Below are 115343 nucleotides of genomic sequence, written 5' to 3' on the forward strand. Positions count from 1 at the left end.
GAGCCATATTCAGATCAGAGGCAATGCCTACCGGATTGAAGCGTATCATCTGTCTTAGGAACTGAGCATGAAGTTCCGCAATTCCTGTCTCATCTTCTACGATTATAACGTCTATTGATTCCATCATTTGTTACCGTCATTTGGAATAAAAATTGAAAAAATGGTTCCTTTAGGCTCAGCATCATCCACCATAATTACGCCACCAGCATTCGTGACATAATGATTTATTAGATATAAGCCTATCCCGTGCCCTTCACTATTTTTCTTACTCGTAACACCTCGAGTAAATATTGTATCTGCTATCTCCGGATCGATACCGCAACCGTTATCTGCAACTTCAATGACCAACTCTTTACCCGAGTCTGTGATCAAAAAAGTCACCTGCTTATTGCTATCCGGATTTTTTAAAGTCGCTTCAAATGCGTTGTCCAGCAAATTGCCTATTACTGCTGATAACTCATTCAAATCTATATGACTTCCTAGCTCCGTCAATTGACATGTCGGGTCAAACTGAAGGTCTAATCCAAGCTCTCTCGAACGGGTATATTTCCCTAACAATAAACCAGCTAACTGCTTGTTATTTATTCGCGAACTAATAAAGTCAATTAATTTCTGCTTTCTATTATTTTCACGGTTTATAAGAGATAGCGCTTTATCATATTCACCTATTTCGATTAATCCCGAGATCATAGAAAGTTTATTTGCGTGTTCATGCCTTAGCACTCGCAAATTATCGGTATATTGTTTAATTTGCGTTAATTCTGCAGTCAAAGAGTTAATATCATCTTTACGTCTGAAGCTCACAACCCAGCCAATTAACTCTTCGTTATCAATCATGGCAACTCGGTTAGCAATAAAAGTGTTGCCATTAAACGATACAATTTCATCTTTCAGGTTCTTCTCGAATGGTGCCTGAAAGAAGAACTGTGTATGGCTGACAAACTCCATAATACTGCGGTTCTTAAGCTGAAAGACTGACTTGTCCGTCCCCATCATTGCCAGCGCGGTATTGTTTACCGTTAATATCTTACCCTGCTTATCAATTGCAATAACACCTTCATAAACCGACTTAAGAATCGATTTTTGAAGATATAAAGCAAGCGCAATTTGTGATGGCTCCATGCCATTCATTCGGCTCTTTATATGGCTGGAGAAAAACCAGGCACCAATAATCGTCAAGATAAAGACGATAATGACATCGTAGGCAAAGGGTTTAGCGTAAAACAACAGCCACTGATCAAATCGATTCAGCAGATAGCCAACAGACACGACTCCGATTATCGTTCCATCAAAATCAACGATAGGTGTTTTACCCCGGACACCATATCCAAGGCTTCCCTCACGAACAGAAACGTAAGACTCGCCACGCTCAAGCGCCCCCGCATTATCCCCACCCTGCATGGCAAACCCGATCTTCTCTTTAACAGGGTGCGCAAGTCTTATACCTTCAGTATCACCAACCACAATAAAGCTGGCGTCAGATATCTTGGTTAAACGGTCTATAAGCTTTTCTACTTCCGGTACATTTCTGACTCGGACTTCTGCAATCAATTCTGGGTCACTGGCGATTTCTCGCGCCTGAATCAACGCTCTGGTACCCACCTGATCTTCAAGCGTGTCCACTAGAGCAGAATGGAAGTTCGAACCCATAAAGATCAACTGGAGTGACATCAACGCAAAAATCAGCAGAAATACCTGCTTTCTAAAAGAAAAACCGGATTTCACTTTATCCATAAGCTGATGAGAAATTTCGTTCATATCCTCGTTACCGTCTTGCTTATTTTCTGTCCATAGATATTTAAAGATCGGGGTAATTATATTTTTATTTATATTTCTATTCATAAATAAATGTAAAAGGTGTGACAGTGAATATAATTTATTCTTTGAGTAAATAAACAGGGGGCGATATATTATCCATACAATAAATATATCCAGATCTTCCAATCATACTTTTTATCGCCTTAAACGCGTTAAATGGTTTTAATGAATTTAATTCAAATTTGGTTTAAGAGTTACACGGGTATTGTTCGAAATTAGTACAGGATGCCTGGACAGACACCCTGCACAATCGACAAGGGGAAGATCGACTATTTTTTGGGGATAAAGATGGAAAACACGGTCCCTTTCGGGCGAGCTTCATCAACCATAATTACACCACCAACATTGTTGACGTACTTATTGATGAGATAAAGACCAACACCGCCACTGCTTTCATCTTTACTTGAAACCCCGCGAGAAAACATCGTTGTGGCGATCTCAGGGTCAATACCGCAACCATTATCTTTCACTTCAATCACCAACTCCTTAGTGGCATCGGAGATTAAGAAGCTGACTTCTTTGTTACTTTCCGGGTTCTTCAAGGTTGCTTCAAACGCGTTGTCCAGTAGGTTGCCAATAACCGCCGCAAGCTCGTTAGTGTCAATTGCTTCACTATCTTCAGCGAGCTGGCTGTTTTCGTCGAACTTCAGGTTCAATCCCAAAACACTGGCTCTTGCGGCCTTACCAATCATTATTCCGGCGATTTGCTTACACTTAATCCGACTAGTAATAAACTCTTTTGTTTCCTGTTTCCGGTACTTTTCATTGTAGATTAACCCCAGAGCAGAAGAGCTCTCTCCCATCTGGATAAGACCTGCAATTGTGGAGATTTTGTTTTCATACTCATCACGCATTGCACGCAAGTTGTCTGTGTACTGCCGTACCTGAGAAAGCTCATCCGTTAACGTGCTGATATCTTCTTTTTTGCGGAAGCTAATCACCCAACCACTTAGTCTCTCCTCATCGTAGATAGCAACACGGTTAGCAATCATCATCTCCCCGTTTACTTTAATCAGTTCATCTTTTAGGTTTTCGTCATACGGTGTGCTGAAAAAAAACTGTCCCTGATTGACGTAATCGAGAATATCATTGTCCTTAAGTTCGCTCGGCTTTTTATCTAAGCCCATCAGCTCAAGTGCAGTAAAGTTAACCGTGAGTATCTTTCCTTGCTTATCGATAGCGACAATGCCTTCGTAGACAGAACGAAGAATTGATTTCCTCATGTTGTAAGCGAATGCAATTTCAGCGGGTTCTTTGCCATTCATGTTGCGTTTGATATGGCTTGAGAAAAGCCAACCTACAACCAAAGTAATAAACAAAATGATAAAGAAGTCTAAAACTAACGGCTGGGCATACTCAATCATCCAGCCATCAAAACGTTCTAAAAGATATCCAACGGACACAACACCAATAATATTGCCATACTGGTCTTTGACTGCGGTTTTTCCCCGAATAGAGACGCCCAGGCTGCCTTCATTGAGGGAGATATAAGACTTACCTCTTACCAAAGCACCATCGTTATCAGAACCTTGCATCGGCAAACCAACCCGTTCTTTTACCGGGTGAGAAAGACGGATTCCCTGCTCATCCCCGACAACGATAAAACTGGAGTCAGATACCTCTCGACGGCGCTCTATTAATTGCTCTATGAGGTCAGCTTTTTTTTCGGTCAGGTATTTTATGAGTAAGGGGTCGGTGGCGATCTCTCTTGCCTGAACAAGCGCTCTGGTTCCCACCTGGTGCTCCAGAGTCTCCAACGCTGCGCTTCGAAGGTTTACACCTATAAACGCAAGCTGCAATCCCATAGAAACAAGAATAAAGATAAATATTTTGTTTCTGAACGAGACACTGTTCTGGATCTTTTCCAGCAACCGAAGTGAATTATCAATCATATTACTCCCGCCTTTCTAATCGTTCTCAGGTTCTATCAGAACACTGGTTGTTATTCTTATCGTTTTATTTACTAGCCACTTAAATGCAGATACGACAAAAGGGAGAACATGTTCTCCCTTATTTGCCCATTAAAAGTAACGTTTAGCCACCCAATACATACTTAATCATCACACCTGCTGCGACCGCAGATCCGATAACACCTGCAACGTTTGGCCCCATCGCATGCATCAACAAGAAGTTTTGAGGGTTCGCTTCAAGACCAATCTTGTTAGATACACGAGCCGCCATTGGTACCGCCGATACCCCGGCAGAACCAAGTAATGGATTCACTTTCTCTTCAAAGACTTTGTTCATAAGCTTGGCCATCAGCAAACCGGCCGCAGTACCAACACAGAACGCTGCAATACCCAAAGCCAGAATACCTAGGGTTTGTGGCTGCAGGAACTTATCTGCCATCAGCTTAGAACCAACCGACAAGCCAAGGAAGATAGTCACAATATTGATCAGACCATTCTGAGCAGTATCAGACAGACGCTCGACCACGCCACATTCGCGCATCAGGTTACCGAAGCAGAACATGCCCAGTAGCGGAGTTGCTGACGGAAGAAGCATTGCAATCAGAATGAGAAGCATCAGCGGGAAGCATACTTTCTCTATCTTGCTCACCTGACGAAGTTGTTTCATCTCAATCTTACGTTCTGCTTCTGTTGTCAGTGCTTTCATAATTGGTGGCTGGATCATCGGAACCAGCGCCATATATGAGTATGCAGCGACCGCAATAGCACCAAGTAATTCAGGAGCAAGCATGCTTGAAACATAAATCGCTGTCGGGCCGTCCGCACCGCCAATAATGCCGATAGCCGCTGCCTGCGCAACGCTAAAGTCCATAATGCCAAACTGACTCAATGCCAGTGCGCCAAGCACAGTCGCGAAGATACCAAACTGAGCTGCAGCACCGAGTAGCAACGTCTTAGGGTTCGCAAGTAGCGGACCAAAATCCGTCATTGCACCAACGCCCATGAAGATCACTAACGGACCAACACCCGATGCAATCGCAACACTGTAGAAGGTATAAAGCATTCCGTCTGAGTATTTGTACTGCTCTGCAAGTAGATGAAGATTCAGCTTCTGCTCCGGAGTCGCCAGCGCATAAGCCTCTTTAATTACCTTAGGAGCCGTATCTGAGATGTTCAGAATAGATGCGAACGACTGCATTACATCAGCCTGACCTGCATGTATCGCGGCTTCTACCGCGCTGATAGCCAGGTTCGCATCAGGCAGGTTCGAAAGAATCCCGCCCAAACCGATTGGCACAAGCAGTAAGGGTTCAAACTGCTTCACTATCGCAAGATAGAGAAGCACCATACCCACCAATATCATGATGGCCTGGCCCCACTGCAAATGCAGGAAGCCAAAGTCATTTATAAGAGCTAACGCGCTTTCCATGTCCTACCCTTATGCCAGTGCCAGCAAAGTATCACCCACCTGAACAGCATCACCTTCAGATACGGCTACGTGGTCAATTTTACCGTCACGTGCGGCTTTGATTTCGGTTTCCATCTTCATCGCTTCAAGGATCAGAAGCGTGTCGCCTTCTTTCACATCCTGACCCGCTTTCGCATGAATCTTCCAGATGTTACCTGCCAATGGCGCAGACACAGGCTCGGCATCACCTGCTGGTGCAGATGCTACAGGAGCAGCAGGCGCACTTGCCGGAGCGGTATCAGCGACAGCTAGCACTTCAGGATCAGCACCTTCGTTGATTTGAACAACATACGCCTTATTGTTTACGTTCACTGTGTAAACCGCGTTGTCAGCCACTGGTTGAGGTTTAGCTTCTGCCTTAGGTGTAGCCACTTCTGCAGTTGGCACAGGTTCAAACGCGTCTGGATTGCCACGATTTTCAAGGAACTTCCATGCCACCTGATCAAACAGTGCGACTGTTAACACGTCATCAATGGCATTTTCAGCAAGCGTAATACCTTTCTCTTTCGCTTGTGCTTCCACTGATTCCGTCAGGCTGTTTACTTCCGGCTCAATCAGATCCGCAGGACGACACGTAATCGGTTCGTTACCTTCCAGTACACGTTGTTGAAGTTCGCTGTTCACCTCTGCAGGCGTTTGGCCATATTCGCCTCGAAGTACGCCTGCAGTCTCTTTAGTGATCGTTTTGTAGCGCTCACCCATCATTACGTTGATAACCGCCTGAGTGCCAACAATTTGAGACGTTGGGGTAACCAGTGGAATAAAACCAAGATCTTCACGTACACGAGGGATCTCCTCTAATACTTCATCAATGCGATCCAGAGAGTTCTGTTGTTTTAGCTGATTTTCCATGTTTGTTAGCATGCCACCTGGCACCTGAGCAACAAGGATTCTTGAATCAGAGCCGCGCTGTTGGCCTTCAAAAGCGTGGTATTTTTTACGCACTTCACGGAAGTATGCGGCAATGTTTTCGATCTTCTTAATATCCAGACCCGTATCGCGCTCGGTTCCTTTAAGAGCCGCAACAATCGATTCTGTCGCTGGGTGGCCATATGTACCGCTCATAGTAGAAATCGCAGTGTCAACACGATCAACACCCGCTTCAATCGCTTTAAGCAGCGTCATATCTGCAATACCAGCCGTAGAGTGACAATGAAGGTGAAGCTCTACGTCCAACTGCTTCTTAAGCGTCGAAACCAGCTCATATGCTTCGTATGGCGACATAACACCAGACATATCTTTGATTGCGATAGAGTTAACACCACACTCAACAAGTTGCTCAGCCACATCCACCCATGACTGCATAGTGTGTACCGGGCTTGTTGTGTAGCAAATCGTACCCTGAGCGTGTGCACCCTGGCGGTTTACTGCCTGAATCGCTTGCTCCATGTTGCGAACATCATTCAAAGCATCAAATACACGGAACACATCCATGCCATTCACAACAGCACGTTCAACAAATTTGTCGACTACGTCATCGGCATAGTGACGGTAACCCAGAATATTTTGTCCACGGAACAGCATCTGCTGTTTGGTCTTAGGCATCACTTTCTTAAGTTCACGCAGGCGCTCCCAAGGATCTTCCCCTAAGAAACGAATGCACGAGTCAAATGTTGCTCCGCCCCATGACTCAAGAGACCAATAGCCGATCTCATCCAACTCGGAAGCGATCGGCAGCATGTCATCGAGACGCATGCGAGTAGCAAAAAGTGACTGGTGTGCATCACGTAGCACCACATCCGTGATACCTAATGGTTTAACTGTTTTGGACATTACAAATCCCCTGTAATCTTATGCTTGTTGACTTAGTTTTTTCTTGTGGTGATGAAGTGCTGCGGAAATAGCGGCTACAACGGAATCGTCTGAATCTTCTGATGCCGCGTTCCTAACCTTCGCGGCTTTAGGAGCCGAAACCGGCTGTACCTTCATAGCGATGGTTGAAAGTAAACGAGTCGCACCGACAAGTAAGACGAGAAAAAAGAAAACAAACCCCATGCCGAGCAGCATAAGAGTTACGCCTTCCAGAATAATTGGACTTTCACTCATGTTAATAAACAACCTGTTAGTGATTAGTGTCCAAAAAGTCTAACTGAGAGACATGGGCAGACTTCGTGAAGTGCATCATTCAAAATCAACCACGAAACAACTTATATGGCGTTTATGGTTTTAATCCTTAGCAGCCAGAGAGTTAAGTGCATAAACGCCATTTAATACACTAGCGCCACTGGTAAATGCTTCCGATCACGCAATCTGTTACTTCTACGAAAATTAAACTCTTTATTACCGTCGTTATAAGGAGGCGAACATGTCGGAATCAGTAACCGTGTATGACAGACACGAAGGTGCACAAGTCAGAGCACAAAGACAACAACGCTGGATTGCAAAACATCAGTTACCACTAATCACCCTAACTACCTATATGCCAGCGCATATGGTTCATAGTACTGATGCTAAAAAGGTGTTTAACGAGGCCGTTAGTGCCACTAAAAAGCAGCTCAGTGAACTAGGCTGCAGAGTGGTAAAGGAGGAAGTTTTTCATCAAAAAAGTGGCGACGAAGCGATGTATATCGTGGCTGGTGCTTCTTCTTCTGAGCTAAAACGCACCATGATCAAGCTAGAAAGACAACACTTTCTAGGTTCATTGATTAATCTTGATGTCATGAATCACGAGGGGAAGACCATTTCCAGAAAAGCTTGTGAGCTGGAACCTCGAAAGTGCCTGGTCTGCAACGGGGCGGCATCCTACTGTGCAACAGTACATAAGCACACGCCTTCTGAGCTGGAGTCAAAGATCAACACCATGCTTGGGTCCTATTTTGAGCAGGAAGCGGTGGCCTGACCGAATGATCACTTTATTCGAATTCATTGGTAGAGGTTACCACCTCTACCCTGTTTCTTCCGTTGTCCTTCGCTCTATATAGCGCCTTATCCGCCATATCAATCAGCTTTGAACTGGTAAAAGCAGCGCCAGGCCTCAATACTGCTAACCCTATACTCACCGTAATTACGCCAGTATCAGTATGTTGATGCGTTATTTTTTTCGATTCTATGGACGTTCTCAGCTCATTCACATGGCGAACTGCATCGTCGTACTCCATGTTGCCAAGTAGCAATGCAAACTCTTCACCACCGTATCGAGCAGCCAAATCACCTGGTCTTTGAGCAAAACCAGAAAGAATTTCTGCCAGTCGTTTTAAACATCGATCACCTTCGGGATGACCGTAATTGTCGTTGTACGATTTAAAGTGGTCGACATCAATAAGAGCCAGAGCCATACTTTGCTCGGTTCTTTTTGCTCTGCGAAGTTCGGACTCTATATCAGTGAAAAACTTTCTCCGATTAGCCAAGTTTGTCAGGAAGTCTGTTTCGCTCAAGTACTCCAGTTTCCGGTTAGCTTTTTCAAGCTCTTCCGTGCGCTCCGCGACTTTTTGCTCTAATGAGTGAAGCAACTGTTTCTCCCGTTCCCTCGCCTTTACCAGTTTTTCTCCGGTGTTATTCAGGCTGTCGACTAACTCATCCAGTTCATCTGGTGGATTTCGTGGTGCGCGATTTAGCGTCAATCGATAAAACCTTCTGACAGAGGAAAACGAACTTGTGTAACTGGCGATTTTTTCAAGATGACGTGTAATCAGAGCGGCAAACAACAAAAGAATAGACAGCGACACAACAAACGTTTTTATGGTTTGGGTCAGCAGAACAATACTAATCCGTCGCACTGTTCGTTGATAAACGGTGTCCATATTCGGTGCGACATATAATCGCCCGACTTCTACCCGATTGGTACCGGCTTCAACGATTAACGGCCAGGCTCTTAGCTGCTGGCTATCAAGGTCTATTTCCCCATAGGTAATTTCCCGTTCCATTGGGCCATATTTCGCCATAACACCCGCTATCCAGGGCGAACCATTAATTCCCTGAATTTGGACGTCAAGCTGATTAGCATCATAGTTATAGATGGCTTCTGCTATCCCTGAAACTAAATGCTCTTCTGTGTAGGTAAGAGCATTGGTCACATCGGTTAAATCTCTTCGATAATCTAAGGTGAGCTGTATTGAAGTGGCAATAAGCGCATTTAACGCGCTGATCACAATAACCCAAAGCATCAACCGTCTGCCTAGCTGACTTTTCCATGCTGACTTCGTGATTCCAGCTTTCATCTGCTTTCTTTTATTGTCGGGTGCAAAAAACATTCGATCTTTTATTTCAGCTGTCCAAAAGGTTGATACTGCATCAGTAGCGCTTCATGTTTCTCTCTGGCTTGACTGTCAAGCTCGTAAAACTGATGTCGATTCCACGAAGGATCGGCACCTTCCTGTTCAATGACCTCATTAATTCGTTCAATAACCTGCTGACCTTTTATTCCCTTAGTACATCCCACATGCCCAAGCGCATATTCTGGCATTCCTTGCATAGATAGATATTCAAGCTCAACACCTTTGAATGTTTCGGTATAGACCGAGTACCATTGAATCTCGAATGGATAAGCAATGACATAATCTATCCATCCAGCTCTCAACTGGCTCACTGGGGTTCTAAAATCCGTTGCTCTGCGATTGATATGTTTGACCCCTTCGTTCTCTTTTAGCAAGTCACTTACCAGAGATGGGTATGCTCTATCTCTCGGTATTGTTGTTGTGAAGCTATCATCAGATAACAATGAATCCAGGTTCACTTTACCTTCAGGTGTTAGATGAGGGGAGTATCGCTCCAGATCTTTTTTACGTATGACGATATGGTGAGGCAAAGCCATAATAATAGGCTTGCTAAATTCGACAAACGCTTCACGTTCGGGGACCCGAAGTAAGAGAGGATTACAAGTAAAAACTCCGTCTCTCATCAAGCCGATGACTCTGGTGAAGCTGGTCTCTTCAAATGTATGGTTTATTTCAGGCGTTTCCGCTACAAACTTCTTTATAAACTCAACCGCAGCCCCTTCTCCGGGAAGCTTTTTACTTACAAGCAGGTAGGGTGGAAAGTTGTATAGACTCCAATGCACGTCCATTGGCTGCGCGTTTTTTGCGTCAATCGCAGTCGCAACACAACACGTTAATAAAAGAGTCAACATCCTTAGCATTGAGTTATTGAAATCCATTTCATATCAGCAATATTTATATCATGGACCAGATTGCCGGATTTAGAAACATATCATGCTGATTTTCATGTATAAGTGAGACATGATTTACACGTATGCCAATTCACTGAAATAGAGCAAAAAACGCTCAAAAGTCACCTTTGAGCGTTCTTTCTGTGCGAAAACGAAGTTATTTGGATGTTAGTTCGAGCTGGTTAACTCTTTATAGCCAGGTTGGACCGACTCTTTCGTCAACCCCCGAGTAACATATCGGTAGTAAACACTCTGGGTTGGCAGACTGTCGATCTTCTTTACTCTTTTGTATTTCGACACGAACGTTCTATACAGCCCATATTTAAAATATGACTTAGATGCAAAGAGAGTCTGACCATTAAAGCGCGCTTTTTCCTTACCGTTTACCCAGACCTTAAAAAATCCGCTCGGGTTTTTAGCCCACTTCACATGAAGTTCTATACGGTGCCATTTCCCCCTGAGCTCTTCGTCAGATAATAACTCCCATACTGTCACAGTTTCGCCATCTACCTGCCTATCCAGATGATAGCCCCCCTTCTTTGCTGGAATCCAAGTATCATTTAAAGGTGGGGACTGATTCTGGAACATGAATACAGGAGGGGCTTTTACCTGATGAAATTGTCCTAAAGCGACTTTTGTCGGGAAAACACTCGGATAGTCTTCAGGAAAATAAATCTCCCAGGCATACCAGTATTCACTGCCATCAACTTGCCTGTTGGTCTTCTGCGATAACTCACTGCGTTCTCTGTCATTCGCACAGTCGCTCCAACCCGAATCTGATGCGCAATCTCCATCACGGACTTCAAAGTACTCAACTAATTCAGTATTAGAAGAATCAATAGGATCCTCTACCTTCTGATAGCCATAACTTTTATTGTTAAGCGAACGATCAAAACGACCAAAATCTTTATAAGCTGTAGCTTCACACCCTAAAATAATGACTGACGAGATCGCGACAATAAAATAATTCTTCACCAAACAGGCCCTTTTGTTACACGTATGTTAATCTATTGTAGATTATTCAACTCTCAAGACCAACATAATTACATGATAAGAGCAGGCAATAGGCTAAAATTGCTGCTCAGCAAGAGCTACACCTCGACGGTTAACTGCGGAATGCCCTTGGCTTTGGCTTGTTCTCGTTTAGCCATATAAGGAGAAGTCTCTTCGCTAAAGAGATCTTTGAGATAGGTATAGGTTGTTGTGGGCACGATCTGTTCAATCTCTTCCCAGCGGTTTTGGAATAAAAGGTTGCGGACCAATGATGCAGAGATTGGGAGCTCCCCCTCTTCACATCGAGGTATTTCAATCAGTTCTATTGGATCAGACTCTAATGTCGGTGTTGCAAGCCACTGATTCATCTGTTGATTATAGAAACGGGTTACTTTACAGATAGGTTCGGTACCCACGTAACGGTGCGTAATACCAAGCGCTGGAGCCAGGTACTCACGGAAAAGCTGTAGGTCGATAGCAGTATGCGCGAAGTTGATTACGCCTTCGTCTTTAAGAAAATAACTAGGAAACGTCGCACGGGAGATCATGTAGTCTGAGCCCGGATGAACAATCACATTGCCGAACTCTTCAACACCGGCACGAATCATGTTCAGCCTGTCGTTGTAGGTGAAAAATGAGCTATCTTCTTTGACAACAAACAAGTGTAGCCAGTCGCACTCATTCGATGCTTTTTCTACCAAGTAACGATGACCTTTAGTAAATGGGTTGGCGTTCATCACGATACTACCAACGCGATCACCCTGCTGGCGCTTTTGTGCCAATTTATTGCAGTACTTTTGGAGACGATTCTTACTGTTCTCCATCAGAATAACTCGGTCTTTTACCGAGGTTAGAAGATAGAAGCCAGCTGCATGGAACATCTGGTAGTTTTCAGGCTTAGTGTAGATAAACAGGTTGTAGCGGCCCATGTCATAAGCCTGAGTCACTAACTCTGTCAGAAGCTTGGTAGATAAGCCTTGACCTTGCTGGCTTTCATCAACGGCGACCGATTTAATAGTGCTGCCAGCCAGCCCACCACAGGCAACAATTTCGTAGCCAGAATAAGCGACAATAAACAATTCCACATCAACATCCACACCCAGATCCATCTTAGTCAGGAATGCGCGCACCTTCTCCATTTTGCGGCTGCTACCGTTGATAACCTTTTCGAAATTGTATGTTCCAAGCACCTGACTATCCCATTATTGACCCACGAGAGGATTATGCTCCCCTGGGGAATGAAAAAGCATGATGTAAATCATGTGATTCAGAAGGTTTATATTTTTTCAATGGCGTTTATGAACTTATTCTTTGACTAAGTAAAACAAGTACATAAAGACCATAAAAGTCAGCCCTTTAGCTGGGCTGACTTTCATTTATATTACTTAAGCAGTTTGTGCTTCTGCCTTGTTCTTACGCATCATGCCTATAACCGGAAGAGCGATAGAAAGCACCGTAATCGCAATCAGAATCTGAGCAACCGTTGAGTGCATAAACACAGACAGGTCCTGATTCGAAATTCGGTAAGCCTGACGGAACGACTGCTCCATGGTGCCACCGACGATTACCGCAAGAATCATTGGTGCTGTCGGGATGTTTGCACGCTTCATTACAACACCGGCTACACCAAGGATAACCAGAATATAAAAGTCGACTACTGAGTTACTGATTGCGTAACAACCGATGAACGCCAGTCCAAGTACGATTGGATATAGCATCTTAGGTGGAATTGCCAGTACTCGTACTAACACACCTGCTAGTGGGATGTTCACGATAGCCAGAATAAAGTTCGCTACGAACATACTTGCAATCAGACCCCATGCCGTTTCAGGGTATTGAGCAAACAGCATTGGACCAGGCTGAATACCCAGCATAAGCAGTGCACCCATCATTACCGCTGTGGTACCTGAACCCGGTACACCCAGAGATAGCATTGGAATCATCGCACCGATAGATGCTGCGTTGTTCGCAGATTCTGGTGCCGCAAGGCCTTCAATCGCGCCGTTACCAAACTCTTCACTCTTCTTAGAAAGCTGCTTCTCGTTGTTGTAACACATCAGAGAGGCCATAGTACCACCAGCACCCGGTAGAGAACCGATGATGAAGCCTACAGGTGCACTACGTAGGATAGGCCACTTTGAGCGTTCCCAGTCGTCACCCTGAATCCAGATACGCTTAAACTTAGTTTGTGCTTTCTTAGTGCCCTGACTAAGGGAACGGAAGCTCTTAAACACTTCACCCAGTGCATAGATACCAATGATAACCACAAGGAAATCAACACCTGTCTGAAGCTCTAAGTTGCCGAATGTAAAGCGTTCCACACCTGATTGCGCATCAATACCAATGGTCGCAATGGACAGACCAACCACCATGGATAAGAAGCCTTTCAGCATATTACCTTTCGACATGGAAGCCGTCATAGAGAGCGCTGCGACCATCAGCAGGAAGTACTCTGCAGGACCAAACTTAAGTGCAAAACTTGCAACAGGTTCCGCCAGAAGCGTCATCAGAACCGCAGCGATAGTACCACCAATCAAAGATGCAATCGCAGACATTGCCAGCGCGGATTCCGCACGTCCCTGCATCGCCATTGGATAGCCATCAAAGGTTGCTGCCAATGCTGCACCATCCCCTGGGGTGTTGATTAAGATGGAACTACGTGAACCACCAAACATTGCACCGATGTAAACACCCGTCATGGTGATAAGCGCAGCCGTAGGGCCCATAGCGAAAGTCATAGGTAGCAGTACTGCCACACCCGTTGCAGGGCCAAGGCCCGGAAGCATACCAACGATGGTACCCAGAACACCACCAACCGTTACTAAGAGCAGGTGATAAGGTTGCAGCGCGACGCCGAAACCATTCATTAAGTTAGCTAGAATCTCAGTCATGATGAGCGCCCTTATTCAGTAAATGGTAGTGGTGGAAGACTGATACTCAACAGCGTTGAGAAGATGAAGAAAACACCCACAGCAAATACCAAAGCAATCACTGTGTTCTTAACCCAGTTTTCTTTGCCGCTGGTGATGGTCAGCATCGCAATCATAAACAGGAAGGTGCTGATCACATAGCCTAAGTGTTCAAATAGAACTGCATAACCAATTGAAATAATGCAAGTATATAGAATACGACGACGGTCGCCTTTCTTAACTTCATCTTCGTTAAGCAGGTCTTTGTACGCCATTACTGACGCCTTTAAATTACTTTTAACCAGCAGAAGGGCGCCAATTAAAATAGATATGGCTGCAATGCCAAGTGGAAAATAGATTGGGTCCATAGGGTTACCGAATGCAGCGCGAGGCATGGTGTAAGCCATAAAGCCGTATACCAAACCGAAACCTACACCGAATAAGCCTGTGAATGCATCCCAATTCGGACGAATAGTTTTGTTTTCCATAGGATTTATCCTTTAGCCGGAACAGAGATATAAAACATAGATAAAACAATGGATAAGGGTTTTCCCCTTATCCATAGGAGTTGACAGATTACTTAGCGAATACTTCGTTCAGGATCTCTTTGTACTGCTCGTTAGTTTGAGCAAGGAACTTAGTGAAATCTTCACTGTTCTGGTATGCATCATCCCAACCGTTACGTGTACGAGCTTCAGACCACTCTTGAGTTTCAGCCATCTCTTTCAGAGTCTTGTTCCAGAAGGTTACCGCGTACTCAGGCATATCTTTAGGACCGAACAGACCACGCCAGTTTTCAAACGTCGCATCGATACCCTGCTCTTTCACTGTTGGAATTTCAGCAATTACGCCTTCACCGATACGCTTGTCAGCTGTCTGTGCAAGTGCAACCAGATTGCCACTCTTAACCAGTGAAGTTACATCGCCAAGGCCTGTAGAGATTAGGTCAATGTGGCCACCAAGTACCTGTGCAACTGCACCGCCATCCTGGAATGAGATGTAGTCGATCTGATTTAGGTTAGGAACACCCGCTGCTTTTGCGATCATCAGGAACTGAATGTGGTCCATTGAACCAGCAGATGAAGTACCACCAATCTTAACGCTCTTAGGATCTTTCTTAAGTGCTTCCATCACTTCGTTGATAGAGGTGTATTTAGAGTCTTTTGAAACAACAAAAGCAGCATAGTCTGTGATCAGACGGCCAAGAGGAGTCGTATCTTTGTAGCTGTACTTGCTTGAACCGTTAAGGTGAGTAAGCAGAATTGGTGGAGAGTAAACTGAGATTAGGTTTGCTTTACCAACCTGAGTTTGCATATAAGCCAGGTTAACTGCACCACCACCACCAGGACGGTTAGTTACAGGCATGTTTGACTTAACCAGTTTGGTATCTTTCAGTGTTTTAGCAACCGTACGGATAGTTAAATCCCAGCCGCCACCAGCACCAGAAGGCGCAACCATAGATAGCGTTTTTGGCGGGTAGTCTTTAGCCATCGCATTGCTTAGAGGCATTACTGCAACAGAAGCCATTGCAGCTCCAATCATCACACTTTTTAGTTTCATGTTCATTGAAAAATCCCATTTTCATTATTTAGTTAAATTATCAACGCGAGGGAAATATATTCTCTGGCGATTTGATGGGATTATTATTGAATGAACTCGGAATAGGTTATGTGATTTAAAACTCTAAAAATTTGGTCTTTAATGCGGCAAATGGCGTAAATGACTTAAATAAGATCACATCTCTATACCATTGTTTTAAATGAACTTTAAATATCAGAACTTAATTTAATTCATTAAAAACCCCACATAAATGTGGGGTTGGTCATAGGTTTTATTCGCAGTTACACAGTAAGCAGATTTAATTCCTTGTTGTAGATCGGTTCTTTATCAAACGAAAGGTACTTATAAATACTTTCTTTATTTTCGTCTATCCCTGAGATGATATTTTGATATTCCTCAACACGCTCTTTCCGGGTGAAAGTACAGCGCCTATTGAAGCCATCACGATAGTGGCTATACCCAGGCTTTGGAATGTCGTTAACTCTTCTCCAAGGATAACAAAGCTGACAATGGCCCCGACAACTGGCTCGCCACTGGTTAACACTCCATACGTTTTGGTTGGAAGATGTATCAACGCTTTCATTTCCAACATCATTGGGATCGCACTTGAAAGCAATGCCACACATAGCAGAAGTATAACTAACTCCCCACCAAAATTAATTTGTGTCAAAGACTCGAATCCAACCGGGAGTACAAGAAGTGACGCAATGAAAATCCCTAAAGAAGGTGCCTGACGACCATGCTGCTGACCAGCTCGCTTACCGACAACAACATAAAATCCCCAAAAAATGGCAGCAAATCCGGCATACATGAGACCTAGAGGATCGAGCTCGGGTGCCCCAGATGTTATAGGAAGCAAAAACAAAATGCCCAAAGCCGCAAGGCCTGCCCATAGATAGTCAGAACGATTCTCTGAAAACAGAATAGAAACCAATAAAGGGCCCATTAGCTCGATGGCGATGGCTACACCCACTGGAATGCGCTCGATAGCCATGTAGAGGAATAAGTTCATTCCAGCGATAGTAAATCCATAGAGAATGACAGCTTCGACATTGCTGCGATTTAGTCTCACCTGCCAGGTTTTTAAGCCGATAATTAGAATCACAGCGGAGAACATCAGACGCATCGAAGTTACACCGACAGGTGCAGCTTCTGCGAATAACGATTTGGCGAGCGATGCGCCAGCGGTAATTGAGAGCATCGCAAGCAAAACAGCAATTACAGAAACGGCCGTCTCACTTTTCATCATTAACTGTTTCATGTTTCTCTCGTTCTTAATATGGATTCACACGACAAAATTTATCATTCACATAAGATAATCATTGTCATTTTTTACCACCTAGTGATAAAAATTATCACATTAGATGATTTAAGGAGCTTGAATCTGTGGACAGCGTAGATTTGAAAATTCTGGAACAGTTGCAAATTGATGCAAAAGCATCAATGGCCAGTATTGCCGACAAAGTAGGACTCTCAGAGCCCGCCTGTTACAGAAGAGTTCGACAGTTACGTGGTAGTGGTGTGATCGAGAAAGAAGTTGCTGTCGTGAAGCCTAAGAATATGGGTTGGCCCCTTAGCATGATGGTACTCGTTCAACTAGAAAGAGATCATAGCTCTATTGTGAATCAATTTCTTACAAGGATTAACAAAGAACCGGAGATCGTCGACTCATGGTATGTAACAGGCGACTATGATCTGGTGCTAAAAATTGTCGCGACCGATATGGAGGCATTCGATGAATTTACTCAAGAGGTTCTACATAAAGATGACAGCGTGAAGAGCTTTAAAACGTTGGTGGTGATGAGACACTCTAAAATGACCGGAGCAATACCGCCCGCGCCTTGATTTTTATACTTTGACTTTTAACTCCTAAGTTAATACACCTGAGCCCCTGAAAAAGGGGCCCAAGATATTTTTACATAGTCACTTTCTAATATAGTTACTTTCTATAAACCTAATTACTACAAAAATGCTCAAAAGTTGACATTTTTATACACGAGCGCACAACCGATGAACAGTAGGAAGCCATGTACAATCTTGTGATAATCAATTTTATACTTCTGTAAGAAGTGATAACCAACCATACCACCAGCAAGGCCTACCGCGAACGCAGGCAGAGCAGAAATAACATGAGAGATCACTTCATCTGTTATCAACCCTTCATTCCAAAAACTGATGTTTGCACCAATCATTTGAAGCATAAAGAAGAATGTCAGTGTTGATTTGACCTGATCAGCAGTCCAAGGCTGCATGGATGTGTAAGCAATCACCGGTGGACCCGATTCACCAACACTCGCTCCCAACACACCGGATGTAAACCCAGCACCAATAGTTACGGGAATTGAGGTTTTCTGAAACACAGGTTTAGTCGCACGAAACGAGTGCAGGCTCGAGATAATCAACACGATCCCCATGGTCAAAAGAATGTATTGCGATGGCATGGTTGCCAATAGCTTAGCACCTACAAATGATGCAGGAACTGAGCCCGCAAAAAGGATAAGACCAGTTTGACGTTGAATAGAATGGCGCATTTTCCAGGCAATAGGCAGTGTCACTAGCCAGCCAAAAATACCAGCGATAGGCACAGCAGTCTGAGCACCAACAATAAGTGAAAGCAATGGTACCGAAACCAGCGCGGAGCCGAAGCCGGTCAAGCCTTGAGTAAAACCCGCTAATGCAATGATGAGCGATACTAATATTACAGTGGTGTCCATAGGTCCTGTTTTGAGCTAAAGAAATTTATGGACACTATACGGCCAACGAATTAAATAACCATTACACATGTCACATAATGTTGTTTTTTGTATTTTTACTTTCATTTGTGTGACTATTTTCTCAGTAGTGCACATTTCTCCGCTTATAATGGGGGTATTGGTTATCTAGCCCCTATTAGGTAGAAACACATATCTGATGTTCGAAATGCCAATGTTCATTTCTTAAGGAGTGAGCATTGGCATTTTGATGATTTTTCAGTTTTAAATTTATGAGGCAAATATGGATAACTTCCAGGTTGATAGCGAGAGTTTGCATAAGATAAAGGCAGAGTCCCATACTCTGGCGCGCGGGGTAGAAGAGTTTGATAAAGTTTATGGTCTTGGTTTTGAAGTTGATCATGAGGATTGGTCACCCTATCCAAGAGTAAACCGACTTCGTCAGACATTTCTTAACAGACCTTATGATATTGATGTAGAGAGATTACGCCTTGTTACTGAGGCCTACAAAAACAATGAAAATGTGCCGCGCATTCTTCAGTGCGCCTATGCGTTTGAAAACATTCTTTTAAACAGCACACTGCATATATACCCCGAAGATCTGATCCTGGGTGAAATTGCTGCACCAGCAAAAGCATCCCCTATTTATCCAGAGTTTTCTGTCGACTGGATTATCGATGAAATTAAAAACTCTCCGTTTGAAGAGCGCTCGAATGACCAGTTCTATATACGTAATGATAAAGACAGAGCCGAGATCCTGGAGCTGTGTGAGTATTGGAAAGGCAAGAGCGCGAACGAAATCATTACTGCCCATTTAGATGAGGACCAGATAAAAGGTTCTCACATGGGAGAGAAAGTATTCCAAACCAACAACTACCATTTTGCTGGTATTGGTCACTTTGCCATGGACTTCAGTAAGCTGATGACCCTTGGTTATAACGGTGTGATAGAGCAGGCGAATAGCGCGTTTTCCAAGTTATCAAAGCAAGACCCCGACTTTGCAGAAAAGAGAGACTACTACAAAGCCACCATTATCATGCTAAGTGCAGCTATAAAATATATCACTCGATATGCGGATCTGGCTGAGACTATGTCGGTGTCAGAACAAGATGCAAACCGTAAACAAGAGCTACTTACCATGTCTGCCAATTGTCACCAGATCGCAGGTGGTGCCCCACAAAGTTTCTGGCAAGCGGTTCAACTTTTTAACTTTGCCGTGACGCTCACTCAGATAGAAGGAAATGGTCACTCTATCTCTTATGGTCGTATGGACCAGTGGTTGTTCCCGTTCTATGAAAAAGACGTGAAGGAACGAGCTGTTTCCAAATCATTTATCCTTGAGCTTATCGAAGTGCTCTATGTAAAAATGAACAACCCAACCAAACTAAAAGATAAAGGGACGGTTAAGGTTCGTAACGGTCGAGGGTTTGGTGGAGAAAGCTTAACGATTGGTGGTGTTGATGAAAATGGCAATGATGCGACCAATGATCTAACCATGTTGATGCTAGAAGGTTCTGTTCATACCCGAATGATGAACCCGTGGGTCTGTTTGCGTATGCATGACAACACACCTTATGAGTTAAAGATCAAAACAATTGAGTGTATCCGTGCCGGATATGGTCACCCGAAGCTTTTCAATGATGGTCCTGCCATCAAAGCGATGCAAGGTAAAGGAGTGACCATAGAAGAAGCTCGAGATTATGCGGTTGTAGGCTGTGTAGAGCCAACCATTCCAGGCAAAGAACATGGCTGGTTAGACGCGGGGTATGTCAATACAGCCAAAATGATGGAGATGGTTATCAATGGTGGTCGTATTCTTTCAGGCCCAAATGCGGGTAAGCAGTTAGGTCCGGATACTGGTAGTTTAGAGACTTATCAGTCTTTTGAAGAAGTGCTGGAAAGTGTTGATAAACAGTTCGCTTACTGGTGCGATCAACTTTGTAGCTGCCTGAATGTAACCGATAAAATTCATCGCATGGTTAAGCCTACTCCGTACATCTCTGCCTTCTTTGAAGGTTGTATTGAGTCAGGCAAAGATATGACTAGTGGTGGTGTAAAATATAACGGAACAGCACCTCAAGCTGCCGGAATCGCGACCTGTGCTGATTCATTAGCAACCATCAAAAAGCTGATGTTTGAAGATAAAAAATACACGGGCAAACAGCTACTTGATGCCGTCAAAGACAACTGGGAAGGTCATGACAAACTCTATGCGTTAGTAAACAGCTCTAAGATCCCGCACTACGGTAACGACATCGACGAAGCAGATGAGTTATTTGTCTACATGTTCGAAACCTACTGTCGCCATATTAAAGGGCGTATGAACCCTCGTGGTGGCAAGTTTAGCCCTGGTGTTTATACCGTAAACGCCAATGTTGGTATGGGTCTTTACACCAATGCATCTCTGGATGGGCGTAAGAATGAAGAGCCGATATCAGACAACATGGGACCGGTACATACAGAAGGAGGTTCTCATGATATCAGTGGCCCTACCGCCATTGTGAACTCAGTAACCAAGGTTGACCACAGTCTAGCAACCAATGGAACACTGCTAAACCTTCGTTTCCCTGAAGATGCAGTTTCTGGTGTAGAGGGCCGCGATATATTGGTGAGTTTTGTGGATGAATATATCTCTAAACAAGGGATGCATGTTCAGTTCAATATCATGAGTTCTGAGAAGATGAGAGCGGCACAAAAGAACCCAGAACTCTACAAAGACATGCTTGTACGCGTAGCGGGTTACAGCGCTTATTTCGTAGAACTAGGTAAGCCATTGCAGGACGACCTGATTCAACGTACTGAACTACGATTTTAAAAAAAACGATTTTAAAGCAACGATTTTTGGATCTAGCTTTAGAGTCATATATATAAGTCTTTGGAAAAGATAAACAGGAAGGCACGGTGCAGTGCCTTCCTATTAATTATTGAGGTTGAATGTGTTGAATTCCGGAACGGTACTTAACGTCCAACGATTTACGCTGCATGATGGTCCGGGAATTCGTACCGAGTTTTTCCTTAAGGGATGCCCGTTAAGGTGCGACTGGTGTGGTAATCCGGAGAGCTTCAATAAACACATTGAAGTGGGTGTTTTTCAAAACAAGTGCATTACCAGTAACTCTTGTGGTTCTTGTGCGGAGGTATGTCCCTCCCCGGATATGCTGACTTTCTCGGGTTCTAAGCTTGATATCATTGACCGAGATAAGTGCAGTAACTGCCTGGAGTGTTCAGAGGAGTGTCCTTCTGAAGCAATAAAGCAATGGGGCAAGATAATGACTGTCGATGAGTGCATGAAAATCATTCGTCAGGACAGAGGGTTTTACGAACGATCCGGTGGTGGCATCACTGTATCCGGCGGCGAACCACTTCTCCAGAGTGACTTTGTTCTTGAGCTTTTTAAAGCTTGCAAATTGGAAGGCTTCCATACCTGTCTGGAATCGAGCTTTTTTTCCAACTGGGGCAGAATCGACAAGCTACTTCCCTACACCGATCTGTTTATCTCAGATATCAAAGCGATGGACAGCGATTTACATAAAAAACACACTGGCGTCGATAACAACAGAATCTTGGAAAATCTTATTAAGCTCTCTAATACCGGCAAAGAGCTTATCCTGAGAATTCCGGTCATTCCTGGCGTAAACGACTCTATGGGGAACGCAGAAGCTACTGCTGACTTCATCCTAAATAAACTAAATGGAAAGATCCGCACACTACAGCTATTAAGCTTTATGAGACTTGGAGAAGAAAAGTATCGGTCACTAGGTCTCCCATACAAAATGAAAGACCTGGAGTTTGATAGAAATGAGTTTCAGCAGCAGGTAAACACTATTGCTGAATACTTTAATCAACGAGGAATTCACTGCCTGGTTGGGACCAAGGAAAAGGAGCAATAAATGCCTCGTATGCTACTGCTCGCTCTGCTACTAATTTGGGCAGGACAAGTGAAATAGAAAAAATTCTCATTTTCAAAATAGCAATTATACTTAATAGTGATCTTTTCGATTGAGGATAACGAAGATGTTTTTGAAAGAGAGAAAGAGCGGTGACCTTGTTGACGTTGTTGAAATGAAGAGGTTGACCAGCTTGTTTCAGGATAGCGTCGAGGGCCGTCTACAAGCCGGGGAAGAGCAACAAGATCCTCAGATGTTTAAAAAGTCTGAACTAGTATTTATGTCAGGTGAAGAGCTTCCACGATGCTGGACCGATCCAAATTACCGCTCTATAAACAAATAACCTTCTGGTAGGCACGCTACAGTAAAGATGCTTAGGTATGTTAGCAATACCTTGAAAAGCCGCTAATATTGCCTGTTAGTGGCTTCTCTTGCATCCATATACTGATTTACTAACGAGAACTTGAAACAAGAGAATTAACCACCAAAATAAATATCTTTTCGGTTATTTATCCAAAGTTCATGATTTTCCATTACTTTTGAAAAAGTCGGGCTTTGCAAGTAACGATTAAGCCAATGACGGAGTTTAGGGTAAGGGCTCTCTCGAAACCATTTCTTTTCGACTCTGGCGAACTTCCTTATAAACGGCATTATGGCGATATCAGCCAAGCTCTCCTGTTGAGAAAACAAAAAATCACCTTCCGTTAATTTATCCTCCAAAATCTGCAAATACCGTTCGCACTCCAACCTTCGTTCAATCCAATTATTATCATGATAACGTTTAGCGCTGCTGAAGTTACTGAGCGCTAAGACGAAATCATATTCAAACTCGATAATAAAACTGATCATTGAAGGCAAGGTGCTCTTCTCTTCTGAAAGCAACAGATTGTCTGGATCATTTCGGGAAAGAGCCCATAACATCACTTCCAGGCTCTCTTCAATAATCATATGACTACAATTATCTTTGTTATCTGGAACCACTAACACCGGAACACTTCCCTTTGGTGATAACAATAACATCTCATCAGGTTTGTTGTTGAGCTTGATAGCTCGAAGCAGTACTTGTTCTTGAGAACTATAAATAGCCATTCTGGCACGCATAGCATACGGACAGTTTTGAAGTGAATAGAGTATTGGAATATTTTCGCTCATGAGATGACCTATGCAGTTTTAGTCAATTATATGTGTTTATGGATCAATTCCCCTTTCTACCACATACCCCTATTTAGCCTAGTACCTAAAACTATACGCAGTTAACAATTAATGCGTAACCTGTTTGCTGTATTTCGCAGATTATATCAACCTAGATTATTGAAAGTTTACATCAGACTACCCTCTGCTTTTGTCTGATAATCCAACAAATACAATAAGATAATAAGAACTGCTATGAGCCAATACGTAAACGAACCATCCAACTACCAATTACTGATCAAAAGCCTTCTATTTTCTCCAGTGGCTTATGATCCTGAGCAAGAAATTGTATACGCTAATCACCGTCGTCACAGTTACGCAACTTTCCACAACAGAGTAAGACAGCTCGCCAATACACTAACCAGAATGGGAGTGAAAAAAGGCGATACCGTAGCGGTGATGGATTACGACTCACACCGTTACCTTGAATGCTACTTCGCTATTCCAATGATTGGCGCGAAGCTACATATGATTAATGTAAGACTCTCACCTGAGCAAATTCTCTACACCATTGATCACGCCGAAGATGACGTTATTCTTATCCACGAAGAGTTCCTGCCTATTCTGGACCAGATAAAAGGTCGTATTGATACGGTGAACCAGTATGTGGTCTTACGTGACGACGATGAATGTGAGTACGAGCAACTACTGGCAAAAGAAAGTACAGAGTTCGATTTCCCGGATTTTGATGAAAATACTGTCGCGACGACCTTCTATACTACGGGCACCACAGGCATGCCTAAAGGGGTATTTTTTACCCACCGCCAACTTGTACTTCACACGCTCGGCATTTTAAGCTCGTTAGGCACGAACGCGGTTCAGGGACGCCTGCACCAAGGCGATATCTATATGCCGATTACGCCTATGTTCCATGTACACGCATGGGGGCTTCCGTTTATGGCGACCATGCTTGGGGTTAAACAGGTTTACCCAGGGAAATATATCCCAGATGTTCTGCTCGATCTGATTGAAAAAGAAGAAGTGACCTTCTCTCATTGTGTCCCTACCATCCTCCATTTACTGCTCAGTTCACCTAAAGCTCAGTCCATAGATTTCTCGAACTGGAAAGTGATTATCGGCGGTGCAGCATTGCCAAAAGCCCTGTGTAAATCGGCCCTTGAGCTTGATATTGATGTATTTGCTGGTTATGGCATGAGTGAGACCTGCCCTATCTTATCGATTGTTCAGCTTAGCCCAGAGCACCTGGAGTTGGATATAGACTCACAGGCAGAATACCGCTCTAAAACTGGTAAGAAAGTCACCATGGTAGAAGCGCATATCGTAGATGAGGAGATGAACCAACTCGAACACGACGGTGAACAAAGCGGTGAAATCGTAATAAGAGCGCCATGGCTGACACCAAATTACTATAAAGATAACAAAAACTCTAAAGCATTGTGGCGCGGAGGTTACTTGCACACCGGAGACGTCGCGACCGTTGATAGCGAAGGCTTTATCAAAATAACCGACCGCGTGAAAGATATGATTAAGATATCCGGTGAGTGGGTTAGCTCATTAGAACTTGAAGATATTATTCACCAGCATAAAGCCGTTTTTGAAGTCGCCGTTATCGGCATGCCACACGACAAGTGGGGTGAAGTTCCTCTCGCTCTGGTCACTTTAAAAGAAGGCTCAGAAGCGACAGAAAAGGAGCTTCTCAGCTTCGCCAAAGACTTTATTACCAAAGGCATCCTTGCAAGGGAAGCTCTGCTGATGAAGTTTAAGTTTGTTGATGTTATTGATAAAACCAGTGTCGGTAAGGTCGATAAGAAAAAACTAAGAGGGTTACATCTGTAACTGGCTGTCTGACTATAGAAAACCGAGCTGACCCGCTCGGTTTTCTATTTCGGTGATTATTTTCTAAACCCTAACTCTGAAATTGCTTAATGAGTCTCTGGAGGCCGTTCAGGTTAGAAACCAGGCTCTCCGTTCTGCTTACCGACTCCCTCGACGACTCAAGATTTTCGCCCGCGAGTGTTCTTATGTTACTAACACTTCTGCTCACTTCTTGCGTCACACTTGCCTGTTGCTCAACAGCAACCGCAATCTGATGGCTGTTATCAGTGACCGAGTTCAGCCTGCTTGAAATCGTGTTCAGAACGTCACCGGTCTCGTTGGCCCGTACCTGACAGTCCTTAGATAAACTCTCTCCTTTTTGCATGATTTCTACTGCATCACTTGCCGTCTCCTGAAGCTGAGAGATCATTTCCTGAATTTCATCGGTAGACGATCGGGTTTTGTTTGCCAGAGAACGAACCTCATCCGCTACAACCGCAAAACCGCGCCCCGCCTCACCAGCTCTTGCTGCTTCTATCGCTGCGTTTAGTGCGAGCAGGTTTGTCTGCTCAGAAATATTGCCTATCACATCCAGAATGCTTTCAATTTTCTGACTGCTTTCAGAGAGCTCATTGATAACCTTGCCAGAGTTAACCAACTCTATCGACAGTTGGTCAATAACCCGAAGCGTTTCTGAAATACTCGTTAGCCCCTTTTCAGACTCTTGTCTGGCATCATCCGTAACCTTTGTTGCTGAACCTGCACTATCCGCCACCTCACGAATTGAATGCGATAGTTCCTCTATCGCTGTCGCGACTTGCTCGGTCTCGGATGATTGCTGATCCAACCTTTGCTCTACCGACTTCATTGATTGGAACTCTCTGTCGGCCGATTCTGCAATCGCCTCGGCAGTCTCACCCGTTCTTCCTGCTACTGCACGAAGCTCCGATTGCTTCATGATTAATGCCAGTTCAATAGAAGAGTAGTCGTCCAGATGTCCGGTATAGATGTGTTCCATTTCAGCATTAGAGTAAGCTTTCTCCGCCATACTCTTAACACTGCTATGTCTTATTTTTTGCAAATAAATCGTAAGGATAAGGAGTACACTCGCTCCCACCCCGAAAAGCGTAGCAAGCCTTGATAAATCGGGGAGGAACAGGCTGAAAACAAGGCTCGCAAATACAATGATGGACATCACTAGCGTAGCATTGATATATGGTCGCCTGTTCTGGCGTCGATTTGTTCCAGATCGCAGTCGACGATAGGTCTCTTCTGCTCTGTCTATTTGCGCGGTGGTGGGCTTACTTCTTACTGACTGGTATTCAACAGTACGACCATCTTCTGACTTAATCGGTGTAACGAATGCCGATACCCAATAGTGGCCGCCATCTCTGCACTTGTTTTTAACCAGTCCCATCCAGCTTTTACCGGATTTGAGATATTCCCACATCTGTTTAAATGCAGCTTTAGGCATATCCGGATGTCGTACAACGTTGTGTGGATGACCAATAAGGTCCTGCTCAGTGAACTCGGAAACATCACAAAAGTGCTTGTTTGCATGAGTAACAATACTGTCAGGGTCTGTCGTCGAGATCAGATTCAGGGCTTCAGAATAATTTTTTCCGTGTGCATCGCTTTTGCTCATGCCTTTCTCCCAATAGAAAAATAAGACCAAAAGCCAAACTGACAGCACTAATATTATTGTTGTATTTAGTTCTAAATATAGCCTAAAGAAATATAAAACATAACCATGTTATTGATATGGTTATAAGGCCATATAAGTAAAAACCTGCCTTTTGTTCATTATCACCATAGTGTGTTTTGTTTTTATGTTGGCTATCTTTTTCATCGAAGTCTAAGCGGTCAAAATGTCCGTAGCTATTAGAATAAAATAAACACTATAGTTTTAATGAACAAAATGTAATTATTGCATTCATTAAAAGCAATCAAGTAACCACAATCACCTATCGGTTTACTAAAATGAATGAACAGAGATTAAAAGCAGCTGAGTTAGATTTTCTTACCCAATACCCCGGTGGTTTTTCCCATCCAGAAATGGTGAAAATAGGGAAAAAACATAACGTCACCAAAATGGTAGAACAGGCCCAGGATCTCTTTGCGTCCGAACGTTACTCGCAGCCCCAGTTAGTCGCAGAAAACATGGTTAAGATCACCAGCCGTTCATCCATGGTATCAATGTTCGAAAAGCCGAAATTACGTGATTGGGTTAAAGGTATGACTCATCATGAAAGAGAGAGTTATGCGTACTCACTCAAAGATATGCTTCATGGTGATCAGGAATACGGCTTTAATACCATGGTTAGTCTACTGGCCCCAGCGAGGCTCGCCAAATGGTCATTAATGACTATCCTTCCTAACTATTACGCTCCATTAGATGAAGTATTTGTAAAGCCAACTACGGCTAAGTCTGTAATCCAGTACTTCGAGCTAGAAAATATGGTTTATAAACCAACACCTACGTATGAGTTCTATCAAAAGTACCGTCAGGCTATTCTGGAAATGCGCTCAAAAACAGACGCTTCATTAACACCAAGTAATGCGGCTTTTTGTGGTTTCTTGATGATGACAACGGGTGCCTATAAAAGATAAGGCGTTATCTTTCCGTCAGATTCATTGGTTGCTTTCGTTCCGGATGAAAGCTTCCCTTAGCACCCATATCCACAATCGTATACTCACAGGTGTTAATTGTGTTTTCGTCTCTGGTTTGAGTCAGCTTCAACGACTCCTGCATCAACTCTTCCAGTTTCAGGTTGTATTCCCTGAATTCATCTTCAGTAAGACGTAACTTAGCGCTAATGAAATACGCATCATCCGAATGAATTTCCTGTACACGTTCTTTTAGGCCATCGATGATCTGATTCTTAAAAAACATTGGAAAACGGTTGGAATCTGAGAAGCAGATATGCCTTGGCACCAATAGCTTAAACTGTACGCCACTCGTAATCTCGACAAGTTCTATGCTCTCCAGCTTTCTAAGATAAAGATATAAAGAGGATTCATTCAGATTAAACTTTTCCATGATTTCGGAAGAACGCTGGTTACCGCATATCTCCGAAAAAATGGTATACAGCTCTGGCTGCTCACAAAAGACTCTGTCTTGTTCCATGGTAAAGGTTGGCGTTTTACTTATGTGCCTTTCAGCCTCCGCAATAACTAATGATAACGGCTCCTGAATTAGCTCGGACAGTTGAATAAGCCGATCCATAGAGACAGGCTGGCTCTTATTCAGTAGCCTTTTGACACTAACTTCCGAAACCCCTAAATGGACAGCAACGTCCTTATACGCGAGTCCTGCGCTCTTCAATCTTCTTTTAAAAACTAGACAAATCGTTTCATCAAGCTTGTTCATATCTTTTCTAGTATCTGTTCCCTTTCCTTCAAGTATCACCTAATGACCCTTCGAAAACAATGATTGCCATCTAAGTATCAATATCGGACTCTTAATAAAAAGGAGAGATTATGAACCATTACTACGATTACATTCCTGAGCTACACAAAAAGAGTTTTTATAGCGAACCGCACAAAGAGATCTGTAAACCCAAAAATTCGAAGCGCAACCCCACTGGGTTGTCATTGAGTATCGTGTTGATGATTATGGTGCTGATATAGAAGCTAAAGAGCAGAAGCCATCTGCCAATGCTCTTTATATTTTAAATTAGAAGTCGTGAGGACTAGCTGATAAGCGGCATTCCGATAAGCGCAGTGTGCAGGAACTTAACAAATGCATACGTCAATACAAGCCCAATCACAATCGCGATGACATCGTTCTTGCCCGAAGGCTTCAATCCTGGAAGTGCTCTTTGCTCTCGTTTCTTCATTGAGATTCGGTCCAGAACTGCCCATGCTAAGAAAGCGCCAAATAGGACAACGTCTGCCAACATGCCATTAACCAGTAGATGACTGAAAGCCCAGATTTTTACAGCGACCAATTGTGGATGCTTAGTTACCTGTTTAATCTTTCCCGGAAAGTATGGTGCGACAAACAAAATCATCGCAAACACCATCAGTAGCGATGTTAGATGCCTTAGCCAGTATGGTGTAGTGTAAAGAAGTACAGGTTCCAGGCGAGCAGCCGCATAACCTACAGCGATAAAGTAAATCCCTACAAATGAGATAAAGGAGTACACCCCCTTCCACATCAACTCATTCTTTGCCGCTACCCTGTCACGAAAGTCAGATGAGACTATAGATACCGAATGAATCCCTAGAAACAGCGCGAGGCCGAATAGTAAGCTCAACATTGTCATTTCCTTTTGAATTATTGTGATGCTAGCAATGTTGCTTAGCAACATTAATAGAACAATTATTCTACACAGAAGTAACAGTAAAGCGTACTGAAATTAGTTAATTCGTCTCAGTTTGTGGCGTCTGCCGAAGTCCAAACAGGATACTCGCCGTACAGAGCAAAGTGATGATCATTATCGTTAAACCAAGGTGCCATACCTGATTTATCCCTAGGGACATAACTAACATGCTGATCAGCGCGGATATCACCATTTGGCCTCCACCTGACAGCGCTGCAACCGAGCCCGCATTTTTCTTATAAGGCGTCAGCAACAAGGTTTGAGCACAAGGAAAAGCGATACCATTTCCCATAGTGAGAAGGAGCTGACCAAACATCATCGCTTCGGGCTCCAATGGTGCTAACAGAAACCAGATGGCGGAGCTAATGTGCAACAGAGGAGCAAGCATTAGCGTTCTCTTTGTGCCTAGTTTCGGTCGGACTCGGTTACTAAAAGTCCCTCCAAACAGCAGACCCAATGCAGGAATTAATGCCCATAGCGCGTACTCGTCTGATGTCATGCCGATTTGCATCTGCATGATAAAAGGCATAACGGAGATAGTGGTCACCACAAGGCTAAAGTTAAACCAACCAATGCTGGCAAAACTCAGGAAATAACCCGAACGCAATAGCCCAGCATAGGTTGTCACTATTTTCGTTACATTAGGTATTTTACGTTTCTCACTCACCGTCTCTTTAAACAGATAAAGCAGCAACACCAGAACAACTGCGATGTACGAACAAAGAGAGATAAATACCGCTAACCAGCCAAGATGAGCATTAATGTAACCACCCAGTACCGGTGCGACTATCGGTGTGAATGAGGCAACAATCGTTACCCATGATAAAGCTCTTGGCAGGTCATTCTCGCTGTATGAGTCTCGTATAGATGCTCGTGCTAAAACAGCACAGCACCCTGCCCCTAAGCCCTGTATAAATCGCCCAAACGTGAGCATCTCAAATGAGCTCGCGCCTAAGATCGCGATTGTCAGCCCAATAACAGCCAGTAGAAGACCGGAGATCAAAATAGGTTTTCTACCTATAGCGTCGGATAGAGGCCCATATAGCAGTTGTGAAGGACCAAAGCCTAATAGATAAATAGAAACAAGTCGCTGCGCTTCTTCAGCAGAAATAGAAAAATCCAGCGCCACCCATGGTAGCGCTGGCATAATTAACCCCATGCTAAACTGACCAATACTTACGATCAGCCCCGCTAACAGCACTGGTCTCCAGTCAAACGTTGAATTCATTTAAAGCCTAGTTATATTGTAATTTTTAGATAGTTACTGTGCCTGAGCATCCTGACTTTTTATTATTTTATGCCCATCTTCGGTGACACCATCTTTCCAGTAGCTACTAATGTAAATACTGTCTTTATCTACTTCTTTTTCATTTCTGAAATACTGTCTCAGAGCCTTCATGCTATCAAACTCACATGCGCACCAAATGGATACTACACCATCTAACCACTTCTTCTTTAACACATTTTCATGCAACGAGCTGGCTTCATTTTGTGGCTTTATTACCCACTCAACTTCTATACCTTCCGGATGTTCAATAGATTGGATATCCTCTTTCGATGCAACTTCAACAACCGCATATCCTTGCGCATCAGCACGCAGATTTTTTAGTTTTACAGACATAGCGGGTAACGCTGTCATGTCCGCAACTAAAAAGAACCAGTCAGCGTCCTTTTTTAATCCCTGAATCAATCCGGGACCAGCAACTGAGATGCTATCGCCTTGTTTCGCGGTTTCCGCCCAATGACTTGCAAAACCGCCCTCAACCTCCAAGTTTGAGTGGCTATCTGAAACATGACGTACAAAATCAATTTCTATGGTACTTGCCGCAGGATCAAAGCTTCTGATTGTGTAAGTTCTCATCACGGGGCGACCACCCATGATTTTCGGAAGTTTTGTTCCACCTTCTTTATTAAATAACAGCTTCACATAGCCGCCTTCGCAGTCGCTAGGGTAGTCTGCAAACTTGTCGCTTTGAAGAAGAATACGTTGCATATTTGGCGTTACTGCTGAGGAAGATACGACGGTTGCGACCGCAGGGCTAGGTTTTTTCATAGGAACTCTCTCTAATCTCTAATTTTCATTTCAGACATTTCCGCTTTGTGCTTAATCTTGCTTTTCACTCTTTTCACGGTTGATAAACTTGCACCAGTTTCATCTGCGGTGGCTTGCAACGTCTTTCCTTCAAGCAAAAGGGTAGCGATTTGATGATGCAGGGCCTTGTTTGCTCTGCGTCCTTTAAAGCGTTTTGCCCACTCTTCCGGGTTCTCCTTTAATGCTTTTCTGCTTGCTTCGGCAAAGCCGAGACGACGTTTCTTTTCGGCTTTGGCAATTCCTGCCAAGAGACTGAGTTGAGCAAGTGTGTCTGGGTTGTCTTTCTCAAGGGTCAGATTCTGATTGATGGTGATTATCTTTACACCACGATTCAGAATCACCTCTATGTTTTGTCTTACATCACCGAAATGAGAACCCAGTGAATCTAACCACCAAACAACGACAGAATCCCCCTCACGAAGCAGTCCTAACATCTCTTGAAGTTTTGGACGCTCTGCGGCAGGTACAAAACCTCTAATCTTAACTTCCTTAAAAAACTGAACCTCAGGAAGACGAGCTTTTATCGCTTCGATTTCTTCTTCGATATAGGGGTTCTTAGGAGAAAACCGAATATATCCGTATGCGCGAGTATTGTGCATGGTGTCACCTCTCTTTCTAACTTAGGCTCTATTTCAGAATAGGCTCATTTAGATGATAGGGTCATAATAATAGGTTCATTTGGTTCTGTAAACACCAAATGAACCTATTTGAGACAAAAAAATGGTGACTATCTAGCCACCATTTAATATTCATTTTTTATATCAGCCGGTTATCGACTCACCGCTAAGTAGGTACCCGCAAGGATCATTATTCCTCCTGCACCTCTATTAAGCCTTTTGTGGGCAACTGGTGTTTTTAGTAAAGCTGCCGCTCTCATTGCGCTATATGCAATAAGCATCAATCCCATGGTTAACGCGATGGAAGAAAGTACCGATATTAAAACGATATCCTCGGCTTTCAACGAAGTAAGATCGATGAATGTTGGTAAGAACGCGATGTAAAACAGAATAACTTTCGGATTAGAAGCCGAAATCAGAAAGCCTTGTATGAAGCTCGAAACTTTAGAAGAGCCATGAGCTTTGTACTCCCCGCTCTCAATTGCATCTCTGGTAGCAGGCAAAGCCTTAAACATCTTATAGCCAAGATAGATCAGATAAGCCGCGCCAACATAACGAATAACAATAAAGACTTCCGCCCAGTTTTCAGCAATCGTCGCCAAACCAAAACAGGCAAGAATCAGATAGACAAGATCACTGGCAACCATGCCTAATGCTAAGGCTAAGCAGCTACGAGCACCGCTTACCAATGCCCTCGCCAAAATGGCAAATACCCCAGGTCCAGGGGTTACGCTAAAAATAAAAATAGCGACAAAAAATGTCACTGCGCCTTCAAATGACATCATTCACTCCATAAATAGGTCGATCGATTGATCCGTTTTACTACAAAGCGTTCGGTTTGAAAACGTTTAATTATTGTTCAGGTATTCGGAAAGGCGTGTTAAGAACAAAAACCTTGCTCTTAACACTGAAAACTACTGATTGTTTAACCACTCTTTAACCTGGTTGTAGTCGCCCTTGAATACTATTCGTTCGGACTTTTTCCCAAGTTGATAGGTATACATAGGATCGTAATATTGCTCTAGAAGCGGAACCAACCAATTCTCGTGGGCAGAGATACTACCATCTTGTTGCATTTGTTTAATTGCGTCTTTCTGAGCACAAAGCAGTTCGGCATGCCTTTCATGTCCTAATCTTTTTCGGATATTGAACATCCCTCTTTCAAGGTACGCATCAAACTTAGCCCAACCCTCCTCTTCACCAAAGGCTGCAAGAAAATCTCTTTGCATTTTGACCACATAGTCATCAATCAGCCTTTCTACTCTCACATCAAACGGATCGTCTATGACAACAACTTTCGCTTTTTGCATAGATTGATGAATAGAGAGTGGCAATGAAACGCTGCCGATAATCTTACCTTCGTCCTCAAAAACGAAACTATTTACTCCGGCATCCATTTTCTTAATCATCTGGATGCCAAGCTCATTTTCAAAATTGATCTGGTTTCGTTGTTCCTCGACATAACGGCCGAAGGAAGACCCGCGATGGTGAGCAGCCCCCTCCAGGTCAATACCGTTGAAGAGTTCGTTGACCAAAATGGTTTTACCACAACCTGTATTGCCTCCGACGATAGTCATTGGCATTGTGGCAACTTCGTCGATCGTATCAATCAGAAAACGACGCAATGCTTTATAGCCACCAACAATAAATGGGAAGTCAATCCCGGCTTCTTTTAACCATTGTTGCGTGATACGAGAACGTAATCCGCCGCGGAAACAGTACAAGTAACCGTTTGGGTTGGCTTCACAAAACGCTTTCCATTGAGCAATTCTGGCAGCTTTGGTTTCACCATGAACTAATTGGTGGCCAAGCTCGATAGCCGCTTCTTGCCCGTTCTCTTTAAAACACGTACCTACTTTTTCTCGTTCATCGTCCATCATCAAAGGATGGTTCTGAGAAGTTGGAAAAGCTCCGCGAGAAAACTCAACCGGAGCTCTTGTATCCATCAGTGGTGTATCGGAGACAAATAGTCGACGATAATCATCGCTGTTTGGACGTTGCATCAAACTACCTCTACCAGAATATCGCCTTCCTGAGCGATAAGATCACCAATCGGCTCCAGGGTAATTCCATGTTTTATTGCTAACGCTTTCGCCTCTTCTGCACCGTCTGGTGTCACCGCCAGTAGCAAGCCACCAGATGTTTGAGGATCACACAATACCGATTTTTGCAGTTCCGTAATTTCACCGACTTTATGGCCATAACTGGCGTAATTTCGACCAGTGCCGCCAGGAACACAGCCCTGTTCGATATAGTTCATGACTCCAGGTAATGTTGGAACTTTATCAAGATCAATACGCGCTTTCAGACCGCTACCTTCGCAAATTTCTGTTAAGTGACCAAGCAGGCCAAAACCTGTCACGTCAGTCATCGCTTTCACGCATTCTAGATCAGAGAAATCTGCACCAGGAGTATTGAGCTTACACATCCAATCTCTGGCTAAACCAATATGTTCTTCTGCCAGTTTTGATTTCTTCTCGGCGGTCGTCAGCACACCAATGCCCAGCGGCTTAGTCAGATAAAGCTGACAACCTTCTTCTGCTTTACTGTTTTGTTTAACTTTGTCGGAGTCAACAATACCTGTTACGGCTAATCCAAAGATAGGTTCAGGGGCATCAATAGAATGACCACCAGCCAAAGAAATACCAATTTCAGCACAAACTGAACGGCCGCCATCAACCACTTTCTGAGCAACTTCTGGTGGAAGAGTATTGATAGGCCAACCCAGGATTGCAATGGCCATAATTGGTTTACCACCCATCGCATAAATATCACTTATTGCATTTGTTGCTGCGATACGGCCAAAATCAAACGGGTCATCAACAATCGGCATAAAGAAGTCGGTGGTACTGATGACCGCTGTACCGTTACCTAAGTCATAAACAGCAGCGTCATCTTTGTTCTCGTTACCCACCAACAGGTTTGGGTCATGAAAAGGAGCAATTTGAGTTTTTAGAATAGTATCAAGTACTTTAGGAGAGATTTTGCAACCACAACCTGCACCGTGGCTATATTGGGTTAATCTGATTTTATCCATGACGTTTTCCGAAACTAAAGAAGGAAATTTTACTCTGAGCAGAGCTAACAGTCACTATCAATAACCAAATAACTTAAAACAAATCACTACAGCAACAGCGATCCTCCTCATAATAACGCGCAGAATAATAATCTCACAACTGTATATTATTTAATCAAATCGACATCCACGGCGGACCTTCCGATTGATTGTTGTGCTATCAATAAACACCTGAACCGAGTCTATTTTTCATCTCATTCTATCAAAAATAAGAATTTCGATTAATTAAGGTTAGGTCAGTCTCAAAACAGTCGTAATTTTAAATTTTCGGGCTAAATTAATTATTGAAATCTATAGTAATAAAATCAAACCAACAAAAAGAGAATAAAATGGCTATTGAACTGTACTTTCTTGGGGCTGGTATGCCCGCGAGTGGAACCAAACCTGCTGCGTTAAAAAAAATAGCAAATAAAACCACAGCGATGGATTGGCAGTTGAATAGTTTTGAAGGTATCGTAAAAAAGAATAAAACCTTTTTCTTAGGTGGCTACAATATTGATGAAGTGGTAAAAGCATTCCCTAAACTGAATTTTACCGTCGTCCCAAACTGGAATAACTCAACCGTACTTAACACCCTTTTGCATGGCCCTTTTAGTGGGAAATCCGTGATCATTACCTATACGGATACCTTATTTAGAAAAGAAACCGTAAATCAAATTATAAAAGAAAAGTCCGACGTAACTGTCGCCATAGATAGTGGTTGGAAGAAGAGATACTCATCCCGAACACAAGCAGACATAGATAGTGCTGAGCTTATTACTGTTAATGAAGAGAAGTGCGAGTTTACTGGGCTGGTTCACTTTAAATGCAAAGCTGCTCAGTACATTAAAGAAAATATAAAACACAATATTGACAATAGTATTGGCGATAACATACCTGACTTATTAAAAACTCTAGAAAATAACGGATTTTCAATCGGTTACATAGACGTTAAAAGTGACTGGGCTGAATTTAACTCTCCAATAGATATCGCTAATTTTATCCTGGGTACTAAAGCTGACACTCTCGCCAGACTAGAAACCATCGTAAAAAAAAGCGTCATAGGTAAACAGGTTAGTTTTACAACCTCCGAATGGAAAAATAAAAAAGACACCGTAATAGAAAGAATTCAAAATCAGTTTGGCAAAAATAAACTAATTGTGAGAAGCAGTTCTAAATCAGAGGACAACTGGCGTTCTTCCAATGCTGGTGGTTTCGAAAGTATTTTAGATGTTTCTAGCACAAATATTGAAGAGCTCACGGATGCAATTCATAAAGTGGTTTCATCTTACGGCCGTTTGAGCGAAGAAGACGATCAAGTATTAGTCCAGGAGTTTTTGCAAGACGTAATATTGGCGGGAGTTGTGTTCACGTGTACCTTAGAATCAGGCGCGCCTTATTATAGGTTCAACTTTGATGATACGACTAAGTCAACAGAGTCCGTTACTGCTGGCACACACTCAGACCTGAGAACCGTTTTGGTTAGCAAATTGCAACCACAGTCCGTTAAAGAAGTCGCCCCGGAGCTCGAATGCGTCCTCGAGTCAATACAGGAACTAGAATTGTTGCTGGGTTTCGACAAATTGGATATCGAGTTTGCGATTGATGGTTCTGGGCGAGTCCATATTTTTCAGGTTCGCCCCGTTGTCGTAAACCACGACAACTATGAATTAGATATAGAAGAAATCTCCTGCTCTATTGATAACGACTTAATCCGCTATAACAATCTGCAAAAATCTCTGCCATGTATCAGCGGCAACAAAACACTATTCGCTAACATGCCAGACTGGAATCCAGCAGAAATAGTGGGGACAAGGCCGAAACCTTTGGCATTGAGCCTTTATCAGCACTTAATTACAAACGAAATCTGGGCAGAACAACGAGCGGAATACGGCTATAAAGACGTAAGACCTTATCCCCTGATTGTCGCTTTTTCAGGGCAGCCTTATGTCGATGTGCGCGCAAGCTTCAACTCCTTTATACCGAGTTCGATTTCAGAGGATTCAGCAGACAGAATAGTCAATGCATATCTGGAGTTACTGTCGGATCACCCTCATTTCCACGACAAGATCGAGTTTGATATTGCGTTTACTATCTGGACGCCCGAATTTATGGAGGAGGCCAAAAATCGCTTAATGCCTTATGGCGTGCTTCCATCAGATTTAGTTGAGCTGGAATCAGGGCTAAAAGCAATTACCAGTGAAGCTCTGCTGAGATTAGAAGACGACATAAAATCCGTCGCTACTCTTCAAAGTCGCTGTCAAAGCATTTCTGATTCAAAATTAAGCGCTATCGATAAGGTATTTGCTTTGTTAGATGATTGTAGACGATTTGGTACCTTAGCTTTCTCACATGCAGCGAGAGCTGGGTTTGTTGCCTCGACTCTGCTTAAGAGTCTGGTAAAAATCGGCGCTATGACGGAAGCGCGAAGAATAGAACTACTCAATAGCTTTGATACTGTAGCCGGCAAGTTTGAACACGATAAATCCGCTTACATACAAGGGCATATCAGCAAAGAAGACTTAATACACGAATATGGGCATTTGCGCCCCGGAACTTACGAAGTTACCACTCTGGCCTACTGGGAAGACCCTCGCCAGTACCTAATACCAAAAGAGCTAAAGGTAAATAAAAATAAAGAACATACCTCTATAGAGCTTTCTAAAAAGGAGCGCTCCGGAATTACTGCGCTATTAGATCAGCTCAACTCAACAATAAGCGTAGAACTATTTGTTCAATATATAATTCAAGCTACACAAGAAAGAGAGCGGGTCAAATTTGAATTTACCAGAAACCTCAGCCGTGCTTTGGATTACTGTATTGAGCTTGGCAAACAGGTCAACCTATCCAGAGATGAAGTTTCTATGCTCACCTACTCAGATTTAGAACAACTAAAGCTGAACACCATCAACTCTGAAACGATTAAAGCGATTGTTAGATCCAGAGAAGAGGCCTATAAGCTGACTAAGGTCATCGAGTTACCTTCGCTCATTGACAGTCCGACAAAATTCTATTGTTTTGAACGTCACTCTTCCCAGCCTAATTATATTGGTGTTGACCGAGTCGCTGCTGATATTTGCAACCTTGATCAAAACAGTACTAATAACCTGGCCGGAAAAATAGTCATGATTCCTCAGGCTGACCCCGGATATGATTGGCTCTTCGAGTACAACATTGCCGGTCTGATTACACTTTACGGTGGCGCTAACTCACATATGGCAATTCGATCAGTAGAGATCGGATTGCCTGCTGCAATAGGAGTTGGAGAGAAGTTATACGACAGCTTAAAAACAGCTTCGAAAATTGAGCTGGATTGTTTAGGTCAAACCTTGAGAGTTATCGAATGAAGCGTATTGGTATAACTCAAAGAGTAGACATTATAGAAAGTTACGGCGAACGCAGAGACGCCTTAGATCAGCAGTGGTACGACTTAGTGATGCAATTGAATGCAATCCCGATACCACTGCCAAACATACATTCTGAACTTGTACCGACTTTGCTACATGAACTTAATTTAGACGCAGTCATTTTTACTGGAGGTAATAACCTGACTTATCTGGATCCAACCAGCCGTGATTGCGCACCTGAAAGAGATGCTTTCGAGCTAACACTGATTTCTGAGTTAGAAAAAAACGATATACCTTTCCTGGGCGTGTGCAGAGGAATGCAGATCATAAATCATTATTATTCTGGAAGTCTTATAGCGATAAAAAATCACGTAGCAACAAGGCATAAAATTTATGGTGTTGAGGATTCTTTTAAATTTGCATCGCATGTTAATAGCTTTCACAACTGGGCAATACCACACGAAGGATTAGCAAATGAACTTAACGCTATCGCCTTAGATGAGAATAATAATGTCGAGGCACTCATTCACAAAACCAAAAAGATAGCCGGCATGATGTGGCATCCGGAAAGAGAATCAGACACCGACGCTACAGATCTTAATTTTATAAAGGAAATATTACTATGACGAAGGCATTAATCCTGGCTGCGGGACAAGGTACAAGATTAAAACCATACACCGACGATAAGCCCAAATGCCTGGTTACCCTTATGGGCAGGACCTTACTTGACAGACAAGTAACGACATTACAATCACAGCAAATTAAAGACATACACATAGTTACCGGGTATCGCGCAGATCAAATAGAATCATTAGGGTTTGATACATCGTATAACGCTCAATTTAAAACAACCAATATGGTGGAAAGTTTATTCTCAGCCATTGAGTTTTTAAAAGACTGCAATGAAGACCTTATTATCAGCTATGGCGACATAATCTATAACCCTAGTAATTTGGAAAGGCTGCTAGGATGCAATGATGAAGTTGCAATCATGATAGATAAAGACTGGTACTCCCTTTGGTCAATTAGAATGGATAACCCGCTTGAAGATGCTGAAACACTGAAATTAGATAGCAAAGGATACATCAAAGAGTTAGGTAAAAAGCCTTTAAGTTACGATGAAATACAAGGCCAATACACCGGACTGATAAAAATCAGAGCGGACAAGCTAGCTGATTTTATTGGCTTCTATACGAGTTTGGATCGAGAAGAACAATATGATGGCCAGGATTTTTACAACATGTATATGACTAGTTTCCTTCAATTGCTTATAAATAACAGCTGGAAAATCAAGGCGGCGACAGTGAATGGCGGCTGGCTGGAAGTGGATTCTGTTAGTGACTTAGAAACTTACTCAAGTTTAGCAAGCAATGGCGAACTAAAAAAGTATTGCCACGTTTAAGATCTCATCGTCTATTTGGTCAGGATGTAGTTAATTTGAACAATATAAGCACTCAATATCAATTACTTTTCGCACTATTTATAGCGCTCCATAGTAACCATGCTCATGCTTATTTAGATCCTGGTTCAGGTAGCGCCATAGTGGGTTTAATTACTGCGGCTATAGGTTCAGTTTGGTTTTCAATTAAGTCTCTTTTTTATCGAATAAAAGGTAACAACATTTTAGATGATGAAATCACTATAGGTGATGAAAGCATCGTTATCTTCAGTGAAGGAAAAGCATACTGGTCAACGTTTAAGCCCTTGATAAACCGATTGATTGAACAGGAAGTTCCATTCAGATACTTTACTTTGGATATGTATGACCCTGCGTTGACCATCGACAATAAGTGCATGAGTTCAAAGCTACTTTCACTGAAATCAATAAATTTATCTGAGATAAATAAAGTTAAAGCAAGGTGTGTTATTTCTACAACACCCAATATTGGAACGCCAGGTTACCCAGTCAAAAAGTCACCATACATTGAGAAGTTAATTCATGTATTTCATCATGTTGGTGATATTTCTATATATAAGAAATATTCTTTAGATAACTATGATGAAGTTATCATGGCTGGAGATTTTCAGAAAAAAGCGATACGTAAGATCGAGTCTTTAAGAGATCTCAAGAAAAAAAAACTCATTTCACTTGGAGTCCCATATCTGGACGACCTATATTCCAGTACATCCAGGACTGATAAAGCTAAAAACAAGAATACAACAATACTTGTCGGATCTTCGTGGGGATCTAAAGGTTGCTTAAGGCAATACGGCGTAGATTTTATTAATAAATTAGCTAACGCTGGCTACAATGTCATCGTACGTCCTCACCCGCAGTCGGCTAAATCAGAGCCTGAATTTATTGATAAATGTAAAGAAGCAACTAGCCATACTAATGTAATTTGGGACGAAGTACCTTCACCATCTCATTCTATGAATGAATCCGATCTACTCATTTCTGACACATCGGCTATAAGGTTTGATTACGCATTTCTGCATGAAAAACCCATTATAACCTTGGATATACCCAAGGATAAATTATCTGAGTTTGAACTCTCAGACTTAAATGAAAGCTGGTATGAATCAGCATCTTTGCGAATAGGTAGAGTTTTAAATAAAGACTCTGTTTGTCACTTGAATGAAATTGTGGACGAAACGTTAAGGTCAAACTTTATTAGCGACATCCGAACATTTAGACAAGAAACTGTGCAAAACTTTGGGAATAGTGCACCACATGTAGTTGATTACATACTTAAAGCTAACTCTATTAAAGGTTAATATTATATGTGGCAATACATCTTACTAATGTATTCTGATTTTTTTATTTACTTGGTCAACTTAGTTGATAGCTTTGGACTTGCCACGATTTTATTGTCATTGATATCTGCATTTTTAATGTTTTACCCTCTAAAATGGGCAGGAAAGATAGCTACAGAAGAAGCAGCTCTACAGAGTGTCATCGCCCCTCAGCTATTGGAAATAAGTAAAAGTGAGTCAGGTCTACATAAGCATCAGGCAATCAAAAGATTATACTCAAGATACTCTTATCACCCCATATATGCAGTTCGCTCTCTATCTCCACTTTTTATTCAGCTCCCCTTTTTGATACTCACTTACTTTATGCTAAAGGGTATAAGTGGTTTAGAGGGTCAAAGTTTCTACTGGCTAAATGACTTGAGTCTCCCTGATGGTGTTCTTTATGGCGACGGGAATATCTTGCCTTTTTTAATGACAGCTATTAATTTGTTGTCAATACTCTTTATAAAAAACTTTAGTTATAAAAATGCATTACAAGCAATATTTGTTAGCATATTATTTTTTGTTTTATTGTATAACGAACGATCTATATTACTATTATTTTGGACCACCAACAACCTACTATTACTAATTAAAGGGGGCTATGCGTACCTTAATTCTAAAAATAAAGAATTATATGCTGTTTCAAATTTTGACTGGAGTATACATGAAAATATCAACGTCAAAAGCATAGTTAACTTAGCTATATATGTTTTCGTTTCCTCATTGATATTTAAAGAATTATTTAACATTGGAATAGTAAGGAAGCTTTCATTAAGCTTATATATTTTATCTATAGGTTTCTTGGCACTTTCAATAGTATTCGCACTACTCACCTCATGGCAAACCAAAGATAATAATGGAAGTACAATAACGTTATTTGACAAAACATCGTCAGTCAAAATAAACATATCAGCTATTGATTTATTATTCCTTCTCCTGCCGATTTCATTTGTTGCTCAATATGCATTAGCAAACCAAGATATAATGAAACTTTCAGAGCAATTAGTCTTCATTTCTATCTGCACTTTATGTTTCTTTGTGTATATATGGTTAGTACCCTATGTATTGAGCAAGTTTACCAGTACAACCGGATTCGTAGAGTTTTCGCTATCTCTATCATTGGTTTACGTTACTCTTCCCATTCTGGCATCACAAAATGGTTGGTATGATCAACCAGACATCGCCTTGTTATTGGCTTCATTGCTTGTGCTTTTTGGTTTTGTCCATCTGATGTATAGATATAAAAGAAAGTTGTTATGGGCTTTCTCAGTCGTCTTCTTCTTGGTTAGTTTTTCGGTTAACTTCTTAAAGTCAGACGAGAGCTTGTACAACATTAAGAGCGTGAAAGTCGATTACTCCAATTTCATTCCATCACAACAACTCACCAGAAAACCTGATATCTACCTGCTCACATATGACGCTTATGTTGCTAATGGAACAATGGCTAAATACGGAATTGATAACTCTGAACAAGAAGAGTATCTGGCAGAACGAAATTTTAAGATGTACCCAAAAACCTACTCTCTAGCCAGGAGTACTCTCCAGACTATGGCCAGGGTTTTAGAGATGTCGGATAACTTACCTATTCCAACTCGACTCTCAACTGCCGGGAACGCATTAGTTCCGTCTATTTTGGAGAAAAACGGTTACCACACATACGGCATTCTGACGCCCTATTTTTTTGCGGCTCCAGTCATTGGCTATCAAACATTTTATCCTGACCAGAGTTCTCTTCTTACCAGTGATTCTGTTTACAATGGTCTGAAAGAAGGCCAGTTCAGATTTGACTTAATAGATGAGACTGCCAACTATAATCATGGTGACTGGATTACTCAGAAGAGACAAGTCATGGCTTTGGATTCGGAAAGTCCCAAGTTTATGTACACCCATACTGGCCCACACCATAGCCAGAATTCTGGCAAATGTTTAGACAATGAAACGGAACTATTTCAGCAACGGCTTGATGATGCAAATACCGAAATGAAAGAGGATATTGAAACTATTTTAGCGAGCAACAGAGAAGCTATTATTATTATCAATGGTGATCATGGTCCCTATCTTACAGGTGATTGCAAGAATCTAACTGGTATCAAAGATTCAGATATTACCAAGCTTCACTTACAAGATAGGTACGGCTCTTTTCTCGCTATTAGATGGCCAGACAATGAGTATGAGAAATATGATGACATTCGGGTATTACAGGATACTTTTAATGCTGTTTTCAAGTACTTATATCAGTCAGATAAAGTACTCAATACACCTGTTTCTACTGCTTCCATTAAGGAAGGTATCAGCGGCATCGAAGATAACATAATCCAGAACGGCATTATTATGCTTGGCAAAAACAAGGGAGAGCCTCTGTTTGATTGACGTTCCAGTTCGTCATCTAAGTTTACTTATGGTATTAAACTGTGTTTACAATTAACTCACCCACACTAACTCGTACATGCAAACAATGAAAATAGTCGCAGTTACTGCCTGCCCAACCGGAATCGCCCACACCTACATGGCCGCTGACGCTCTGAAGAAAGAAGCTCAGAAGAAGAACATTCAGATAAAGGTTGAGACTCAAGGGGCAATGGGAATCGAGAATCCGTTAAACGCCTCTGATATCGCCAGTGCTGATTTGGTACTAATTGCATCGGACATTGAAGTTGAGCAGAGAGCGCGCTTTACAGGTAGTAAGATTCATTGCGTAACGATCGAAGAAGTACTGATTGATGTTAGTCAGGTACTTGATCAGTGTTGCCAGCTCTAAACTCTTGCCATGAACATTGAACGACGCATTACTTTTATCATTGGTGAGGAAGGATTTGCCGCCTGGAAGCTAAATCGGCTCAAAGCTCTGTCCGGCTATTTTCGTTCGGTTGTTATACTAAAAAACATTTCTTTAGGCCGGGCTGTCAACGCAGAACAAACGTTAAAAGTGATGAGCCTTGGCAGCCGCAATAATGATTTGTGCCAACTATGGATAGAAGGTTCTGATGCAGAGTTGGCATGTATGATATTGACCGATTTCATTGCCGACGAATTTGAAATCATCAACACTTCTCACCGCCCTAACGCAAAGTTCGCGACGAATATCATCGAAACCCATCCCTCCTTTTCTCTCGAGTTCGATATTAACTTCAATTTTGAAAAAGTAGCGCAAGGTACAGAGCTCAGTAAAAACGCATTACTGTTTAAACTTACCGATGTTTTAAAACAACAGGCGGCTGAACCGGTGTATCAAGCCTTATTAGACAGAGAAGAAATTTCCTCAACCTGTATCGGACACCAAATTGCGCTTCCACATGTAATGCATCCAGACATCGAGACACCAGAGCTCAATATTATTCGACTTTCGGCCATGACCGACTGGAACTCAGCTCGTGGTGATGCTTCTTTATTGATTGGCTTATTCCTCCCTGCTCCACCACAAATGCCGGTAATTAAAGCCTTTACCCAGCTTTCTCGAAGCCTGCTCGAAGAGGACTTCTGCGATTTGCTCACCTCGACCACGGAAGAAGAAGCTCTAAAGGCCATCTTAATTCATACGATGGCGAAAACGCCAAGATAGAACCGTCGACTAACAGCTTATCCCATACTTCGATACTCAGATGGTGTGTATCCTGTCTTGTTCTTGAATACTCGGAAGAAGTAGTTCACGTCCTGATATCCGCACCGGGTCGCCACCTCATTTAGCCGAAATGGATAGCGCCTTAACATAAACTTCGCTCTGTCTATTCGCACCCACGTAATGTAATCCGCCAGTGTCATATGCCCTTGTTGACGGAACATCCGGGATAGATGGTTCGGTGTAATGTTGAAGCGATCCGCGATAGTACTGCGAGTAATATTGCGGTGAAAGTTTTCCTGAATATAGATACAAATACCCTGATAAAGGTCTTCACTGCGCTTCTTCGCTGAATACACAGGATCAGAAATCATTGATTGCGCATAACTCAGTAGAGACAGCAATAAATGTTCATCCATTGGGTTTTTGCGTTTTTCTTTAGCAAGTGCATTCAGTGCTTCAAGAATATGGTCGATGGCATGGCCAGTTCTGGTTTGAATACTGTGTTTTCTGACATCCACAAATCCAGTCTCATCCCGATTCTTCGTTACTAGGCTAAAACCAAGCTGACGACGGCCAAACAACAAGCTTAAAACTGAACAATCCGTATCCCAATCGGGTTTATTCCAACAGTTAGGTGGAATAAAGAGCGCATCACCAGACAATACCTTGATATCAACAATCCCCTGCTCTGGATCTTCGATTTTGTTTGGGTACTCTCCACTCATCACCAGCTCAAGCCTGGGAAAGTTTACCTGATAGCTAAATTGAGGAGGTTCCAACTGATCGCTGGCAAACCAGATACGGCTAAAGTTCTCTCGTTCTGATACCAGTGTTTCGATTAAATCGTGAAAGACAACGCCCATAGCATTCCTAAAATCGTCCAGTTTTAAGATAGTGAAACGACAAATTTGGTGATCCAACGCACTAAAAATCGCCCTAAGATAAGGCCACTTTAATCCACAAAACAAAAATTCTAAATTTATTTTTGTAACAACTGCCACATCTTAATTAAGAGAAACTCATATTATCTCGCTGTATTTACTAGTTTTTATACCAATAATTCTAGAAAACCTGCCTTTGACTAAAATATGAACTAAGTCACAACCAGATTTACAGGTTACAATAATCCAGTAAATGTCTTTCTCATACACTATCGTAATTAGCGACTTAGTACGAAAATAAATATGAATCAAATAACAAGTATCAATTGGGGACAAGGAACATGATTACTGAGTTAATTAATGAAAAATTGATTCGTCTCGACCTTAGCGCAACAACAAAAGAAGAAGTCTTTGTTGAGCTAATCGACGTGCTAAGCACTGAAGGGCGAATTAACGACAAAGCACAGTTTTTAGCAGATATCAAAGCTCGTGAAGAGCTAGGTAACACCGGATTTGAAGAAGGTGTTGCACTACCACACGCAAAAAGCTCGGCTGTAACCAAACCAGCGGTAGCCATTGGTGTGAGCCGCGCTGGTGTTGAGTATGGTGCGGAAGACGGCAAACCATCAAAACTCTTTTTTATGATTGCCTCTCCTGATGGCGGTGCCGATCACCATATTGAAGTGCTTGCAGAGCTCTCTTCGAAGCTCATTACCGATGGCTTTATCGAAAGCTTCCTGGCAGCCAAAACAGAAGCTGAAGCACTAGAGCTACTTTTGCAAAAGGTAGAACCAACAGAGCCTGCTATTCCGGCTGATAAAGGGTTCCTTATTGGTGTAACTGGCTGTCCGACGGGTGTTGCCCACACTTATCTGGCGGCCGAAGCGTTAGAGAAAGGAGCGGCAGAATTAGGTTACGAGATTAAAGTTGAAACCAATGGTTCTATTGGTGTGAAAAACGCACCTACAGCAGAAGAAATCGAAAAAGCAGATGCGATCATTGTTGCTTGTGACAAGCAAGTCGACCTAGAGCGATTTGCTGGTAAAAAAGTAATAGAAACAGGCGTAAAAGCACCTATCAAAGACGCAGAAGAGGTTATCCAGCAAGCGCTTAATGCACCTCGGTATCAGGCGACTGGTAAATCTAAAGCTTCGGATACCAACAAATCTTCTACCCGCTCAGATCTGTATAAGTACCTGATGAACGGCGTATCTCACATGATTCCGTTTGTAGTAACGGGTGGTCTTCTAATCGCTCTATCTCTTGCCATTGGTGGTGAGCCAACAGAAGCCGGTATGGCGATTCCTGCAGGCAGCCTCTGGAACAAGGTGCTTGATGTCGGTGTGGTTGCCTTTACATTGATGATCCCAATTTTGGCTGGTTATATTGCCTATGCGATTGCTGATCGTCCGGGACTGGCACCAGGCTTTATCGGTGGCTGGATTGCTAACAACGGTTCTTTCTATGGCGCGGAAGCGGGTACTGGCTTTATCGGAGCTATCCTTGCTGGTCTCCTAGTGGGTTACTTTGTTCGCTGGTTAACAAGCCTGAACTATCACAAATTTATCCAGCCACTGGTGCCAATCATGATTGCTCCAATCGTTGGTTCGCTGTTTATCTCATCACTGTTTATCTTTGTTATAGGTGCGCCAATTGCAGACCTGATGGAAAGCATGAATACATTGCTGACTAACATGAGTACGGGCAACGTTGTACTTCTGGGTATTGTTCTTGGTGGCATGGCTGGCTTCGATATGGGTGGTCCATTTAACAAGGTCGCGTTCCTGTTCTCTGTAGGCATGATTGCCAGCGGTCAGACTCAATTTATGGGTGCGATGGCGTGTGCGATTCCTGTTGCGCCACTAGGTATGGGCCTGGCTACAATCCTTGGCCGTAAGCTAAGCCTGTTTGAAGAGTCAGAGTTCGAAGCGGGTAAAGCAGCTGGTGCGATGGGTCTGGTTGGTATTTCTGAAGGTGCGATTCCATTTGCCGCTCAGGATCCAATGTCCGTTATCCCTGCAAACGTGATTGGTTCTGCAGTTGCAGCAGTCATGGCCTTCTCGTTCGGTATCACTAACAGCGTAGCGCATGGTGGTCCGGTCGTCGCTCTGCTGGGTGCAATGAACAAACCTCTACTAGCACTGGTTTGCATGGCTGTCGGCTCAATTGTTACTGCTCTGGTATGCATCTCTCTTAAAAAGATGCGTATGGGTAAAGCCGAGGTTGCACTAGCATAATCTGACTTTTGAAAGCTTCCCCTCTTAGCATTAAGAGGGGATTTTTCTGTTTCATGGATTATTTAATACAAATCAAGTTTTTGTATTTTATTTGTATCTTTTATGTATTACCCCTTGAACTGCCATACGGCTAATGTAAAATCCATTTAATTCTTACCTCAAAAAATATACAGGGTATAAAAATGACTCAGGTTTCTACGCAGTACTTTTTCCCAATGGACAACGTCATCCAGGATTACGCTTGGGGAAGCCGCACTTCAATCAACACGCTTTTCGGTATTGAAAATCCAGATAACAAGCCACAGGCAGAAATCTGGATGGGAGCTCATCCAAATGGTTGCTCTAAAATTGTTGAAAACGGCGAAACACAGCTTCTGTCTGATTTCATCAACCTGGACAAATCCGGCATTCTGACTGTAGAAACTGATACTCAATTTGGTGAACTGCCATACCTATTTAAAGTACTTGCTGCTGAAAGCGCGCTTTCTATCCAGGTTCACCCTAGCAAAGAACAAGCAGAAGAAGGTTTCCAGCGAGAAGAAGAAGCGGGTATTCCACGCAACGCAGCAAACCGTAACTACAAAGATCCAAACCATAAACCTGAGCTTGTTTATGCTCTGACACCTTATCAGGCGATGAACGGTTTCCGTGAGATTCCTGAAATGCTATCTCTGTTTGAAAAAGTTCAGGTCGCTGAAATTGCTGAAACTGTAGCAGCGTTTAAAGCGTCTGCAAACGAAGAAGGACTGGAAAAGTTCTTCTACACAATCCTTTCTATGGAAGGTGAAGCAAAAGAAAAAGCCGTTAGTGAGCTAATGGCGTTTGCCGAAGCAAACAAAGATGACGAGCTTTTTGCCCTGATTATTGAACTTGCTGGCCTGTATCCGGGTGATATCGGTCTGTTCTGCCCGCTAATGCTGAATGTTCTAACTCTTCAGCCGGGTGAAGCTATGTTCTTGTATGCTTGTACTCCACACGCTTACCTAAAAGGTACAGGTCTTGAGATTATGGCGAACTCAGACAACGTTCTGCGTTCTGGCCTAACACCTAAGTACATGGATATTGATGAACTGGTTAAGTGTACGATTTTCCAGGAAAAACCGGCGAGTACTCTGCTGACAGAACCAGAGATCCGCGATGGTGGTCAGTACTACCCTATCCCGGTAGACGACTTTAAGTTTGCGGTATTTATGTCTGCTGATGAGCTAACTCTAAACACTGAAAGTGCTGAGATTCTGCTTGCTCTTGATGGCGACTTAACTCTGACTCATAAGAGCGGTGAAACAGTAACCATTGCTCAGGGTGAATCAGTATTTATCCCAGCATACACAAACAAATTCCAGATCAGTTCTAAAGGCCGAGTAGCTCGCGCATTTAACTAGTCATTGTTTATAAACACGAATAGTTTATAAATTGGAAATGTACGAAAAAGCGAGGCTGGATTAGCCTCGCTTTTTTGTAGATTCAAATACTACCAAATATTTGATAGATGAAATGAAACTGAGCCTATAAAACGCTCTTTATAGTGGCTGAGTGTTGGAGAGACATATTGCAGATCTCCTTTGATGCTAAGCCATTTATTTACGTTATAAGCGTAAAATGCCTCAAGCCCATCCTCATCATTTACTTCGTAACCTAGTTGCAGATGTTTAAAGGCATTTTGAAAATCGTTTGACAGATTATTCTTATAGTAACCAAAACCCCAGTCATCCTGCCCCCTATTGAGAAATGTTGCTTTACCACCTAGCCCGGCAGTAAAAGTTCCACTAAAATAATTCGGATTTCCATCTGCAACTGAGCCGCGCATATACAAGCCCCAACCTTCCCCAGTAGGAAGTCCAGCTAAGTCATGTGTCAACTGTGCTCTGATATTGTACTTTTGCTGAGCTGTTTCAGAAAACGTAAGATCCGGTTCGAGTGAGGCCAGATCACTCCCGCTTTCAGTACTTAAGGTACCGGACAAGCCAATACTCGTCTCTCTGCTAAAGACTCGCATTCTTTTAGTTGTACCTAAAGAGAGATTAACACCGTCCTCGAATGCCCCTTTTAAATGCCCCCTACCTGAATACCTGTCCCTTGGGTCATAAAGCATGAAAGACCAATCAAGATCATAAAGACTAAAACCACTTACTAAGCCCAAAAAAGCAGGCGGTGTTACACCTGATGGCGGAGCAACAAATGAGATATTATTGAAGCCCGATCTTGCTGCCCCACCATAGAATGTCCCCTCCTTGAGCAACTCGATTGCATCTATCTTTCCTACTTTCATATACCAATCGTCACCACTATGCTGATAATAAAATGCAGATAAAAAAGTTTCATCTGTGCCTCCATAGAACGCAGCATTTGGTGAAGACAAAATAGGAAAGTCATACCCATTCGCATCACCAAACCGCGACACCAAGTGGGTAGAAAAACGGCCATTTTTCCATAAACCAATATCCGCGGTATCTAACGATGCTGATAAATCTAGCCTCCCAGCCAGATTCGATGAGTAGTGACCATCTTCTTTTTTCCAGTTGTGACTATAGAGAGACAAATCAGTTGTGAGATCGATACTTTCTTTGGCATTTAGCTGACCGGACATCGAGAAACTACAGCCCGCTACTATGGCAACCACGAGGGATGAACGAGTAATGCGCACACAATTTACCTTGTTGGACGAAAAACCTGACAGGGATAAGAGGCTGAGAAAAACAGCCTCACTTATCGATGTATATCTATAGAGATTTATCGATATACGGAGTTAACAATCTCTCTGGAATAGCCTTCTAACCAAAGGATATTGTCGTAGCTCGACGAGAACCAGGCGACGACGGTATCTGTCTCAGGAGAGACATATAGCGCCTGTCCGGTACGTCCTGATTTGTATAAATCACCGTCGCAGAAAATTGCGTCCCACTGGTAAGAAGCACCAATACAATTCGTTCCGAAGTTCTTAATCACTCGTTGACTTAAGTAATCTTCCGTAAAAGTATCTGGTGTTACTGCTTTATAGGTCTTATCTAGATAATCCGAAGGAACAACAGGTGTGTCTGCAACTTTGGACCAACTTGGGGTATAAAGCATTCCATAGCGGCCTAAATCTCTTAAACGAGACGTAAATACACCAGCAGATACTGGCTCTCCGGTAGGAGATAACCCGAGTAAAGCATCCCCTTCCATCCCAGCTTTTGACCATACTCGCTCACTGAAAAGGTCATGCATTGGTTTTCCAGTTACATTTTCAGCAACCAAACCCAATAAGAAAGTATTGATAGATGAGTACTCAAACATATCTCCAGGTTCGCGAATTTTTTTCGCATCCAGGGTAGTCTGCAGCAGTGATGTTCCCTCTGCCGTTGTCGATGTGTCTCCTGACGCTAGTTGATAGAAACGATTAATTGGATGTCCTTCAGTTCCCACGTTTCTTTCGCCTACATCCATACCAGAGTTCTGATGTAAAACTTCTGCAACAGGAATGTGTTCCCACTCTGTGTTCTTTAACTCCGGAATGTACTTTGAAATAGGAGCCGTTAGCTCAACTTTACCCTCGTTTTCCAGTTGAGCGATAACTAGCGAAACCATAGTTTTTGTTGTAGAGGCCCAGAAGTGGTTATCAGTATCTCGCATTCCGGGATACTGTTCATACACAATCTTGCCTTTGTGTATCACCAGCACTCCCTTCATACGAGAACGGGGGTCTGCCAATACTTCATCTAGTGTTAACTCGCCGAGATCAGAATTGTAGCTAACCGAACCAATCGCTCTATTTTCATTCTGCTTGAGCTCACTTACCTGGCCACTTCTTGGAACCATAGACATTGGTAAGAATTCACTCAAATTTGAAGTCGCATAAGCACCACTATCATTGGCAGTCTGGATATCTATAGCGTTAAAACGAGCCCTAGCCTCTTTAGTTTCATCAGCGCTAAAACCATTAGCGCCATTCCAAACTGGTGAAAGCTCATCAGGTAGCTCAAATGACGAATAGGATGTCGCGACTGCATACCCAGAAAATGCCATCGCTGACAGAATAAGTGCTGCTCTAACTTTGAATGGAGAAGATATTTTCATAGGAGATTCCTGCATTAACTGTGATATTCGGACAATATCAACGACAGGAGAATGTGAGAATGGTCATATCTGATATATGAACTATACCCAAATTGACAGAAGCGGTGCTTAACCTACGTCTACTGAAATACCTTCTTCGCTATGTCTTCAATCCATTTTGCTTGCTTAGATTGGTAGTACATAGAGTTATAGACCAATGCAATATCTTTAATATCACGGTTGGGAACGTCAGGAGTCACGCAGGAGAACTCTTTCGGATCTAACGAGTTGTATAGACTTGCTGGAGCAACAAAAATAGTATCCGAACGTTTTGTTAGCTCTAGTAAGGGAGTGATATTTTCGGAACGAAGAACAGGGACAACATCAAATTGCTTGTATTGCTTTGCGAGTACCATTTCAAACTGATTGAATTCAGGAATGATTAACCCTGAAACATCATAGCTATCGAAGATTACTTCCAGTTTTTGTTTTGTTCCTCCAAAAGGGTGCCCAGATCTGCATATACCAATAAACTCATCTGCACAGAGCTTTATCTGGTGCAACTCTTTGGACACATCCATAGGAAAAAAGTTTAGAGCCGCATCTAGCTTGCCTGACAGGATATCCTGTGGGGTATTTGCAGTAAAACTCACTAACTCAACATTGGAATTGGGAGCGCTGGCTTTTATAGCTTTAAACAGTTCATAACCAAATGTTTCCATTAAAAAACTATTAAGCGCGATTCTTAGGGTTTTGTGAATTTTTTTCGGTTCGAAAACTTCTTCCATCAAGGTGTTTTCTAACGCGGCCATAATTTGAGGAAGTTGCTTTGATAATGATTCACCTCTGGGAGTCAACTTCATCCCTTTGGATTCTCTGACAAGTAGAGGATCATCTAGCTGTTCTCTTAACTTAGCCAATGTTCGGCTTACCCGCGATTGACTGGTACCTAGAATCTCTGCGGCTTTAGACGTGTTTTTTTCAGTTAGAAGAACTAGTAAGACTTTAAGTGAGTTGTAATCAAAATTTTTAATATTCATAAAGTTGAAACGAAGCCATACCCGTAGAACCATGGTTCTAATGTACATGAGTCAATAACATTACGCGAACCTGATAAGCTTCATTTTTACTTTTTATCAATTAGCGAATACTGACAATAATTCGGCTATCTTCAAGCTTTTCTTCTACTTCAGCACCATCCAGCATCAGACCAAGTGGGGAATGAGGAGTAACAACTAATACTTGTTCCTTACCTGACTTGAGCTTCATTCCTCCGCAGACAGGCAAAAACCAGTAGGTGTTCCCATCTGAAAGTTTCACTAGAGCACCATGCTCTATCTCATCATCGATATCAAACTCACGAAGAGTGAGAGACTTGATTCTGTTGATGGTCATATCATACTCAGCCACTCGCTGAGACTGACCATGCGCCAGATAAGCCGCTTCTAAACCTATGGTGTCATATTGGGTTTCAGCTACGCTCTGTTCATGAGTAGCCGCGTCATGGGCATTGTCGGCAGCAACCAGTGCAGTTTGCCTTTGCTGGTGCAGCATTTCGAGGAGGGTTTCGCGAAGATGTTCTTTTTCGGTCATTGGAAAGTAATTCAGGTTTGTAATAAGGGTAGCCAGAGACGCTACCCTATTTTTATAAAGCGATGAGCTTACTTGTAGAACGCTTCCACTTCACCTTTCAGCGTGATCAGCATCGGATTACCATAGCGATCTTTCGCTCTTGGAGAAGGGATTTTTACCCAACCTTCGCTGATGCAATACTCTTCAACATCAGTACGCTCTTTGCCATTTAGGCGGATACCAATGTGGTGCTCAAAGCACTCTGCTACAAAGAACTTGCTGCGTGAGTTGCCTGACAGACGATCTGGCAGAGTTGGTTTTTCGTTGTTGTCGCTCATGTTAGTGACCTATAAGTAAATCGATAGCTGCGCATTGTAGTCAATACAAGGCGCTCCGACAATAACTTAGGCAACACTATTGAGTGGCTGACCGACTAAAAACTCAGACTCTGCCTTTTCATCAAAATCCTGACTGTAGATATCTGCCAGCTCCTCCGAAACAAGTAAATCAAAATCACTTTGCACAGTGAACGCCTGTACCACTTGTCCATCCCGAACGGTAACGTACCTTTGGTCAGAGCCTGTTATGCCCGACTCAAACGTAGCTATTCTGTCGTAGTGATTGTTGAGTTTCGTTTTTAGATACTGAGCCAACTCGAATACACCTTGAGCAGACTCGATTCGATACAAGTATCCTTGTTCAATTTTCTGACGTGCCCAGTAATCCAGTTCGTTTAGATCGACCACTTCTCTGGATACAAACACCGCACAACTTGAATGACGGCATGGGGTAATTGCAACCGGAGTATGCTTAAACTCCGGTTGGCCGGATGCATCGTCAATAAAAGGGGCAATCATTTCACACGGTTTGCTGTTTTTCGCAGTGAGATTATTCCAGTGAATGGGTAAAAAGACCTGATTGTCAGCAACTTGACCTGAGATCTCCGCTCGGGCAATGCACTCTCCCCTATTATTATGCACCCTAGCAAGCTGACCATTTTCGATACCATAACTTTTCGCGGTGCTTTGGTTGATTTGCACATAAGGCTCTGATTTGTGCTCTCCTAATCGAGCAGAGAGTCCCGTGCGGGACATGGTGTGCCATTGATCTCTGGTTCTGCCACTATTTAGCAGCAGTGGATAGTTTTCTGTCGTATTGCTTAGTGGCCTGGAGTAGTGAACTGGGACAAAATTCGCTTTGTGGTTGCCTGTAAAATAGTGATTGTCACTAAAAAATCGCTGGTTCACAATCTCCTGCTGCAAGCCCAATACCGGCCATTGCTGCGGTGCTAATTTGCTGTAACCCATGTCATCTAGCTGCGTTAAACCAATAAGATTAAAATCTCGCTCTCTATTCAGATTCCCAACGGTTGATAACCTGGCATATTCGCGAAAGATCTCACCTTCGTGTCGATAGCTAAACGCATCTGCGAATCCCATCTTTTGCGCTACCTGACTGATTATCCACCAGTCCGGTTTTGCCAAGCCAGGGCTTGGCATCACGCGTCGCTGTCTGGAAATTCGTCTTTCCGAGTTGGTCACGGTACCAGATTTTTCACTCCATCCCTGAGCGGGCAGAACAAGGTCAGCCATCCGTGTGGTTTCTGTATCTTCGATGCAATCAGAAACCACAACAAAAGGACATGCTCCGAGTGCCTGCTTAATCTTGTCGCTGTCAGGCAGACTCACCATTGGGTTGGTTGCCATAATCCATACGGCTTTAATCTTGCCTTCAGCCATAGCATTAAACAGGTCAACTGCTTTTAATCCCGGTTTCGTCGCTAAGTTGTCTGTTTTCCAGAAATCGCTAACTAATTGGATATGTTCAGGGTTTTCAAATTCCATATGTGAAGCAAGCGTATTCGCAAGTGCACCAACCTCCCTACCACCCATTGCGTTTGGCTGCCCCGTAACAGAGAAAGGACCGCAACCTTCTTTACCAATTTTTCCGGTCGCAAGGTGGCAGTTGATAATGCTGTTTACTTTATCGGAGCCAGAGCTGGACTGATTGACACCTTGCGAGTAAATAGTGACAACCTTTTCTATAGACGCGAAATCGGAATAAAAATTTGATAGTCGTTCTTCCGTCAATCCGGTGATATCTGCGACATCAGAATTATTGGCAGCCTCAAATGTCTGTACAAAGTTATTCGTATGAGAGGATATAAAGTCCCAATCGAGGCAATTGTGCTCTGACAGATAACTTAATAACCCGTTAAATAGGGCGACATCAGAACCAGAGTCTAACGCCAAATGTTCATCTGCAATCTCGCAACTGTTAGTTTCGCGGGGATCAACGACAACAACCTTCAGATCGGGATTATTCTGCTTCGCACTGCGTAAACGCTGAAAAAGCACAGGGTGGCACCATGCAAGGTTAGACCCCACCAACACAACCATCTCTGCTTGTTCCAGATCTTCGTAACACACAGGAACCGTATCCGTACCAAACGCACGTTTGTGTCCAACGACCGAAGAAGCCATACATAGACGAGAGTTACTATCGATATTGCTTGTCCCCATAAAACCCTTAATCAGTTTGTTGGCAATATAATAGTCCTCTGTTAACAGTTGACCCGAAACATAGAAAGCAACCGAGTCTGGTCCGTGCTCTTCGATAGCCTTGGTAAACCTCTCTGCTACCATTTGTGTCGCGACATCCCAACTTAGCGTATTGGCTTCTTCATTTATTTTGTGGATGGGTGATAGCAGCCGTCCATCATGAATAATAGTGTCACCCAAAGCGATGCCTTTCGTGCACAGCTTGCCATAATTAGATGGGTGACTTTTGTCTCCTCTTACTTCAAGCTCACCACTCAATTTAGGGCGTGCTTCTATGCCGCAGCCCACCCCACAATAGGCACAAGTTGTCTTAATCCATCCTTCATTGTTCTGGTTCACCGTTTCACCTCAATATAAACGTAAAGCTTAGTATTAAGTATTTCATAGCAACTAATGAACCAACTTGGCAATATTATACTTATTCATTTTTTATTGTTTATATTTCAATACACTAAAAACACACATAACCCTAAAGTAGTAGGCCAATTACACTCAAAAATCCAAATAAAATACACCTAACGCACCACTTTAATTCACAATGCACCACAAAGGCCCACTTTTAATCATTTTAGCCTAAAAAATAGTCACAATAACGCATATTGAAATGTAGCAACTTGAATATAAAGCTCTGTTATATAAACAGATAAAAATTATTTTTGACCTAAATCAAGTTTTAGGCATCATGCTTGCAGTACCCCATTCATCAATCGTCAAGCAGTACAGGAATGGGTTATGAAGATGAGCCAAAAGCACAAAGGAAACCGACAAGGCAGAGTTACCTTGGTTGGAGCGGGTCCTGGAGATCCAGATTTGCTTACCGTGAAAGCAGCAAGAGCTATTGAGCAAGCTGAGCTTATTGTCTTCGATAACCTGGTGAGCCAGGAAATAAGAGACCTTTTCCCAGAACATGCTCAGACTTTATACGTTGGTAAATCAAAGGGGCATCACAGCTCTACTCAAGATGCAATCAACGACACGCTCATCAACTATGCCAATGCAGGTAAAGATGTCTGCCGAGTGAAAGGCGGAGACAGCTTTATCTTTGGGCGTGGCGGAGAAGAAATGCTATTGCTGGCTAAAAAAGGCATTGCAGTGGATGTCATCCCCGGCATCACTGCGGCTTCAGGCTGCACCTCATACGCAAATATTCCACTAACTCATCGCGGTCTGGCACAAGGTTGCACCTTCATTACTGCCCATGCCGACAAAAAGCTATCTGTGAACTGGAAAGCATTAGCTGAATTAAATCAAACCTTGGTGATCTACATGGGCTTAAGTAAAACCGAGTTGATCACTGAAGAGTTGATTAAGAATGGGCTGAATCCAGAGACACCCGTCGCTTTTCTTGAGAGTGGATGTACACCTCAGCAACGCATTTTTACCGGACAGCTCTCTGAGCTCACGAAGTTAAAACAAGACAACCAAATTCAGTCACCGGCACTGATTGTTATCGGACAAGTCGTATCGGTCGCAAACCAGATGCAGTGGCTGGAGCAACTCACTGAACGCTCATGTAGTACGGATACTACGGAACAAGATTTAAAGCTGTCGGCATAACATGGGAATAACCATGCAACCTAAGCAGCAGATATTTAATAACTTTTACTAATGGGAACTAGAGTATGAGCAAACAAAGAATCGTCGTCGTAGGCAACGGCATGGTAGGTCATAAGTTTATCGATACACTTATCCAAAATGCCAAAGAAGAAGTAGAGGTCATTACGTTTTCAGAGGAGTCACGGCTGGCTTATGACCGAGTACAACTCACCTCTTATTTTACGGGTAATACAGCCGATGATTTGGCCCTCACCAGCGAAGCTTACTATCAAGAACATGGTGTTAGCTATGTTGTTAACGAGAAGGTTGTTCAGTTAAACACCTCTGAAAATAAAGTAGTGACCGCCAGCGGCAGGGAAGAAGCCTATGACAAACTTATTCTGGCAACAGGTTCCTATCCCTTTGTTCCACCGATTCCTGGTAATGATCAGGAGCACTGTTTTGTTTATCGGACCATTGAGGATTTAGATGCCATTGAAGCATCAAGTAAGCAAAGCAAAAGTGGGGTTGTAATTGGTGGTGGTCTGCTCGGTTTGGAAGCGGCAAATGCCATCAAAAACCTTGGCCTTGAAACACATGTCGTTGAGTTTGCTCCTCGCCTTATGGCGGTACAGTTGGAAGAAGGCGGTGGTGCCCTGCTTCGCAGAAAGATTGAAGATATGGGTGTTTCTGTACATACAGAAAAAGCGACCACTGAAATTGTTGCCGGTGACTCTGCCCGTTATCGAATGAACTTTGCAGACGGTACTTTTCTTGAAACCGATATGATTGTGTTTTCAGCAGGTATCCGCCCTCAGGACGAGCTAGCTAAAGAGACCGACATAATACTCGGAGAGCGAGGCGGCATCGTCATCAATAACCACTGCCAGACCAGTATTCCCAACGTGTATGCCATTGGTGAATGTGCTTTATGGGAGAACCAGATATTCGGACTTGTTGCTCCTGGCTATCAGATGGCTAAGGTTGCGGTTAGTCATATACTTGGTGATGGCTCCCCTGCCGAGTTCACAGGCGCAGATATGAGCACCAAACTAAAACTGCTTGGTGTTGATGTCGCTAGTATTGGTGAGGTTCATGGTCGTACCGAAGGTGCGCAGTCATACACCTACAACGATGAAATTGAACAGGTCTACAAACGTCTGATTGTGTCAGCCGATGGTTCTAAAATCGTAGGAGCGGTTTTGGTAGGTGACGCAGAAGCTTACGGAACGCTGCTTCAGCTTAAGCAAAATGATATGCCATTACCATCCAACCCTTCTGTTTTGATCCTTCCAAACGCCGCAGAAGATGAGTCATCAGCAATGGGCATCGATGCACTTCCTGACAGCGCAATGATCTGTTCCTGTTTCGATGTAACGAAAGGCGATATCAAGCAAGCAGTCGCATCTGGATGCACAACTATGGCAGCCCTTAAAGAAACAACAAATGCATCAACTGGCTGTGGTGGCTGTTCTGCATTGGCCAAACAGGTATTAGATAGTGAGCTTCTCAGCCTTGGCGTTGAAGTGAACAACGACCTGTGCGAGCACTTTGCCTATTCTCGACAGGAACTGAGCGATATCGTACGTATCAACCAGATCAAAACCTTTGATGAACTGTTAGAAAAATACGGTAGCGGGCTAGGCTGTACCGTATGTAAACCTGCGGTTGGCTCCATACTCGCATCGTTCTGGAATGACTACATTCTTGAGAACGAACACATCGAGCTTCAGGATACTAATGACATTTACCTCGGCAATATGCAGAAAGACGGTACTTACTCTGTCGTCCCACGAATTGCAGGTGGCGAGATTACACCCGATAAGTTGATCGTATTGGGTGAGGTGGCGAAAGAGTTCGACCTTTACACCAAGATCACCGGAGGTCAACGTGTTGACCTGTTTGGCGCTCAACTCAATGATCTGCCTGTTATCTGGAAAAAGCTGGTCGATGCTGGCTTTGAAACTGGTCATGCCTATGGCAAATCGGTACGTACCGTTAAGTCTTGTGTTGGCAGCACATGGTGTCGTTATGGTGTGAAAGACAGTGTTGGCTTCGCCATCGATATAGAAAACCGCTACAAAGGCGTTCGTTCTCCCCACAAACTTAAGTTTGCCGTTTCCGGCTGTACCCGTGAATGTGCGGAAGCACAGTCGAAAGATATCGGTGTTATTGCAACAGAGAATGGCTGGAACCTTTATGTATGCGGTAACGGGGGCATGCGTCCACGCCATGCTGACCTGTTTGCTTCCGATTTGGATGAAGAGACACTCATCAAATATATCGACCGGGTACTGATGTTCTACATTCGCACTGCTGACAGACTTCAACGCACTTCCGTCTGGATGGAAAACCTGGAAGGCGGGCTTGAATACCTTAAACAAGTCGTCATTGAAGACAAACTAGGGCTTTGTGATGAGCTTGAAAAAGAGATGGCCGCCAATATCGCAAAATACCAATGCGAGTGGAAAACCACTATAGAATCCCCTGAAAAGCTTAAACGCTTCAATCACTTTATCAACAGTGAGCAACGAGATGAACGACTTAAGTTTGTCACAATGAGGGACCAGAGATTCCCTTTGCAATCACCTGAAAAGTCTCAAGAAGCTATTAAGATCGTTGAAGTGGAGTAACAAGGTCACTTTAAAAACAAATCTCAAACTTACTAAACGAATTTACGAACAAAGGAATTGAGGAGATTCTCCATGAGTAATTGGATAACCGTCTGTCAGGCCGATGACTTAGTTTCAAGCATAGGGTTATGTGCGCTTGTCGGAGACCAACAGGTTGCCATCTTTAGTTGCAAACGCACTGGCTCGCTGTATGCGGTTTCAAATTTTGATCCGATTGGAAAAGCGAACGTGTTGTCTCGCGGAATCATAGGGTCTTTAGATGATAAACCCTACGTGGCCTCACCGCTCTACAAACAGCACTTTAATCTGGAAACGGGTATCTGTCTGGAAGAGCCTGAGTACCAAATAAAAACCTATCCGGTACGCGAGCAAAATGGTGCTGTACAGGTTCAACTTACCGTTTCAAAAGCAGCTTAATACTCATTGGTCACACCCAAAACCTGCTCGACTGAGGTGTGACAATATAAATATATGGAAAAGGAAGACGTTATGGAAAACACCAAATTCTCCATTTTTTCTTTTAAAGGGAAGATGAAGATCTTACATCTCAGTTGGATGGCCTTCTTTATCACCTTTGTTGTTTGGTTTAACTTCGCGCCACTATTGCAGATGGTAAAGGAAACTCTGGGGTTAACTACGCAGGAGATCAAAACACTTTTAATACTCAACGTTGCGTTAACTATCCCTGCTCGTGTCATCATCGGTATGCTCACTGATAAGTACGGGCCTCGGATCGTCTACTCGGCGCTGCTTGCTATCTGTTCTATACCCTGTTTTATGTTCGCATTTGCAGATTCATTTATGCAGGCCGCTATTGCACGATTCCTTTTAGGCTTCATTGGAGCAGGTTTTGTTATCGGAATTCGACTGGTATCAGAGTGGTTCCCGCACAATGAACTTGGTACTGCTGAAGGTATTTATGGTGGCTGGGGTAACTTCGGCTCTGCTGCTGCAGCATTCACACTTCCGACTGTTGCTCTGATGTTTGGTGGTGACGATGGATGGCGTTATGCAATAGCCATTACAGGCCTGATGAGTTTAGCCTTCTCGTTTGTCTTTTACCGTAGCGTTTCAGATACACCTAAGGGCTCTACTTACTTTAAGCCAAAACATCTGTCAGCGATGGAAGTAACATCGAAAGGTGATTTCTATTTTCTACTTCTGATGAAAGTTCCGATGTATGCCGTACTTGCGCTGCTTGCATGGAAACTCTCTTCTGCCGGAATTGGAATGTTGACTGATTTCACGGTGAACGCTATCTATGCCGGCCTGGTTGCTCTATATCTGCTTGAAGTGAGTCAGGTATGGAAAGTCAATAAAACGGTATTTGAAAAGCCCGTAGAAGAAGTTCATCAATACAAGTTTAAGCAGGTAGCGGTACTTAACGTTTTATACTTCGCTACCTTTGGCTCAGAACTGGCTGTCGTTTCCATGCTACCTCTGTTCTTCTCTGAAACGTTCGAGCTATCTCCTGTGTTAGCTGGTATGGTGGCGTCGGCATACGCCTTTATGAACCTGATGTCTCGACCAGGTGGTGGTTGGATTTCAGATAGATTTGGTCGTAAATCGACGCTTCTTATCTTAACAGCAGGCCTGGCAGTCGGTTACTTTGTCATGGGACAAGTAGGTAGTGACTGGCCAGTATGGTTAGCGGTTGTTGCTGCTATGGCGTGTTCTTTCTTCGTTCAGGCTGGTGAAGGCGCAGTATTCGCAACCGTACCGTTAATCAAACGCCGTATGACAGGCCAAATTGCAGGTATGACCGGTGCCTATGGTAATGTTGGTGCAGTTACTTATCTGACTATACTTTCTTTTGTCGATTACCAGACTTTCTTCTACGTCATTGCAGGAACCGCGGTACTTGGATTTGGTGCTCTACTGTTTATGGAAGAACCTAACGGCAAAATCGCTGAAGTTAATGAAGATGGCAGCGTTACTTTAATCGATGTCTCACACTAACAAATAGCGAATGTAACAAAATCGGGAGGTGTTGGTACTGGCACTGGTACCAACATCGTTCAAAAGCTCAAACAGTTTCCAGACTAATTTGGGCTTTTGTTCTTAACCACTCTAAGTAAGAGAGCAGAATGTATCCGCGAGATAAAAAAGAAAATCATAAACTCAAACTGGAACATGCGGGCAGTTGTCTTGTCGGGACCAGAAGAGAAAATCAGGATGCGATTCTTGTCAGGGTACCTGATGACGCTAACGAGTTAACCCACAAAGGCGTGGTTGCTTGTATTGCAGATGGCGTAAGTTGCAGTGAGCACAGTCAGAAAGCCAGCCATACGGCTGTCGTTCAGTTCATTAACGACTATTATGCGACACCTGACAGTTGGAGCATTAAAAACTCCGCCAGTAAGATACTGACCTCTTTAAACTCATGGCTGTATGAAGAAGGTACAAAGCAAGGACTTTCCCACAATGGGCTGGTCACCACTTTTAGTAGCATCATAATCAAATCGAACACTGCGCATATCTTTCACGTTGGGGATACCCGAATTTACCGTATGCGTGACAACAAACTTCGACTATTGACCAAAGATCACCAGAGAACCAACTTCGGCAAAAATGCCTATCTGACCCGTGCACTTGGAATGGATCGCATGTTAGAAGTGGACTATCAGTCGATGAGTTTACAAGAAGGTGACCGATTTATTCTTACATCCGACGGTGTACATGACTTTATCGACGACAGTGCCTTGTCTGATTTCACTCTAAACGCTAACCAGCTAAAACCTCAGGAGCTTAGTGAAGAAATCTGTCATCAGGCCATGAATAATGGTAGTCAGGATAATCTCAGTTGCCTGATCATGGACATCACTCAACTTCCTGCGCATTCGTTATTGGAGCATCAACAACGGATACTAACACGTACCATCCCACCAGCACTCCAGCCTACCAATAGCCTGGATGGCTATGTGGTCGAAAAAATACTTTATGAGGGTTCCAGAAGCCATGTATATCAGGTAAAAGAGCCTGGTACGGATAGAAGAATGGTCATGAAAGCGCCTTCAGCACACTACGCGGACGATACTGAATACCTGATTAACTTTGCCAATGAAGCCTGGATAGGTGCGCAGCTTAATAGTCATCGGGTAATGAAAACATACCCTATCGCTAACGACTCAAAGTTTGCTTATCAATTGTGTGAGTTTATTAATGGGATAACGCTGAGGCAGTGGATCTATGACAATCCTCAACCGGATTTGCAAAGTGTCAGAGCAATTCTGGAAGAACTGGTTAAGGCCGTTCGGGTCTTTCAACGAGCCGGTATGGTCCATAGGGATCTTAAGCCAGAGAACGTCATGATAACCCAAGAGGGTACGGTCAAGATCATCGATTTTGGTGCTGCTAAAGTTGAAGGCCTGGAAGAGATCACCGAAGAAAGTCGAGGAGGCGTTCCATTAGGCGCGGTAAATTACATTGCACCTGAGTACATCGCAAATGGAGAAACAAGTATACAGTCGGACCTGTTTTCAATTGCTGTGATTGGATTTGAAATGTTGACCGGAAAGCTGCCTTATAAACCAGCCAAAAGCCAAAATCTACAAGCGGCAAGACACGTAAAATGGGTGTATCAATCTATTTTAAACTACCGCGAAGATATACCAACCTGGATAGATCTGGCATTTAAAAAGGCTGTACACCATCAACCCAAACAGCGCTACCTGGCACTGGGTGAGTTTATCACCGATTTGTATACGCCGAACAAAGGGCTTCAGAATGAGCTGAAAGAGAGCCCTTTAATGCATAGGGATCCTATTTTGTTCTGGAAATCTATTGCGCTTCTAGCCACTTTTATTGCCTTGATAGAACTGCTACTCCTGATATAAAACGAATACCTTTACATAGCTAGTTCAGATCAAAAATACTACCTCGTTTTCTAAAAACTGCTATTATCCTCGTCCCGCAATCCCTTGAAGATTCGCGTTATAAATAAAAACAAAAGCTAAACTGTAAGCAAAATGAGCATAGAATTACTAACGACATCACTCCTCTCTTTCGGAGTGATCTTTCTGGCTGAAATCGGAGATAAAAGCCAACTAGTGTGTATGACGCTGGCGGCCAGACATAAACCAAAACCGATTATTCTTGGAAGCATCGCTGCATTTGCAGTTTTAAACTTTCTGGCTGTTTCTGTCGGAAATGGATTAACACATCTCATTCCTCATCAATGGTTGCTCTACTCGTCAGCTGCACTTTTTACGGCTTTTGGCATCAAATCGCTGTTCACCTCCGAAGAGGATGAAGAGGAAGAGAGTATTGTCGCGAAATCTAGTAAGAGCATCTTTGTCACCACATTCACTCTGATATTTCTCGCCGAGCTCGCTGACAAAACTCAATTAGCGGTAGTGACCATGAGCACTAACTACTCTCCGGTGGTAATTTGGTTATCAGCGACCGCTGCCTTAGGGGCAACAAGTGTCATGGGTGTGCTGCTCGGTCGGAAACTACTTTCCCGCATAAACGCCAATCTCATGCATAAAGTAAGTGGTCTGTTTTTTATACTGATCGCGGCTTTATTGTTATTTAACGGGCTCTAATCTCGTGAGGCGGTTCAAATACTAAAACATCCTTATTAACAAACTTCAAACTTTGCATAACATCTTCATGTTCCTGCTGTTGACTTGTATAGAATGCTGTAAACAAGTCGTAAAAGCAGGAAATATCAATGAAAGAACAGGCACATATCTTAGTAGTAGATGACGATCAAGAGATCAGGGAACTGCTGGATAGATACCTGACTAAAGTTGGCTATAAAGTTTCTACAGCTGAAGATGGGGAAGCAATGGAAGCTTTCTTGGAAACCAACGGTTTTCCTGCGTTAATCCTGCTAGATATCATGCTTCCTGGTGACGATGGATTTACTCTCTGCCAAAAAGTTCGTAAAGATTCCAATGTTCCTATCATCATGCTTACTGCAGTGTCTGATGTCACCGATCAGATTATCGGGCTAGAACTGGGGGCTGATGACTACGTCGCGAAACCCTTTAATCCACGACAACTTGTAGCCCGAATCAAGGCAGTTCTAAGAAGAACCCAAACTGAAGAAGAACCCGCTGCAAGTAACTCGATTCCCAAAGGCATCAACTTTGGAAGCTGGCATCTGGATACACTCGCTCACACCCTAAAAAATCAGGAGACTAATGAGCAACTTGAGCTATCAGGCAGCGATTTCTCCTTGCTGATGTTGTTCCTGTCCAGACCCAACGAAGTATTGGACAGAGATACCATTTCCTGTGCAACCAGAGGTCGAGAAGCATTACCGTTTGAGCGAGGAATTGACGTTCAGCTCAGTCGCTTGCGTAACCGTCTGGGTGATAACGGGAAGTGCAACCAGTATATAAAAACGATGCGCGGTAACGGCTACATTTTTACTGCATCTGTCTCATACGAGCATTAAGTCTAACCCGCGTATGAAGCGTCTATTTTACCCTCGCTCTCTGGTTGCCAGAACTCTCTGGTTAACTCTAATTGCGGTTCTTATCGCACAAGGAATTGCGACAGGTATATGGTATAGCCAAAGCAAGAAAAAAGAAGTCGAAGGGATAACAACTACCTCAGCAAGCATGGCAACCATGTTTGCGTCCACGGTCAACTTCTTCCAAAGGTTGCCAATAGAGTATCGTCACATCATTTTGGATCAAATCCGAAACATGGGAGGAACCCGATTTTTCGTATCGTTTAACCATGAAAAACTCGCAATCGACCCTATTGATGATAACTATCTGGAACAGATCGCGATAGATTCCATTCAGAACGTTCTCGAAAACAAACTAAATAATGTTCGTACTATCGATGTCAGCTTTTCTAAACCGGATAAGCTTCGTATATTAAAAAACGACATTTATCTTCACGACCTGCCTAGATCCTGGGCTCACTACACGTTAACTCTCGAACCACTGAATCCACCAATTCTGGTTGTTCAAATTGAGCTAAACCATGAAGAGTGGATCTATATCGCAGCACTGCTCCCCCACCCTTATGTGATGCTGGACGATACGATTTTAAGCACCGATCAACTTATATTTCTGTTCTTGACGACATCCATGTTGATTGTCTTTACCTATCTCTTGATACGCAGGCAGGTTCGTCCATTGAAAAACCTTGCCAATGCAGCCAATAAAATGAGTATGGATGACAAGCAACCTGAACTGGATGAAGAAGGGGCATCTGAGATAGTCATTGCAACCCGAGCTTTTAACCGTATGCAGAAGCGTATCCTTCGCTATGTCTCCGACAGAGAAACGTTGTTTTCTGCCATCTCCCACGATTTGAAAACTCCGATCACCCGGTTGCGTATACGCACTGAACTTCTAGAAGATGAGCCGGAAAAAGACAAATTTAACTCCGATCTCGATGAATTGGAGATCATGGTTAAAGGCGCATTGCAAACCGTAAAAGACACCGATATCCATGAAAATAATATGATCATTGATATCAAATCACTGCTAAGAACCATTGCTGAATCATACAATCAGCAGTCGACCCGCGTTCATATTCAGGAATCACGAATCAAACCAATCATTGCCAAACCGCTCGCAATAAAACGTGTGTTGACCAACCTTATAGATAACGGTGTTAAATATGGTCACAAGGTCATTGTTTTTTCCCAAGAGACAGAATCTGGCCTGATGTTGGTTATTCAGGATAGTGGTCCGGGCATCCCTCAGGAGAAATTAGAGGATGTCTTCGAGCCGTACTTCCGCTTGGCAAAAGACAATGAAGGTCACGGTTTGGGCCTTGGTATCTGTCGCAATATTCTCCATGCACATGGTGGAGATCTCATTCTTGAAAACTCCATAAAAGGCGGATTATCCGCCAAAGTCCTTATTCCACGTAACCTGGCGGTGTAACTCTGCCCTAATGTAACAGGATGGTTACATTGGGGTTACGCTTTGTTTCAATCCTTATTGATAAGAAGCGTATGCTTTTATTGTGTGTTGCACACCTATTTCGGGCAACATCTAGTCCGGGCAACATCAAGAATAGGTGTTCCAATAACAAAACCTACATAAGTTAACTCCAATAACAGAACATGGACGAGAAAGATGAATATAAAAAAATCCCTACTGGCTCTTTCCCTACTCTCTGCAACTCAATTTGCTACTGCTGGCGAAGTTGAAGTACTTCACTGGTGGACCTCTGGTGGTGAAGCTAAATCTGTTGCTGCACTAAAAGACATGCTTGAAGCTCAGGGACACTCTTGGAAAGACTTTGCGGTAGCAGGTGGTTCAGGTACGAGTGCGATGACCGTTCTTAAGACTCGCGCAGTATCAGGTAATCCACCAGCCGCTGCTCAGATCAAAGGTCATGATATTCAGGAATGGGGTGGTTTAGGATTCCTGACAAGCCTTGATGATGTAGCGAAGAAGAACAAGTGGGATGACAAAGTACCATCTCTTGTAACTGACATCATGAAGTATGACGGTGAATACGTAGCGGTTCCTGTGAACGTACACCGTGTTAACTGGTTATGGGCGAACCGTGACGTTTTCCAGAAAGTTGGTGCTAAAGTACCAACAACCATGGATGAATTCTTTGTTGTTGGTGACAAGTTAAAAGCAGCAGGCATCATTCCTCTGGCTCATGGTGGTCAGGCATGGCAGGACGCAACTGTATTTGAAGCCGTAGCACTTGATGTACTTGGTTCAGACGGTTACCGCAAAGCATTTGTAGAACTAGACATGGATACGCTAAGTGGCGACAAGATGGTCGAAACTTTCCGTGTGTTCAAGAAGATGCACAACTACATTGATAAGAACTCTCCGGGACGTGACTGGAACATTGCGACTTCTATGGTAATCAATGGTGAAGCAGCAATGCAGATCATGGGTGACTGGGCGAAAGGTGAGTTCACAGCAGCGGGTAAAGTAGCAGGTAAAGACTACGTTTGTGTACCAGCGCCAGGCACTTCAGGCCAATTCACACACAACGTTGATAGCTTCGCGTTCTTCCAATTGAAAGATCAGGAAAACGTAAAGGCTCAGAAAGCACTGGCTGCAACGATTCTTACTCCAGAGTTCCAGGAAGTATTTAACCTGAACAAGGGTTCTATCCCTGTACGTATGGATGCAGACATGTCGAAGTTTGACAGCTGTGCCGTTTCTTCAATGGACACATTCAAGTCTTCAGCGAAGAGTGGTGACCTAGTGCCTAGTATGGCGCACGGTATGTCTACAACCAGCTATGCACAAGGTGCAATGTACGACGTTATCACTAACTTCTTCAACGATCCTAAAGCGGATCCAAAAGAAGCTGCTGTTAAGCTAGCGAAAGCTGTAAAAGCTGCAATGTAATTCATTGTAGTACTAAGTCTGTGAGGCCCTCTCCCCGGGCCTCATTTGACCCACTCCCACTTTCAGATTCATATGGAGCGTGTTTTGACTTCGCCTAACACAAAGCCTGTTCCCCAAAGAAGCTTCGCCGACAGACTGCAGCATTGGTTGCCAAAAATAGTACTCGCTCCTTCAATGGTTGTCGTACTGGTCTGTATTTATGGCTATATTCTATGGACAGCATTCCTATCAATGACCAACTCTCGTTTCCTGCCAAGCTATAAGTTTGTAGGCACCCTTCAGTACGATAAACTGATGGACAACGACCGTTGGATTACGTCTATCACGAACCTCGGTATCTTTGGCATCTTGTTTATGCTTCTGGCTATCGTTATTGGCGTTGGCCTGGCTATTTTGCTCGATCAGAATATCCGACAAGAAGGTGCAATACGTACCATTTATCTTTACCCAATGGCACTCTCCTTTATCGTTACAGGTACGGCATGGAAATGGATTCTAAACCCCGGCCTTGGTATCGAGAAACTCATGCATGACTGGGGCTATCTGGATTTCCGTTTCGACTGGTTAGTAAACTCAGAAATGGCGGTATACACGCTGGTAATCGCAGCGGTATGGCAGTCATCCGGTTTTGTTATGGCAATGTTCCTTGCTGGTTTAAGGGGTATCGATAGCTCGATTATTCGAGCAGCTCAGATTGATGGCGCTAGTCTTCCAACCATCTATTTCCGAATCATACTGCCTTGTCTGAGACCGGTATTCTTCAGTGCGGTAATCATTACATCTCACATCGCAATTAAGAGCTTCGACCTTGTGACGGTGTTAACCGCTGGTGGTCCGGGCTACTCGTCAGATTTACCTGCACTATTTATGTATGCTCACTCGTTTACTCGTGGACAAATCGGTTTAGGTGCTGCAAGTGCCATGATGATGCTGGCAGGTATCCTGGCTATTTTGGTTCCTTATCTCTATTCAGAACTCAGGGAGAAGAAATCATGAATACAAAAATGACACTTGGCCGAGCATTTATCTATGCAACGCTACTGTTTTTCTGCCTGATTTATCTGTTACCTCTTTTTGTAATGGTAACAACTTCATTCAAATCTCTTGCGGACATTCGTACTGGTAACCTGTTATCACTTCCGTCAGAGTGGATTTTTGATGCGTGGCGTAAAGCCTGGTCATCCGCCTGTACAGGTGTTAAGTGTGAAGGGGTAAATGGATTCTTCTGGAACTCACTACAGATGGTAATTCCAGCGGTTGCGATCTCAACCCTGCTTGGCGCATTTAACGGTTACGTAATCAGCAAATGGCAGTTCAGAGGTTCAAACTTCTTCTTCAGCGCAATGCTGTTTGGTTGCTTTATTCCGTTTCAGGTCATCCTTCTACCAATGGCAACCACACTAGGTAAGCTAGGATTGGCAAACACCACGACCGGACTCGTTGCGGTTCACGTTATCTACGGCCTAGCGTTTACCACGTTGTTCTTCCGCAACTTTTATGTCGGCATTCCGGATGAACTGGTTAAAGCAGCGAAGTTGGATGGCGCAGGATTTTTTACCATTTTCTTTAAAATCATGTTGCCGTTATCAATACCCATCATCATGGTAACGGTTATCTGGCAGTTTACCTCTATCTGGAATGACTTCCTGTTTGGTGTGGTTTATTCGGGCTCAGATACTCAGCCTATCACTGTTGCTCTGAACAATCTCGTGAATACCAGTACGGGTGTCAAAGAGTACAACGTTGATATGGCAGCAGCCATCATCGCAGCGCTTCCTACACTCTTTGTTTATGTTGTGGCAGGAAAATACTTTGTTCGTGGCTTAACCGCGGGATCAGTAAAAGGATAATAATAATGGCAACACTAGATTTAAAACAGATCCGCAAAACCTACCGAAACGCGGACATTGAAACACTGAAAGGCATTGATATCAGCATTGATTCTGGCGAATTTCTGATACTTGTTGGTCCATCTGGTTGTGGTAAGTCCACTCTGATGAATACCATTGCCGGCCTGGAAGATATCAACTCTGGCGAAATTCTGATTGATGGTGTCGACGTATCGAACGTTGAGCCGAAAGACCGTGACATCGCGATGGTTTTCCAGTCTTATGCTTTGTACCCAAACATGACGGTTGAAGGAAACATTGCGTTTGGACTTAAAATCAAAAAAATGCCTCAAGACCAAATTGATGCCGAAGTAAAACGTGTTGCGGAGATGCTTCAAATCGATCCATTGTTGAAGCGTAAACCTTCTCAGCTCTCTGGTGGTCAAAGACAGCGTGTAGCTATGGGACGCGCACTCGCCAGAAGACCTAAGCTTTATCTGTTCGATGAGCCACTATCTAATCTGGACGCTAAGTTGCGTGTTGAAATGCGTCACCAGATAAAACGGCTTCACCAACAGCTAAAAACCACCATTGTTTACGTAACACACGATCAGATTGAAGCGATGACGCTGGCTGATCGAATCGCGGTGATGAAAGATGGTGAGCTTCAGCAACTTGGAACACCTAAAGAGATCTATAACAAACCGAATAACATGTTTGTAGCCGGTTTTATGGGCTCTCCTTCCATGAACTTTATCCATACCATGGTTGATTTGGATGAAGAAGATAACCCAGTTATCAAAGTAACAGGAGCGGAAGGTAACGAACATCTAATCAGACTGCCAGCATCCATGCGCGAGCAAGATGGTAAAAAAGTCGTCATTGGATTAAGACCTGAGCACATTACTGACACTGATAGTGAAAACGACACCGCTTCTACTCGACTGGCACTGCAGTTAGAAGTACTGGAACCAACGGGACCAGATACGATAGCTATGGTGAAGGTAAACGGACAAGACGTGGCATGTCGCTTATCTCCAGAGTTTGAAGCTGCACCGGGTGAAACCGCGTCACTCAACTTTGACCTATCCCGGGCTGTCTACTTTGACGGAGAAACAGAAAAACGTCTCGACTTTTAGTCAACAGACCCTAGCTTGTGGCGGACTGAAATAAGTTCGCCACAACTCTACACATATTCAACATTCATCACATCAATTGAATCAGGTTTCGCTATAGTATTGATATAAGTATTGGTTTAAATAGACCCTAATTTAATACTTACGATTGACTTCCGAGGGTTAACGGGTGATGAACAAATATAAAGATTGGAGAACCTATTTCCAACAAAGAGATAACCCAACCTCGCTACAGCTAGGTAAGCAAACTCTACTCGAACACTTCTGGCTAAACACCGATGACAATATGTTCGTCATGATTCTTGATAAGGATGGTGACTTTGTTACCGAAGATGTAAACCCCTCCCAAACCAAGATGCTCGGCCTTCCTCCAGATAAGATTCTGAACAGAAAAATGAAAGACTTCCTGGGAGAAGAACTGGCAAAGGAGTTTCAGGCTAAATATATGAACTGCCTGAGAAGAAACACCCCAGTCAGCTACTACGAGGCCTACAAAAACGCCAAAGGAGAAACGCTCTACTTTAACACTATGCTCATCCCTATCACCGATCAGGAAGATGGTATCCAGCGCATATTTGGTTTATCGAGAGACGTTTCGGAGCTATTAAGCACACAGACAGAGCTAGAAGAGCTCAACCAACAATTGGAAAAAACCGTTACGATACGGACCAGTGAACTGGCAAAGTCCAATGAGAAGTTAAAGAAACAAGCCTTTACTGATCAATTAACCGGAATCGGAAACCGACGCTATTTCTTTGAAAATGCAGAACAACTCCTCGAAGACATCGACTCTGAAATGGACTCTTCTCTTCTGTATCTCGACCTGGATCTCTTTAAATCCATCAATGATCGCTATGGGCATACCGTCGGTGACCAAATCCTGATTCAATTCTCAGAAAATCTGAAACAGACTATTCGAACGTCCGATATTTTGTGCCGCTTTGGTGGTGAAGAGTTCGTCGTCTTCTTACCCATGACGGATAAGGTTGGCGCGCTTGAGTTGGCAAGAAAGGTGCTTTTGTCGGTATCAAAAACACCCATTATCGTTGATGACCTGTCCATCAGCATAACCACAAGTATTGGTGTGGCCTCTGCCAGCTCACAGAGGCGCAGCCTGGACAGCTTGATTTTTAATGCGGATAAGGCGCTGTACCACGCGAAAAGAAATGGCAGAAATCGCGTGGAACAGTTTTAGTCATACCTATTTCAAGGCCTACAGTTTAAACCGATTGACGATTGCGCTCAGCTCCCCATTCACGTCACTAATATTTTCTGACTCTCTCAACGCCTGCTGACCATTAACGTCAAGTTCACCAACGATTTCATTAATAGCAGACATATTGCGGCTGAGTTCTTGTGTGACACTACTCTGCTCTTCTGCCGCGGTTGCGATCTGGGTACTCAAATCGTTAATTTCACCCACATAGGTCGTCATTGACTCCAGACTACCCGCAACCTCACCCGAGCCATCTGCTGCATCCTGACACCTCGCTTTGGTATTATCCATGGAATCAACCACCACCTGAGTGCCTTTCAACAAGCTACCAAGGGCTACTTCAATCTCTTCTGTGCTTTCCTTGGTTCTGCTCGCCAGATTTCGAACCTCATCAGCAACTACTGCGAATCCACGACCCTGCTCACCGGCCCTTGCAGCCTCAATGGCAGCGTTCAACGCCAATAAGTTCGTCTGCTCGGCAATCTCCCCTATTACACTCAAAATTGTATTGATACCCTTGGTTTCATCACTCATCTTCTGAACATTCAATGCGGATTCATCAACATCAGCGATCAGTGCAGATACCGTTTGTTGAGAGCGCTCTACAATTCTTCTGGACTCATTACTGGTTTCGTTGGCTTGTTGGGTAAGGTTTGCAGTATTGGCAGCATCGGTAGCCATAGATTCCGCAGTCGCATTCATCTCTTCAATTGCAGTCACTATCTGCTCAGTTTCCGAAACATGATTCTGAATGATTTCACTATTTCGGGAAGACTGATCTTTCAAACTTGATGCATTGTTCTGCAACTGATTAGTCGCTTTTTGAATATCAAGCATCATGTTTTGCAAGCTTTCAATGAAGGTATTAATCCCGTTAGCGATTTGTCCGAGATCATCATTATTTTTCACTTCCAAACGCTGTGTTAAATCTCCGTCACCACTCGCAAGATTCAATACCGTTTCTTTAAGGCTAAGAATGGGTTTATACATAATCTGAATGATAAAGTACGCTACTAAAACACTGATAATCGTCACTATCAAACCAACGAAAATAGCGTCCCTTTGAGCGCTCGCTAATTCAGCGAAAGCCACTTCTGTATCAACACCAATTGCAAAGTACCAGGTTTTATCGGCGACATTAACTTCGTGTGAAAAGAATATTTTGTCTTTTCCATTTAATGAGTACTCTAAAACTGCACTTTTACTATTGACTGCTTTAGTCGCTGCATCACTAAACCATTCGTAATCTGTTCCTTTCTCACCCGCTTTTATTGCATCAGAAGAGGAAGCAAGGAAGGTGGTATCCTTGTTCAGAATCACTGCTGTCGAACCTGGGATATCATTAGACTCTTTTACCAGTTCAGCCAGAAAGCTTAGCTTCATATCTGCACCAAACATGCCGCTTTGCGTTTTCTGGACAATACTTACCCAGTAGATGCCCGGGTCAGCACTATCTGCATAAGGGTCGGTCATGGAAGGCTGAACAGCATTTCTGCCCGACTGATAGAAACCTCTGGTTCTGATATCACCGTTATACTGGTTGTCGGGCCAGGCGTTACTGCTCTGGTTCCAATACGCATTACCATTCGATTCAAACCCAATAAAGGAGCTCCCTGTATTAAACGCTCTTGCCAGAATTCTGGTGAACTCAACAAACTCTTCTTTGTTGGTGCCTGGGAATGGTTTGTTTTTATACAAGTCACCTATCTTTCGAACACCTTCTACCGTCTCACCTAATCTGGCTTCTATCAGCTTTGCTCTGTCTGCAACATAATCGGAGCTCCTGCCGATAATCATCTCTTCGAGCAGTGCTTTCTCTTTCACATAAGATACATACCCTGAGACAGAAATAGATAGTCCAACCAGCAACATTACGGAAATAAGCAATAACTGTTTAAAACCAATTTGCTTCATAATCACATTCCATTTTTAAGTTAAAAAAATCTTTTAATCTATATAGTTAAATTTAGTTGCTAGTTCCTGTTTCATCCAATTCTAACGCACAAGTTTTTTAATCAAATTAGTTATATAAAACTAATACCATAATGCTTATATAGACATCCGGCTTTCAGTTGCTATCATTTGGATCTATAAATTATTGCAATCAAATGAGGTCATTGTGTTTAAAGGGAACTTTCAAAAATTAATGCTGCCATTAATGTTTCTTCTATTTTCTGTAAGTTCAGTTGCTTCCGAGCGAGCCGAGATAGCATGGGAAAAAATAAAAGGCGGTGCATTATTAGTGGATGTAAGAACACCGGGTGAATACAACGCCAAGCATCTTATGAACTCCGTCAATCTCCCACTCAATACTGTTGGTCATGCCTTTAAGGATATCGATAAAGATAAAAACATTGTTGTCTATTGCCGAAGTGGGAATCGTTCAGGTCAGGCGAAGGCCTACCTGGAACAAATTGGCTTTACCAACATACACAATGGTGGTGGTCTGGAAGAGCTGATCCAGTCCTATCCAAATTAATATATAAGATATCCGTTCTGTATATTTTGTAGTGTGACTCGCAAACAATATTCCGCGAGCTGATAGGCTCGCGTGAAATGATTCGCATTAATATCAACAAACCTTTCTTACTATAAGCTACTCATTCAACTACTAAATACCCCGTGATAATTTAGGCCGCTACAACCAGAAACCAACACACCTATTACTTGTGTAGTGGTCAGGCTCTTATCTTGTCATACGGAGTATAGTTCTGATGAATAGATTCAAAGTAAAAATTTCTGCAACCTTAAGTATGATAATCACATTTATCATCACTGTACTTATCACCCTCAACTATCTAGCCTTCCATGCGGAAAGCGTTTCTTTAAACAAGCAGATACTCCATGAAAGAAACGCTTCCATCAACACTGAGTTAAACGAAATTACCGAGGGCTACCTTAATGCGTTGCGTTCACTCAGCTTCACTGAAGCGGACATCATGGGAGCCGACCTATCGCAACGGGCACTTATCCAAAAAGATATGCTTTACCGCAACTTGCAAGAAGTCGCAGACAACACTTACATATTCAGACGCAATGGAGATATCTACAACTCTGATGGTCACTTACACGAATTTAATGTTAAGGACCTTGGCCGCCACTATCACAAAGCCTTATTCGAAGAAGGCAAAGAGTACTATATTTCCGACCCTTATAATTCAGCTGAAACCGGCAATGAAGTGATGGCATTCGCCTACAAAATTAATAACAACACAGCGACTTTGGCAACGGTTCGTTTAGAAGAAGTTCTAAGAGACATCGCTCTTCAAGGCAATTTGTTTATCTACACAGATGAAGGCACTATTCTTCTTTCCCCTTACGATAACCTTGTTGGCAAAAACATATTTAATGAACGCCCCAACTATCGAAACTTCAATTTAAACAACCGTGAGTTAAGCTATGTTGCCGAAGTGAATGGTGTTGAGCAGTCGTACACCTCATTTTATGGTGAAATCGAATCATCGAGCTGGCGCATTGTAAACTTTACTGCTGACAAGGAGATCGTCGATGGAGCCCAGGCTCAATTAATTTCTGCACTTGTCATCGGCATGATTAGCCTGGTAGTTGGTTGCGCTATCGCGGTTTTCACTCTGGTAAAACTTGTTATCAAGCCTGTAGGCGGTGCTCCTGATGATATTGCAAAAATCATGGAGCAGATGGCACAAGGTAATCTCTCGCAAGACCTTCAAATTACGGGTCAGGAAACCGGTATTTATCGCTCATTGATCCACCTCTCTAACCAGCTATCAGATCTGATTAAAAACTCCCATGGAATATCTGAAAGCGTTTCTTCTGCCTCTGAGCAGTTAAACGTCATTATGAGTGAAACTAAGTCAAACTCTGAAACAGAAATGAAACAGGTAGAACAGATTTCCACTGCAATCAACGAACTTTCAACAACCTCTCTGGAAGTGAGCGATCAGGCAGCCTTAACAGAAGAGGCGACTAAAATCGCGAGAAACAACGTTGTTAGCGGTAAAGATATTCTGGATCAGAACATCAACCTGACAGAGCAGATAAATACTTCTGTAACGGATAGCGCTACTATTGTTGAGGATCTTCGTCGATTTGCAATGGAAATTGGTACCGTGACTGAAGTTATCACGACTATTTCTGAACAGACCAATCTGTTAGCTCTGAATGCAGCAATTGAAGCCGCTCGTGCAGGAGAGCAAGGTCGCGGTTTCGCTGTCGTGGCGGACGAAGTCAGAGAGTTAGCCTCCAAGACCCAGGCTTCAACGGTTAGCATTCAAGACATTATCAGTAAGCTTCAAACCCAATCAGAAATTGCGACCTCTAACATGACTGAAAATGTCCTTCTCATCGAAAAGTCTGTTGAACTAACAGAAGGTGTTAAAGCCTCATTTGAGTCAATTTCTTCAGCCGTAGATAAAATTTCAGAAGTCAGTACTCTGGTTGCCACCGCTTCACAGCAACAGCATGCCGTCACAGAAGAGATATCCGTAAACACCACGACTACCTTTGACCTTGTACAGAAAAATGCATCTGCCATTGAAGAGACGCTACAAGCTTCCAAGGAACTGGCTCAGCTTGCTGAGACTCAAAAGAGTGAACTAAGCCACTTTTCGGTGTAGAAAGTACGTACCTCTGATAGTAAATGAATCCACATACCAAAAAGCTCTGACCACAAGATCAGAGCTTTTTCACATCTGGTTCATGACAACTCAGCATTGCTGGATAGCAATTAGCTGCACTAGCTCATAGACAACACTTTGCTCACTAGCTTATCAATTCCCGATTTTGCTTCAGAAATGCTGTTAGCTAGCATGTAAGCGGGCGTACTCACAACTTTGTTTTTCTCATCCGCCACGATCTCATCCACAGGGCAATCGATATGCACACCACCAAGTGTTTTGATCACTTGCGCTGTCGCCTCATCATTTCCTATTGTGCATCTGACACCAGGATGAACTTTTGGCATGAGAACTGGTGCTATGCACATATACCCGATTGGTTTGTCAGCATTTTTAAATGCGAACAGTGTCTTCTCGAATCCAGGATCTATTTTTAACATATCTGCGCTAATCGCAAAATCAGATAAATTCTTCGCAACACCAAATCCACCGGGTACCACAAGTGCATCAAAATCATCGACATTTAACTTATCTAAAGAAAGAATATTCCCGCGAACTATTCGCGCGGCCTCTACCAGAACATTTCTGCCTTCTAACAACTCCTGGCCATTGTTGTGTTCTACGACATGAAACTGATCTTTATCCGGTGCAAACGCCTGATACTCTGCCCCCTCCTGCTCTATCGCAAGTAAAGTTAAAACGACTTCGTTTATTTCAGCACCATCAAATACGCCACAACCTGATAGCACAACCGCGATTTTCTTGCTCATGGCCGTTTCCTTAATCCTTATTTTTGCTCGTGATTAAGGCGGGACTTGCCCGCCTTAGTTCCACTTCCCTAGACGCTATTTCTCTTCGGCTGCTTCTGCGCAAACGCGCTTTTGAACGGCCGGAGGCGCTGGCTCATAATGGCTAAGCGTCATGCTAAAGCTACCTTCACCACCCGTTAGTGCTCTTAACCTTCGAGAATAATCCTGCAGCTCGTTAATCGGAGACTTAGCTTTGAGCAGCGTGAAGTTTGCTGACTCAGGATGGGTACCCTCTATCAAACCTCGATTACCAGAAAGGTCTCCAGACACGTCACCCACCGCACTAATTGGAATATGAAGATCCATCGCAACAATTGGTTCCAGCACAATCGGCCCTGCTTTTTCTACCGCATCAAGGAAAGCTTTCTTACCAGCAATAACGAAAGCGATCTCCTTAGAGTCAACCGAGTGGTATTTACCATCAAAGACGGTTACTTCAATATCCTTAATTGGGTTACCAGAAATAGCACCTTCTTCCAAAGCCTGACGAATACCCTTCTCAACGGCCGGAATCAACGCAGTAGGTATAGCGCCGCCCACGACTTTATTGACAAAGCTAAAGCCTTCTCCCCTTTCCAGAGGACGAACTTTTAACTGAACCTCACCAAACTGCCCTGCACCACCGCTCTGTTTCTTATGACGGTACTGACCTTCTGCTGGTTTGGTGATTGTTTCAAAGTACTCAACGCTAGGCTGGCTGGTTTCGACTTCAAGTTTGTAGACGCTTTCCATCTTTTCTAACGCTACTTTCAAGTGAAACTCACCTTGCCCACTCAACAGGGTTTCATTGGTTCTGACTCTGTGCTCGATTCGCAGAGAAGGATCTTCGGCTTCTATTCGCCCTAACACTTCAGAAAGCTTCTGCTCATCACCACGCTTCTTGGGTCTCACAACCAGGCTGTACATTGACTGAGGGAAATTCAACGTGCGCATATGTACACCATCTTCATCGTGTGAATCATGCACAACAGAATCAAAGCCCAGATCATCGACTTTCGCCAATACGCAAAAATCACCTGCGATGGCTCTGTCTATTTCGATGCGATCCTTACCTTGCAATTGATACAAATGGCCGACTTTGAAAGCTTTGTTGCTTTCACCAACATAAAGCTGGCTACCTGCATTAATCTCACCCTGGAATACGCGAAGGTATGCCATCTTACCCATGTATGGATCTACCGTTACTTTGTATACATGTGCAACAGTATGTTCGAGAGTTTCACAGTCCACAGGAATTTGCTTGCCATTTTTCTCTAGCAATGGAGGGTTACCTTCGATAGGCATTGGCATGATTTCGCCAAGTGTCTTGAGTAACAGTTCAATCCCTACATTTGTTTCTGATGAAACAAAGCAGATAGGAACGATGTGCCCTGTTCTTAATGCTTCTTCAAACGGGTCATGTAGCTGATTTGGAGATAGCTCAGAACCTTGTTCGAGGTACAACTCCATCAGCTCTTCATCGACTTCAATGACTTGGTCAACGAGTTGTTCATGAACAGAAGTCACATCATCGAACAGTGTCGGTTTGTCGTATTCCGGCTCGAAATAGCAGTCGACAACACTCGCGCCATCTTCGGATGGTAAGTTAATAGGTAAACAACAGTCACCAAATCTGTCCTGGATTTCTGAAACCAACTCTAGCGTTTTGTTCGGGTTCTGATCTACTTTGTTGATGACGATCATCTGGCATTTCTGTTGTTCTTTACCAAACTCAAATAGACGATCAGACACCTGACTTAAAGGCGTGTTGGCATCAAGAACTAATGCAGTGGTTTCTACTGCCGGAAAGATACTAAATGTGCGGCCAAGCAACTCTGCTTGTCCGGGAGTATCTATGATGTTCATTCGATGTTTGTTGTGGGTAAGAGTAACGGGGGTTGCTTCGATAGAGTGATGATACTGAATAGACTGAGCGTCAAAGTCAGTGACAGTGTCACCAGAATCTACACTCCCTAATGATGTGGTTGCCTTTGCTTCAAATAGCAAGCGCTCAACTAGGCTGGTTTTACCGGTACCAGTTTGGCCAACAAATGCAATATTGCGAATTCTGTTTGGCATACAGACCTCCTAAAAGCTGGAAGATAAAAGAAATTTAAATACAAAACTTTCTCGGAGTTGGCGGTGGCAAACCGCCTACTCGTCTTCCAGGTCATTTTTCGGATGGGTATATGCATTAGGTATTAGTAAATAATCCATTTCAAGCAATCCTGTGTTATAGCTTGAACCTATTTACTAATAAAAAATGTGATTTATTTCATAGGTGTGATGCTTATGTGATGGCAGAGTTAAAAAATGCCACCTAGGTATCAGATTCTTTGCTCTATAAGTTCAGCAACACTATCAAATACTTCTAGCGCAACTTCCTTTACCTCAGGTTTAGCATTGTTGACGGCATATCCATTAAATGACTCAAGCATAGGAATGTCATTGTAATCATCGCCTATCGCCAGTACTTCATTCACTGAAACCCCAGCATGTTTGGCAATCGTTTCAATACCACTCGCCTTACTGATGCCTTTAGGGACGATATTGATATAGTTCAAGTTGATAAACACCTCGACGATATCTGAGTAAAGCGACAGTATTTCTTCCCTTATCTTAGTTGCCTGTTCAAAATCAGAGCTTAAGCCACCAAGAAGTAGTACTTCCCCTTCTAGTGACTCTTCTACGGTCTTGGAGTAAATCTTCGAGTTACGCTCAAACGCCTCACGCGCGACCGGATCGGTCTGACTATTTTGACGATTCGTAAAGTTACACCCATCAAAACCGTTGGACACAATTAACTCGTCACCAAAGTACTTTTTGAGCATTGCGGCAATCTCTTTTGCCAACGGATTTTCAATGGCACTTTTGAACAGCACATTGTCATCTTTGTCGACAATAAATGAGCCATTAAGCGACACTAGATAATCGTAATCGACATCTCTCACCTTTCTTTCATAACCAATGCTCGCAGCATCACGACCAGTGCTAATTGCAAACAGGTTTCCTTTTGCTCGCCACTTTTCGACGGCTTCCAGGTTAGCCTTCAAGGCGTCAGGGTTGGTTTTATAAAAATATGTCTTGTCGTAATCGCTGGCGAGTAGTTGTTTAGCGCTTGTCACAGTATTGCCTATCTAAGATTTTGAGAGTCGCTAATACTAACAAAAGTTGCGGGTGAGTTTAATACAAATTAAATACGTATCTTTTGGAAGCAATAAAAAACCACCTAATTAATTAGGTGGTTCTATACACATCATTTGATTGATGGCTTATTTGTTCTTTCTACGTAAAAGCGCCAGACCAGTTAATGAAAACAAGGTCCACAGTGGTATTGAACCGCCGCCGCCAGAAGATGCTGTAGAGTTATCATCCGGTGCTGGTGTAGGAGTTGCTGGAGTCGAATACTTGTAACTATATTCACCTTGTCGAAACGCTTCTCGCTCAGCTTCAGTATATGTATATTTCGCTGTCAAAGCGCCACTAGTAGCATTATTTATCCAAGTTTTAAAGTCTATCACCTCTGAAAAGACCGACGTAGAACCATATCCAGGATCAGGTTCACCACATTTTGTTGCTGGAGCAAAGCTAGCAACTCCAACCACTTTTTGTGTACCACCATCGACCCAATATAGCGGCCCACCAGAGTCTCCTTGACAAACACTGGCTTCAAGATTTTCTCCAGCTGAAACACTAAACGATATATCCCCTGCCATACAAAGGTTCTGAGCGGTTTGATTGGTGTAGTTGCAACTCGAGTTAGGGACATATGTCAGGGTTGCAAACTGTAAACTCGTAGTGTTATCAACACCCGATGAAGTATTACCATGCCCTACTGCTGTAAAGTTATTGTTGTGTCCACTTTCTCTATAACCACCACTTGTTGTTGCATCATCACCCGTAGCAGGTAGAGTTGCTGTATAAGAACCCGTCAGAGAAAAGTTTGTAAGAGGGGATTCTAGTTTCAATACCGCAACATCGTTCAAAAGAGTTGTATCGTTATAACCATCTGGATAAAAGACTTCAGAAACTCTGACTTTGGGCGTAGAAGAGTTAGTCAAATTACTTAAAGACTCATCTAACAATTGCGGATAGACATAAGTAAACAAGCCGTTTCTTTCGTTTGAATTACTGCTTATGTAAACGCAATGTGCTGCTGTTAAAACGTGGTAGTTGTCTAGAATTATTGCTCCACAATAGCGACTATATAGATAGCTCCCATTGTTATAGTCCACCCAAGCTACAAGTCTTGCGTAAGACGGATAAGCTGTTATTGCAGCGTCACTTCCATTAACAATTAATGGGGAAAACGCCTGGTCTTCCGCATAGGTAATAGTGTTATAAGACAACGCCGCAAATGCCACTAACCCTAAAATACTCTTCCTTTTCATACAACTACCCTAAAACAACATGAAAAATCATAGTACCCGCTTCTTTGTATTATGAGAAATACAAAAAAGCAGGCTACCTATAATTATTGGCTATATGCCAAATTTTTCACTATATGTTTTGACTTAACCACGGTAATAGTTTTGTGGTACGAAAGGCATTTTAGTCACTGTCATCGCTAGCTTCTTGCCGCGAACTTCAGCATAGACTTCGGTCTCTAGCGCTGCATATGCTGTTTTAACGTAGCCCATTGATACAGGTTTGCCTGCATTTGGCCCAGCAGTACCACTGGTTACGATACCGATTTCATTGTCATCAGCGTCGAACAACTTGCAGCCTTCACGCACAGGAGCCTTAGTTTGACCGACCAGCCCTACGCGCTTACGTGCAACATCTTTGGTTTGAATCTGATCCAAAATGATATCAGCACCAGGGAATCCACCAGCACGTTCACCATCCGTTCTACGGATTTTGCTGATACCCCACAACAAGCTTGCTTCTACCGGAGTAGTAGTTGTGTCCAAATCGTGTCCATACAGACAGAGTCCACATTCAAGGCGCAGTGAATCTCGGGCACCAAGTCCAATCCACTCTACCTCTTCATAATCTGTTAACTTAGCGGCAAGTTCAGCGGCCTTGTCTTCAGGTACAGAGATTTCATAACCGTCCTCACCCGTATATCCACTGCGACTTACGTAGCATTCAACACCATCAATTTCGATGTTCTGAGCATCCATAAAGACCATATCTGCAACAGCAGGTTGAAGACGCGAAAGAACTTCTGCAGCTTTAGGACCTTGAAGCGCTAGCAAAGCTCTGTCTTCAATGATTTCCAGCTCTACACTTTCTGGGAGGTTAGCTTGGATATGTGCGATATCCTGAGTTTTACAAGCCGCATTAACGACAACAAAAAGGTGGTCACCAAAGTTGGTCACCATCAGGTCATCCAGAATACCACCCTGCTCATTTGTGAAGAACGCGTAACGCTGTTTCCCGGCAGGAAGGTCGATAATGTCTACAGGTACCAGAGATTCCATCACCTTCGCAGCATCATCACCTTTGAGGCGAAGCTGGCCCATATGAGATACATCGAACAAACCAGCCGCATCGCGAGTGTGAAGGTGCTCTTTCTTAACACCAAGTGTGTATTGAACTGGCATATCATAGCCAGCAAATGGCACCATCTTAGCTCCTGCTTCTACATGTAATGCGTGAAGCGGAGTTTTTAATAATTCTGTCATGCTTCCTCCTTAAAGACCGAAAACCTGCGCCCAAGTTTCCAATAGTGAATAAATTTACTTTCGCAACATTAATAGCAGATAATCGGAGGAGATGACAAGAAAAACTATTTTGCAGTTACCCAGAGAATGAGTGCATCTTTTTCGCTAACCGAAGCCAGCATATGCCCCATACTCGCATCGTAGTAAACACTGTCCCCTTCCGCGAGATTAATAGGTTCATAAAACTCTGTGAACAAGGTCACTTCACCTTCAAGTACCAATAAAAACTCTTCGCCATCATGCTTAACCCAGTCTCCGTAGTCTTCAAAACTTCGAGCACGAACGCGAGTCTTAAACGGCATCATTTTCTTATTGGAAAGTTGGGTTGCAAGCAGCTCGTGCTCGTAAGTAGAAGTGGGATGAGGCTTACCCTGCTCTTTCTTTGTGATATCCCTACGCCCTGTTGCAACCTGGGTTTTGGGCGGTTCGAACAGCTGAGGCATATCAATCTGAAGGCCAGATGCAAGTTTTTGCATCGCCTGGAAAGTGGGAGATATCTGTTCATTTTCTATTTTAGACAACGTTGATCGAGCAAGCCCGGTACGTTGACTCGCTTCTTCCAATGTAATCCCCAGTTTAGAACGGATGTCTTTTATCTTCTCGCCAAGTTTCAAAGGCTCAATATTTTCATCAACCTGCTCTCTGGCAAGTGTCATCGAGGGGTATTCATCCATGTTTTCGTTAGGCATAGAACTCTCTTATTCAGTACGTGCTCTTGCATTTTCACACAAGGAAACCAGTTTTCAAGTGCTCATACCAGTATGGCCCTATTTTGGTGCATCGCAAGAAATAAATTTCCAATAGGAAATTTTGTTTGATCAATGCTTCCAGTCGCTGTATGTTACAACCATGTTAGATGATAAAGAAATCACTCAAGCAAACGAATGCGCGGACAATTAACGTGCGAAACAAGAACTAAAACCAACCAGTTTCACAATGCTAGAGCTAGATCACATCTAACCAGACAATTTAACCCTGTCAGTAACAATTTCCAAAAGGAAAGCTATGATCTGATACGGTGATTTGAACGATTGTCTGAACAACAGAATTCATTAACAGGCAGCTTGCTGCTGTAGACGACTTAAAATTTTAATCGGAGATTAGATACATGGATAAGACACTGAAGTTTGCTGACAGCCACGAGTGGGTAAAAGACAACGGTGACGGCACAGTAACCATCGGTATTTCCGACCACGCACAAAAAATGCTTGGCGATGTAGTGTTTGTTGACCTTCCAGATGTAGAAGACGAGGTTGAAGCTGGCGAAGGTTTCTCTCTTGTTGAGTCCGTAAAAGCGGCATCTGATATCTACGCACCAGTAACAGGTGAAATTGTGGAAATCAATGAAGAGCTGGAAGATAGCCCAGAACTGGTCAATGAAGAACCGTACGAAGGCGGCTGGATTGCTAAAGTTAAAATGTCTGATCCAGAAGAACTAGAAAACCTTAAAGGTGCAGAAGAGTACCTTGAAAGTATCGAAGAAGAGTAATCCTTCGTCTCCACCTCCTTTATTAGGAGGTGGACATTAGATTCAACAGCAACTAGCCCCACACTGCTGAGGCGTTTTAAAGGCACCCGCCTTTAAAGGTAAGGAAACATGACAGATCTAAATAATCACCAGAGCTTTTTAAGTCAACTAAGCACACAAAACGAATTTGTTGCCCGCCACAATGGTCCTAACAAAACCGATCAAGAAAAAATGCTTAAAGCAATCAATGCTGAAAGCCTTGATCAGTTGATTGAACAAACCGTTCCTTCATCAATTCGCTTAGAGAACCCACTTTCTTTAGAAGGGCCTATGAGCGAGCACGATATGCTGGAGCAGATGAAGGGGTTTGCTGGCAAAAACCAGATCAAACGAACTTTTATTGGTCAGGGTTACTACAACACATTTGTGCCAAACGTTATCCTGAGAAACGTTCTTGAAAATCCGGGTTGGTACACTGCTTATACGCCTTACCAGCCAGAAATTTCGCAAGGTCGGCTTGAAGCGCTGCTTAACTTCCAGCAAATGGTGATGGATCTGACAGGCATGGAAATCGCCAATGCCTCTCTTCTTGACGAAGCAACTGCTGCAGCAGAAGCGATGGCGCTATGTAAACGCGCGGGTAAAAGTAAGAGTAAAGTTTTCTTCGTAGCCGATGACGTTCACCCTCAAACAATTGAAGTCGTAAAAACCCGTGCTGAGTTTTTAGGTTTTGAGGTGCTGGTTGCAAATATGGATACTCTTGCAGAGCAAGATGTATTTGGTGCTCTGTTACAGTACCCTTCGACAACAGGTGAAGTTCGTGACTTAACCGACATCATCTCTGCTGCTCAGTCAAATAAGACAGTTGTTACCGTAGCCACTGACCTGCTTGCATCCACACTGCTTAAACCGGCAGGTGAAATGGGCGCCGATGTTGTTATCGGCAGTGCACAGCGCTTTGGTGTACCAATGGGATATGGCGGTCCTCACGCTGCATTTATGGCAACCCGTGACAAGCACAAGCGTACTATGCCTGGACGTGTTATCGGTGTTTCCATCGATTCAAAAGGCAATCAGGCACTTCGAATGGCGATGCAGACTCGTGAACAGCACATCCGCCGCGAAAAAGCCACATCGAACATCTGTACCGCCCAAGCGTTACTTGCCAACATGGCATCATTCTATGCGGTTTACCATGGTAGCGAAGGCCTAAAAACCATTGCTCGTCGAACTCATCATATGACCGCCGTATTAGCAGCAGGGCTGACTAAATCTGGCTTCGAGCTCGCACACAATAGCTTCTTTGATACGATTACCGTATTAAGTAAAGAGAAGACTCAATCTCTTTACGAAGCTGCACAAAAAGCAGACATGAACCTTCGCAAGTTTGATTCAATGCTAGGCATTAGCCTTGATGAAACAACCACAATTGAAGATATCAAAGCGCTATTCGCCGTATTTGGAATCAAAGAGTCCGTTGAAACGCTATCTTCTGAAATTGCCAAGAATGAGTTCGCTGCAATCCCTGAAAATTGCCAGAGAAAGTCAGATTTTCTGACTCACCCGGTATTCAATACGCATCACAGCGAAACCCAGATGATGCGTTACCTCAAGCAGCTTGAAAACAAAGATTTCTCTCTGACACACGGTATGATTCCTCTCGGAAGTTGTACGATGAAACTGAACGCAGCATCAGAGATGATCCCTGTCACCTGGCCAGAGTTTGGTTCTATTCACCCGTTTGCGCCAAAAGAACAAGCAGCGGGATACACAGCGTTAGCTGTATCACTTAAGAAGATGCTATGCGAGATCACTGGCTACGATGAGTTTTCTCTACAGCCAAACTCCGGTGCATCTGGTGAGTACGCAGGTTTACTCGCTATCCAGCGTTACCATCAGAGCCGTGGTGAAGGTCATCGTAATATCTGTCTGATCCCAAGCTCTGCTCACGGTACTAACCCAGCTACTGCATCGATGATGTCGATGAAAGTTGTTGTAGTGAAGTGTGACAATGAAGGTAATATCGACGTTGACGATTTAGCCGCTAAGATTGAGAAACACAAAGAGAACCTATCCAGCATCATGATCACCTACCCTTCAACACACGGTGTATACGAAGAGCGGGTACAGCAAGTATGCGATATGGTTCACGCTGCTGGCGGTCAGGTATACCTTGATGGGGCGAACATGAATGCTCAGGTAGGTTTAACAACACCTGGCTTTATTGGCTCGGATGTTTCACACCTGAACCTTCATAAAACCTTCTGTATTCCACATGGTGGCGGTGGCCCGGGTATGGGACCAATTGGCGTTAAATCACACCTAGCTCCATTCCTGCCAGGGCATATTGAAGGTGGTATCGAAGGTGATGATTACGCGGTTGCCGCTGCGGATCTAGGCAGTGCATCTATCTTACCTATTTCCTGGGCATACATTGCGATGATGGGCGAAGTTGGCCTGACAGAAGCGACTAAAGTTGCCATTCTGAACGCTAACTACGTCACTGAGCGCCTGCTACCTCACTACCCGGTACTGTATCGTGGTACAAATGGTCGCATTGCTCACGAATGTATCATTGATATTCGTCCACTGAAGGAAGATACGGGCATCAGTGAAGAAGATATTGCAAAACGCCTAATGGACTACGGTTTCCACGCACCGACAATGTCCTTCCCGGTAGCTGGCACATTGATGGTAGAGCCAACAGAGTCGGAAGATTTGGAAGAGCTGGATCGCTTCTGTGATGCAATGATCGCTATCCGTAACGAAATGGAAAAGGTTAAGTCTGGTGGATGGCCGCTCGACGACAACCCGCTTGTTAACGCGCCACATACGCAGGCAGATGTTGCTGAAGTCGAATGGGAACATCCATACTCACGAGAGCTGGCATTCTTCCCATCTGCACAAACCAGAGCATCGAAGTACTGGCCGACCGTAAACCGAGTCGACAATGTTTATGGGGACCGCAACCTCATATGCAGTTGCCCTTCGATTGATAGCTATAGTGATGAGTAACTGATTGTTTTTAAGTCAAAAAAGCGAACCTGATGGTTCGCTTTTTTGTTAGTGGTTAATTGCTTAAAGGCACGGCCTTTGGAATATAGAAGTAAAATCGTTAATAAGATGGTACGCCCCTCCTATCCACTAAACTCGATAGTATCGAGAAAAGGAAAGGTAACCATCATGAACAGCACAAATATTATCGGTATCGACTTAGCAAAACATATTTTTCATTTGGTTGGTCACGATCATGCTGGAAGGGAGACTTTCCGCAAGAAGTTAAGCAGGCAAAAAACTTTACAACTACTCTCTGTTCACGAACCAGTTATTGTCGCGATGGAAGCTTGCGGAGGCTGTCACTGGTTTGCACGTAAGTGTCAGGAATTTGGGCATGAAGTTAAGCTTATTCCTGCTCAATACGTAAAACCGTATGTTAAAACTAACAAAAATGACTTCATTGATGCTGATGCGATAGCAGAAGCAGCCATGCGACCAAAGATGAGATTTGTTTCGCCAAAAACTGAACGAGCACAACTCGGTATCGTGATTCGAAAAGTACGAACTGGCTATATCAAGGAGCGAACTGCTTGTATGAATAGAATAGGTTCCATTCTTCTGGAATTTGGGGTCAGTTTTCCCAGAGGCCATCACCATATGAAAAATCTGTTTCAATGGTTAGCAAATAAAAAGGAGCCTGTCCCACCACTCCTTACTCTTGAACTAAGGCAACAGCTAGATTACTACAACTTTCTAAACCAGCGGATAAAAGAACAAGAAGAAAAGCTTATAGAACTAAATAAAGATAATGTATTAAATGACTTATTGCAGAGTATCCCTGGAATAGGCCCTATGACTGCTTCATGCTGCCTATCAGTAGTTGGCAATCCTCATGACTTTTCAAGTGGAAGAAATTTTGCTGCTTGGATTGGCTTAGTTCCCTACCAATACACAACTGGAGGTAAGCCTAAAATGTTGGGTATATCTAAGCGAGGGAACAAAGAGTTACGCGAACTATTTATTCATGCCGCACGCTCAGTTCTGTGGAGAGATTCTTCAGTAGAACGATATTTCGGCTCTTGGTTGATAGAGCTTAAGAAAAGAAAGCCATTTAATGTCGCAGTTGTAGCACTGGCTAACAAATTAGCCCGAATAGCGTGGTCAGTCATGACAAGCGGAACATCCTTTGAAGTAAGAATATAACCAGAATTTGCATATGATAAGTAGAGATGACAAAACGGTCAGACCACCAGATTGAAGACCTGATGTCCAAAACAGCAACTAAAATGCTTTCACGTTTTTGAGGACAATCTGGCGCGGATCTCATCGTAGAGCTGAGACTAATGATGTCTCAACCAGACTCTGAATACATTAGCGCAAACCAGCTCCGTCATTTTGAATTTATCACTTGCAAAACGGGGCGTACCATACATTTTGGACATATATGGACGCCCCTGTGATTGCAAGAACTGATTAGGTTCGGCTCGCTGACATATATCCGACGTCTCTATGAGCTTTTACTGCTCGCGCCATGATGTAATCTGCTCTCTGCTTCCTTTACATTTTCACGGCATCAGTAATGCCTTGTCCAAAATTAGGTTTTCGCAGAGACGTTGACCGTTAGTTCATCAATACTTGCAAACTCGGGTACTGCTGTTTATTTGTAAGTAACTCTATATATTAACGGTTACGCAAAGGCTTTATTCACGTTGAATTGTTCACCTGAGCTTAAAAGATGCCATCCAACTCGACATAGCTTATTAGCCAAGGCGACAACAGCTTTAACTTTGCCTCTTCTGGCAATAAGATCCCGTAACCAAATTCCCATCTTGTCCTGACGTTTATCTGCATACCGAACAACCGCTCGTGCGCCATGCAAAATTAGCGTTCGTAGCTGTCTATTGCCGTTTTTGGTAATACCTTTCAGGCAGGATTTACCGCCTGAACTATGTTGCTTCGGAACTAAACCACACCAAGCAGAAAACTGACGGCCATTAGAGAATTGCTTCCCAGTACCGAGTTCACTAATTAATGCAGAACTGATAATGGGGCCAAATCCCGGAACTTCTTGTAACGCTTTAAAACGGGGATTGGTTTTACACAGCTCCAGTAAGTCGTGTTCCACTTGCTGAATATCCCTATTTACCTGCCTAAGCTCATTGTAGTTTTCAAGCAATACACGCCTCATAACGTGAGATAGCTGATTACTCGCATCTTCAATAGCTAATGGCAGAAGTTCTTGAAATTTAGTCACGTGCTTAGGGAATATCACACCATATTCAGCAGCCATAGCACGAGATTGATTAACTAAAGCAATGCGATTATCAACAAGGCGTTGGCGAACGTTTCGCAACGCCTTGATGTCTTGCTGCTCAATAGTCTTTACTTGAACTGGGTGAACATCTGGTCGTTGGGAAGCTTCGCATATTGCTCTGGCATCATTGGCATCGTTCTTCTGGTGCCCAACAAACGGTTTAACGAATTGAGCTGGGAGCAGTATGACTTCAAACCCGTGTTGCTTCATTTGTCGTGCCCAATGATGGGATGATGCGCAAGCTTCCATAGCGATGAGAGTGTTTTCAGGAAGCTGACTCAGTTTCTTCATCAAATCACTTCTGGTGATCTTTCTGTTCCATGCCACCTTGTTATCATGAAGTAGAACACAAACCTGAAAGACGGATTTGGCAATATCGATACCAACAACTTTAATGTTCATGATGGATGCTCCTTCGCAATTAAGTGCTAACACCTTAATTCTGGCTCATCGAAGCCGTTAATGGGGGCGTCCATCACATCATTTTCGTGTTAGAACTTTTGCACTAATGAAAGCATTTCAGATTACCAACAGTATGGAAAAGCTCTAAACCTGTGGCCAGTATTACTTGACCACTACAGCCAAACGTTGCGGAACGTAGGTTGGCCTCTTACTTGAGGTTGTTAGCTTTGTTTGTAGTCACTCAACCAACCCACCAATGTATTATAATCTGCCAACGTTACGTCCCATTTACTAGACGCTTCATGCTCAACAAAGTTTTTGGCACCCTTTGTGAAAGTTGAGGTGGTCACTAGAATCGTTTTATTTGGACCATCTTTCGTGTTTTTAACTCCTTGCAGTGCTCTTACTAAGGCAACGCCAACTTTTTTATTTTCTGCGTAACGCTTACATTCGATGAAATACTTGCTTTGTATTCCCAATGAATCTGTGTGAATTGCAATAACATCCTTACCACCATCGGCAGTTCTCTGAGTCAGATCAACTTCGTATCCTTTTGATCGAAATATCTCTGAAACAACTTCCTCAAACTCTCTCGGTGTAATTTCTCTCATTAGCTCTGGACTAGATCTCAGTGCAGCAATGAGTCCCTGAATGTTCTCATAGAACAACAGAAGATCTTCAGCACTATATATTTCTCGAAGATACTCAATGTCGGTTTCGCCTGATGTTTCTGCTCCAGTAGATTTATTCAGAACAAAGTTTAAAAACTCTACAGGATACTCTGACACTTCGTACTTTAGAGAAATGGGGCTGATGCACTCACAGCAATCAAATTCATACGACAACTCGTATATGCATTCTTCGCCCATGCCTCTTTCAGAGCCACCGATACAATCATTATTGAAATCGCTTATCGGTATAAGATCACTGTCGCCACAATTTTCACACGTATATTCAATATCACCACAAAATTGCCACATATGTTCGTATTTCCTTCTTGACGCTAACCGCGTTCTTCGAAATCATCAATCATGATTATTTTCCCAGACTCGGTATCTCTCCACATTTTATTTAACTTTATATGCATGTCCCGTAGCTCTGAAATCCGATTGATAGCATTAACGTCTGGACTAAGAACCGATCAGCTTATCTAGTGTATATAGATATCTTAATTAGCTGGTTGCCAGAGAACATCGTCAAAATGCTTGTCGTTGACTATGAAAGCGACGCTGTACCGGGCTCTAGTAATAGCGACATACAGTTTATTTTGACTAGTTTGCTTATCGGCAAAAGCGCCATTTTGTCCTTTCAGAAACTTTGTAAAGCGGTCTGTCGGGTGAATTAGTACATGGTCAACCGTTTGGCCTTTGGAGTCACCAAAGGTCATCAAGTTTTCATATATATCTAACTCTTTACCTGAGTTAGCAGAGTGCCTGAGTATCAGGGGAGTATGTTGTTTGACATACTTTGAGACATCTTTTTTGGAAACGAAATGTATACCTGTATGTATGCCTATGTCAGGGACTTCTACTTTAGATACTGTTTTGGAATACCCTTCTCCCTTGTGAACTGTATCTGCAAATTCACATATTGGTTGTATTGAGCGCCAACACTCGTTGAGGGCGCTAGAAACAAACCCCATTTTCCTGTAAGCCTCAAGTTTTTGTTGGCTATCAGATGGCGCTTTGGGCTTTGAGGAAGTGTGGTATATAGTTTGTCTAAAGTCCCCGACAGCATGAATCTCAAGCTCTTTAGATTTTGCAATTAGCTTGATTAAGTCAAAATCCCAGCCAGCAAAGTCTTGAGTTTCATCGAGATAAACACGGCTATATATCGAGCTGATTCGCTCAGAAATAGCAATGTTGTCTTCATTTACAATCCTGCATCCTAGCTTTGAGAGAAACTCTGTATGGGCACGATTTTGGCTGGTCAGAAAATGCTTTTCATTGTATTTCGCTCCTAACTTTTCTTTCCTGCCCGGAATATTCATTCGCCCTCTCTTGTGGGGGTTACTGCTATTGAGGTTGATGCCATCAATGCGAGTGGTGAAAATACATCTCTGATATGGCCTTACTACATCTTCTAATATGAAGGAATACCAGCCCTTGACTATGAACAAGTCCCTTCGCTGCCCGCCAAGCTCATCAAATTTCTTGTAAAGCTCATTTTGGTTACTACGCGTGTAAGTAATAACCAAAACCTTCTTGCCTTCATCAGTCAGTTCTATTGATTCCTTGACTATTCGAGTTGTCTTGCCTGCCCCAGCGCAGGCAATAAAGAGTTTCTTAGTCAAACTTCAATGCCTCCAACAGGTAGTTTGGATACTGAATGACGTTCGTGCTATCGAATATGCGTACAGCAGAATCTACTTTTTTAGAACCGTAGTTCTTGTCTCCTTTTTCACCTACGTAGACAGCCTTGAAGTATTTAATCTTCTCGTCCAAACTTTTAATCTCTTTGTATTCGTTGTAGGCGATTTTTGATAAGGCTATTTCTGCGAATTCATCTAAAGTTTTTTCATCTTTTCCATTAGCAGCGATTAGTGAAGGCTCTAGTGATTTTAGTTCGTCGTTTGGTTCAGAGAAGAACTCAATGTTTTTGAACTTGAAGTTACTTGCATAATCAACAATGTTGGTTTGGTATGAACCATCATTATCTTTTACCACGTTTACCTTGGTTCCGATGAGTTTGGCTATTTGAAGGTAGTGCTTGAAACCTATACCTCTCACGACGATGATATCAATGCCATCTTCTTCTGGTAACCTTTTGTTATCTTGTAAGTATTTCTTCTTCAGAATCAACTCATCAGAAGGCCCTTCAACTAGAATGACTTTTTTGGAGAGAACAATTCTCAATGTGTCATATCCCGGTAATCTTTGAAGGGTTTTGGCTGTACCAGAATCAATTTCTTTTAGCCTAAGATAGTCATCAGAAATCAAGCATAGATGGTTAAGGCTAAGCTTGTTAAGAACATAAGAGCTGTGGGTGGTAATAAATATTTGGTTATTGGTATTGTCTGAAATGAATTTTACCAACCTGCTTAGGTTTGTATGAGAGAGGTGATTCTCTGGTTCCTCTACAGTAACAAAGTTGACATTGCCACCTTTGTTTAAGAGAGCTAACTTAACCTGTATTTTATTTTGCTCCCCTTTACCTATATGGTTAAACGATATTTCGTCTACCGCTAGCTGGAGCCCAGCTTCGACAGTTCCCGAGTTAGTGTCAGCTATTATCGAGAGGTTTTGCTCGGTGACCTGATTCTCAGAGTCAAGGTCATTGTTGAGCTCTTGAATTTGCTGCTGCTCTTCAAAGGAGTTTTTCAATTGACGATAGTTTAGATGAAGTAAAGCTTGCTGCTCTTTGTTTAGGGACGAATTAATGATGTTGGATAAATATTGAGTCTTACCATAAGTGGGATGAAGTCTAGTGGGGTCGATAAATAGGCCCTTTACTTTTCTGCTCAGAAACTTAATTGGCTCCCAAGCAAAACTAAACCACTCGACTTTATAGAACTCTGTTGGGATGCTGTCGACTTTAGCGTTATTGCAAAACTCTTCATATGTGGGGGTTAAATCATCATCGAAGCAGATTTTGATAAATAAGCCTTCATGCTCTTTATTTTTTGAATTGTTCTTACCTCTGTATTCAGGGCAGTCAGATAAGTATGCTTCGATAATAATTTCAGGCAGAGAGCCTTTGGATAGGTCCCCATCAAGGTATGTTCTAACCGCCTTACTATTGAATAATTGTGGAGATAGTGAGGAATTTATAGATTTACCTCTGTAGTTAGAGCTTGAAACAAGCTCTAAAGCTTCCAGTATTGTAGTTTTACCTGAATCGTTGTCTCCAACGAGTATATTCACTTTCTCATTAAACTCGTATTCACCTGATTCGATTTTCTTAAAGTTCTTGATAGTTAGTTTTTCGATGTACACAAGATTATCCATACTAAATTACATGCTTATTAAATGACTATAACTTAATGAAAATCGGAAAAAGATGATGTAAAGCATATATTTAGGGTTAGTTATAGAGTTTTGAGAAAAAACCTCACAGGGTGGGATTTAGAAGAGCAAGGTAATGTGTACGGAAGAGTCTTATAAGTATCTCTATCAGCAAGGCTATGTTTCGAGTGCAGCAGGGCATGTATCGCTCGCTCCTTACACATTAGAAAAGCTAAGCCAAAAAATTTCATCAGCTAAACCATAGAACTCTTGTTCTAACCCGAAAAGGGGCAAATCTGAGTTGTTACCGCTCCCACAATCCCCGTGGGAACGAGGAGAAATTCTGTGATGTGCACCAGCAATACCGATTTGCAATGCAAACCCAAAAGGGACAATTTAAAAAAAGAAAATGCCGACTGTAACGAATCTGAACAGGATCCTGGACAAGAAGAACGCTTAGCTGGCTAACTCCCTATCCAGAAAAAACAATTTTGAGGTTAGTAGTCCAATGTAAAGTTTTCAAAGGTGGCGATTGTTGGGTCCAGTTGAGATCCACTGAAGGTATAAAGCATTACACCCTGCTCGCTTCCTGGTAACGCCTCTGCTTCTCCCATCTTAAGCCAAGCATCTTCATCTGATTTGCGGTAGAACGCAGTGATTAAACCATCCGACTTTTCGAGTTTAACGATGACATCACGCTCGGAGTAATCGACCAGACTATTTACTTGAGGATTACCATCTCGTTCTGTAACAAACACAAGAGACAAACGGTCGTTAAACATCTCTTTGCTAATTTTGATGTAGTTATTACTGTCCCAGAAAATTCCCAGACCGGCTTGTTCGTATGCTCTTTTCGGCAAGATATTGATATCGACCTGAGCTGAATATTTACGCTGTTCAACGGGCTTAATAAAAATATTCTCGACTTCTGGTGAACCATAACCCCAGATGTTGCCCTCAGAGACCTGAACCGTGAGTTTCCTATCATCAACAGACCATCGCGCAGAGTTGTTGTTCATAATAATCCAGTTTTGAATATCATTCATTTTGCTGACCTTTTTTGTTAAATCATACGCTGGCGTAGTTGATAAAAGATTTCTTCAATTTCACCCATAGAGCCATCACTAATCTTGGTCAGTTCTCGCTGAACAGAATCAAAGAATAGCTGGTTTTTCATATCATCGAGCTTGTTATAATAGTGAATGCGTCGCCCAAGTACGAAGTTTTGTTGGTCATTAGAGCTCATTGACTGAAAACGACCTATTGTGGCAAGAAACGTATTTTTGTCTTGCGGTAGTCGGCCATTCAGCTCCATAAGTAAGTTGATTGAATGATAGTTACCGTAGTTGCCATCAATATCTTCGAGCAAGCTTATCAACTTTCTCTGCTCTTCCACCATCTCTATTTCAGTAAGGGGTGTGAAACTGCCATCCTGTACCATTTTGTCCAGGTCTGTATCGGGTTTTACTGCCAGTGACAAAACTCGGATCTCTTCCGGGTTAATTTGGTTTAGTACCTGTGCCGTTTCAATAACGTGACTTTCTGAAAGCTCTTTACCGCCCAACCCAATGATAATGAAGGTCATCATCTTCATACCTGCTTGTTTTGCATAATCTGCAGATTTAAGAATGGATTTAGGTGTAATGCCCTTTTTCATTTTCTTCAGTACATCCAGGGAGCCCGACTCCATGCCGCAATAGAGCATATTCAATCCTGCATCACAGATAGCTTTCATCTCTTCAGGTGACTTCTTCGTCATTGTTTGCGCTCGCCCATAAGAGCTGATCTGCTTCAAGTCGGGAAACGCTTCTTTAAGCGTTTTCAGTACCTCCAACAAATCACCGGTTTCCATAGCAAATGAGTCACCGTCCTGAAGGAAACAACTATCAAATTTGCGATTTTTGTAAAACGCTTTAGCCGCCCAGATATCTTTTTTGATCTCTTCCACTGGTCGAATAGAAAATGTCATTCCTTCGAATAAAGTACAGAAGTTACATTTGTTCCAGGGACAACCTTGAGTGGTTCTTATTAGCAGGCTATCTGCTTCCGAAGGAGGACGTATTGGCCCTTGTTGAAAATGTACCTGTGTCATGATGGTTATCCAAAAAGTGAATTTAAGAAGCGATGTCTCGTTAAGCTAGGATGTTTAGCGTTTTGATATTACTGGCGAGAGAGCCCTTTATAAACAGGCTAATCTTTGAATGAATCTCAAATATAATTTGATAATCTTTTTGTTAATTCTATTTGAAATAACACCCCATCAGCGGGCGATATATTTAGAGTATTGCTTATATTCTCCTATTCTCAGTAAGCATATAAGGTAAATCTATTGACACAATCTCTTCTTGACAGAACATCTGCCTTAATAGATATTTACACCGTTTTGCAGAATTTAAGAGTTTGTGATGCGACAAAAAATGCACACAATTTGGGTAACAGTACTGACGTTAGTGGCTATCATGCTCTCTAACGTTGTAAATAGTGCTCCTCTTATGCCTTTGCAAATGCTCGCAGACTCTCAAATGAGCATGTCAACGAACATCGGTGATTCGCACTGCACCTCGTCCCATGAAAGTGTCTCTAATGAACAGCAAGAGTGTTGTGATGGAGACAGCATGACCTCAGAACATCAATGCTGTTACAGCAGTTGTGTCACCAGCTATTCCGTTATCACTTCACCGCACTATGAGTTGTCGCAAACCTCAGATCTCGTTCTTATCTCAAAAGATCCGATAAGTCGCGTCAGTTCTATAGCCAGCGCTCTGTTTCGGCCACCCATCGCTTAAATTCCATCGGATGACCTAAGGTCATCATTTTCGTTTCACGCGGTTTTTCCGTGTGCCTTGTTCTATTTGCAAACTATTGGTTTCGGCTAACTGTTTGCATCAGTAAACGATTGGAATTAAAAGTGAAAATTAAATCAGTTGCGTTAACACTTGCATTGAATGCAGTGTTGACACCTTCCTACGCCAGTGAAGGTCAATTTACTTTAAATAACATTATTGAGCTCGCGGTTGCCCGTGATCAGGGGCTCGTTCAACTCAACTCACAAGCCCTTTCGCTCAAAGAAACCGGTGTTGCCAGTGCAACCTTGATGGACCCAAAGGTTAAATTTGGTGTAGGTGGCCTACCTGTCGACAGTTTTAAGTTCGATGAAGATGCCATGACCAACATTTCTGTTGGTCTGTCTCAGCAGTTCAGCCGTGGCGCGACGCTCGATTTATCAAAAAAACAATACGAGCAGCAGGCTCAGGTTATCAATTATCAGGCGGAGCTACGAAAGCTTGATATCGCTAAAGGCATTACTCAGCTGTGGATAGAGCTTAAATATTTGATTCGAGCAAATGAGCTTACTGAAGAAATGCGTGGACTCATGCTGGAAATGAGCCAGTTCATAGAGACCAACTACTCTCTCGGTAAAAGTGAAACGCAAGACTTGCTTTATGCAGAGCTTCAGGTCAGTCAACTTGACGAGAAACTCCAGAAAAATAGGCAAATGCAACAGCGTATTCGCGCTCAACTCTCTGAGTGGGTAGAACCAGAATATGTTCAAGACGCTCAGCTAAATGCCTCTCTTGAAAGCCACTGGCAGTCACTGCTCGATATCGACAAGGTGACCGAATCAAGTTCGACGGAATATTTTGATTTGCTGGTCACTCACCCAAGAGTCAAAGCCGCAGAACAAAATATACAAAGTAAGGAAACTCAGGTGTCTATCGCTGAGCAGTCTTACACTCCTCAATTCGGAGTTGAAGTGGCGTACGCCTACAGACAGGCGAACGGAATGAATGGTCAGCCAGCATCGGATTTAGTCAGCGCTTATCTGACCATGGACATTCCCCTGTTCACCAATAAAAAACAGGACCGAAAATACGAGGCGGCTCAACATCAGGTTGGCGCAGCTAAGTCTCAAAAAGATCTCCTTCTGGTTCAGATGAATGCCAGAGTCAACACCCTGATTTCCGACAAACATAATCTGGAAGAGCGTATTCAGCGCTACCAAGAGGTGTTAGTCAAACAAGCGAAAGAACGCACTCAGGCCACTGAACGTGGGTACGAAAACAACACCGTCCAGTTTAGCGAACTGATAACCGCAGCCAGAGATGAGCTCATGATCGCGAAAGAAGAGGCGCGGCTAATGGCCGATCTGAATAACACCCAAAATGAACTTGCCTATGTTCTTAACCAATATGACCAGAACATCACCGAACTAAGTGCAGCTTATGAGCTTGAGGAGAACAATCAATGAAATCACTACCTGTAGCCACACTGGCACTGCTTATCGGTGGCGTTTTAGGTTTTGCCGGAAATCAATATTTGACGGGTGGACATGAGATGTCGTCAGGTTCTATGTCCAATTCAGTAGAAAAAGAACCACTTTATTGGGTTGCACCAATGGATCCTAACTATCGCAGAGATGCTCCGGGCAAATCTCCGATGGGGATGGACCTAATCCCCGTTTATGAAGAAGAGTCCGGAGGCAGTGCAAAGAAAGGTACGGTTAAGATTGACCCGGCAATAGAAAATAACCTTGGGGTTAAAACCGCCAGCGCCTCTTTCAATAAATTGGCACCGCAGATTGATACCGTGGGATACATCAATTTTGATGAAAGTCGTTTGTGGCAAACCAACAGCCGGGTGAGTGGTTGGGTGGAAACACTGAATGTAGATGCGGTTGGAGAGAAGGTATCTAAAGGTGATGTGCTTTTTACCCTTTACTCCCCTGAACTGGTGAAAGCTCAGGAAGAGTTGCTCAACGCCTACCGCTCAGGCCGCAAAGGGCTGGTTAATGGGGCAAGAGAGCGCCTGATTGCTCTGGGGCTGGATAAAAGCCAGATTAACCAAATTGCAAAACGAGGGCGAGCGAGCCAGAACGTGGCCATAAAAGCCCCAGCTGATGGGGTGATTGCTCAGCTGAACATTCGTGAAGGTGGCTATATTTCCCCAGCTCAAACGGTTATCAGTGCAGGGCCCCTCGATGAGGTATGGATAGATGTCGAAGTGTTTGAGCGTCAGTCTCACTGGGTCGGTGTGGGCAATAATGCCACAATGGTTTTGAGTGCCTTTCCAGGACGTAGCTGGGAAGGAAAAGTTGATTTCATTTATCCCATTCTGGATGCGAAAACACGAACCCTGCGAGTGCGCTTAAAGTTTGCTAACGAAGATGGCGCGCTTAAACCAAACATGTTCGCCAGCGTGGCACTTCAGGCAGAATCTGAAGCGCCAGTACTGACCATTCCAAGAGAATCGGTCATTCGCTCTGGAGGCATGACCCGAGTTGTATTGTCTGAGGGCGATGGTAAATACCGCTCCGCACGAATCGAGGTGGGCAGAGAAGCCGGAGAAGTTATTGAGGTGCTGACCGGACTCACTGAAGACGATAAGGTCGTGACCTCCGCTCAATTTATGCTCGACTCTGAATCCAGTCAGAGCGCAGATCTTGCCCGAATCAATGGGGTGGAAGCCGATAACCCGAGTGTCTGGGTCACTGGTGAGATAAGCATGCTAATGGCAGATTTCGGTATGTTGACCGTCAATCATGAGCCAGTCGCAGAATGGAGCTGGGATGCGGGAGAGATGAATTTCTCAGTGGATGAGGCTGTTGACTTGTCCCCCTTTTCCGAAGGGCAGCAGGTTCGTTTTCTGATCAACAAATCAGGGAATGAACCCAAATTGATCGCGCTTGAGCCAGCAGGAGGTAAACAATGATCCCTGCCATTATCAGATGGTCTCTGAACAATCGATTTGTTGTTCTAGTGTTTACTTTGTTTTTAGTCTTTGCCGGGTTGTTTAGTGTTAAGAACACGCCTGTTGATGCACTGCCGGATCTTTCGGATGTTCAGGTCATCATCAAGACAAGTTATCCGGGGCAAGCACCGCAAGTTGTTGAAGACCAAGTGACATACCCGTTAACGACAGCCATGCTGGCCGTACCGGGTGCAGAAACGGTTCGTGGCTATTCGTTCTTCGGAGATTCCTATGTTTACATCATCTTCAATGATGATACAGACATGTACTGGGCCCGATCCAGAGTACTGGAGTATCTAAGCCAGGTTGCACCAAACCTTCCTGCCGATGCCAAACCGACACTTGGGCCAGATGCTACGGGTGTGGGCTGGGTATACAGCTATGTGCTTCAGGACAAAACGGGGCAGCACGATTTATCCGAGCTTCGTAGCTATCAAGACTGGTTTTTAAAATATGAACTGCAAACGGTCGATGGGGTGTCTGAAGTGGCTACCGTTGGTGGCATGGTTAAGCAATACCAAATACAGATTGACCCTGCCAAATTGCGCGCTTACGACCTGACGCTACAGCAAGTTAATAACGCGATTAAGATGGGTACTCAGGAGACAGGTGCATCGGTAATCGAAGTGGCCGAAGCTGAGCATATGGTGCGAACGACGGGCTACTTATCCGGTATCGAAGATATCAAAGCACTCCCACTCAAGGTAACAGAGAAAGGAACCCCGTTATTACTGGGCGATATTGCCGACATCAATCTGGGACCGCAGATGCGTCGGGGTATCTCCGAGTTTAATGGTGAAGGTGAAGCTGTCGGTGGTGTTATCGTGATGCGTTTTGGTGAGAATGCCAGCGAGGTTATCGCCAACGTAAAACAAAAGCTTTCGGAGCTTCAGTCCAGCCTGCCTGAAGGGGTTGAGATTGTTGCTACTTATGACCGTTCAACACTTATCAATAAAGCGGTCGAGAACCTGTGGGAGAAGCTGGCTGAAGAGTTTATCGTGGTTGCGATTGTATGTGCACTCTTCCTGTTTCATATCCGCTCGTCGTTAGTCATTGCACTCAGCTTGCCTGTGGGTATTTTGTCTGCCTTTATCGTCATGCATTGGCAGGGCATCAACGCCAATATCATGTCACTTGGTGGTATCGCTATCGCCATTGGCGCCATGGTCGACGGGGCTATCGTGATGATAGAAAACGTGCATAAGCATATTGAACGAACCCCGTTAACAGACAAAAACCGATGGCAGGTAATTGGAAAAGCGGCTGAGGAAGTGGGCGCTCCCCTATTCTTCTCGCTGCTTATCATTACATTGAGTTTTGTTCCGGTATTCGCGCTCGAAGGGCAAGAAGGCAAAATGTTCTCGCCACTGGCATTTACCAAAACCTATGCCATGGCCGCAGCTGCGGGCTTGTCCATCACTCTGGTGCCCGTATTGATGGGGTATCTGGTTCGGGGGAAAATTCTACCTGAGCATAAGAACCCGGTTAACCGACTTCTTATCGCCTTGTATAAACCCGTGCTCAATGTCAGCCTCAAATACCCTAAGAGCATGGTACTTATCGCGCTTATCCTGATGTCATCTGCGTACATCCCTATCACTAAAATGGGTAGCGAGTTTATCCCTCCTCTAGACGAAGGAGATCTGATGTATATGCCAACAACCTATCCCGGCATTTCCATCGGTAAGGCTCGTGAGCTCTTGCAGCAGACCAACAAGCTTATTAAAACCGTACCCGAAGTGGCAACAGTCTGGGGCAAAGTTGGACGAGCAGAAAGTGCGACAGACCCGGCTCCGCTGACCATGATTGAGACGGTTATTCAGCTAAAGCCGAAAGAGGAGTGGCGTGAAGGCGTCACAACAGATTCTCTAAGGCAGGAGTTTGACAACCTAATCCAGTTCCCCGGTTTAACCAACGCATGGGTCATGCCGATCAAAACCCGTATCGATATGTTGTCGACAGGTATCAAAACACCTATCGGAATAAAAATCGCGGGTCCAGACCTGAAAGTTATTGAAGACATTGGCGCGGAGCTGGAGCCTATTCTTAATAACATCGAAGGCACAGCCTCAGTCTATGCTGAGCGTGTCGCCGGTGGCCGATATGTGGCCATTGATATCAAACGCAGACAGGCCGCCCGTTATGGCCTGAGTATCAAACAGATCCAGCAGGTTATCTCAACCGCGATAGGTGGCATGAACGTGGGCGAAACAACCGAAGGTCTGGAGCGTTATCCGATTAATGTTCGCTATCCTCAGGTATACCGAGATTCCATTGAGAAACTGCAAAGCCTTCCACTGGTGACACCAAGCGGAGCACGTATCGCACTCACGGATGTGGCGGACGTCCGTTTTGAAGATGGCCCTCCCATGATTAAAACCGAAAATGCACGCCCTAACGGGTGGGTGTTTGTCGATATCGCTGAGCGAGATCTTGGTTCATACGTCGCTGAAGCAAGGCAAGCGGTATCCGATCAACTGGCGTTGCCAGCAGGTTATTCCCTCGCCTGGTCCGGGCAATATGAATATATGGAACGAGCAAAAGCGCGGCTTAGCATCGTCACACCAGTGACCATCGCCATCATCATGTTGCTTTTGTATTTCAGCTTCAGACGCGTTGGCGAGGTCATGATCATCATGCTCACTCTGCCTCTGGCGATGGTGGGTGGACTCTGGTTGATGCACTACCTGAACTACAACTTCTCTATTGCGGTCGGTGTGGGCTTTATCGCCCTGTCTGGTGTGGCGGTAGAGATAGGCGTCATCATGCTGGTTTATCTCAATCAGGCATGGCATCACCGAAAACTTGATTTGATGGAAGACAAACAGCCTTTGACTTCACAAGACTTAAAAGAGTCGATTATCGAAGGGGCCGGACTGCGCGTTCGCCCCATCATGATGACGGTTCTTACGGTCATTATCGGTTTAATCCCAATTATGCAGGGCTCCGGAACAGGCTCTGAAGTGATGCAACGTATCGCAGCACCCATGATTGGGGGAATGGCTTCGGCCATTGTACTCACTCTTCTGGTTCTTCCAGCCATCTTTAAGCTCTGGAAACAACGCGAAGTGAACAAGCAATAGCTCACAACATGAACTAACAACACGCGCCTGATTACAGGCGCTTATTTAGCGAATACAAAACTGAGGTTTATTATGAAAAAGACACTAATCACTCTGGCACTAGTTGCTCTTTCTGGCACTGCAATTGCCGAAGAAAAACACAACCATTCTGAAATGAACAATATGAAAATGGACCACTCCAGCATGTCGATGGAAGGCATGTCTGATGTGGGTATGCCTGCGATGGGAGAAAAACCAGATAAAGTGGTTCATGTCCTTTTGTCAGACGATATGAAAATCCGTTTTAAAAAAGAGGTAAAGATTGAGTCCAACGATGTGGTTCAGTTTGTAGTGATGAACACCGGAAAAATTGACCATGAGTTCTCAATTGGTAGTGCTGCTGAGCAATTGAAGCATCGTGAGATGATGAAAAGCACGGGAAATCATGAGCACGACAGCGGTAGCGCTGTAACAGTTAAACCAGGTAAAGCGAAACAACTGCTGTGGCACTTTCATGGTGACAAAAATGTCGAGTTCTCATGCAACATACCTGGACATGCGGAAGCTGGAATGGTTAAGAGCGTAACGCTTTAGGTATACCGCTTTAAAAAATAATATTGCTATCTAAGCTTTGAGCCACGATGTATTCGAATGACAACGTGGCTCAGTATATAAAAGGGTTTCTCGTTTCGTTAGTTAGCTTCCGATACAGATAGCGGAACGAACAACTTAAGGAATGAATAGCTTAAGCGTTGGCAATCTAGCTTTATCAAAGTTACGCACTCTTATGGTGAAATTCTATTAAGTAGAAGTTTCCTCTTCTCGTATACATTCCTTTTTACCTAAAAGACTCATAGCAGCAAATAATGAACCTGTGGTTAAACATAGGGTTGCGATTGCAAAAAGAGATTCGTAACTACCGTGAGTGCTATACCATAAAGACATGGTATAGCCCGATACCGCCTGAAGAGCAGCAAAAACAAACGTTGCTACACCCCAAAACTGCTTGTGTAACTCAGCGCCAACCAAGGTATACAGAGTACCAGAAACCAGTGCTACGATAGATGGCAGCATCGCTCCGACCAGGAAAGAAGAAAGGGTGTAACTGACAAAACTTGAAGAAAAGACAGGTAGAGCGATACCAATAGTTTTGATGATGAATGCGATTAGTAGCGCTTTGCTCCAGCCTAAATGGTGGGTGACGACGCCCAATAGCAATGGTCCCAAAATCGCCCCAATACCGAAGAACATCCATTGAATCGAAGCTACGTAAGTTCCAAGCTCCTGCTCCCTAGCCAGATAATCCACCCAAAAAACGGTATGAGGAACATAACCTATCGCTTGCATCGCATAAGCGAGGATAACGAAGAGGACGCTTTTGTGGCTAAAAATATTGATTCGATTTTTCTTTGTCTTTTGGGGTTCTCTTTTTAACTCAGCCTCATTGTGATTGATGGTATGCAAAACAAAAGGCACAAACAACAGAGCAACTACACCCAGAAACATCCATGACATTGAGAGTCCGAAAAAACCGGTTATTGGCGCAATTGCTGTTGAGAGCAGTATGCCCAACCCTAACCCTGTAAAAATTAAATTGCCACCAATAGCCTGACTACTTTTAGAGAGTTGAGATAAAGATATAGATGGCCCGAGCACCATCAATAATGCGCCACTTACACCCGCCACGAATCGCCATAGTAAAAACCAATATAGGTTTCCAGGATACATGCATACAAAGTAGCTGAGTGTAATACCCAGTATCGAGCTAAGCAGTATCTTCTTTGCACTTAAAAGCCCGAGTAACTTACCCGCGGACAATGCCCCAACCAGATAACCGAGTAAGTTTGCAGTACCGATGTATGAAGCATCTACATCTGAAAACCAGCCACTTAAGACTAGCTCCGGCATGATAGATGCGAAGGCAAACCGACCGATACCAAGCCCAATAAATGTTGTCGATACACCAAATAGAAGTAACCTGATGTCTTTACTGTTCATTCTCATATCAGACTAATTGGTTTCCCCATTGCTATTTTTTAATGCGTCTCGCTCCAAATATTTGAACAGTATGTCTCTAATATGAGGCTCGTAGTATTGAACATTAGTAGTAAGTGTTCATTGCTATAACTTGTTACTCCCACTATGAATCTCAAGGACACACAACACCAAACCCTGTCTGCTGCTAGTCGGATAATGCAGACCAACCATAGGAGTCACTTGTCAACGAGCCTACTAATCAGAGTTGGTACATGCCCTGTGTATATCATTAGTCGCTCTCCCCCGGAGCCTAATCCCTGGAGAATTCAGTGTGTCTGCCCTGCTACGTTTGAGTCCATAGTGGGAGTGGTGTGAAGTATAAGTTTCCATAACAAACTATAATAGATACAATATCGAACTATATTTATATAACAGATAGCCAGATTTGTTATAACTCATTGAAAAGCAAAGTTGGAGCGAATCGTGCCTAAATATGAAAGACTTGCAAAACAGATACGTAGCCAAATTCAGGATGGGATATGGTCAGTAGGAGACAAACTACCTTCGCTACGTAAACAAACGGAATTATCTGGCTTGAGTCTGATGACCGTCATGCAGTCTTATCAGCTATTAGAAAGCCAAGGCTGGATAGTCTCTCATGCCCGATCTGGCTATGTTGTCGCACCAATCGTTCCGGTCGCTCAATCAAGTCAACCAACACTGGCTGTTGATGCTTCAGAAACTGTCGATATCAACGACTTTATATTTGATGTTCTTCAAGCTAGCCGAACTCCTAATCTCGTTAGCTTTGGCACCGTTTATCCCGATCCGAAGCTATACCCAAAGAATCAGGTTAACCGGGCACTGTCTTCTGCTGCCAGTTCTATGCCTACGTCTAGTGCTCTAGATAACTTCCCTCCAGGTAATACAGAACTAAGACACATAATCGCTAAACGGTACGCCGCTCAGGGAATGCACGTTCACCCCGACGAAATTGTCATTACATCCGGGGCTTTGGAAGCGCTGAATCTAAGCCTTCAAGCGGTGACAAAAGCAGGTGATTGGGTGGTGGTTGAATCTCCGGGATTCTACGGTGCCTTTCAGTCGCTTCAACGTCTTAATCTCCGAGCATTATCTGTAAAAACCGACCCTAATGAAGGCATGGATTTAGATTCTCTAGAAGAAGCGCTTAAGACACACAGTGTTAAAGCGTGCTGGCTAATGACAAATCATCAAAACCCAACGGGCTTTACGATGCCCAAGGAGAAAAAACAGCGCTTGATTGAGCTTCTTTCCAGGTATCAGGTTCACCTTATCGAAGACGATGTCAACAATGAGCTCTATTTCAGCAGTGATAAACCGCTCCCCGCCAAAGCTTTCGATGACAATGGGATGGTTATGCATTGTGCTTCGTTTTCTAAATCCCTTATCGCTGGCTATCGAATCGGATGGGTTGCTGCTGGCAAAATGGCGTTGAAGATACAGAAACTGCAACTGATGAGTACCCTATCTGTCAGCGCTCCGATTCAACTCGCTTTTGCTAAATACTTAACCACCAGAAACTACGAAAACCATCTGCGTCAGCTAAGACGAACTTTAGAACAACGAAAATACGAAATGTGGAAGTGCATGACGTCGAACTTCCCGTGTGATGTAAAAATTCATTATTCTGAAGGCGGTTACTTTCTATGGATAGAGCTACCCAAACATCTTGATGCAACCAAACTTTATCAGCTCGCACTGGCCGAAAACATTGGTATCGCCCCCGGCAGAATGTTTTCCATCAACCACCAGTTTGACCACTGTTTTCGCGTGAACTCGTCATTCGAATGTACGGGACAGGTTGAACAGGCGATTAAGAGGCTGGGCTGTCTGATAAAGGAGATGCAAAACAGTGAGTAAACATCTGTTATAGAAAAACTCTCAAATTCTGTATCTGTTATTTTGGTTTTTGTTTTCCTAACCTGACAGCAATTTGTGCAAGGTGTAGGTAACTTTTGAATGATTGGCTTTGATAAAGAAGGCTTCAAAAAGCCTCTGGCGGCTATCTCTTTGGTTGTAACAGGTACTATCTGGTGGTTCCTGAGTATTTACGTACTGTTCGGTGCGATAGGTTCGGGGGATTTCTATTACAAAGTATTCCAGTTGCCCGCAGGTTTACTAGTCTATTGCATTGTTGGTGCTTTCTTATTTGGATTACAGTGTGTCGTTACTGTCTCGTATTTAGCCTCCTCCACAACTCCATGTGAAAACAAATCATAGTGACAATAAAAAAAGGGCGATGATCGTAGCCCACGCACCATCCCGTGTGGCTTGCAGATGTTTCTGTTCAGCTATCTTTGATGCTATGGGCAAAAAAGTGCTTTCGAACTTTTCAATAAAACTCATATTTATTTCCCTCGTTTCAAGTTATTACTTTTTTTATTTATTAGTGTTTTCACTCATGAGTCAGGACTCATTGAGTGCAATTTTTTCTTCATGCTTTTTGTCTATTTTGCTAATCGCAAAAATGAGTATCAGCGCACAGCTGAAGGCAGGTACCATGACTAGTCCAAGTGTCTGGAATAGCAGGCTAAAACCGTTCCCTTCTGCATAGATAAGTGCGATAAGCCAATAAGCGACGGATGACACTCCAAGACCAAGTGTGTATCGCGCTGCGAAGAAACGAGAGCGCCATTTTTTGGTAGAGAATCGTCCTGTCAGCCAATCATTCACCGGTATTTGACCGAAGGTGGCGAAGAGCAAAACGGTTAAGAAAAAGATGCTGGATTCACTGCTCGCAGCGAGCAGGAGAGTTACGATCTGGGTAAAAGCTAGAATGGCTAACAGGTACTGAACCTTCATGCGTTCCATCAGTTCTCCAATGACCAACTGAGTGGAAGAAGCCAATACAAAGATCGCCGTCGCGATAGTGCCGATACTCTCCAAAGAGATATCTTTTAATAGCGGTTCTTCGGTTAACACCTTGGGAAGGGCAGTCGTAATACTGTTAAATACCAACCCACCGCATGTTGCAATTAAGACAATGCAACCAAAAACCAGAACCATGCCTCCTTTGCCAGGCATAGATAGGTTTGGTTCTTTTTTCGTGACATGTTGGCCTGATTTGGCTCGGCTAAACTTAATGTCGTAAACAATTCCACATATAACAGAAATAGCCCCAGGGAAAATAAACGCTGCTCGCCAGCTGATGGTTACTGCTAGGTAAGAAGTGACCATCGCTGCTATGGCAAGCCCCAGATTCCCAGCGATACCATTGATTGCGAGCAAGCGTCCTGTTTTTCCCGGAGTTTCATAGACAAGAGGAATACCAACCGGGTGGTAAATGGCTGCAAATAGCCCAATAAACGCGAGTGCGATACCTAACTGAGTAGGTGTATTCGTTAAGCCCGCCATAATGGAGGAAACGCCTATTCCAATAAAAAACGCAACCATCATTGGATGCCTTCCATATTTGTCCGCCAACCAACCTGATGGAAGTGCTCCTGCGCCATAAGCAAACACTCCCACGCTACCTATCTTCAAAAGGTCGTCATAAGACATTGCCCATACATCGGTTAAGAACAACACCACTGTTGGAAAGATCAATATGAAATAATGGTCCAGTGCGTGCCCGATATTGAGTAACTGAAAATGCAGTTTCTTGTTCAATTTGTACCTCCTGATATTTATGTCATGAATATTAAGAAGGTTTGAAATTGCCGAATAGATACAAAATGGTCATGTTTTTGCTCATTCAGGACATCCAATTCCGATTGCTATCTATGTCTCAATAGCGATTTCAGGACGCACTGATCCCCTTGGCGCAAAATACCAAGTTCAGCCGGTTATGCTTGTTCGCAATGTTTATTTAGAAGTGACCGTTACCAGAGCACTGCTTTCAAAGTACTGGGTAGGCGTACACCCAAAAAAGCGCTTGAACAGCATTGTGAAGTTACTCTGGCTTTGGTATCCCACATCCAGTGCGACCACACCAACAGGTTTGCCCACGGCCAATCCCCTGAGCGCGGCATGCATTCTTATCTGATGTCGACACCGGACAAAGCTCATGCTGAGTTCTTTCTCAAAGAGTCGTGTTAATGTACGTGGGCTAACGTTCAGCTCTTTTGCCCAGCGGGCTAACTCGAACTGTATGGACGGATCTTTGTATAAAGCATCAAGAATCCGCTTAACTCTTGGTTCTTCTGTGGTAGGCAGGTATAGCGGCTCCGTTGGTAACAGAGCAATTTGGTCAAACACGACCGAGACCAATCGGCCATTTGCGCCTTCTTCCTCGAAGGCTTGTGGAAGGTTGAAGATGGAAAGAATCAGTTCTTTGACCAGAGGAGAGATCTGAATAACCGTACTTGACAGAGGCGCATCAAACTTAATTGATGTGTCTATAAAAAGGCTCTTCACAAACGCATTATCGGTTATTTCTATTTTATGAAGGGTATCGTGAGGAATGTACACCGCACGCTCTGGAGGCACGACCCATATGCCCGATTCAGTGGAAACAGTAACAACACCACCGAAAACGGCAAGAAACTGATCACGTTCATGAGTATGCCAATCAGTGGTTGCCCCTTCCGGGTACTCATTAGCAATACCAAATAGCTTCTTTTCACTTCTAACAAGCTTGTTGTCGTTAATACTGTCTGTTCTAATTTTCAAAACCATTACCTCACATTCGACTCTGTTTAAGGTCGACTAACTTCAAACCAATTTATTTGCTAGCTTCCTGCGTAGGCATGTACTTCTTGATCTTATATTTAATTAGGCTTACTGATACCACTTAGCAGTAAGTTTTGTGACATTTATATCAGAAAGCTAAATCTGGCTTATCTGAGATAAATATTGTCTTAAATTTTCTTTTCATGTCCCCTGTTAATCGTACTGACTAGCCGTTGGATTGAGTGCCTTTAGCGCTGCTGCCATACCAATAGAGCGGCCATTTGGCAGGCGAAGATGTATTGTTGACGATTGTTGCAATGCATACCAAAGCGACACTGCCTACCAGTACCGGTGTGATGAGAAAACTGAAATCTACAGCAACGGTTCCGGCCAAAATGATCACTATCGGGTTTGCACCTGCAGGTGGGTGAACCATTCGAAGAAGCTGCATAAGCACAATGGCGAATCCAACCGCCAGGGACATCACGTATATCGAGTCACCAAAAGCATAAAGAGCAATCAAGCCGACTAACGCTGCTACAAAGTGACCCCCAATCACATTTCTTGGTTGCGCCAAGGGCGACGATGGAACGGCGAATAGCAATACACATGTCGCTCCAAAAGGAGCCATCAGCCAAGGCGTGCCTGAGTATTGTCCAAGCAGGCTTAACACCAATATTCCAAGTGTTCCTCCAATGAACCCTTTTGCTAACTGCAATCCAGTCGATTTAGGCGGAAGTACTCCACCACCATTTAGTTTTCTCATTTCAATTCCTAACTCAAAACCAAACTCAAACTCATAGTGTACAGATCTGTACACTCTCGACACAAATGATACAGATCTGTACACTTTACTCAAGCAAAAGATCTGAAATTTGTAATTGAGGTAAAAGTGAGCAAGAAAGAACACATCATGGATACTGCGGAAGCGCTATTTAATGAACACGGCTATACAGCGGTAGGAGTCGATCTCATTCGCGATACCGCTCAGGTATCTAAAACTTCGCTCTACAGACACTTTTCATCTAAAGCTAAGTTGATTGAGGAAGTTTTAATCCGAAGACATCAAAGGTTTGAGACCAGTGTAGATAAAGCGTTGCAAGGCCAGATCACAACCGAAACTCAGTTGGATTCGCTGCTTGACTGGCATTTTAATTGGTTTGATCAGCCCCACTTTAAGGGCTGTATGTTTATGCATGCGTTAGCGGAGTTCAAAGAATCTGAAGAAAATATTTCTGAGCTCTCCAGACAACATAAGATTTGGTTGAAAAATGTTGTCACTGATGCGCTGAAGAAAAACGACAAACTGACATCATCATGCATTAACAAGCGATCTGAGTCGATCATGACTCTAATTGAAGGGATGATTGTTCGAAGTGAGTTTGAAGATACTACCGCGTATCGGAAGAACTATCGTGAACTTGTTCACCATATCTCATCGTCAATTTAGTATATAGCTCACCTGAAATGGATTTACTTTTATCTTCACTGGCAAATTATTGCTATTCGATTTATATCGATTTTTCTCTGAATAAAAGATGAATAGAATTGCGCAAAATCATGCTTTTCATCGTGTATACATGAATATTACATAAAACATGTGATGTTATCGGTATTATTTCATCATTGGCTCATTATGATCGCACAAAAATTATACTACTCGCTATCTAATCCACTTTCATCGACTAAAATAGTGTGTAGTGTAAAGAAACGGGGGAGAAACCTATGTGCAGAGAGCAGATCAAGGAAGCGCTGGACAAGATCATTTACCTGACGGAATGCGAACCAATAAAGTTAACCGTTACCAGCATGATACCTGACGACGTTCGAGTAACTTATACCGACGAAGATCAGTGCCAGACAGAATATATGTACAGTCAAGGAGAGTTATTTTTGCTTAATGAGGGTACTCAATCCGTACTCAAATAGGTTTCTCTATCAAGTTGATCTATTCAACATACTCTGACTGTTGAGCAATATATGGGGGTAAAGTAATCCCCCATTTTTGTAACTGGCTTTTACTGAACATAAACTGTCCCTGCCCACCAATCATCGGCCTCGCCTGATTCCGTTTTCCTTCTAACATCTGAATAGCCAATTGGCCGGCAAGCTTACCTTCTTCATAACCAAAAATGACATAACCACCAATATTCTTAGTAGGGCCAACTGAAAAGTCCCAGAATCCGAAAGGTGGCAAGGGCGAGTTAATACTTGTCCATTCAATCACTTCTTCTGGATTAACATGCTTTCCTTGTTCATCCGTAAGAGTGTGGTATAGCCCGGCAACAATCGCATCGTACCCTGCTACTTTTGCTTCTAGCACCTCAGACTGCCACTGTTTATAGCTCCCTATTAACTTCAGGTCGATATGAATTCCCGCCAAAGTGATGGAGTCATTCCCGTAGAAAAAGTCTTCCTTTAAAACCTTACTCGTCTCTTTAGAATCGAAAAGCAACAACATACGTTTTAGAGGAATAATTTTTTTTAGCATCAGAATAGAGCGCAGCAGCAACGGCCGTTCAATGACACCTGAAAAGTTCGGTGCGTCTGCCACACCATACTTTCTGGGATTGGCATTGATACCAAGATAAACAACAGGCGTGGCTGTATTCACGAACTTGCGTCCAAGATATTTTAAAGCGTTGTCATCCGCTAAAATAACCAATGAGGGATTGAGTGATATATACATTTCCCATGCTTTATCAGCACGAGACTGATACATAGATTCGGGGAGTCGCTTTGTATCCATTTCAAAGTAAACAAGCTCATGGTCAGCGCCAAGAACCTCTTCAAGCCCGCGCTTGTAACTTTGATCCCATAGATACTCAGCGTGATAGCTTTCTACGACATAAATAACATCCGCACGAGCAACAAAACTAGTGAATAAAAGGCAAAGAAACAGCTGAAAATATTTCACCATGATTCGCCACCCCCCCTTTATATAAGGTAGTTGCCAACCGATGACTTCGCGAATTTACAGACAGTTTCTAAGATTTATTTTGCTTGTTTTGTTCTGTCAGCTACAAATAATTTTAGTTTAATGCGGCAATACAACAAGGTTCAGCAACAGAAACAGAGCCATGCTCACAATGATGGTAAGTAACAAATTCCTTGTCTTTAACATAAATAATGCGGCTGCAAACGCACTGATTAGATATGGGTTTACGGCACTCAGCCATAAATCACCTTCTGGAGCAAAAACAATGGGAGCCCAGATAGCCGTTAATACTGCAGGACTGGAGTAACTCAAAAATCGCTTCATTCCATGGGTCAGCTTAAGAGGTACGCTGGGCTCAAGAAATAGATAACGACTGATGAAAACGATTAGTGTCATCAAAAGAATAGTTGTCATAATCATATTTCTCTCCCCTCTTCTTCCTGATTCAAAAACTTAGACCGAGCGTTTCCTCTTCCACTAAACATAACCTCACATAAATAGCCTGCAACCATTCCAGAAACTGAAGCAAACATGAGCGCCCCTTCCACGTGAAGAATGTATAGAGCCACGGATAAGACTAGAGAAACCACGACAGATACCAATACGGGTATGGATTTAATCAGTGGTAAAACCAACGCAATAAACATGGCAGCCACTGCGAAATCGAGACCTATTTCGTTTAATGCCGGGATATAGCTACCAGCAACAATGCCAGCAAAACTCGCTAGATTCCAAACAAGGTAAAAACCGCCACCCACACCGGCTGCATACCAACGATTAAACTCTTTATCTGACTGACTATTACAGATAGCAAACAGCTCATCCGTTAACCAAAACCCAATAAGCAAACGCCAGCGTGTCGGAAGGTTCTTTATCTTCTCCCGCATAGAAACGCTATATAAGAAGTGACGGGAAGTGATGAAAAACGTTGTCAGAAGCATGGCACCAAGTCCTATACCCGCTTTAAACATGCCTGCAGCGACGAGCTGGGCAGAACCTGCAAATAAGATTGCTGACATTGCCTGAGCTTCTAGTGGAGTAAGTCCCGCATCGATGGCATAGGAACCCGCCAGGATCCCCCAGGGAATGACAGCGAGACTCAATGGCATAACAGCTAAAATCCCTTTCGTTAGCTCCTTTCCTCTTTGAGATTGAGCTTTATGAACGCTCATAACGATTCCTCACAATTTTCTTTTTTTATTAATCTAGAGTCGGAAAGACAAACACGATTGTACATTCTTGCTATTTAGAGTGGTTTTCTAAAGCATCTTCACGTACTGCCCAGGTGTATAACCATTCGCTTTTTTGAAATGACGATGAAAGTGGCTCTGATCGTGAAAACCACACTCCTGAGCAGTATCTGAAATGGTATGCCCTTGCTTTAGGAGTTTTCTCGCCAATCTGAGTCTCGCTTGGATCTGGTACGCGTGTGGCGGTAAACCAAACTCTTTTTGAAATGAGCGAGCGAGATGATATGGACTAAGAGAAGCTAAGTTAGCCAGATCTTCAAGAGAAACGTCTGCTTGTGGAAAGTCATCCAAGAATTCCTTCACTAACCTCAGTTGCCGTTGAGCTTTACCATGCTCAATTGGCTGGATTCGCGATTTTCCGTGCTTAGCAATTAACTTAACCAACGCTCCGTATATTAATGTTTCACGCAGCAATCGGTTATCGGAGTCTTCTATGTTGTTAAATACCAACCTCAACTGGTTGGCAAGATCCGGGTCTGACACAACTGCACTCGGGAAATACGGTGCGCCATAGTTACCCAAGCTAAGTTCATTCGTT

General features: G+C 43.3%; 98 protein-coding genes (2 of these 98 running past the window's edge). 45 read left to right on the top strand and 53 right to left on the bottom strand.

Going from position 1 to position 115343, the window contains the following annotated elements:
* The 6 genes from SNR28_RS05480 to SNR28_RS05505 all read right to left on the bottom strand — a co-directional run.
* A protein-coding gene (locus SNR28_RS05480) for a response regulator (RefSeq protein ID WP_375748204.1) crosses the window boundary here: on the bottom strand, nt 1-127 show its 5' portion. Its footprint begins 566 nt before the window's first position; 127 of the gene's 693 nt are visible here — the first part of the coding sequence; it begins with the start codon at nt 125-127; the stop codon falls past the left edge of the window.
* Entirely contained in the window at nt 124-1758 is a 1635-nt protein-coding gene (locus tag SNR28_RS05485) for an ATP-binding protein (RefSeq protein WP_375748205.1), read from the bottom strand. Before SNR28_RS05485 ends, SNR28_RS05480 begins: the two co-directional genes overlap by 4 nt.
* Before the next feature lie 329 nt (nt 1759-2087).
* Complete coding sequence (locus SNR28_RS05490; RefSeq protein WP_375748206.1) at nt 2088-3710, bottom strand: ATP-binding protein; 1623 nt, start codon at nt 3708-3710, stop codon at nt 2088-2090.
* Between the two features lie 142 nt (nt 3711-3852).
* Nucleotides 3853-5157 carry a sodium ion-translocating decarboxylase subunit beta gene (locus tag SNR28_RS05495; RefSeq protein ID WP_375748207.1) on the bottom strand — a complete coding sequence of 435 codons (1305 nt, stop codon included), beginning with the start codon at nt 5155-5157 and terminating at the stop codon, nt 3853-3855.
* Between the two features lie 9 nt (nt 5158-5166).
* Nucleotides 5167-6969 carry a sodium-extruding oxaloacetate decarboxylase subunit alpha gene (gene oadA / locus SNR28_RS05500; RefSeq protein ID WP_375748208.1) on the bottom strand — a complete coding sequence of 601 codons (1803 nt, stop codon included), beginning with the start codon at nt 6967-6969 and terminating at the stop codon, nt 5167-5169.
* Between the two features lie 18 nt (nt 6970-6987).
* Nucleotides 6988-7242, bottom strand: a complete 255-nt coding sequence (locus SNR28_RS05505; RefSeq protein WP_375748209.1) for an OadG family protein — start codon at nt 7240-7242, stop codon at nt 6988-6990.
* A 259-nt stretch (nt 7243-7501) separates the two neighbouring features.
* Here SNR28_RS05505 and citX point away from each other — a divergent pair, with 259 nt between their 5' ends.
* On the top strand, nt 7502-8035 hold the full coding sequence (citX, locus tag SNR28_RS05510) for a citrate lyase holo-[acyl-carrier protein] synthase (RefSeq protein ID WP_375748210.1): 534 nt from the start codon (nt 7502-7504) through the stop codon (nt 8033-8035).
* Between the two features lie 13 nt (nt 8036-8048).
* Here citX and SNR28_RS05515 read toward each other — a convergent pair whose 3' ends face one another.
* The 8 genes from SNR28_RS05515 to SNR28_RS05550 all read right to left on the bottom strand — a co-directional run bounded on the left by SNR28_RS05515 (nt 8049) and on the right by SNR28_RS05550 (nt 17023).
* On the bottom strand, nt 8049-9353 hold the full coding sequence (locus SNR28_RS05515) for a diguanylate cyclase (protein WP_375748211.1): 1305 nt from the start codon (nt 9351-9353) through the stop codon (nt 8049-8051).
* A gap of 41 nt (nt 9354-9394) precedes the next feature.
* Nucleotides 9395-10288 carry a hypothetical protein gene (locus SNR28_RS05520; protein ID WP_375748212.1) on the bottom strand — a complete coding sequence of 298 codons (894 nt, stop codon included), beginning with the start codon at nt 10286-10288 and terminating at the stop codon, nt 9395-9397.
* Between the two features lie 180 nt (nt 10289-10468).
* Entirely contained in the window at nt 10469-11275 is an 807-nt protein-coding gene (locus SNR28_RS05525; RefSeq protein WP_375748213.1) for a heparin lyase I family protein, read from the bottom strand.
* A 116-nt stretch (nt 11276-11391) separates the two neighbouring features.
* Nucleotides 11392-12483, bottom strand: coding sequence for a [citrate (pro-3S)-lyase] ligase (gene citC / locus SNR28_RS05530; RefSeq protein ID WP_375748214.1), 1092 nt, complete (start codon nt 12481-12483; stop codon nt 11392-11394).
* 195 nt (nt 12484-12678) lie between these two features.
* A complete protein-coding gene (locus SNR28_RS05535) occupies nt 12679-14184 on the bottom strand; it encodes a tripartite tricarboxylate transporter permease (protein WP_375748215.1) in 1506 nt (501 codons plus the stop codon).
* A gap of 11 nt (nt 14185-14195) precedes the next feature.
* Nucleotides 14196-14690 (bottom strand): tripartite tricarboxylate transporter TctB family protein, encoded by a 495-nt coding sequence (locus SNR28_RS05540; protein ID WP_375748216.1) that lies wholly within the window; start codon nt 14688-14690, stop codon nt 14196-14198.
* Nucleotides 14691-14778: 88 nt separating this feature from the next.
* Nucleotides 14779-15768: a Bug family tripartite tricarboxylate transporter substrate binding protein gene (locus tag SNR28_RS05545; protein ID WP_375748217.1), complete on the bottom strand. Its 990-nt coding sequence runs from the start codon at nt 15766-15768 to the stop codon at nt 14779-14781.
* Between the two features lie 361 nt (nt 15769-16129).
* Nucleotides 16130-17023: a DMT family transporter gene (locus tag SNR28_RS05550; protein ID WP_375748218.1), complete on the bottom strand. Its 894-nt coding sequence runs from the start codon at nt 17021-17023 to the stop codon at nt 16130-16132.
* 125 nt (nt 17024-17148) lie between these two features.
* Here SNR28_RS05550 and SNR28_RS05555 point away from each other — a divergent pair, with 125 nt between their 5' ends.
* On the top strand, nt 17149-17607 hold the full coding sequence (locus SNR28_RS05555; RefSeq protein WP_375748219.1) for an Lrp/AsnC family transcriptional regulator: 459 nt from the start codon (nt 17149-17151) through the stop codon (nt 17605-17607).
* A 128-nt stretch (nt 17608-17735) separates the two neighbouring features.
* Here SNR28_RS05555 and SNR28_RS05560 read toward each other — a convergent pair whose 3' ends face one another.
* Nucleotides 17736-18476 carry a sulfite exporter TauE/SafE family protein gene (locus SNR28_RS05560; RefSeq protein ID WP_375748220.1) on the bottom strand — a complete coding sequence of 247 codons (741 nt, stop codon included), beginning with the start codon at nt 18474-18476 and terminating at the stop codon, nt 17736-17738.
* A gap of 280 nt (nt 18477-18756) precedes the next feature.
* On the opposite strand from SNR28_RS05560, the gene SNR28_RS05565 reads away from it, so the two are divergent.
* The 3 genes from SNR28_RS05565 (at nt 18757) to SNR28_RS05575 (ending at nt 22703) form a co-directional block, all read left to right on the top strand.
* The gene (locus SNR28_RS05565; RefSeq protein ID WP_375748221.1) at nt 18757-21288 is read left to right on the top strand and encodes a glycyl radical protein; all 2532 of its coding nucleotides are present in this window, start codon (nt 18757-18759) and stop codon (nt 21286-21288) included.
* 121 nt (nt 21289-21409) lie between these two features.
* Nucleotides 21410-22363, top strand: a complete 954-nt coding sequence (locus tag SNR28_RS05570; RefSeq protein WP_375748222.1) for a glycyl-radical enzyme activating protein — start codon at nt 21410-21412, stop codon at nt 22361-22363.
* 124 nt (nt 22364-22487) lie between these two features.
* The gene (locus SNR28_RS05575; protein WP_375748223.1) at nt 22488-22703 is read left to right on the top strand and encodes an acetyltransferase; all 216 of its coding nucleotides are present in this window, start codon (nt 22488-22490) and stop codon (nt 22701-22703) included.
* A 134-nt stretch (nt 22704-22837) separates the two neighbouring features.
* Here the strand turns inward: SNR28_RS05575 and SNR28_RS05580 are convergent, their stop codons facing one another.
* On the bottom strand, nt 22838-23512 hold the full coding sequence (locus SNR28_RS05580) for a glutathione S-transferase (RefSeq protein ID WP_375748224.1): 675 nt from the start codon (nt 23510-23512) through the stop codon (nt 22838-22840).
* A gap of 234 nt (nt 23513-23746) precedes the next feature.
* Here SNR28_RS05580 and SNR28_RS05585 point away from each other — a divergent pair, with 234 nt between their 5' ends.
* Nucleotides 23747-25348 (top strand): long-chain fatty acid--CoA ligase, encoded by a 1602-nt coding sequence (locus SNR28_RS05585; RefSeq protein WP_375748225.1) that lies wholly within the window; start codon nt 23747-23749, stop codon nt 25346-25348.
* A 70-nt stretch (nt 25349-25418) separates the two neighbouring features.
* Here SNR28_RS05585 and SNR28_RS05590 read toward each other — a convergent pair whose 3' ends face one another.
* Complete coding sequence (locus SNR28_RS05590; RefSeq protein WP_375748226.1) at nt 25419-26972, bottom strand: PAS domain-containing methyl-accepting chemotaxis protein; 1554 nt, start codon at nt 26970-26972, stop codon at nt 25419-25421.
* A gap of 335 nt (nt 26973-27307) precedes the next feature.
* Between SNR28_RS05590 and SNR28_RS05595 the strand changes: the two genes are divergently transcribed.
* Entirely contained in the window at nt 27308-27937 is a 630-nt protein-coding gene (locus tag SNR28_RS05595) for a hypothetical protein (protein ID WP_375748227.1), read from the top strand.
* Nucleotides 27938-27941: 4 nt separating this feature from the next.
* On the opposite strand, the gene SNR28_RS05600 is transcribed toward SNR28_RS05595, so the two are convergent.
* Nucleotides 27942-28697 carry a helix-turn-helix domain-containing protein gene (locus tag SNR28_RS05600; RefSeq protein WP_375748228.1) on the bottom strand — a complete coding sequence of 252 codons (756 nt, stop codon included), beginning with the start codon at nt 28695-28697 and terminating at the stop codon, nt 27942-27944.
* Nucleotides 28698-28807: 110 nt separating this feature from the next.
* On the opposite strand from SNR28_RS05600, the gene SNR28_RS05605 reads away from it, so the two are divergent.
* The gene (locus tag SNR28_RS05605) at nt 28808-28957 is read left to right on the top strand and encodes a hypothetical protein (protein ID WP_375748229.1); all 150 of its coding nucleotides are present in this window, start codon (nt 28808-28810) and stop codon (nt 28955-28957) included.
* A gap of 62 nt (nt 28958-29019) precedes the next feature.
* On the opposite strand, the gene SNR28_RS05610 is transcribed toward SNR28_RS05605, so the two are convergent.
* From SNR28_RS05610 to selD, 7 genes are all read right to left on the bottom strand, one after another.
* Entirely contained in the window at nt 29020-29589 is a 570-nt protein-coding gene (locus SNR28_RS05610; protein ID WP_375748230.1) for an NnrU family protein, read from the bottom strand.
* A 103-nt stretch (nt 29590-29692) separates the two neighbouring features.
* A complete protein-coding gene (locus tag SNR28_RS05615; RefSeq protein ID WP_375748231.1) occupies nt 29693-30880 on the bottom strand; it encodes a multidrug effflux MFS transporter in 1188 nt (395 codons plus the stop codon).
* 33 nt (nt 30881-30913) lie between these two features.
* The gene (locus SNR28_RS05620) at nt 30914-31705 is read right to left on the bottom strand and encodes a siderophore-interacting protein (protein WP_375748232.1); all 792 of its coding nucleotides are present in this window, start codon (nt 31703-31705) and stop codon (nt 30914-30916) included.
* An 11-nt stretch (nt 31706-31716) separates the two neighbouring features.
* A complete protein-coding gene (locus SNR28_RS05625) occupies nt 31717-32343 on the bottom strand; it encodes a recombinase family protein (RefSeq protein ID WP_375748233.1) in 627 nt (208 codons plus the stop codon).
* A 170-nt stretch (nt 32344-32513) separates the two neighbouring features.
* Nucleotides 32514-33143, bottom strand: coding sequence for a LysE family translocator (locus tag SNR28_RS05630; protein WP_375749905.1), 630 nt, complete (start codon nt 33141-33143; stop codon nt 32514-32516).
* A gap of 132 nt (nt 33144-33275) precedes the next feature.
* Nucleotides 33276-34364 carry a tRNA 2-selenouridine(34) synthase MnmH gene (mnmH, locus tag SNR28_RS05635; RefSeq protein WP_375748234.1) on the bottom strand — a complete coding sequence of 363 codons (1089 nt, stop codon included), beginning with the start codon at nt 34362-34364 and terminating at the stop codon, nt 33276-33278.
* Nucleotides 34364-35398 (bottom strand): selenide, water dikinase SelD, encoded by a 1035-nt coding sequence (gene selD, locus SNR28_RS05640; protein ID WP_375748235.1) that lies wholly within the window; start codon nt 35396-35398, stop codon nt 34364-34366. The genes mnmH and selD overlap by 1 nt, the downstream gene beginning before the upstream one ends.
* A 368-nt stretch (nt 35399-35766) precedes the next feature.
* On the opposite strand from selD, the gene SNR28_RS05645 reads away from it, so the two are divergent.
* The 7 genes from SNR28_RS05645 to SNR28_RS05675 all read left to right on the top strand — a co-directional run bounded on the left by SNR28_RS05645 (nt 35767) and on the right by SNR28_RS05675 (nt 45061).
* Entirely contained in the window at nt 35767-38763 is a 2997-nt protein-coding gene (locus tag SNR28_RS05645; RefSeq protein WP_375748236.1) for a PEP/pyruvate-binding domain-containing protein, read from the top strand.
* A complete protein-coding gene (locus tag SNR28_RS05650) occupies nt 38760-39389 on the top strand; it encodes a gamma-glutamyl-gamma-aminobutyrate hydrolase family protein (protein ID WP_375748237.1) in 630 nt (209 codons plus the stop codon). Before SNR28_RS05645 ends, SNR28_RS05650 begins: the two co-directional genes overlap by 4 nt.
* Entirely contained in the window at nt 39386-40165 is a 780-nt protein-coding gene (locus SNR28_RS05655) for an NTP transferase domain-containing protein (RefSeq protein WP_375748238.1), read from the top strand. Before SNR28_RS05650 ends, SNR28_RS05655 begins: the two co-directional genes overlap by 4 nt.
* Nucleotides 40166-40200: 35 nt before the next feature.
* Nucleotides 40201-41481, top strand: a complete 1281-nt coding sequence (locus tag SNR28_RS05660; protein ID WP_375748239.1) for a CDP-glycerol glycerophosphotransferase family protein — start codon at nt 40201-40203, stop codon at nt 41479-41481.
* Nucleotides 41482-41487: 6 nt separating this feature from the next.
* Nucleotides 41488-43872 carry a YidC/Oxa1 family membrane protein insertase gene (locus tag SNR28_RS05665; protein ID WP_375748240.1) on the top strand — a complete coding sequence of 795 codons (2385 nt, stop codon included), beginning with the start codon at nt 41488-41490 and terminating at the stop codon, nt 43870-43872.
* An 85-nt stretch (nt 43873-43957) separates the two neighbouring features.
* Nucleotides 43958-44260, top strand: a complete 303-nt coding sequence (locus SNR28_RS05670) for a PTS fructose transporter subunit IIB (RefSeq protein WP_375748241.1) — start codon at nt 43958-43960, stop codon at nt 44258-44260.
* 9 nt (nt 44261-44269) lie between these two features.
* Entirely contained in the window at nt 44270-45061 is a 792-nt protein-coding gene (locus SNR28_RS05675; RefSeq protein WP_375748242.1) for a PTS sugar transporter subunit IIA, read from the top strand.
* A gap of 17 nt (nt 45062-45078) precedes the next feature.
* Here SNR28_RS05675 and SNR28_RS05680 read toward each other — a convergent pair whose 3' ends face one another.
* Nucleotides 45079-45924: a helix-turn-helix transcriptional regulator gene (locus tag SNR28_RS05680; protein WP_375748243.1), complete on the bottom strand. Its 846-nt coding sequence runs from the start codon at nt 45922-45924 to the stop codon at nt 45079-45081.
* Between the two features lie 359 nt (nt 45925-46283).
* Between SNR28_RS05680 and SNR28_RS05685 the strand changes: the two genes are divergently transcribed.
* Nucleotides 46284-48179: a fructose-specific PTS transporter subunit EIIC gene (locus SNR28_RS05685; protein WP_375748244.1), complete on the top strand. Its 1896-nt coding sequence runs from the start codon at nt 46284-46286 to the stop codon at nt 48177-48179.
* A gap of 182 nt (nt 48180-48361) precedes the next feature.
* Entirely contained in the window at nt 48362-49561 is a 1200-nt protein-coding gene (manA, locus tag SNR28_RS05690) for a mannose-6-phosphate isomerase, class I (protein WP_375748245.1), read from the top strand.
* Nucleotides 49562-49650: 89 nt separating this feature from the next.
* On the opposite strand, the gene SNR28_RS05695 is transcribed toward manA, so the two are convergent.
* The 6 genes from SNR28_RS05695 to SNR28_RS05720 form a co-directional block, all read right to left on the bottom strand.
* Entirely contained in the window at nt 49651-50823 is a 1173-nt protein-coding gene (locus tag SNR28_RS05695) for a carbohydrate porin (RefSeq protein WP_375748246.1), read from the bottom strand.
* 86 nt (nt 50824-50909) lie between these two features.
* Nucleotides 50910-52235 (bottom strand): serine hydrolase domain-containing protein, encoded by a 1326-nt coding sequence (locus tag SNR28_RS05700; protein WP_375748247.1) that lies wholly within the window; start codon nt 52233-52235, stop codon nt 50910-50912.
* Between the two features lie 119 nt (nt 52236-52354).
* A complete protein-coding gene (locus tag SNR28_RS05705) occupies nt 52355-53254 on the bottom strand; it encodes a LysR family transcriptional regulator (protein ID WP_375748248.1) in 900 nt (299 codons plus the stop codon).
* Between the two features lie 100 nt (nt 53255-53354).
* A complete protein-coding gene (locus SNR28_RS05710; RefSeq protein ID WP_375748249.1) occupies nt 53355-53807 on the bottom strand; it encodes a hypothetical protein in 453 nt (150 codons plus the stop codon).
* Between the two features lie 68 nt (nt 53808-53875).
* Nucleotides 53876-54124, bottom strand: a complete 249-nt coding sequence (locus SNR28_RS05715; protein ID WP_277822734.1) for a DUF3297 family protein — start codon at nt 54122-54124, stop codon at nt 53876-53878.
* A gap of 66 nt (nt 54125-54190) precedes the next feature.
* Nucleotides 54191-56686: a molybdopterin oxidoreductase family protein gene (locus SNR28_RS05720; RefSeq protein ID WP_375748250.1), complete on the bottom strand. Its 2496-nt coding sequence runs from the start codon at nt 56684-56686 to the stop codon at nt 54191-54193.
* A gap of 399 nt (nt 56687-57085) precedes the next feature.
* Between SNR28_RS05720 and cobA the strand changes: the two genes are divergently transcribed.
* The 13 genes from cobA (at nt 57086) to SNR28_RS05785 (ending at nt 72979) form a co-directional block, all read left to right on the top strand.
* The gene (gene cobA / locus SNR28_RS05725) at nt 57086-57904 is read left to right on the top strand and encodes a uroporphyrinogen-III C-methyltransferase (protein WP_375749906.1); all 819 of its coding nucleotides are present in this window, start codon (nt 57086-57088) and stop codon (nt 57902-57904) included.
* Between the two features lie 65 nt (nt 57905-57969).
* Entirely contained in the window at nt 57970-60516 is a 2547-nt protein-coding gene (nirB, locus tag SNR28_RS05730) for a nitrite reductase large subunit NirB (protein ID WP_375748251.1), read from the top strand.
* Between the two features lie 72 nt (nt 60517-60588).
* Nucleotides 60589-60933, top strand: a complete 345-nt coding sequence (nirD, locus tag SNR28_RS05735) for a nitrite reductase small subunit NirD (RefSeq protein WP_375748252.1) — start codon at nt 60589-60591, stop codon at nt 60931-60933.
* 72 nt (nt 60934-61005) lie between these two features.
* Nucleotides 61006-62475, top strand: coding sequence for a NarK family nitrate/nitrite MFS transporter (locus SNR28_RS05740; protein WP_375748253.1), 1470 nt, complete (start codon nt 61006-61008; stop codon nt 62473-62475).
* 128 nt (nt 62476-62603) lie between these two features.
* Nucleotides 62604-64352: a protein kinase gene (locus SNR28_RS05745; RefSeq protein WP_375748254.1), complete on the top strand. Its 1749-nt coding sequence runs from the start codon at nt 62604-62606 to the stop codon at nt 64350-64352.
* A 132-nt stretch (nt 64353-64484) separates the two neighbouring features.
* Entirely contained in the window at nt 64485-65063 is a 579-nt protein-coding gene (locus SNR28_RS05750; protein WP_375748255.1) for a TMEM165/GDT1 family protein, read from the top strand.
* Between the two features lie 128 nt (nt 65064-65191).
* Nucleotides 65192-65923, top strand: a complete 732-nt coding sequence (locus SNR28_RS05755) for a response regulator (protein WP_375748256.1) — start codon at nt 65192-65194, stop codon at nt 65921-65923.
* Nucleotides 65924-65936: 13 nt separating this feature from the next.
* Nucleotides 65937-67376: an ATP-binding protein gene (locus SNR28_RS05760; protein WP_375748257.1), complete on the top strand. Its 1440-nt coding sequence runs from the start codon at nt 65937-65939 to the stop codon at nt 67374-67376.
* 195 nt (nt 67377-67571) lie between these two features.
* Complete coding sequence (locus SNR28_RS05765; RefSeq protein ID WP_375748258.1) at nt 67572-68819, top strand: ABC transporter substrate-binding protein; 1248 nt, start codon at nt 67572-67574, stop codon at nt 68817-68819.
* Nucleotides 68820-68891: 72 nt separating this feature from the next.
* The gene (locus tag SNR28_RS05770) at nt 68892-69815 is read left to right on the top strand and encodes a carbohydrate ABC transporter permease (protein ID WP_375748259.1); all 924 of its coding nucleotides are present in this window, start codon (nt 68892-68894) and stop codon (nt 69813-69815) included.
* Nucleotides 69812-70669 (top strand): carbohydrate ABC transporter permease, encoded by an 858-nt coding sequence (locus SNR28_RS05775; protein WP_375748260.1) that lies wholly within the window; start codon nt 69812-69814, stop codon nt 70667-70669. Before SNR28_RS05770 ends, SNR28_RS05775 begins: the two co-directional genes overlap by 4 nt.
* A gap of 5 nt (nt 70670-70674) precedes the next feature.
* Complete coding sequence (locus SNR28_RS05780; RefSeq protein ID WP_375748261.1) at nt 70675-71787, top strand: ABC transporter ATP-binding protein; 1113 nt, start codon at nt 70675-70677, stop codon at nt 71785-71787.
* A gap of 169 nt (nt 71788-71956) precedes the next feature.
* The gene (locus SNR28_RS05785) at nt 71957-72979 is read left to right on the top strand and encodes a diguanylate cyclase (protein ID WP_375748262.1); all 1023 of its coding nucleotides are present in this window, start codon (nt 71957-71959) and stop codon (nt 72977-72979) included.
* An 18-nt stretch (nt 72980-72997) separates the two neighbouring features.
* Here SNR28_RS05785 and SNR28_RS05790 read toward each other — a convergent pair whose 3' ends face one another.
* Nucleotides 72998-74914 carry a methyl-accepting chemotaxis protein gene (locus SNR28_RS05790; RefSeq protein ID WP_375748263.1) on the bottom strand — a complete coding sequence of 639 codons (1917 nt, stop codon included), beginning with the start codon at nt 74912-74914 and terminating at the stop codon, nt 72998-73000.
* 244 nt (nt 74915-75158) lie between these two features.
* Here SNR28_RS05790 and SNR28_RS05795 point away from each other — a divergent pair, with 244 nt between their 5' ends.
* Together SNR28_RS05795 and SNR28_RS05800 are read left to right on the top strand one after the other, a co-directional pair.
* Nucleotides 75159-75479: a rhodanese-like domain-containing protein gene (locus SNR28_RS05795; RefSeq protein WP_375748264.1), complete on the top strand. Its 321-nt coding sequence runs from the start codon at nt 75159-75161 to the stop codon at nt 75477-75479.
* Nucleotides 75480-75714: 235 nt separating this feature from the next.
* Nucleotides 75715-77595 (top strand): methyl-accepting chemotaxis protein, encoded by a 1881-nt coding sequence (locus tag SNR28_RS05800; RefSeq protein WP_375748265.1) that lies wholly within the window; start codon nt 75715-75717, stop codon nt 77593-77595.
* Between the two features lie 119 nt (nt 77596-77714).
* On the opposite strand, the gene elbB is transcribed toward SNR28_RS05800, so the two are convergent.
* The 6 genes from elbB to SNR28_RS05830 all read right to left on the bottom strand — a co-directional run bounded on the left by elbB (nt 77715) and on the right by SNR28_RS05830 (nt 84741).
* Nucleotides 77715-78365, bottom strand: coding sequence for an isoprenoid biosynthesis glyoxalase ElbB (elbB, locus tag SNR28_RS05805; protein ID WP_375748266.1), 651 nt, complete (start codon nt 78363-78365; stop codon nt 77715-77717).
* A 75-nt stretch (nt 78366-78440) separates the two neighbouring features.
* Entirely contained in the window at nt 78441-80462 is a 2022-nt protein-coding gene (gene fusA, locus SNR28_RS05810) for an elongation factor G (RefSeq protein WP_375748267.1), read from the bottom strand.
* Between the two features lie 248 nt (nt 80463-80710).
* Nucleotides 80711-81508: an HAD-IIB family hydrolase gene (locus SNR28_RS05815; protein ID WP_375748268.1), complete on the bottom strand. Its 798-nt coding sequence runs from the start codon at nt 81506-81508 to the stop codon at nt 80711-80713.
* A 147-nt stretch (nt 81509-81655) separates the two neighbouring features.
* Nucleotides 81656-82774 carry a trypsin-like serine protease gene (locus SNR28_RS05820; protein WP_375748269.1) on the bottom strand — a complete coding sequence of 373 codons (1119 nt, stop codon included), beginning with the start codon at nt 82772-82774 and terminating at the stop codon, nt 81656-81658.
* Nucleotides 82775-82897: 123 nt separating this feature from the next.
* Nucleotides 82898-84013 carry a glycine cleavage system aminomethyltransferase GcvT gene (gcvT, locus tag SNR28_RS05825; RefSeq protein ID WP_375748270.1) on the bottom strand — a complete coding sequence of 372 codons (1116 nt, stop codon included), beginning with the start codon at nt 84011-84013 and terminating at the stop codon, nt 82898-82900.
* A gap of 104 nt (nt 84014-84117) precedes the next feature.
* Complete coding sequence (locus SNR28_RS05830) at nt 84118-84741, bottom strand: helix-turn-helix domain-containing protein (RefSeq protein ID WP_375748271.1); 624 nt, start codon at nt 84739-84741, stop codon at nt 84118-84120.
* A 419-nt stretch (nt 84742-85160) separates the two neighbouring features.
* On the opposite strand from SNR28_RS05830, the gene gcvH reads away from it, so the two are divergent.
* The 3 genes from gcvH (at nt 85161) to SNR28_RS05845 (ending at nt 89720) form a co-directional block, all read left to right on the top strand.
* A complete protein-coding gene (gene gcvH / locus SNR28_RS05835) occupies nt 85161-85541 on the top strand; it encodes a glycine cleavage system protein GcvH (protein ID WP_375748272.1) in 381 nt (126 codons plus the stop codon).
* A gap of 108 nt (nt 85542-85649) precedes the next feature.
* Nucleotides 85650-88535, top strand: coding sequence for an aminomethyl-transferring glycine dehydrogenase (gene gcvP / locus SNR28_RS05840; protein WP_375748273.1), 2886 nt, complete (start codon nt 85650-85652; stop codon nt 88533-88535).
* 168 nt (nt 88536-88703) lie between these two features.
* The gene (locus tag SNR28_RS05845) at nt 88704-89720 is read left to right on the top strand and encodes an IS110 family transposase (RefSeq protein WP_375748274.1); all 1017 of its coding nucleotides are present in this window, start codon (nt 88704-88706) and stop codon (nt 89718-89720) included.
* 484 nt (nt 89721-90204) lie between these two features.
* Here the strand turns inward: SNR28_RS05845 and SNR28_RS05850 are convergent, their stop codons facing one another.
* The 4 genes from SNR28_RS05850 to SNR28_RS05865 form a co-directional block, all read right to left on the bottom strand.
* Entirely contained in the window at nt 90205-91233 is a 1029-nt protein-coding gene (locus tag SNR28_RS05850; protein ID WP_375748275.1) for an IS110 family transposase, read from the bottom strand.
* Nucleotides 91234-91454: 221 nt separating this feature from the next.
* Nucleotides 91455-92213: a restriction endonuclease gene (locus SNR28_RS05855; protein WP_375748276.1), complete on the bottom strand. Its 759-nt coding sequence runs from the start codon at nt 92211-92213 to the stop codon at nt 91455-91457.
* 188 nt (nt 92214-92401) lie between these two features.
* Nucleotides 92402-93526: a hypothetical protein gene (locus SNR28_RS05860; protein WP_375748277.1), complete on the bottom strand. Its 1125-nt coding sequence runs from the start codon at nt 93524-93526 to the stop codon at nt 92402-92404.
* A complete protein-coding gene (locus SNR28_RS05865; protein WP_375748278.1) occupies nt 93519-95180 on the bottom strand; it encodes an ATP-dependent endonuclease in 1662 nt (553 codons plus the stop codon). The genes SNR28_RS05860 and SNR28_RS05865 overlap by 8 nt, the downstream gene beginning before the upstream one ends.
* A 133-nt stretch (nt 95181-95313) precedes the next feature.
* Here SNR28_RS05865 and SNR28_RS05870 point away from each other — a divergent pair, with 133 nt between their 5' ends.
* A complete protein-coding gene (locus SNR28_RS05870) occupies nt 95314-95442 on the top strand; it encodes a hypothetical protein (protein WP_375748279.1) in 129 nt (42 codons plus the stop codon).
* A gap of 232 nt (nt 95443-95674) precedes the next feature.
* On the opposite strand, the gene SNR28_RS05875 is transcribed toward SNR28_RS05870, so the two are convergent.
* Both SNR28_RS05875 and SNR28_RS05880 read right to left on the bottom strand, forming a co-directional pair.
* On the bottom strand, nt 95675-96223 hold the full coding sequence (locus tag SNR28_RS05875; RefSeq protein ID WP_375748280.1) for a DUF1349 domain-containing protein: 549 nt from the start codon (nt 96221-96223) through the stop codon (nt 95675-95677).
* Nucleotides 96224-96240: 17 nt separating this feature from the next.
* Nucleotides 96241-97269, bottom strand: a complete 1029-nt coding sequence (locus tag SNR28_RS05880) for a radical SAM protein (protein ID WP_375748281.1) — start codon at nt 97267-97269, stop codon at nt 96241-96243.
* 313 nt (nt 97270-97582) lie between these two features.
* Between SNR28_RS05880 and SNR28_RS05885 the strand changes: the two genes are divergently transcribed.
* From SNR28_RS05885 to SNR28_RS05905, 5 genes are all read left to right on the top strand, one after another.
* Nucleotides 97583-97963: a hypothetical protein gene (locus tag SNR28_RS05885; protein ID WP_375748282.1), complete on the top strand. Its 381-nt coding sequence runs from the start codon at nt 97583-97585 to the stop codon at nt 97961-97963.
* A gap of 122 nt (nt 97964-98085) precedes the next feature.
* Nucleotides 98086-99426, top strand: coding sequence for a TolC family protein (locus tag SNR28_RS05890; RefSeq protein WP_375748283.1), 1341 nt, complete (start codon nt 98086-98088; stop codon nt 99424-99426).
* Entirely contained in the window at nt 99423-100886 is a 1464-nt protein-coding gene (locus tag SNR28_RS05895) for an efflux RND transporter periplasmic adaptor subunit (RefSeq protein ID WP_375748284.1), read from the top strand. Before SNR28_RS05890 ends, SNR28_RS05895 begins: the two co-directional genes overlap by 4 nt.
* Nucleotides 100883-104008, top strand: a complete 3126-nt coding sequence (locus SNR28_RS05900) for an efflux RND transporter permease subunit (RefSeq protein WP_375748285.1) — start codon at nt 100883-100885, stop codon at nt 104006-104008. The genes SNR28_RS05895 and SNR28_RS05900 overlap by 4 nt, the downstream gene beginning before the upstream one ends.
* A gap of 72 nt (nt 104009-104080) precedes the next feature.
* Nucleotides 104081-104581: a cupredoxin family protein gene (locus tag SNR28_RS05905; RefSeq protein WP_375748286.1), complete on the top strand. Its 501-nt coding sequence runs from the start codon at nt 104081-104083 to the stop codon at nt 104579-104581.
* Between the two features lie 207 nt (nt 104582-104788).
* On the opposite strand, the gene SNR28_RS05910 is transcribed toward SNR28_RS05905, so the two are convergent.
* The gene (locus SNR28_RS05910) at nt 104789-105985 is read right to left on the bottom strand and encodes a YbfB/YjiJ family MFS transporter (RefSeq protein ID WP_375748287.1); all 1197 of its coding nucleotides are present in this window, start codon (nt 105983-105985) and stop codon (nt 104789-104791) included.
* A gap of 462 nt (nt 105986-106447) precedes the next feature.
* Between SNR28_RS05910 and SNR28_RS05915 the strand changes: the two genes are divergently transcribed.
* The gene (locus tag SNR28_RS05915) at nt 106448-107866 is read left to right on the top strand and encodes a PLP-dependent aminotransferase family protein (RefSeq protein WP_375748288.1); all 1419 of its coding nucleotides are present in this window, start codon (nt 106448-106450) and stop codon (nt 107864-107866) included.
* A 99-nt stretch (nt 107867-107965) separates the two neighbouring features.
* Nucleotides 107966-108226, top strand: coding sequence for a hypothetical protein (locus SNR28_RS05920; RefSeq protein WP_375748289.1), 261 nt, complete (start codon nt 107966-107968; stop codon nt 108224-108226).
* Nucleotides 108227-108412: 186 nt separating this feature from the next.
* Here the strand turns inward: SNR28_RS05920 and SNR28_RS05925 are convergent, their stop codons facing one another.
* The 3 genes from SNR28_RS05925 to SNR28_RS05935 form a co-directional block, all read right to left on the bottom strand.
* Nucleotides 108413-109615, bottom strand: a complete 1203-nt coding sequence (locus SNR28_RS05925) for an MFS transporter (protein ID WP_375748290.1) — start codon at nt 109613-109615, stop codon at nt 108413-108415.
* A gap of 195 nt (nt 109616-109810) precedes the next feature.
* Nucleotides 109811-110617, bottom strand: coding sequence for a helix-turn-helix transcriptional regulator (locus SNR28_RS05930; protein ID WP_375748291.1), 807 nt, complete (start codon nt 110615-110617; stop codon nt 109811-109813).
* A gap of 226 nt (nt 110618-110843) precedes the next feature.
* Nucleotides 110844-111383, bottom strand: a complete 540-nt coding sequence (locus SNR28_RS05935; protein WP_375748292.1) for an HPP family protein — start codon at nt 111381-111383, stop codon at nt 110844-110846.
* A 126-nt stretch (nt 111384-111509) separates the two neighbouring features.
* Here SNR28_RS05935 and SNR28_RS05940 point away from each other — a divergent pair, with 126 nt between their 5' ends.
* Together SNR28_RS05940 and SNR28_RS05945 are read left to right on the top strand one after the other, a co-directional pair.
* On the top strand, nt 111510-112067 hold the full coding sequence (locus SNR28_RS05940; RefSeq protein WP_375748293.1) for a TetR/AcrR family transcriptional regulator: 558 nt from the start codon (nt 111510-111512) through the stop codon (nt 112065-112067).
* A gap of 275 nt (nt 112068-112342) precedes the next feature.
* Nucleotides 112343-112546: a hypothetical protein gene (locus SNR28_RS05945; RefSeq protein ID WP_375748294.1), complete on the top strand. Its 204-nt coding sequence runs from the start codon at nt 112343-112345 to the stop codon at nt 112544-112546.
* Nucleotides 112547-112565: 19 nt separating this feature from the next.
* Here SNR28_RS05945 and SNR28_RS05950 read toward each other — a convergent pair whose 3' ends face one another.
* The 4 genes from SNR28_RS05950 to SNR28_RS05965 all read right to left on the bottom strand — a co-directional run.
* On the bottom strand, nt 112566-113537 hold the full coding sequence (locus SNR28_RS05950; protein ID WP_375748295.1) for an ABC transporter substrate-binding protein: 972 nt from the start codon (nt 113535-113537) through the stop codon (nt 112566-112568).
* 117 nt (nt 113538-113654) lie between these two features.
* Nucleotides 113655-113975, bottom strand: coding sequence for an AzlD domain-containing protein (locus SNR28_RS05955; protein WP_375748296.1), 321 nt, complete (start codon nt 113973-113975; stop codon nt 113655-113657).
* A complete protein-coding gene (locus SNR28_RS05960; RefSeq protein ID WP_375748297.1) occupies nt 113972-114727 on the bottom strand; it encodes an AzlC family ABC transporter permease in 756 nt (251 codons plus the stop codon). The genes SNR28_RS05955 and SNR28_RS05960 overlap by 4 nt, the downstream gene beginning before the upstream one ends.
* A gap of 87 nt (nt 114728-114814) precedes the next feature.
* Nucleotides 114815-115343: the 3' portion of an AraC family transcriptional regulator gene (locus SNR28_RS05965; RefSeq protein ID WP_375748298.1), read on the bottom strand. 305 nt of this gene lie beyond the right edge of the window; 529 of the gene's 834 nt are visible here — the last part of the coding sequence; its start codon lies beyond the right edge, outside the window — the gene reads right to left on this strand; the stop codon is at nt 114815-114817.

This window comes from Vibrio iocasae, from assembly GCF_042245395.1.
GTDB classification, from domain to species: domain Bacteria; phylum Pseudomonadota; class Gammaproteobacteria; order Enterobacterales; family Vibrionaceae; genus Vibrio; species Vibrio iocasae.

Bases quoted from the DNA above. Each gene is read 5' to 3' on its own strand.
- SNR28_RS05485 (WP_375748205.1), bottom strand. From the start codon at position 1,758: ATGAACGAAATTTCTCATCAGCTTATGGATAAAGTGAAATCCGGTTTT.
- SNR28_RS05490 (WP_375748206.1), bottom strand. From the start codon at position 3,710: ATGATTGATAATTCACTTCGGTTGCTGGAAAAGATCCAGAACAGTGTC.
- SNR28_RS05495 (WP_375748207.1), bottom strand. From the start codon at position 5,157: ATGGAAAGCGCGTTAGCTCTTATAAATGACTTTGGCTTCCTGCATTTG.
- oadA (WP_375748208.1), bottom strand. From the start codon at position 6,969: ATGTCCAAAACAGTTAAACCATTAGGTATCACGGATGTGGTGCTACGT.
- SNR28_RS05505 (WP_375748209.1), bottom strand. From the start codon at position 7,242: ATGAGTGAAAGTCCAATTATTCTGGAAGGCGTAACTCTTATGCTGCTC.
- citX (WP_375748210.1), top strand. From the start codon at position 7,502: ATGTCGGAATCAGTAACCGTGTATGACAGACACGAAGGTGCACAAGTC.
- SNR28_RS05515 (WP_375748211.1), bottom strand. From the start codon at position 9,353: ATGAAAGCTGGAATCACGAAGTCAGCATGGAAAAGTCAGCTAGGCAGA.
- SNR28_RS05520 (WP_375748212.1), bottom strand. From the start codon at position 10,288: ATGGATTTCAATAACTCAATGCTAAGGATGTTGACTCTTTTATTAACG.
- SNR28_RS05535 (WP_375748215.1), bottom strand. From the start codon at position 14,184: ATGACTGAGATTCTAGCTAACTTAATGAATGGTTTCGGCGTCGCGCTG.
- SNR28_RS05540 (WP_375748216.1), bottom strand. From the start codon at position 14,690: ATGGAAAACAAAACTATTCGTCCGAATTGGGATGCATTCACAGGCTTA.
- SNR28_RS05545 (WP_375748217.1), bottom strand. From the start codon at position 15,768: ATGAACATGAAACTAAAAAGTGTGATGATTGGAGCTGCAATGGCTTCT.
- SNR28_RS05550 (WP_375748218.1), bottom strand. From the start codon at position 17,023: ATGAAACAGTTAATGATGAAAAGTGAGACGGCCGTTTCTGTAATTGCT.
- SNR28_RS05560 (WP_375748220.1), bottom strand. From the start codon at position 18,476: ATGGACACCACTGTAATATTAGTATCGCTCATCATTGCATTAGCGGGT.
- SNR28_RS05565 (WP_375748221.1), top strand. From the start codon at position 18,757: ATGGATAACTTCCAGGTTGATAGCGAGAGTTTGCATAAGATAAAGGCA.
- SNR28_RS05575 (WP_375748223.1), top strand. From the start codon at position 22,488: ATGTTTTTGAAAGAGAGAAAGAGCGGTGACCTTGTTGACGTTGTTGAA.
- SNR28_RS05580 (WP_375748224.1), bottom strand. From the start codon at position 23,512: ATGAGCGAAAATATTCCAATACTCTATTCACTTCAAAACTGTCCGTAT.
- SNR28_RS05585 (WP_375748225.1), top strand. From the start codon at position 23,747: ATGAGCCAATACGTAAACGAACCATCCAACTACCAATTACTGATCAAA.
- SNR28_RS05590 (WP_375748226.1), bottom strand. From the start codon at position 26,972: ATGAGCAAAAGCGATGCACACGGAAAAAATTATTCTGAAGCCCTGAAT.
- SNR28_RS05595 (WP_375748227.1), top strand. From the start codon at position 27,308: ATGAATGAACAGAGATTAAAAGCAGCTGAGTTAGATTTTCTTACCCAA.
- SNR28_RS05600 (WP_375748228.1), bottom strand. From the start codon at position 28,697: ATGAACAAGCTTGATGAAACGATTTGTCTAGTTTTTAAAAGAAGATTG.
- SNR28_RS05605 (WP_375748229.1), top strand. From the start codon at position 28,808: ATGAACCATTACTACGATTACATTCCTGAGCTACACAAAAAGAGTTTT.
- SNR28_RS05610 (WP_375748230.1), bottom strand. From the start codon at position 29,589: ATGTTGAGCTTACTATTCGGCCTCGCGCTGTTTCTAGGGATTCATTCG.
- SNR28_RS05615 (WP_375748231.1), bottom strand. From the start codon at position 30,880: ATGAATTCAACGTTTGACTGGAGACCAGTGCTGTTAGCGGGGCTGATC.
- SNR28_RS05620 (WP_375748232.1), bottom strand. From the start codon at position 31,705: ATGAAAAAACCTAGCCCTGCGGTCGCAACCGTCGTATCTTCCTCAGCA.
- SNR28_RS05625 (WP_375748233.1), bottom strand. From the start codon at position 32,343: ATGCACAATACTCGCGCATACGGATATATTCGGTTTTCTCCTAAGAAC.
- SNR28_RS05630 (WP_375749905.1), bottom strand. From the start codon at position 33,143: ATGTCATTTGAAGGCGCAGTGACATTTTTTGTCGCTATTTTTATTTTT.
- mnmH (WP_375748234.1), bottom strand. From the start codon at position 34,364: ATGCAACGTCCAAACAGCGATGATTATCGTCGACTATTTGTCTCCGAT.
- selD (WP_375748235.1), bottom strand. From the start codon at position 35,398: ATGGATAAAATCAGATTAACCCAATATAGCCACGGTGCAGGTTGTGGT.
- SNR28_RS05645 (WP_375748236.1), top strand. From the start codon at position 35,767: ATGGCTATTGAACTGTACTTTCTTGGGGCTGGTATGCCCGCGAGTGGA.
- SNR28_RS05650 (WP_375748237.1), top strand. From the start codon at position 38,760: ATGAAGCGTATTGGTATAACTCAAAGAGTAGACATTATAGAAAGTTAC.
- SNR28_RS05655 (WP_375748238.1), top strand. From the start codon at position 39,386: ATGACGAAGGCATTAATCCTGGCTGCGGGACAAGGTACAAGATTAAAA.
- SNR28_RS05665 (WP_375748240.1), top strand. From the start codon at position 41,488: ATGTGGCAATACATCTTACTAATGTATTCTGATTTTTTTATTTACTTG.
- SNR28_RS05670 (WP_375748241.1), top strand. From the start codon at position 43,958: ATGAAAATAGTCGCAGTTACTGCCTGCCCAACCGGAATCGCCCACACC.
- SNR28_RS05675 (WP_375748242.1), top strand. From the start codon at position 44,270: ATGAACATTGAACGACGCATTACTTTTATCATTGGTGAGGAAGGATTT.
- SNR28_RS05680 (WP_375748243.1), bottom strand. From the start codon at position 45,924: ATGGGCGTTGTCTTTCACGATTTAATCGAAACACTGGTATCAGAACGA.
- SNR28_RS05685 (WP_375748244.1), top strand. From the start codon at position 46,284: ATGATTACTGAGTTAATTAATGAAAAATTGATTCGTCTCGACCTTAGC.
- manA (WP_375748245.1), top strand. From the start codon at position 48,362: ATGACTCAGGTTTCTACGCAGTACTTTTTCCCAATGGACAACGTCATC.
- SNR28_RS05700 (WP_375748247.1), bottom strand. From the start codon at position 52,235: ATGAAAATATCTTCTCCATTCAAAGTTAGAGCAGCACTTATTCTGTCA.
- SNR28_RS05705 (WP_375748248.1), bottom strand. From the start codon at position 53,254: ATGAATATTAAAAATTTTGATTACAACTCACTTAAAGTCTTACTAGTT.
- SNR28_RS05710 (WP_375748249.1), bottom strand. From the start codon at position 53,807: ATGACCGAAAAAGAACATCTTCGCGAAACCCTCCTCGAAATGCTGCAC.
- SNR28_RS05715 (WP_277822734.1), bottom strand. From the start codon at position 54,124: ATGAGCGACAACAACGAAAAACCAACTCTGCCAGATCGTCTGTCAGGC.
- cobA (WP_375749906.1), top strand. From the start codon at position 57,086: ATGAGCCAAAAGCACAAAGGAAACCGACAAGGCAGAGTTACCTTGGTT.
- nirB (WP_375748251.1), top strand. From the start codon at position 57,970: ATGAGCAAACAAAGAATCGTCGTCGTAGGCAACGGCATGGTAGGTCAT.
- nirD (WP_375748252.1), top strand. From the start codon at position 60,589: ATGAGTAATTGGATAACCGTCTGTCAGGCCGATGACTTAGTTTCAAGC.
- SNR28_RS05740 (WP_375748253.1), top strand. From the start codon at position 61,006: ATGGAAAACACCAAATTCTCCATTTTTTCTTTTAAAGGGAAGATGAAG.
- SNR28_RS05745 (WP_375748254.1), top strand. From the start codon at position 62,604: ATGTATCCGCGAGATAAAAAAGAAAATCATAAACTCAAACTGGAACAT.
- SNR28_RS05750 (WP_375748255.1), top strand. From the start codon at position 64,485: ATGAGCATAGAATTACTAACGACATCACTCCTCTCTTTCGGAGTGATC.
- SNR28_RS05755 (WP_375748256.1), top strand. From the start codon at position 65,192: ATGAAAGAACAGGCACATATCTTAGTAGTAGATGACGATCAAGAGATC.
- SNR28_RS05760 (WP_375748257.1), top strand. From the start codon at position 65,937: ATGAAGCGTCTATTTTACCCTCGCTCTCTGGTTGCCAGAACTCTCTGG.
- SNR28_RS05765 (WP_375748258.1), top strand. From the start codon at position 67,572: ATGAATATAAAAAAATCCCTACTGGCTCTTTCCCTACTCTCTGCAACT.
- SNR28_RS05770 (WP_375748259.1), top strand. From the start codon at position 68,892: ATGGAGCGTGTTTTGACTTCGCCTAACACAAAGCCTGTTCCCCAAAGA.
- SNR28_RS05775 (WP_375748260.1), top strand. From the start codon at position 69,812: ATGAATACAAAAATGACACTTGGCCGAGCATTTATCTATGCAACGCTA.
- SNR28_RS05780 (WP_375748261.1), top strand. From the start codon at position 70,675: ATGGCAACACTAGATTTAAAACAGATCCGCAAAACCTACCGAAACGCG.
- SNR28_RS05785 (WP_375748262.1), top strand. From the start codon at position 71,957: ATGAACAAATATAAAGATTGGAGAACCTATTTCCAACAAAGAGATAAC.
- SNR28_RS05790 (WP_375748263.1), bottom strand. From the start codon at position 74,914: ATGAAGCAAATTGGTTTTAAACAGTTATTGCTTATTTCCGTAATGTTG.
- SNR28_RS05795 (WP_375748264.1), top strand. From the start codon at position 75,159: ATGTTTCTTCTATTTTCTGTAAGTTCAGTTGCTTCCGAGCGAGCCGAG.
- SNR28_RS05800 (WP_375748265.1), top strand. From the start codon at position 75,715: ATGAATAGATTCAAAGTAAAAATTTCTGCAACCTTAAGTATGATAATC.
- elbB (WP_375748266.1), bottom strand. From the start codon at position 78,365: ATGAGCAAGAAAATCGCGGTTGTGCTATCAGGTTGTGGCGTATTTGAT.
- fusA (WP_375748267.1), bottom strand. From the start codon at position 80,462: ATGCCAAACAGAATTCGCAATATTGCATTTGTTGGCCAAACTGGTACC.
- SNR28_RS05820 (WP_375748269.1), bottom strand. From the start codon at position 82,774: ATGAAAAGGAAGAGTATTTTAGGGTTAGTGGCATTTGCGGCGTTGTCT.
- gcvT (WP_375748270.1), bottom strand. From the start codon at position 84,013: ATGACAGAATTATTAAAAACTCCGCTTCACGCATTACATGTAGAAGCA.
- SNR28_RS05830 (WP_375748271.1), bottom strand. From the start codon at position 84,741: ATGCCTAACGAAAACATGGATGAATACCCCTCGATGACACTTGCCAGA.
- gcvH (WP_375748272.1), top strand. From the start codon at position 85,161: ATGGATAAGACACTGAAGTTTGCTGACAGCCACGAGTGGGTAAAAGAC.
- gcvP (WP_375748273.1), top strand. From the start codon at position 85,650: ATGACAGATCTAAATAATCACCAGAGCTTTTTAAGTCAACTAAGCACA.
- SNR28_RS05845 (WP_375748274.1), top strand. From the start codon at position 88,704: ATGAACAGCACAAATATTATCGGTATCGACTTAGCAAAACATATTTTT.
- SNR28_RS05850 (WP_375748275.1), bottom strand. From the start codon at position 91,233: ATGAACATTAAAGTTGTTGGTATCGATATTGCCAAATCCGTCTTTCAG.
- SNR28_RS05855 (WP_375748276.1), bottom strand. From the start codon at position 92,213: ATGTGGCAATTTTGTGGTGATATTGAATATACGTGTGAAAATTGTGGC.
- SNR28_RS05865 (WP_375748278.1), bottom strand. From the start codon at position 95,180: ATGGATAATCTTGTGTACATCGAAAAACTAACTATCAAGAACTTTAAG.
- SNR28_RS05870 (WP_375748279.1), top strand. From the start codon at position 95,314: ATGTGTACGGAAGAGTCTTATAAGTATCTCTATCAGCAAGGCTATGTT.
- SNR28_RS05875 (WP_375748280.1), bottom strand. From the start codon at position 96,223: ATGAATGATATTCAAAACTGGATTATTATGAACAACAACTCTGCGCGA.
- SNR28_RS05880 (WP_375748281.1), bottom strand. From the start codon at position 97,269: ATGACACAGGTACATTTTCAACAAGGGCCAATACGTCCTCCTTCGGAA.
- SNR28_RS05885 (WP_375748282.1), top strand. From the start codon at position 97,583: ATGCGACAAAAAATGCACACAATTTGGGTAACAGTACTGACGTTAGTG.
- SNR28_RS05895 (WP_375748284.1), top strand. From the start codon at position 99,423: ATGAAATCACTACCTGTAGCCACACTGGCACTGCTTATCGGTGGCGTT.
- SNR28_RS05900 (WP_375748285.1), top strand. From the start codon at position 100,883: ATGATCCCTGCCATTATCAGATGGTCTCTGAACAATCGATTTGTTGTT.
- SNR28_RS05905 (WP_375748286.1), top strand. From the start codon at position 104,081: ATGAAAAAGACACTAATCACTCTGGCACTAGTTGCTCTTTCTGGCACT.
- SNR28_RS05910 (WP_375748287.1), bottom strand. From the start codon at position 105,985: ATGAACAGTAAAGACATCAGGTTACTTCTATTTGGTGTATCGACAACA.
- SNR28_RS05920 (WP_375748289.1), top strand. From the start codon at position 107,966: ATGATTGGCTTTGATAAAGAAGGCTTCAAAAAGCCTCTGGCGGCTATC.
- SNR28_RS05935 (WP_375748292.1), bottom strand. From the start codon at position 111,383: ATGAGAAAACTAAATGGTGGTGGAGTACTTCCGCCTAAATCGACTGGA.
- SNR28_RS05945 (WP_375748294.1), top strand. From the start codon at position 112,343: ATGTGCAGAGAGCAGATCAAGGAAGCGCTGGACAAGATCATTTACCTG.
- SNR28_RS05950 (WP_375748295.1), bottom strand. From the start codon at position 113,537: ATGGTGAAATATTTTCAGCTGTTTCTTTGCCTTTTATTCACTAGTTTT.
- SNR28_RS05955 (WP_375748296.1), bottom strand. From the start codon at position 113,975: ATGATTATGACAACTATTCTTTTGATGACACTAATCGTTTTCATCAGT.
- SNR28_RS05960 (WP_375748297.1), bottom strand. From the start codon at position 114,727: ATGAGCGTTCATAAAGCTCAATCTCAAAGAGGAAAGGAGCTAACGAAA.